The organism is Dokdonia ponticola (genome assembly GCF_042653865.1).
Lineage (GTDB): Bacteria > Bacteroidota > Bacteroidia > Flavobacteriales > Flavobacteriaceae > Dokdonia > Dokdonia ponticola.
On the sequence record NZ_JBHSFV010000014.1, the window covers coordinates 1 to 112,478 of the forward strand.

Annotated in this window: 97 protein-coding genes, 1 tRNA gene and 1 pseudogene; 43 read left to right on the forward strand and 56 right to left on the reverse strand. The window is 33.8% G+C overall.

What is annotated here, in order from left to right; all coding sequences use genetic code 11:
• Positions 1-124, forward strand: a 124-nt coding sequence (locus tag ACFO3O_RS18925; protein WP_379978612.1) for a T9SS type B sorting domain-containing protein, incomplete at its 5' end; no start/stop codon positions are given.
• A gap of 82 nt (positions 125-206) precedes the next feature.
• Here the strand turns inward: ACFO3O_RS18925 and ACFO3O_RS18930 are convergent.
• From ACFO3O_RS18930 to ACFO3O_RS18950, 5 genes are all read right to left on the reverse strand, one after another.
• Positions 207-1,385, reverse strand: coding sequence for a class I SAM-dependent methyltransferase (locus tag ACFO3O_RS18930; protein WP_379981759.1), 1,179 nt, complete (start codon positions 1,383-1,385; stop codon positions 207-209).
• Positions 1,385-2,473, reverse strand: coding sequence for an AI-2E family transporter (locus tag ACFO3O_RS18935; RefSeq protein ID WP_379981761.1), 1,089 nt, complete (start codon positions 2,471-2,473; stop codon positions 1,385-1,387). Before ACFO3O_RS18935 ends, ACFO3O_RS18930 begins: the two co-directional genes overlap by 1 nt.
• Positions 2,474-2,534: 61 nt before the next feature.
• On the reverse strand, positions 2,535-3,041 hold the full coding sequence (locus ACFO3O_RS18940) for a TrmH family RNA methyltransferase (protein ID WP_379981763.1): 507 nt from the start codon (positions 3,039-3,041) through the stop codon (positions 2,535-2,537).
• Complete coding sequence (locus ACFO3O_RS18945; protein ID WP_379981765.1) at positions 3,034-3,387, reverse strand: hypothetical protein; 354 nt, start codon at positions 3,385-3,387, stop codon at positions 3,034-3,036. The genes ACFO3O_RS18940 and ACFO3O_RS18945 overlap by 8 nt, the downstream gene beginning before the upstream one ends.
• Before the next feature lie 3 nt (positions 3,388-3,390).
• Positions 3,391-4,035: a DUF4159 domain-containing protein gene (locus ACFO3O_RS18950; protein WP_379981767.1), complete on the reverse strand. Its 645-nt coding sequence runs from the start codon at positions 4,033-4,035 to the stop codon at positions 3,391-3,393.
• Between the two features lie 217 nt (positions 4,036-4,252).
• Between ACFO3O_RS18950 and ACFO3O_RS18955 the strand changes: the two genes are divergently transcribed.
• Together ACFO3O_RS18955 and ACFO3O_RS18960 are read left to right on the forward strand one after the other, a co-directional pair.
• Positions 4,253-4,609, forward strand: a complete 357-nt coding sequence (locus ACFO3O_RS18955; protein ID WP_379981769.1) for a hypothetical protein — start codon at positions 4,253-4,255, stop codon at positions 4,607-4,609.
• 113 nt (positions 4,610-4,722) lie between these two features.
• Complete coding sequence (locus ACFO3O_RS18960) at positions 4,723-5,445, forward strand: DUF1223 domain-containing protein (protein ID WP_379981771.1); 723 nt, start codon at positions 4,723-4,725, stop codon at positions 5,443-5,445.
• Positions 5,446-5,451: 6 nt separating this feature from the next.
• Here the strand turns inward: ACFO3O_RS18960 and ACFO3O_RS18965 are convergent, their stop codons facing one another.
• Positions 5,452-5,964 (reverse strand): YceI family protein, encoded by a 513-nt coding sequence (locus tag ACFO3O_RS18965; RefSeq protein ID WP_379981773.1) that lies wholly within the window; start codon positions 5,962-5,964, stop codon positions 5,452-5,454.
• A gap of 66 nt (positions 5,965-6,030) precedes the next feature.
• Here ACFO3O_RS18965 and ACFO3O_RS18970 point away from each other — a divergent pair, with 66 nt between their 5' ends.
• Together ACFO3O_RS18970 and ACFO3O_RS18975 are read left to right on the forward strand one after the other, a co-directional pair.
• Positions 6,031-6,426: a Dabb family protein gene (locus ACFO3O_RS18970; RefSeq protein WP_379981775.1), complete on the forward strand. Its 396-nt coding sequence runs from the start codon at positions 6,031-6,033 to the stop codon at positions 6,424-6,426.
• Between the two features lie 5 nt (positions 6,427-6,431).
• Entirely contained in the window at positions 6,432-6,671 is a 240-nt protein-coding gene (locus ACFO3O_RS18975; protein ID WP_379981777.1) for a hypothetical protein, read from the forward strand.
• On the opposite strand, the gene ACFO3O_RS18980 is transcribed toward ACFO3O_RS18975, so the two are convergent.
• Positions 6,661-7,878, reverse strand: coding sequence for a multidrug effflux MFS transporter (locus tag ACFO3O_RS18980; RefSeq protein WP_379981779.1), 1,218 nt, complete (start codon positions 7,876-7,878; stop codon positions 6,661-6,663). The genes ACFO3O_RS18975 and ACFO3O_RS18980 overlap by 11 nt on opposite strands.
• Positions 7,879-8,095: 217 nt before the next feature.
• Here ACFO3O_RS18980 and ACFO3O_RS18985 point away from each other — a divergent pair, with 217 nt between their 5' ends.
• The 4 genes from ACFO3O_RS18985 to ACFO3O_RS19000 all read left to right on the forward strand — a co-directional run bounded on the left by ACFO3O_RS18985 (position 8,096) and on the right by ACFO3O_RS19000 (position 16,157).
• Entirely contained in the window at positions 8,096-10,264 is a 2,169-nt protein-coding gene (locus ACFO3O_RS18985; RefSeq protein WP_379981781.1) for a S9 family peptidase, read from the forward strand.
• Positions 10,265-10,487: 223 nt separating this feature from the next.
• Positions 10,488-12,146: a tetratricopeptide repeat protein gene (locus ACFO3O_RS18990; RefSeq protein ID WP_379981783.1), complete on the forward strand. Its 1,659-nt coding sequence runs from the start codon at positions 10,488-10,490 to the stop codon at positions 12,144-12,146.
• Positions 12,147-12,388: 242 nt separating this feature from the next.
• Complete coding sequence (locus ACFO3O_RS18995) at positions 12,389-13,768, forward strand: CotH kinase family protein (protein WP_379981784.1); 1,380 nt, start codon at positions 12,389-12,391, stop codon at positions 13,766-13,768.
• A gap of 1,291 nt (positions 13,769-15,059) precedes the next feature.
• Positions 15,060-16,157, forward strand: a complete 1,098-nt coding sequence (locus ACFO3O_RS19000; protein WP_379981786.1) for a hypothetical protein — start codon at positions 15,060-15,062, stop codon at positions 16,155-16,157.
• A gap of 128 nt (positions 16,158-16,285) precedes the next feature.
• On the opposite strand, the gene ACFO3O_RS19005 is transcribed toward ACFO3O_RS19000, so the two are convergent.
• The 11 genes from ACFO3O_RS19005 to ACFO3O_RS19055 form a co-directional block, all read right to left on the reverse strand.
• Complete coding sequence (locus tag ACFO3O_RS19005; RefSeq protein ID WP_379981788.1) at positions 16,286-17,215, reverse strand: hypothetical protein; 930 nt, start codon at positions 17,213-17,215, stop codon at positions 16,286-16,288.
• A gap of 23 nt (positions 17,216-17,238) precedes the next feature.
• Positions 17,239-19,206, reverse strand: coding sequence for an ORC-CDC6 family AAA ATPase (locus ACFO3O_RS19010; RefSeq protein ID WP_379981790.1), 1,968 nt, complete (start codon positions 19,204-19,206; stop codon positions 17,239-17,241).
• A complete protein-coding gene (locus ACFO3O_RS19015) occupies positions 19,190-20,068 on the reverse strand; it encodes a phosphoribosyltransferase-like protein (RefSeq protein ID WP_379981792.1) in 879 nt (292 codons plus the stop codon). The genes ACFO3O_RS19010 and ACFO3O_RS19015 overlap by 17 nt, the downstream gene beginning before the upstream one ends.
• Positions 20,069-20,076: 8 nt before the next feature.
• Positions 20,077-20,970 carry a DNA-methyltransferase gene (locus ACFO3O_RS19020; protein WP_379981794.1) on the reverse strand — a complete coding sequence of 298 codons (894 nt, stop codon included), beginning with the start codon at positions 20,968-20,970 and terminating at the stop codon, positions 20,077-20,079.
• A 62-nt stretch (positions 20,971-21,032) separates the two neighbouring features.
• Positions 21,033-21,827: a thymidylate synthase gene (locus tag ACFO3O_RS19025; RefSeq protein WP_379981796.1), complete on the reverse strand. Its 795-nt coding sequence runs from the start codon at positions 21,825-21,827 to the stop codon at positions 21,033-21,035.
• Positions 21,828-21,917: 90 nt separating this feature from the next.
• Positions 21,918-22,148 carry a hypothetical protein gene (locus tag ACFO3O_RS19030; protein ID WP_379981798.1) on the reverse strand — a complete coding sequence of 77 codons (231 nt, stop codon included), beginning with the start codon at positions 22,146-22,148 and terminating at the stop codon, positions 21,918-21,920.
• A gap of 472 nt (positions 22,149-22,620) precedes the next feature.
• Positions 22,621-24,162, reverse strand: coding sequence for an amidohydrolase family protein (locus ACFO3O_RS19035; protein ID WP_379981800.1), 1,542 nt, complete (start codon positions 24,160-24,162; stop codon positions 22,621-22,623).
• A gap of 83 nt (positions 24,163-24,245) precedes the next feature.
• Positions 24,246-25,370: a helix-turn-helix domain-containing protein gene (locus tag ACFO3O_RS19040; protein WP_379981802.1), complete on the reverse strand. Its 1,125-nt coding sequence runs from the start codon at positions 25,368-25,370 to the stop codon at positions 24,246-24,248.
• 215 nt (positions 25,371-25,585) lie between these two features.
• Positions 25,586-26,440, reverse strand: a complete 855-nt coding sequence (locus ACFO3O_RS19045; protein ID WP_379981804.1) for a CPBP family intramembrane glutamic endopeptidase — start codon at positions 26,438-26,440, stop codon at positions 25,586-25,588.
• 105 nt (positions 26,441-26,545) lie between these two features.
• Positions 26,546-29,716, reverse strand: coding sequence for an ABC transporter permease/M1 family aminopeptidase (locus ACFO3O_RS19050; protein ID WP_379981806.1), 3,171 nt, complete (start codon positions 29,714-29,716; stop codon positions 26,546-26,548).
• A gap of 137 nt (positions 29,717-29,853) precedes the next feature.
• Positions 29,854-30,741, reverse strand: coding sequence for an ABC transporter ATP-binding protein (locus ACFO3O_RS19055; RefSeq protein WP_379981808.1), 888 nt, complete (start codon positions 30,739-30,741; stop codon positions 29,854-29,856).
• A 208-nt stretch (positions 30,742-30,949) separates the two neighbouring features.
• On the opposite strand from ACFO3O_RS19055, the gene ACFO3O_RS19060 reads away from it, so the two are divergent.
• Complete coding sequence (locus tag ACFO3O_RS19060) at positions 30,950-31,741, forward strand: sensor histidine kinase (RefSeq protein ID WP_379981810.1); 792 nt, start codon at positions 30,950-30,952, stop codon at positions 31,739-31,741.
• Complete coding sequence (locus ACFO3O_RS19065; protein WP_379981812.1) at positions 31,741-32,436, forward strand: LytR/AlgR family response regulator transcription factor; 696 nt, start codon at positions 31,741-31,743, stop codon at positions 32,434-32,436. Before ACFO3O_RS19060 ends, ACFO3O_RS19065 begins: the two co-directional genes overlap by 1 nt.
• A gap of 169 nt (positions 32,437-32,605) precedes the next feature.
• On the opposite strand, the gene ACFO3O_RS19070 is transcribed toward ACFO3O_RS19065, so the two are convergent.
• The 4 genes from ACFO3O_RS19070 to ACFO3O_RS19085 all read right to left on the reverse strand — a co-directional run bounded on the left by ACFO3O_RS19070 (position 32,606) and on the right by ACFO3O_RS19085 (position 38,113).
• Positions 32,606-33,148, reverse strand: coding sequence for a pyridoxamine 5'-phosphate oxidase family protein (locus tag ACFO3O_RS19070; protein ID WP_379981814.1), 543 nt, complete (start codon positions 33,146-33,148; stop codon positions 32,606-32,608).
• A gap of 54 nt (positions 33,149-33,202) precedes the next feature.
• The gene (locus ACFO3O_RS19075; RefSeq protein WP_379981816.1) at positions 33,203-33,802 is read right to left on the reverse strand and encodes a DUF6642 family protein; all 600 of its coding nucleotides are present in this window, start codon (positions 33,800-33,802) and stop codon (positions 33,203-33,205) included.
• A 498-nt stretch (positions 33,803-34,300) separates the two neighbouring features.
• On the reverse strand, positions 34,301-36,427 hold the full coding sequence (locus ACFO3O_RS19080; protein WP_379981818.1) for a T9SS type A sorting domain-containing protein: 2,127 nt from the start codon (positions 36,425-36,427) through the stop codon (positions 34,301-34,303).
• Positions 36,428-36,895: 468 nt separating this feature from the next.
• A complete protein-coding gene (locus ACFO3O_RS19085; RefSeq protein ID WP_379981820.1) occupies positions 36,896-38,113 on the reverse strand; it encodes a hypothetical protein in 1,218 nt (405 codons plus the stop codon).
• Between the two features lie 233 nt (positions 38,114-38,346).
• Between ACFO3O_RS19085 and ACFO3O_RS19090 the strand changes: the two genes are divergently transcribed.
• The 7 genes from ACFO3O_RS19090 to ACFO3O_RS19120 all read left to right on the forward strand — a co-directional run bounded on the left by ACFO3O_RS19090 (position 38,347) and on the right by ACFO3O_RS19120 (position 48,430).
• Positions 38,347-40,749, forward strand: coding sequence for a TonB-dependent receptor (locus ACFO3O_RS19090; RefSeq protein WP_379981822.1), 2,403 nt, complete (start codon positions 38,347-38,349; stop codon positions 40,747-40,749).
• Between the two features lie 183 nt (positions 40,750-40,932).
• Complete coding sequence (locus ACFO3O_RS19095) at positions 40,933-41,856, forward strand: zinc-dependent alcohol dehydrogenase family protein (RefSeq protein WP_379981824.1); 924 nt, start codon at positions 40,933-40,935, stop codon at positions 41,854-41,856.
• Between the two features lie 8 nt (positions 41,857-41,864).
• Positions 41,865-43,925: a hydantoinase/oxoprolinase family protein gene (locus ACFO3O_RS19100; protein ID WP_379981826.1), complete on the forward strand. Its 2,061-nt coding sequence runs from the start codon at positions 41,865-41,867 to the stop codon at positions 43,923-43,925.
• A 2-nt stretch (positions 43,926-43,927) separates the two neighbouring features.
• Positions 43,928-45,598, forward strand: coding sequence for a hydantoinase B/oxoprolinase family protein (locus ACFO3O_RS19105; protein WP_379981828.1), 1,671 nt, complete (start codon positions 43,928-43,930; stop codon positions 45,596-45,598).
• Positions 45,599-45,621: 23 nt separating this feature from the next.
• A complete protein-coding gene (locus ACFO3O_RS19110) occupies positions 45,622-45,930 on the forward strand; it encodes a cupin domain-containing protein (RefSeq protein ID WP_379981830.1) in 309 nt (102 codons plus the stop codon).
• A 37-nt stretch (positions 45,931-45,967) separates the two neighbouring features.
• Positions 45,968-47,245 carry a cytosine permease gene (locus ACFO3O_RS19115; protein ID WP_379981832.1) on the forward strand — a complete coding sequence of 426 codons (1,278 nt, stop codon included), beginning with the start codon at positions 45,968-45,970 and terminating at the stop codon, positions 47,243-47,245.
• Positions 47,246-48,430, forward strand: a complete 1,185-nt coding sequence (locus ACFO3O_RS19120) for a proline dehydrogenase family protein (protein WP_379981834.1) — start codon at positions 47,246-47,248, stop codon at positions 48,428-48,430.
• A 292-nt stretch (positions 48,431-48,722) separates the two neighbouring features.
• Here ACFO3O_RS19120 and ACFO3O_RS19125 read toward each other — a convergent pair whose 3' ends face one another.
• Both ACFO3O_RS19125 and ACFO3O_RS19130 read right to left on the reverse strand, forming a co-directional pair.
• Positions 48,723-49,181, reverse strand: a complete 459-nt coding sequence (locus ACFO3O_RS19125) for a YqhA family protein (protein WP_379981836.1) — start codon at positions 49,179-49,181, stop codon at positions 48,723-48,725.
• Between the two features lie 136 nt (positions 49,182-49,317).
• Positions 49,318-49,983, reverse strand: coding sequence for a ferredoxin reductase domain-containing protein (locus ACFO3O_RS19130; protein WP_379981838.1), 666 nt, complete (start codon positions 49,981-49,983; stop codon positions 49,318-49,320).
• Positions 49,984-50,259: 276 nt separating this feature from the next.
• On the opposite strand from ACFO3O_RS19130, the gene ACFO3O_RS19135 reads away from it, so the two are divergent.
• The gene (locus ACFO3O_RS19135; RefSeq protein WP_379981840.1) at positions 50,260-50,712 is read left to right on the forward strand and encodes a thioredoxin domain-containing protein; all 453 of its coding nucleotides are present in this window, start codon (positions 50,260-50,262) and stop codon (positions 50,710-50,712) included.
• 316 nt (positions 50,713-51,028) lie between these two features.
• Here the strand turns inward: ACFO3O_RS19135 and ACFO3O_RS19140 are convergent, their stop codons facing one another.
• The 6 genes from ACFO3O_RS19140 to ACFO3O_RS19165 all read right to left on the reverse strand — a co-directional run bounded on the left by ACFO3O_RS19140 (position 51,029) and on the right by ACFO3O_RS19165 (position 59,805).
• A complete protein-coding gene (locus tag ACFO3O_RS19140; protein ID WP_379981842.1) occupies positions 51,029-51,220 on the reverse strand; it encodes a hypothetical protein in 192 nt (63 codons plus the stop codon).
• A gap of 33 nt (positions 51,221-51,253) precedes the next feature.
• Positions 51,254-52,297, reverse strand: coding sequence for a peroxidase, FMP-type (locus ACFO3O_RS19145; RefSeq protein WP_379981844.1), 1,044 nt, complete (start codon positions 52,295-52,297; stop codon positions 51,254-51,256).
• A gap of 109 nt (positions 52,298-52,406) precedes the next feature.
• Positions 52,407-54,506 (reverse strand): flavin monoamine oxidase family protein, encoded by a 2,100-nt coding sequence (locus tag ACFO3O_RS19150; protein ID WP_379981846.1) that lies wholly within the window; start codon positions 54,504-54,506, stop codon positions 52,407-52,409.
• A gap of 10 nt (positions 54,507-54,516) precedes the next feature.
• Positions 54,517-56,247 (reverse strand): alpha-keto acid decarboxylase family protein, encoded by a 1,731-nt coding sequence (locus ACFO3O_RS19155; protein ID WP_379981848.1) that lies wholly within the window; start codon positions 56,245-56,247, stop codon positions 54,517-54,519.
• A 328-nt stretch (positions 56,248-56,575) separates the two neighbouring features.
• Positions 56,576-59,068 (reverse strand): ABC transporter permease, encoded by a 2,493-nt coding sequence (locus ACFO3O_RS19160; RefSeq protein WP_379981944.1) that lies wholly within the window; start codon positions 59,066-59,068, stop codon positions 56,576-56,578.
• A 47-nt stretch (positions 59,069-59,115) separates the two neighbouring features.
• Positions 59,116-59,805: an ABC transporter ATP-binding protein gene (locus tag ACFO3O_RS19165; protein WP_379981850.1), complete on the reverse strand. Its 690-nt coding sequence runs from the start codon at positions 59,803-59,805 to the stop codon at positions 59,116-59,118.
• A gap of 16 nt (positions 59,806-59,821) precedes the next feature.
• Between ACFO3O_RS19165 and ACFO3O_RS19170 the strand changes: the two genes are divergently transcribed.
• On the forward strand, positions 59,822-60,586 hold the full coding sequence (locus ACFO3O_RS19170; RefSeq protein ID WP_379981852.1) for an arylesterase: 765 nt from the start codon (positions 59,822-59,824) through the stop codon (positions 60,584-60,586).
• Between the two features lie 130 nt (positions 60,587-60,716).
• Positions 60,717-61,619, forward strand: a complete 903-nt coding sequence (locus tag ACFO3O_RS19175) for an EamA family transporter (RefSeq protein ID WP_379981854.1) — start codon at positions 60,717-60,719, stop codon at positions 61,617-61,619.
• Positions 61,620-61,772: 153 nt separating this feature from the next.
• Here ACFO3O_RS19175 and ACFO3O_RS19180 read toward each other — a convergent pair whose 3' ends face one another.
• The 5 genes from ACFO3O_RS19180 to ACFO3O_RS19200 form a co-directional block, all read right to left on the reverse strand.
• Positions 61,773-63,032, reverse strand: coding sequence for a S8 family serine peptidase (locus tag ACFO3O_RS19180; protein ID WP_379981856.1), 1,260 nt, complete (start codon positions 63,030-63,032; stop codon positions 61,773-61,775).
• A 431-nt stretch (positions 63,033-63,463) separates the two neighbouring features.
• Positions 63,464-64,798 carry a DUF6734 family protein gene (locus ACFO3O_RS19185; protein WP_379981858.1) on the reverse strand — a complete coding sequence of 445 codons (1,335 nt, stop codon included), beginning with the start codon at positions 64,796-64,798 and terminating at the stop codon, positions 63,464-63,466.
• Positions 64,799-64,808: 10 nt separating this feature from the next.
• Positions 64,809-66,389 (reverse strand): thioredoxin domain-containing protein, encoded by a 1,581-nt coding sequence (locus ACFO3O_RS19190; protein WP_379981860.1) that lies wholly within the window; start codon positions 66,387-66,389, stop codon positions 64,809-64,811.
• A gap of 50 nt (positions 66,390-66,439) precedes the next feature.
• Entirely contained in the window at positions 66,440-67,192 is a 753-nt protein-coding gene (locus tag ACFO3O_RS19195) for a TlpA family protein disulfide reductase (RefSeq protein WP_379981862.1), read from the reverse strand.
• 69 nt (positions 67,193-67,261) lie between these two features.
• Positions 67,262-67,393, reverse strand: coding sequence for a hypothetical protein (locus tag ACFO3O_RS19200; RefSeq protein WP_379981864.1), 132 nt, complete (start codon positions 67,391-67,393; stop codon positions 67,262-67,264).
• A gap of 669 nt (positions 67,394-68,062) precedes the next feature.
• On the opposite strand from ACFO3O_RS19200, the gene ACFO3O_RS19205 reads away from it, so the two are divergent.
• The 10 genes from ACFO3O_RS19205 (at position 68,063) to ACFO3O_RS19250 (ending at position 79,647) form a co-directional block, all read left to right on the forward strand.
• Positions 68,063-68,755, forward strand: a complete 693-nt coding sequence (locus tag ACFO3O_RS19205) for a hypothetical protein (RefSeq protein WP_379981866.1) — start codon at positions 68,063-68,065, stop codon at positions 68,753-68,755.
• Positions 68,756-69,417: 662 nt separating this feature from the next.
• A complete protein-coding gene (locus tag ACFO3O_RS19210; RefSeq protein WP_379981868.1) occupies positions 69,418-70,626 on the forward strand; it encodes an aminotransferase class I/II-fold pyridoxal phosphate-dependent enzyme in 1,209 nt (402 codons plus the stop codon).
• A gap of 40 nt (positions 70,627-70,666) precedes the next feature.
• On the forward strand, positions 70,667-73,147 hold the full coding sequence (locus ACFO3O_RS19215) for a PEP/pyruvate-binding domain-containing protein (protein ID WP_379981870.1): 2,481 nt from the start codon (positions 70,667-70,669) through the stop codon (positions 73,145-73,147).
• On the forward strand, positions 73,144-74,505 hold the full coding sequence (locus tag ACFO3O_RS19220) for a nucleotidyltransferase family protein (protein ID WP_379981872.1): 1,362 nt from the start codon (positions 73,144-73,146) through the stop codon (positions 74,503-74,505). Before ACFO3O_RS19215 ends, ACFO3O_RS19220 begins: the two co-directional genes overlap by 4 nt.
• Positions 74,495-75,097, forward strand: coding sequence for a dTMP kinase (locus ACFO3O_RS19225; RefSeq protein ID WP_379981874.1), 603 nt, complete (start codon positions 74,495-74,497; stop codon positions 75,095-75,097). Before ACFO3O_RS19220 ends, ACFO3O_RS19225 begins: the two co-directional genes overlap by 11 nt.
• A complete protein-coding gene (locus tag ACFO3O_RS19230; protein ID WP_379981876.1) occupies positions 75,094-75,888 on the forward strand; it encodes a hypothetical protein in 795 nt (264 codons plus the stop codon). Before ACFO3O_RS19225 ends, ACFO3O_RS19230 begins: the two co-directional genes overlap by 4 nt.
• 4 nt (positions 75,889-75,892) lie before the next feature.
• Positions 75,893-78,238 carry a phosphotransferase gene (locus ACFO3O_RS19235; protein ID WP_379981878.1) on the forward strand — a complete coding sequence of 782 codons (2,346 nt, stop codon included), beginning with the start codon at positions 75,893-75,895 and terminating at the stop codon, positions 78,236-78,238.
• A complete protein-coding gene (locus ACFO3O_RS19240) occupies positions 78,231-78,608 on the forward strand; it encodes a YbaN family protein (protein ID WP_379981880.1) in 378 nt (125 codons plus the stop codon). The genes ACFO3O_RS19235 and ACFO3O_RS19240 overlap by 8 nt, the downstream gene beginning before the upstream one ends.
• Positions 78,609-78,768: 160 nt before the next feature.
• Entirely contained in the window at positions 78,769-78,960 is a 192-nt protein-coding gene (locus tag ACFO3O_RS19245; RefSeq protein WP_379981882.1) for a hypothetical protein, read from the forward strand.
• 45 nt (positions 78,961-79,005) lie between these two features.
• Positions 79,006-79,647: a thiamine phosphate synthase gene (locus ACFO3O_RS19250; protein WP_379981884.1), complete on the forward strand. Its 642-nt coding sequence runs from the start codon at positions 79,006-79,008 to the stop codon at positions 79,645-79,647.
• Between the two features lie 185 nt (positions 79,648-79,832).
• On the opposite strand, the gene ACFO3O_RS19255 is transcribed toward ACFO3O_RS19250, so the two are convergent.
• From ACFO3O_RS19255 to ACFO3O_RS19295, 9 genes are all read right to left on the reverse strand, one after another.
• Positions 79,833-80,771 carry a TolB-like translocation protein gene (locus tag ACFO3O_RS19255; protein ID WP_379981886.1) on the reverse strand — a complete coding sequence of 313 codons (939 nt, stop codon included), beginning with the start codon at positions 80,769-80,771 and terminating at the stop codon, positions 79,833-79,835.
• A 303-nt stretch (positions 80,772-81,074) separates the two neighbouring features.
• Positions 81,075-81,197, reverse strand: coding sequence for a hypothetical protein (locus ACFO3O_RS19260; protein WP_379981888.1), 123 nt, complete (start codon positions 81,195-81,197; stop codon positions 81,075-81,077).
• Positions 81,198-81,209: 12 nt separating this feature from the next.
• On the reverse strand, positions 81,210-82,706 hold the full coding sequence (locus tag ACFO3O_RS19265) for a serine hydrolase (RefSeq protein WP_379981890.1): 1,497 nt from the start codon (positions 82,704-82,706) through the stop codon (positions 81,210-81,212).
• Between the two features lie 45 nt (positions 82,707-82,751).
• The gene (locus ACFO3O_RS19270; RefSeq protein ID WP_379981946.1) at positions 82,752-82,985 is read right to left on the reverse strand and encodes a 5-carboxymethyl-2-hydroxymuconate Delta-isomerase; all 234 of its coding nucleotides are present in this window, start codon (positions 82,983-82,985) and stop codon (positions 82,752-82,754) included.
• Between the two features lie 140 nt (positions 82,986-83,125).
• Positions 83,126-83,389, reverse strand: a complete 264-nt coding sequence (locus ACFO3O_RS19275) for a hypothetical protein (RefSeq protein WP_379981892.1) — start codon at positions 83,387-83,389, stop codon at positions 83,126-83,128.
• A gap of 103 nt (positions 83,390-83,492) precedes the next feature.
• Entirely contained in the window at positions 83,493-84,335 is an 843-nt protein-coding gene (locus ACFO3O_RS19280) for an SDR family oxidoreductase (RefSeq protein WP_379981894.1), read from the reverse strand.
• A 19-nt stretch (positions 84,336-84,354) separates the two neighbouring features.
• A complete protein-coding gene (locus ACFO3O_RS19285) occupies positions 84,355-84,855 on the reverse strand; it encodes an anthrone oxygenase family protein (RefSeq protein WP_379981896.1) in 501 nt (166 codons plus the stop codon).
• Between the two features lie 4 nt (positions 84,856-84,859).
• Positions 84,860-85,261, reverse strand: a complete 402-nt coding sequence (locus ACFO3O_RS19290) for a DUF5367 family protein (RefSeq protein WP_379981898.1) — start codon at positions 85,259-85,261, stop codon at positions 84,860-84,862.
• Between the two features lie 90 nt (positions 85,262-85,351).
• The gene (locus tag ACFO3O_RS19295; RefSeq protein WP_379981900.1) at positions 85,352-86,206 is read right to left on the reverse strand and encodes a helix-turn-helix domain-containing protein; all 855 of its coding nucleotides are present in this window, start codon (positions 86,204-86,206) and stop codon (positions 85,352-85,354) included.
• A gap of 105 nt (positions 86,207-86,311) precedes the next feature.
• Here ACFO3O_RS19295 and ACFO3O_RS19300 point away from each other — a divergent pair, with 105 nt between their 5' ends.
• Complete coding sequence (locus ACFO3O_RS19300) at positions 86,312-86,713, forward strand: thiamine phosphate synthase (RefSeq protein ID WP_379981948.1); 402 nt, start codon at positions 86,312-86,314, stop codon at positions 86,711-86,713.
• A gap of 166 nt (positions 86,714-86,879) precedes the next feature.
• Here ACFO3O_RS19300 and ACFO3O_RS19305 read toward each other — a convergent pair whose 3' ends face one another.
• Both ACFO3O_RS19305 and ACFO3O_RS19310 read right to left on the reverse strand, forming a co-directional pair.
• The gene (locus ACFO3O_RS19305) at positions 86,880-88,511 is read right to left on the reverse strand and encodes an alanine/glycine:cation symporter family protein (protein WP_379981902.1); all 1,632 of its coding nucleotides are present in this window, start codon (positions 88,509-88,511) and stop codon (positions 86,880-86,882) included.
• A gap of 121 nt (positions 88,512-88,632) precedes the next feature.
• Positions 88,633-89,715: a hypothetical protein gene (locus ACFO3O_RS19310; protein ID WP_379981904.1), complete on the reverse strand. Its 1,083-nt coding sequence runs from the start codon at positions 89,713-89,715 to the stop codon at positions 88,633-88,635.
• A 372-nt stretch (positions 89,716-90,087) separates the two neighbouring features.
• Between ACFO3O_RS19310 and ACFO3O_RS19315 the strand changes: the two genes are divergently transcribed.
• Positions 90,088-90,648, forward strand: a complete 561-nt coding sequence (locus tag ACFO3O_RS19315) for a DUF4494 domain-containing protein (protein WP_379981906.1) — start codon at positions 90,088-90,090, stop codon at positions 90,646-90,648.
• An 87-nt stretch (positions 90,649-90,735) separates the two neighbouring features.
• Here ACFO3O_RS19315 and ACFO3O_RS19320 read toward each other — a convergent pair whose 3' ends face one another.
• The 5 genes from ACFO3O_RS19320 to ACFO3O_RS19340 form a co-directional block, all read right to left on the reverse strand.
• Entirely contained in the window at positions 90,736-91,419 is a 684-nt protein-coding gene (locus ACFO3O_RS19320; protein WP_379981908.1) for a hypothetical protein, read from the reverse strand.
• 257 nt (positions 91,420-91,676) lie between these two features.
• Positions 91,677-92,021 carry a hypothetical protein gene (locus tag ACFO3O_RS19325; RefSeq protein WP_379981910.1) on the reverse strand — a complete coding sequence of 115 codons (345 nt, stop codon included), beginning with the start codon at positions 92,019-92,021 and terminating at the stop codon, positions 91,677-91,679.
• 129 nt (positions 92,022-92,150) lie between these two features.
• Positions 92,151-93,125 (reverse strand): SH3 domain-containing protein, encoded by a 975-nt coding sequence (locus ACFO3O_RS19330; RefSeq protein WP_379981912.1) that lies wholly within the window; start codon positions 93,123-93,125, stop codon positions 92,151-92,153.
• Complete coding sequence (locus ACFO3O_RS19335; RefSeq protein ID WP_379981914.1) at positions 93,122-94,936, reverse strand: hypothetical protein; 1,815 nt, start codon at positions 94,934-94,936, stop codon at positions 93,122-93,124. Before ACFO3O_RS19335 ends, ACFO3O_RS19330 begins: the two co-directional genes overlap by 4 nt.
• Positions 94,937-94,944: 8 nt before the next feature.
• The gene (locus tag ACFO3O_RS19340) at positions 94,945-95,478 is read right to left on the reverse strand and encodes a hypothetical protein (RefSeq protein ID WP_379981916.1); all 534 of its coding nucleotides are present in this window, start codon (positions 95,476-95,478) and stop codon (positions 94,945-94,947) included.
• An 862-nt stretch (positions 95,479-96,340) separates the two neighbouring features.
• On the opposite strand from ACFO3O_RS19340, the gene ACFO3O_RS19345 reads away from it, so the two are divergent.
• From ACFO3O_RS19345 to ACFO3O_RS19360, 4 genes are all read left to right on the forward strand, one after another.
• Positions 96,341-96,481, forward strand: coding sequence for a hypothetical protein (locus ACFO3O_RS19345; RefSeq protein WP_379981918.1), 141 nt, complete (start codon positions 96,341-96,343; stop codon positions 96,479-96,481).
• A gap of 450 nt (positions 96,482-96,931) precedes the next feature.
• Entirely contained in the window at positions 96,932-97,744 is an 813-nt protein-coding gene (locus ACFO3O_RS19350) for a Shedu anti-phage system protein SduA domain-containing protein (RefSeq protein ID WP_379981920.1), read from the forward strand.
• 629 nt (positions 97,745-98,373) lie between these two features.
• The gene (locus tag ACFO3O_RS19355; protein WP_379981922.1) at positions 98,374-100,386 is read left to right on the forward strand and encodes a DEAD/DEAH box helicase; all 2,013 of its coding nucleotides are present in this window, start codon (positions 98,374-98,376) and stop codon (positions 100,384-100,386) included.
• Entirely contained in the window at positions 100,383-101,015 is a 633-nt protein-coding gene (locus ACFO3O_RS19360) for a hypothetical protein (protein WP_379981924.1), read from the forward strand. Before ACFO3O_RS19355 ends, ACFO3O_RS19360 begins: the two co-directional genes overlap by 4 nt.
• Before the next feature lie 1,132 nt (positions 101,016-102,147).
• On the opposite strand, the gene ACFO3O_RS19365 is transcribed toward ACFO3O_RS19360, so the two are convergent.
• The 4 genes from ACFO3O_RS19365 to ACFO3O_RS19380 form a co-directional block, all read right to left on the reverse strand.
• Positions 102,148-102,219 (reverse strand) — tRNA-Val (locus ACFO3O_RS19365).
• 296 nt (positions 102,220-102,515) lie between these two features.
• Positions 102,516-103,889, reverse strand: coding sequence for a tyrosine-type recombinase/integrase (locus ACFO3O_RS19370; RefSeq protein WP_379981926.1), 1,374 nt, complete (start codon positions 103,887-103,889; stop codon positions 102,516-102,518).
• A 3-nt stretch (positions 103,890-103,892) separates the two neighbouring features.
• Positions 103,893-104,252 carry a hypothetical protein gene (locus tag ACFO3O_RS19375; protein WP_379981928.1) on the reverse strand — a complete coding sequence of 120 codons (360 nt, stop codon included), beginning with the start codon at positions 104,250-104,252 and terminating at the stop codon, positions 103,893-103,895.
• Positions 104,253-104,480: 228 nt separating this feature from the next.
• Positions 104,481-104,942 (reverse strand): hypothetical protein, encoded by a 462-nt coding sequence (locus ACFO3O_RS19380; protein WP_379981930.1) that lies wholly within the window; start codon positions 104,940-104,942, stop codon positions 104,481-104,483.
• 333 nt (positions 104,943-105,275) lie between these two features.
• Between ACFO3O_RS19380 and ACFO3O_RS19385 the strand changes: the two genes are divergently transcribed.
• The 5 genes from ACFO3O_RS19385 to ACFO3O_RS19405 all read left to right on the forward strand — a co-directional run bounded on the left by ACFO3O_RS19385 (position 105,276) and on the right by ACFO3O_RS19405 (position 108,123).
• Positions 105,276-105,530, forward strand: coding sequence for a hypothetical protein (locus ACFO3O_RS19385; RefSeq protein ID WP_379981932.1), 255 nt, complete (start codon positions 105,276-105,278; stop codon positions 105,528-105,530).
• Positions 105,531-105,841: 311 nt separating this feature from the next.
• Entirely contained in the window at positions 105,842-106,297 is a 456-nt protein-coding gene (locus ACFO3O_RS19390) for a hypothetical protein (protein WP_379981934.1), read from the forward strand.
• Positions 106,298-106,301: 4 nt separating this feature from the next.
• Positions 106,302-106,571, forward strand: coding sequence for a hypothetical protein (locus ACFO3O_RS19395; RefSeq protein WP_379981936.1), 270 nt, complete (start codon positions 106,302-106,304; stop codon positions 106,569-106,571).
• 18 nt (positions 106,572-106,589) lie between these two features.
• Positions 106,590-107,732, forward strand: a complete 1,143-nt coding sequence (locus ACFO3O_RS19400; protein WP_379981938.1) for a glycosyltransferase — start codon at positions 106,590-106,592, stop codon at positions 107,730-107,732.
• Positions 107,733-107,937: 205 nt separating this feature from the next.
• A complete protein-coding gene (locus ACFO3O_RS19405) occupies positions 107,938-108,123 on the forward strand; it encodes a hypothetical protein (protein WP_379981940.1) in 186 nt (61 codons plus the stop codon).
• A 249-nt stretch (positions 108,124-108,372) separates the two neighbouring features.
• Here the strand turns inward: ACFO3O_RS19405 and ACFO3O_RS19410 are convergent, their stop codons facing one another.
• On the reverse strand, positions 108,373-108,624 hold the full coding sequence (locus ACFO3O_RS19410; protein ID WP_379981942.1) for a hypothetical protein: 252 nt from the start codon (positions 108,622-108,624) through the stop codon (positions 108,373-108,375).
• 1,119 nt (positions 108,625-109,743) lie between these two features.
• Between ACFO3O_RS19410 and ACFO3O_RS19415 the strand changes: the two are divergent.
• Positions 109,744-112,478 (forward strand): annotated as a pseudogene (locus ACFO3O_RS19415) (hypothetical protein); the annotation flags it as partial.

The following is a 112,478-nucleotide window of genomic DNA, read 5'->3' on the forward strand; positions in this document are numbered from 1 at the left end:
GGATGGTACCTTTAATGGCCAACCGATGATCTCTGATGATTATTGGTTTAGAGTGAACTATACAGAACCCGATGGACTGGGAACTCAACGAGAGTTTGTGGGACACTTTACCCTGAAAAGGTAAAACAACCTATACACAGACATAGTAGAAACAGAAAACGTCCAGCAATTGCTGGACGTTTTTTGTGGAAAAGAGTTCTCATTCGCTATGCTTTATGACACACCAATACTACTTTTTTTTCATTGAGTAATGTGGTAAAGAAAAGATAGACGTCACCACCTTCTTTAATGCGAAGTTTTTTTCTAATGTGAATAACCGTTTCTTTAAAATTACGCGTGGTGATATGCGCTTTGTCAATGGCGAGTGCTTTTTTAAGTTGTTTATTATAAGGAAGTATGCGCTCTATCCTAAAAGATCTTCCTGGGAAATTGATAGGCTCATTGCTTGTGTATAATTGTGTGTGGGTATGTAACTTGTCTATTTGAAAGTGGTTACTTATCCAATTAAAGCCTCCTGATTTTAGTAATGCTACATTCGGCTCATAGAGGTAGGTTTTCGGAAAATCGTATGTAGCTACCGCAGTATGTATTTCCTTATATGTCAAGGAAACAGTATCTGTAGCATCTCCCGTACAATTTACCGCATATATTTTTGGATCTAAACACTTCGTTTGTTCTATGCGCCAAAGCAGTTCTTTTACTTCATTTTTTACGGCCACAATATGAATTTCTGCGACCTGTTTTAGCTCTTTTAAACCTGCCGTGATATCTAGCAAAGGTGCTGTTTTAATCCACAGCGTAGTGCATTTAGATAGCAGTAGGTCTATGTGATCAGGAACATTTGGCAGACAGTCTTTAAGCATGAAAACCTTTCCTTTGGCATCGGTACGCCTTCCAGGGTCTACATACATCACATCAAACGTTTCGGCGGTCGTAGTCAGAAAATCAATAGCATTTGCGGTAATACATGTTACATTGGAAGCATGTAATGTGGCTAAGTTCGCTTTCGCGAAAGCGGACACCTCCTCATGCATCTCCACATGGGTTACCTGTGTCATGACTTTTGAAAAATAATAACTATCAACGCCCAAACCTCCTGTAATATCAATGAGGGTGTTGCCTTTTACTAATTGAGATTTGTAACGGGCTGTAATTTCTGACGATGTCTGTTCTAAATTTACTTTTGGAGGGAATAAAATACCTTTAGTTCGATACCAAAGCGGTAATTTAGCTTTGATACGGCGCTTACCTTCTAATTGCTGGGCTAGTTCCTGTACTGTAATATCTTGAAAGGGGCTCCCTTTTAGTATAAAAGTAGCTAGAGGAGTCGCGGTATGTGATTCCAAATAGTCCTGAACATCAGGTTGTAACAATGCTTGATTCATTAAATGTCTTTGGTGAGTTTTTGAACAATTTTAATGTCCGGAATAAACTCCTTTGCGGTTACTTTAAGCGCTGTATACACTGGAATAGCAACGACCATCCCTACGACACCAAATAAAAGCCCTGCGATAATGATGATTAGAAAGATTTCTAATGGATGTGATTTAACGCTATTACTGAATATAAAAGGCTGACTAATAAAATTATCGATGAGTTGTGCGATGAAATAACACACCATGACCTTGATGGTTGTTGGTAGAATAACATCTTGAAAATCGGAACCTAGGTTGCTAGACATGGATAATACCATCATAATGATACCTGCGATGATAGGACCAACGTAAGGTATCAAATTAAGTAGTGCACATAAAAAGGCGATAACAATGGCATTTTCAATCCCAAACACAAATAATGTGATCGTGTAGATGACAAAAAGGATAGAGATTTGAAGCAAAAGCCCTAAAAAGTAACGTGATAAGAGGTCTTTAATCTTATTAAAAGATTGCGTGGCACGATGTTCGTTTTTATCTTTTACAAACGTCATAATTCCCTGATGGAGTAGGGCACTATCTTTTAGGAAAAAGAAGGTAATAAAAATCACCGAAAATAAGCCGACACTAATCGATCCCAAAGCACTTAAAACACCATTTAATAGATTAGGAATAGCCCCAAAGCTAAAAGTAGAACCCAAGTCCATGTTTTCCAAGGTCTTGAAAAGGTCAATGCCTTTGTCTGAAAAATAGGTATTTACTTGGTAAAACAATGTGGTTAATTCGTCTTGTAAACTATCGAGATTGAGGAGTGATAAACTTTTTCCTTGCTCAGCGATTAATGGAATAAACATGGCCATAATTCCAAACAATACTCCAAAAATGATCAACATGGTCACTGCAACCGCAAGGCTATTTTTGAATTTTAGGCGTCTTCGTAAAAAACGAATGATAGGTCGACCAATGAGTGAGATAACAGCTGCTATTGTGATGTAAACCAACACACTACTAATAGCGTATAAAAAGTAAAGCAGTAGTAGAATTCCAGCTAATATTCCAATAGCTCTTAAGATTCCGTAGGTGATGGTGTTTGAATTCATTGGTATAAATATAGCTATTTGATCGATGCCATAAAGGTTTGACGTTTGCTTCTTTGATTTGTTACGATGCTCTTAAGGCATATAATGCAATGGCCGTAGCTTGTGCAACATTCATACTACTATTGGCACCATACATAGGAATATGAAGGGTGTGATGGACTGTATCTAAAACAGCATCGGAAACGCCATGGTTTTCATCACCAATAATTAACACCATATTTTTCAAGTCTTTATTTTTAAAATCCTGAATCGGTGTACTCTTTGTAGTAATTTCAAGCGCAACACTCGTAAATGATTCGGCATGCAGTTGATCAAGGGTTTTCAGAATGCTTTCACTTTCGTGAAAACGAACCAAGGATTGTGTATTTCGGGCGGTTCTCTTGAGTCGGTTGCTGGTGATGTCTACCGATGTACCACAAAAAATAATTTCTGATACTTGAAACGCATCGGCGAGTCTAAATATAGCACCGATATTTGCGGGTCCTTTCACATGATCGCATAAAAGTACGATTTGGTGATCTACGTTTTTATGTTGGTGATGATCGTGGGTGAGTTGGTTATTATCCATCTGCAACCATTACTTTATTGAAATTACTAGCTTTTTTATCTTGTTCTCGCCAGACTATAAATGGAACACTAAATATGACTGAATTTGTCACAACAATGATAATTAATGGTACAAAAAGGAAGATAATTGCGGTAAATAGAATACCAAATATACCTCCTAAAACCAAAATCCATTTGTTAGCTTTGGCATGCACTCTGTTAATACGGCGTTTTACAATGGTTCCACATTTTGTACAACGCTCATTTATAAAGTTACCGCGTTCTTTTTGAAGTTCGAAACGATTGGTAGCTTTGGTTTGAAAACTATTTTCTTTTTGACAGGAACTACAGTAGTAATAGAGTTTCATGGGCTAATTTTCAAAGGCATATTTTACAATATTAGCCCCCATTTGCAATGCTTTTTGCCGTACAGACGCTGGATCATTATGGACTTCGGCATCTTCCCAGCCGTCCCCAAGATCGCTCTCAGTGGTAAATAAAATAACTAAACGATTTTCTGAGTATACACCAAGCGCCTGCGGACGTTTACCATCGTGCTCATGGATTTTAGGAAGCCCTTGCGGAAATTTAAAAGCAGTAGTAAAAATAGGATGGGAGGCAGGTAATTCTACCAATTCCTGATTAGGAAATATCTTTTTGATTTCTTTAGGAAGATATTCTGACATTCCGTAATTATCGTCAATGTGCAAAAAACCTCCACTTTGTAAATAATTGCGTAAATTTTCAACTTCTTCATCTGTAAAAAAAACATTACCATGTCCCGTCATATGAATTAAAGGATATTGAAACAGATCGATACTTCCAGGATCAACGGTATCTGGGGTATCATTCATTGCTGTATTGATATTTTCGTTACAAAAGGCAATAAGATTGGGTAGGGACGTGGGGTTAGAATACCAATCCCCCCCCCCTTTATATTTTAAAACAGCCAAATTTTGCGCTTCTGTTACCGCAAACGATGCACACATCAATATTCCTAAAAGGATTCTTTTCATAAACTTAATTATCCCACTAAAATACTTATAAAACTGCTCGATGCAAAATCCTATTCTATTCTTAACGAAAAGATATGACTTTCATATACACGAACATATTTTGAGCGATGAATAGAGCGAAATATCTAAGTATGTAATTTGATAAAACACATACAATTGTACACATCTGTAATAATTTACTATATTTACCACACCCAAATACTAAAATACCTACATTATGAAAAAAATTATGTTATTGGTCATAGGCTGTCTAGCTTATGTATCTATGCAGGCACAAAGTGTTACTACAGAAGCACAAATTAAGAAAGCTGTTGATGCAAGAATGCAAAAAATGACCTCTGAAGTAAAATTTTCTGATGCCCAAAAAGCCTACCTCGTGGACTATTTTATCTACTTAGAAAAAGAAAAGGCAGGTACTTTTACAGAAGAGTTAAAAGCAAGTGCGTTAGAAGATGTCAATATGGACACATTTTTTACAGATGAGCAACGTAAAGTAATTCAAAAGAATGCATCACAAATAGCAAAAAATTTAAAAACTTCAACGACCCTCATGGGTAGCGATAGCAAGTTTTAGAAATAAGTTAACTCATAGTATATATTAAAACCTGACGTATTTGTCAGGTTTTTTTGTCCACATTCGTAAGGCATTTGGGATGAGATAGACTTATCCTCATAAACACTGGTATTATGTCAACTTCATACAAATGTATACTACTGCTTACCTTTTTTGTACAAACCGTCGCAAACGCTCAAAACACTCCTGTTGTCATCGAACTATTTACCTCTCAAGGATGTAGTAGTTATCCTCCTGCAGATGAACTCCTTGAAAAGATTAAAGATGACTATGGTGATGATGTCATCACACTTTCCTATCATGTGGACTATTGGGATTATATTGGTTGGAAAGACCCTTTTGCTTCCAAACAGTTTACTCAAAAACAATACACCTATGTAGAAAAATTCAAATCGCGTAGTGTATATACCCCACAAGCCGTCATCAATGGACGATCGCATTACACAGGTTCTGATAAAGCTGCGATTTATCGCGTACTGAATAGCTCTCCAAAAACCACAGTTCCTGTTCATTTGGCCATTACAAATACTCAAAAAGAAGATAATACAGTCACTATTGGCTATAAATTTTTAGAAAGCAACGCTGGCAACGAACTCACCTTTGTTATTGCGATAGATGAGAAAATTACAGAGGTAAAAAGAGGCGAAAACCGAAATAAAACCTTAAAAAACACGCATATCGTCGTGGCAGAACAAACCATGCGCTCCCAAGAACCTACTGGGCAAGTGGTATTAAAACTCCCAATGTGGATTCAAGATAACGATCAGCTTTCTGTGGTTGCTTATGTTACAAAACCGAATGTGGGCATTATAGATGCAGTAACTAATAGGCTCTAAATAAGATCAATAAGTGTACGGAAGCAAGATTTTTATATTCACCTTATTACGCTCCCGTTCGTCATATATTTTGATATCATAATCGTGGGTATTGATGGAAGTAACACCCATTAAAGTAGTTTCACTTTTTGAAAAATCCCATTCTACATTTTGTGTAATTCCTTTAATTGTTAGTTGTCCGCTTACGCGAAAACCACTAGCGGTAGTCTCTATGTTATTGCTTTTAAAAGAAAGTTTTGGATGTGCTTTGGCAGAAAAATATTTCTCACTTCGTAAATGCCTACTTCGAAACCAATTATCAGTATCTAAGGTCTCTGTAACAACAGAACCACTTATGGTGGAAGTTTCTAAAGAACCCAAATCAATACTTCCCGTAAATGTAAAACCACTGATTTCGCCATCAACTTCTTTATCTACAAATGTAAAATTGATGCTGGCTTGGTCATCCTTAATGGTTATTTTTTGTGCTATTACAAAAGGTGAATAGAGTGCTAGGAAGGTGATAAGAACTAATTTCATAGAGATGTATTATCGTTGAAGATATAAAAATACTACATTAGAGGAGTTTAATTCTAAATATACGAAATGAAACCTCTCTATATCTCATTTTTCTTCCTACTTATGATTAGTAGCTGCAAGGATTCAACCAATACAGGAGTCCCTTTACCTGGGGATTATGCACATACGGTGTATTTCTGGCTTCATCATCCAGATAATCCAGAGGATAGAAAAGCATTTGAAGCATCGCTCAGTGCTTTTATAGATCAATCGCCATATATCACTACCAAACACATTGGTGTCCCAGCAAAAACGAACAGAGCCATTATTGACACAACGTATACCTATAGTTTATTACTTACGTTTAAAGACAAAGCTACTCAAGATCAATATCAAGAGGAACCTGCTCATAAACAATTTATTGCGGAGTCTTCCCACTTATGGTCCAAAGTGTTGATTTACGATAGTGAAAACATACGCTAATTGTCATGGAAAAGAAGCAACTTAAAAAACAGTGGTGGTTGTATGGAAGTGTAGGCGCACTCTTTTTGGGAAGTGGACTTTCTTTGATATCAGAAGCGAGCCACTGGAAACATCAAGCGGTCATCTGGTGTCAATGGGTTGGTTTTGGAATGTTAGGATTAGCGCTTACTGTAAGCGGCGTCGTGTTTTTAATCAAAGCTGGAGTTTTAAAGGAACGTATGCGGATGTTGTCTTCTAAGAAATAAGTACCTCTTTCTTGTTCTTGTTCTTGTTCATGCTATATAACCATCCAATCACCGCTATGGAGATGATTCCAGCGATAGAAAACCCTACAAATAGTGGGAGAGAGGATGTTTTTACAAAACTCCCGATATAAATACTAATCGGTACTGCCATCATGGTAGAAATAAATCCTGTAATGGCTGCGGCCATTCCTGCAATATGTCCTAAAGGTTCCATTGCTAATGCTCGGATGTTTCCAAATAGAAATCCAATGGAAATAAATTGTGCGCAAAAGAAGCCTATTAAAACACCCACTGGCGGATTGATTCCTGATGAAAATAAGATCGTATACAACAAGGCGATAAAAAAGAAGGCAAAAATGGCAATGTTTACCAGTCGTTTCATTCCGAAACGAAGCACTAGTGTGCCATTCAAATAAATAGCCGTCCCTATCGATAAAGCAGTGGCTGAAAAAATATAAGGAAATTCTTCTTTCAGTCCGTATTGGAGTTCGAAGATTTGCTGGGAGGCACTTAAATACACTAAGAAAGATCCCACAATACACCCTGAAATGATGGTATATCCCATAGTTGATTTTTGGGTAATAACTTCTTTAAATCCGTGAATAAACGACGCCCCAGAAAAAGATACTCGATTTGCTATGGTAAGGGTTTCTGGTTGTCTTCGCCAAAACCAAACCCCGACAATAATGCTAAAAATCACCTGAACATAAAAAATACCTTGCCATTCATATAAGTTCATAATAAATTTTCCTAATGCAGGGGCAATCACAGGGACTAGGATAAAAACCACCGTAATAAAGGACATGATACGTGCCATATAATCACCACTGTACATATCGCGTATAATGGCAATACTAATGGTTCTTGGAGCTGCTAGACCAATTCCTTGTAACACACGTCCTACGAGCATTACTTCCAAACTTTGAGCATATACACACATAAAGCTTGCGATAATAAACAATCCAAACCCCATATATACAATCGGTTTCCGACCGATGCTATCGGAATAGGGACCAAAAAGAAGTGGCCCAATCCCCAAGCCTAGAAAAATAGCAACGACTAGTAATTGATTGTCGACACTATCTTTAATCCCAATCACAACACCAATGGTCTCTAATGCAGGGAGCAACGCATCTAGCGCTAACGCTGCAATCGACATCAACGACGCCATCAGGGTGATAAATTCAAATTGGGATCTCTTTTTCACCCTGCAAAAATACTTGTTTACAAATGGAATATCCCTATATTTTACCCAAATGTGGTGTAGTTGTGTACACTTTCAAGGAGTATAATGATGCAGAAGTTCATACTGAGCGTAGTCGAAGTACGAAAGCGTATAAGAGAAATAAATAAAAAGTGATCGTATACGTATTGAAATCTAATGAAATACACTTATTTTTAGAATTATTAAATACATACTTGACATGATAAAAATTCGAATCGTACTCTTATGCATGGTGATGCTATCCATAGGGTGTAAAACAGAGCCTACACAAAGTACTTCAAAAAAAGTAATAGATGCGCCAGTAGCAAAGAAAATTGAAACCGTCCTTAAGGAACATGATACCACGCGTATCGATCCATATTTTTGGATGCGTTTGTCTGATGATCAAAAAAATGCTGCTACTCCAGATGCACAAACTCAGGATGTGTTAGACTATCTTAATGAGGAAAATGCCTATAAAGAAACGGTATTGAAGCATACAGAAGGATTGCAAGAAAAGCTTTTTGACGAAATTGTAGGACGTATCAAGAAAGATGACAGTTCGGTTCCCTATACGAAAAATGGATATTCCTACTATGATACATACATCGAGGGGAATGATTACCCAATCTATTATCGGAAAAAAGAGGGAGAGAACACCCAAGAAGAAGTACTACTTAATGGTCCAGAAATGGCAAAAGGTCTCGCGTATTTTGGAATGGGGAGCCAACAAGTTAGCCCTGATAATAACTTGCTAGCCTTTGGAATAGATACAGTGTCGAGACGTCAATATACTATTCATTTTAAGGATTTGCGCACAGGTAAAATGCTTCCAGATGTATTAAGCAATACAACCGGATCTGGCGCATGGGCAAACGATAATAAAACTGTTTTTTATACCCAAAAAGATCCGATAACGCTTCGATCTAACAAAATTTATAAACATGTATTAGGAACGCCTCAGTCAGAAGATGAAATGGTCTATGAAGAGACAGACGAAACATTTTATTGTGCAGTGTACACCTCTAAATCTGGCGATTATATAATGATTGGTAGTTTCCAAACGCTATCCACCGAATATAGATATCTATCGGCAGATACGCCCAATGGTGCTTGGAAGGTTATTCAACCAAGAGAAAAAGACTTAGAATATTATGTAGAGCACTTTGAAGACCAGTTCTATATGAGAACCAATCATGAAGCGCCTAATTTTAAATTAGTCAAAACACCCATTATAGCAACAGGCAAAGAAAATTGGAAAGATATTATTCCCCACCGCACGGATGTATTGTTACAGGGTTTTGTGGTGTTTGAAAATCATTTAGCCCTACATGAGCGTGTCAATGGCTTGTTAGCCCTTCGTGTGATGAAAAAAAATGGGGAAGATGATCATTATATTAAATTCAATGATCCTGCGTATGTGGTACGACCAACGACTAATGTAAGTTTTGACACCAACTTGCTCCGTTACAGTTATTCTTCATTAACGACTCCGGATAGTACCATTGACTATAATATGGATACAAAAGCACAAGAGGTGCTTAAAGAAGGAGTGGTTTTAGATCCAAATTTTTCAAAAGATAATTATACCTCTGAGCGCTTGTTTGCTACCGCCGATGATGGTACTCAAATACCCGTATCTATTGTCTATAAGAAAGGATTAACTCTCAATAAGAACACCCCTTTACTCTTATATTCTTATGGATCTTACGGGAGTAGTACAGAACCTTATTTTTCCAGTAATAGGTTAAGTCTGTTAGACCGAGGATTTGTGTATGCGATGGCGCACATCCGCGGAGGACAAGAAATGGGGAATCACTGGTATGAAGATGGAAAGCTATTGAATAAGCGAAATACCTTTACAGATTTTATCAATGTAGGAGAATTTCTCGTAGAAAAAAACTATACGAGTCCGTCGCATTTATACGCGATGGGAGGAAGCGCCGGCGGATTATTGATGGGAGGAGTTATTAATATGAAACCAGCATTGTGGAATGGTGTGGTTGCCGCTGTACCTTTTGTAGATGTGATCTCTACGATGTGGGATGAAACCATCCCGTTGACTACGTTTGAATTTGATGAATGGGGAAATCCAAAGGACAAAGAGTATTATGACTATATGATGTCCTATTCTCCGTACGATAATGTAGCGGCTAAAGACTACCCAAACCTTTTAGTGACTACAGGCTATTGGGATAGTCAAGTGCAGTACTGGGAACCCGCCAAGTGGGTTGCAAAATTACGTGATTATAAAACAGATGACAACATACTCGTACTAGACTGTGATATGGAAACTGGGCACGGAGGCGCTTCTGGACGTTTTGAGCGATATAAGAGAACAGCTCTGTATTACAGCTTTATGTTAGATCTCGAAGGTATTACCGAATAATCATAGTTTTCAAAACGGAACAAAAGGCTGCTTGATGAATTTCAAGCAGCCTTTTGTATGAAATGGAAATCTTTTAGTCATGTGGTATACGCTTTCGCGAAAGCGTATAAAGAATGAAAACAATTCAAAAAGCAATTACGACAATTCAAGATATTGTTATGAGATACCCCGTAACAAAATGGGTTATTTGTACACTAGTAATAACAATCAATCAAAAAACATTATGAAATCAATCATCATTAAATGCATCATTTTACCCATCCTTTTTCTGATCAGTATCGGAAATCTCCAAAGTCAAGAAGCACTCACCAGCGAACAATGGATAGCCGATTTAGACGAACTCCAAAAACAAGTTCACGAGAATTATTCATTTTTGTTTAAAAAAATAGATCAAACCACTTGGGATGCTGAAGTAGCCAAATTACGTGCCCAAATCCCTAGTTTAGCCCCTCACGAGGTCAAAATAGGTCTTACACGCATGGTGTCTCTCTTTGAATATGGACATACGCAGGTTCCTTTTAGTAGTATTGCGAAAGAGGGTGTTTTACCTGTGAATTTATATGATTTTAAAGATGGTATTTATATTGAAGGCGTTCAAAAAGGAAATGAAAACGTATTAGGTGCTAAGCTTTTAAAAATAGGAGGGATGTCCGTCGAAAATGCGTTAGCGGCGATACGTCCAGTGGTTCCTGTGGAAAATGACAGCTATTTCAAAGCCTACGGACTCCGATTTTTAACCGTACCCGCCGTTTTACATGCACAAAAAGTGATCCCAGCATTGTCTAAAGATGTCACCGTCACTGTAGAAAAAGGAGGGAAGGTATTTGAACACACCTTCACTGCGGTGCCTTTAAAAGCACTCTCTAGAGATTATGGATTTACGATTCCTAATGAAACCTGGGTGAGTGTGCGACAGCAGGATACAACTCCCTTATATTTAAAAGAGTTGAATGAGAAATTCTATTTTTTTGAATATGTAGAGGACTCAAAAACGTTGTATGTACGGCAAAGTTCGGTGTTTAATGATGACTCTGAAACGTTAGCCGATTTTTACAAACGCCTGTTTGCCTTTATAGATAGTAACGACATTGAGAAACTAGTGTACGACGTACGCTTGAATGGAGGTGGGAATAATTATAATAATAAAGCGCTGATTAAAGGATTGATGGCGCGTCCTCATATTAATAAAAGAGGCTCATTCTTTTTCATCATAGGGCGTAACACCTTTTCAGCGTGTCAAAATCTAACCAATGAAATTGAGAATTATACCGAAGCGATTCTGGTAGGGGAACCTACGGCAGAGAATAAAAACTTTTATGGAGATGCAAGGCGTGTGACCTTACCCAATTCAAAGATGAATGCCTATTTATCCTATGCGTGGTGGCAGGATATGCCACAATGGGAAAATAAGGATTGGACCATACCCAATATCGCTGTCAGAATGAGTTTTGAAGACTATGTAACCAATCAAGACCCCGTGTTAGCGGCTGCGATGAACTATACAGATACAGGCTTTATTTTGGATCCTTTAGAGCACTTAACGCAATTGTTTACAGAAGGAAAGATGGAGCAATTTGCAGCAGATGCCTTACAAATTGCCAAAGACCCTTCGTATGAATATTCAGATTTTGAAAAAGAATTTGGAGAAGCCGCGTATCGTGTATTCTCACAAGGCGCTACCGATGCGGGTTTATTTATGATGCAACTCCTTACCCAAGCCTATCCAGATTCGGCGAGTGTTTGGTATCAATTGGCGAGTGCTCAGGAACAATTACAACAAAAGGAGGAAGCTATTACAAATTATAAAAAAGTGATTGCATTAGATCCCAATGGAACCCTAGCGAATACCGTACAAAAAAGGCTTTCGAAATTGGCTGAGTAAGCTGTCTTTATATGCGTTTCATCCTAGAAAGTGCTACTGAGTCAGTTTTGTGCTGAAACCTGCTTAGTAGCAACTTCTTTAGTATTAGATTTCGCACTTCGACTACGCACTTCGACAAGCTCAGTGTGACACTCAGTGTGACCCTCAGTGCGACACTCAGTATAAACTTCATCGTCGTTACACTCTTTGAAAGCATAATTATCCTTACTTTTAAAGGGATTATAAAATCTAAACTACCCTGTATGCGAACGCAACTGTATAGTATCGTATTACTCCCATTTTTGCTGGTACTAGGCTGTAACAATGATCCTGAAGTTGTTGTTACAGAAATGCCTGTCATCTCTTTTGAAGAGATTGCTGCAGCGGACAGGTTGCCTCAATTTCAAATCCATACCGCAGGCGCGAGCATTGTGGATGAGCCTAAAATAGATGCCGAATTGGTCATTATTGAAGCAGGGGTAGAGACGCATAGAGGAAATATCGGCATTGAGATTCGTGGGTCCTCCTCACAACAATTTCCAAAAAAATCGTATGGATTTGAAACTAGAGATGACGCCAATGAAGATGTAGATGTTTCGTTGCTAGGGTTTCCTGAAGAAGAAGATTGGATTCTGTATGCGCCGTATAGCGATAAATCTTTGGTGCGAAATCATTTGATCTATGAACTTTCCAATGACATGGGACGCTATGCGAGTCGGTCAAAACTAGTAGATGTGTATATCAATGAGATTTATAAAGGGACGTATGTGTTTATGGAAAAACTCAAAAGAGATTCTAACCGTATCGATATCAATAAATTAAATGAGGACGAAAATACGGGAGAGGATCTCACAGGCGGCTATATTATCAAATTAGATAAAGCCGATGGCCCGATTGAAGATTTGTATACCGATATCAATTCGTTTCCTTCAAAAGTAGCTCCATCGAATTCAGTAGTAGGGCAGCAGATTCATTTTTTGCATGACGATCCCGATCAAGAGGATATAACGCCAGAGCAAAAAGCGTATATCGCTGGATATATGAATGACTTTGAAGCGGCATTGGCATCAGACACCTTTACCGATCCAGACACCGGCTATCGTGCGTATATAGATACGGCGAGTTTTATAGATTTCTTTTTACTTTCGGAGCTTTCTAACAATGTAGACGGCTATCGGCTGAGTACGTGGATCACCAAGGATAAAAATGAAAAGCTCCACATGGGACCGATTTGGGACTTTAATTTAGCCTTTGGCAATGCCAATTATTGCGGAGGCGACGCGACCAATGTGTGGGCATATCGTTTTAATGAGCGCTGTGCTAGTGATTCGTTTCAGATTCCGTTTTGGTGGCAACGATTATTGGAAGACCCAGGCTTTGTCACCGAACTACAAACGCGATGGACTGCGTTGCGAGCGAGCACATTTTCGGAAGCGCAGCTACACGAAAAAATCAATGGGTATGTCGCCCAACTGGAAAGCAGTGGGTCTGCAGAAGCCAATTTTGCTAGATGGCCAGTGATTGGGCAGTATGTATGGCCAAATTCGTTTATAGGTACCACGTATGGGGCTGAAATCACGTATTTGCGGGAATGGATCAGTAATCGTTTGGAATGGTTGGATACGGAGATTTGGAATTTGTAGATACGTACTTCATGAGTTGTTGAGATTGTTTTATGACAGGATGAAACTATTTAGACGCTCCTGCCTACTGGCAGACAGGTTCGCGAAAACAGTTTTGACAAGCATTTAATCTGCATAAATGATGGATCGTTTTGTGATAATAACATTTTATAAAACTCATACTAATGATAGTTTTTGAGTTTTCGTTTTCAGAATACATTGTTGGGAATGGATAGATACGTATGGTGAATGCGGAAACCTAAATTCAGAATTTATAGTAGTAAAAAATGTATTATTCCGCTTTCGCGAAAAGAAAACTGGCATGAAGAAACTTACTCGAACATTTAGAGTAGAATCATAAAAAGGTGATGTCTTTAGGTATGCGTACGAAAAGAGGTGTGGATTTCCAAATATTCTATTTGACATAATATAAATTATAGTACAAATGCAATCATTTGATAGTTATAATGATATTATGTAAAATATCCCAGAAACATCGTATTCCATTACAATAATAAGAACTTGGGCATTAAACAATTCTAAGCGGTTTGCTTCGCAGAGTTTTTGCATATGTATTATAATTAGTCGTTATGTAAAATATCCGCTGCCTATGCGCTCGATTGTTTTTTATAATCAAATTGCTCTGGCAATTTATTCTAAACACAATTTCCAACCGCATGCCAGCGCGATTTAAAAGCTAGACTTTTGCTTCGTTACAAAAATCGCGTATTCGACAAAATGTACGTAATAAAAAATTTTACGAGATTCTCGTGGCATTCCGTAAGAACTTAAATTTTAAGAAAAATAAAATTCTAAGCACTTACTTTATTCTAATTACTATTCATCTTTTTTTAATTGTAACTATTTACATTATGTAAAATAGAAATTAATGCTTTGAACATTTTAAGGTTTCTTTAATATCTTTTGTCTTGAAACAAAAGAAACAAAAATTCAAGACTGCATATAATTTTGGAAACAATTACGGTGCGTTTCGCTATATTTTAGGAAACATTATAACTCATCAAGATTGCTTTGAAGTTATTGTATCATTAGAACTCTCTTAAGAAGCTTTATTACTAAACCCCTAAAATATGTACGCTCCACTCACCTATTGTTTTACCAAAATAATATGAGGTCATTTTGCCAGCGCATCACCCAAATAGAGATTCTATTTAAAAAATAATGCTTATAATAATGTTTTGATTCAAACATACAAGTCGCACTAAAACTCTTCTAGCTGGTTTTTTTTGCAGAATTTTGGTTTAAACAATTTAGTGAGTATATTATCTATGTATATAAATTAGACTTGTAAATGAAAGACCCAATACTTCAAGGAAACGAAATTTTTAATGATATTCTCAGTCAACATCCCCAACATATTGTAAACTTAACTGACGCTAAAAATCTTCTTTGTGAAATTATTAAAGAATCAAATAAAAGCGTTTTAGTCGATTTTATAAGTTGTGGAGGTTGGGATCATCTAACAGGTGTTGAAATAGACATAGAGCATAACTTACTCTATCTTATAGATGAAAATTATAAAAGTGAGGATAATACTTCGCTTAATGTAAAAACGGGATGTGTAATTAAATTTAAAGAGTTAATTCATTTTTACAATTCTAGAACTTCGGCTATTTTCTTAAGAGGATATACATTTAAAAAGAAGGAAATTGAAAAACATTTTAGTAGAAATTCAAAATTTAATTTCAATAATGAATTTAATGATAATTTTTCAAAAGCATTTAAATCAATAAAAACTGACATAGTAGAAGAATTGGTAGTTTATAATACACCTATTTACTCTATTTCAATCTTACCCTTTGACACATATTATAACGCTTATTCAATGTCGCAAAATCTTATTTTTGAAATGAATTTTTTAGTCTGTAATACGTTTTTGAAAGAAACAAAAACGAAATTACTAGATGCCGAAAAAAATGATGAAGATACTATATGCGAAAAAATAAATACAGGTCGAAGGCATTTTGAATTCGCTCTCAAAATAGAATGTTGTTTAATTGCAGCAAAGGTGCCAGTTTGGAATTATGAGGGTGTCAAAGAACTAAAATTTCCTAATGAGTATTGTAATTTAACGTTTGGGGACTTAGTTAAATTAATTAAACCATATGTTAATGAAAATTTAGGATCAATTCATAATAAAATTGTTAGAGATAGTAATCTTCTATCTCATGATTCAGGATATCCAATAGTCCATAGTTATGCAGTAGAGACTATTTCTTTAATGATTGATTATGTTTCTCAGATTGAAAAAATAATATATCAAAGGAATAAATTAATTGCCCGTTACACGTCAAATTTTAAAGATAAAAAAGAGGAAAATCACTCAGAAATTGTAAGACTATCAAAGTTTTTAAATAAAAATGATATTCTTCCTAAAAATATATTGTAGTCTCATATTAAATTATTCATTTCAGATAATTGGCTTCACAATTTCTTAAAACCAAGAATTACTAAATCCCTAAAATATGTGCACTCCACTCACCTATTGTTTTACCAAAATTCTATGAGGTCTTCATATTAGAAACGATATAGCCAAGTAGTAGAACAATTTCCATTAGATTCTGTATTAAAATTTTCTGGAAAGGGATAAATTATTCTAATTTCAGGGTATTTTAATGCAAACATACAAGCTCCAAGTGCCATTGGCTTAGTACCTAAAGGTGCTATTACTATTGACTTATGCTCGTTATTCACTTTCATTAATGATAATTTATTATACATTTTAAAAGGATCATTGGCATTAGCATAAATTATTGATTCAGTATTAGCAATTAAACGACTATTATTTAAAATACTTATGTCTTTAAACTTTTGTAAATAACTAGGAAGTCCATTAATAACCATTAAATTTGAAGGTGCTACATCCTCATATATTTCTGACGAAATATTTCCTTCAAAACCTAATAGTATAGTTAGGATTCTGTCTTCACTTCCTAATGTTGAGCCTAAATATCCATGTATTGACTGTATATCTAAAGAGCCTTTTAAATATTCATATTCATCATACAAATTCTGATTGAATTTATAATATTCTGGCTCGGAATAAAATATATTTAATAAATCACTTTCAATTTTTCCTTTTAATAATTTTATTAGCACAAAAAAATGAGGCTTAATAAACGCAGTAATATCTAGAAAGAAGTTGGTATTGCTATCTCTTGCAACAATCATAGGTTCTAGTAACCTTATTATATCTAGAGAGTTTGTAAGTTTATCAATTTTAATGGTTTCTTCATTATCTGCTATTCTTGGATAATCATCATAATCAATTCTACCTTTTTCATTCAGTTTTTCAAACCTTTCTTTAAAATCAAAAAATATAATTTTTTTTACCTTGATAGATTTATTTTCAAGCATTCTTAAAACTTCATATGCTCTTCTATCCGATCCTTTACATACAATGAAGTAATCTATAGTCTCGTCAAATTCATCAATTATATCCTTCAAACGATATATTTTACTAACTTTCATCATTCCTCTTCATTAAAATTTAACTTAAATTGTTTTTTACTAATATTTTCAATTTTTTTCATTCGTTCGATAGAACCTACTGGAATAATAAAATCGTTTTCAAGAAATAAATCAGACATTTGTTCAGGTGATATTTGCATATTATATCCACCTCTAGTTCTATATGAAATAGAAAATAGAGGGCAAAATATTTTATTTAAAGTATATATTTGGTTAAGTGGACTACCAGGAGTAACTCTTTGTAGATTTTCCTTTTCGATTATTATTGACCATTTCAAACATTCCATAAAAGCAGATCTACTAGCAGGTGTTAGTCTATCCAAATCGACACTAAATTGATTTGTTTCTGGGTATCTAGCTTTAGGGTCTGTTTGCCAATTTTTGAAAGTGTTACCAATATTTAATATGAATCGTCTAATTTGCGAACCAAATTTTGATATTTTGCCAGCTTCTTTTAATTCATTCTTAGCATTTGAATATGCTGCTTCTGATTGTATTGATTCAGAGATAGGAAGATCAGTAATAAATAGCTTGCCTTTTGTAAAATAAGCCTCTTGAAATGTTTCTGCACAAAGATTAATAAAGAATCTTGGGTTATTATTAGATATGTAAGAAAATGTATTAAAGCTATAAAAACTCTTTTTAGTTTTCAGGGCAGAAAGAATTAAAAGGGTTAATGTATATCTATATTTATCAGCATAATCAAGTTTGTATTTTTTTTTGAGTGGAGATTCTCCATCACGCAAATACGAATTCATCGCATCATTAATTTGAGCAGAGGTGATTTCTTCGGAACGATTATACCAAATAATATTCAACATCTCCATCAATAAATTATCTGAGTTCTGGAGTAAAATTAAATCCTTATCAGAAATTTTCCTTCTTAAATATTGTTTTAAAATTTTTTTGCTTTTATTTTTTACTGAAAGATTAGCAATCTCGTTATTTAGATTTTCATCTCTCATCAAATAATTTTGAATTTGGAGAAAATCTTCCGTTAGATTAGGATTAACGTGTTTTATACGTTTTCTACACATGTCATTAAGAAATTCTTTATATTTCTTATTTCTATGATCCATATTATACCTATCAAAGTTTAATAAAGTATAATCATTTCCTTCTTTTATAAAATCTTCAGTATTTACAGTATCATAAGTTTTAAAACCAGCAGGTCTCATACTTATTCTAAAAGAGAGATTTTCATCTGCAAATTTTATGTAAGTGTTTACTACCCTTTGCTGTTCAATAGAAAAATTTTCATATTCATCTATTGTAATGAAAAATATATGGCTTGAAAACTCTTTAATATTGTTTTTAAATATTAGTGGTATGGATTTAATTAATTGATTGGATGAATATAATATACTATTTAACTTTAACTCTTTATTGAAAGGTAAATTTGTCCTGTAGGAATCTAGTTCAGTTATTTTAGTATTAATAAATTTCTGTAGTTTAGGAATTGTATCTAAATCTTCATGAACATTGAAAATTTGTGCTATCTCAAAAAGTATTTTACTAATAATTTCGCTTTCTGTGAAGCTTTCTATTGATTTTAGAAAATCAATATATCTAACAGCTACACTTAATTCGAAAAAGTGAATAAAAAGACTATTCCATTGCTGTTTTTCGAGTAAAACTCCATCAAACTCTTTTAATGTTGAGCCCTCAATTCTCAAATATATACTTGTTCCTCCAAAATTAGAACTCTCAGATAAAATATTTACATGTTCTTGTTCTAATAATCTTTCAATTAGCACTTTGTATGACCAATATCTTAAATACATGGTTTTACCAGAACCTCTTCCTCCTACCATAATAATAGGATCTGGGCTCTTTAAAAAAACTTCATTTATTATACCTGATGCTTCTAAATAAGGTAAAGGATCACACCATAAAGAAGAAATATCACTGATAGACATCTTCGCAGCATTATAATTAATAAAAGGATTTTCAAATGTAGATGTCATAATCTTCTATTTTATAGTTGTCCGTATATTTTTTGTCAAATCGTTTAAATATTGGTTTCCAACCATTAATTTCTGACCAAAATATTGGTAATGTATTATCAGGTGTATTATAAAAGAATCCTAATAAATTACTTGCATTACCAAATCCTAAAGGCATATCTGGTTTTGCTTTCAACCCATAGTGATTACAAAAATTTAACACATCAAGTTTAAGAGGTTCGTCACCTCTAAAAAGGAATGATTTTCTTGAAAATATATTATCATTTTCTCTAAGAAATATAGCAGATGTAAGTTCAATATCATTGTCTTTACAAGCTTTTTTGGCTCTTTCTGTAGCAATAAGTGTTAATAAACGAAACTTTAAATTAACGCCATGCTTTTTTGCCTCTTTTGTGTATTTAACAAGTTGACTTCCAGTTAAGCTAACATCATCTACAAATATTATTTCTTCAGCATTTGTAGCAATAATTTCTTTTACTGTATCAAAATATTTTTTTGAAAGCCTATTTTGCTGTCTAAAGTAATATAAAATTAATCCACTAGATTCGCTAGGACTACCAAGTAAAGAGAATTTTACTTTGGATAAATAATCTGTAAAATCTTTACCTTCTGAAATTATTTTCTTTCTAAAATTATTAAAAACTTCATTAGCAAGATGAGATACTTCTTTATCAGAATAATAACAAAAGTTAAGTAAAAGCCATAAAGCAATATGTCTTTCTTTATCAACATCAAAGACTTCTCCTGTAAAATTAGAAAGCCATTGTTCAATTACAGGTATTGTAATTTCTTTATCTTTCCAAACAGTTTGTTGAGTTATTTTTAATAATCTCATTATATCTTTAACATCAGGTATATCCATAAACGAAATTATTTTTTAATTTTTGAAAATCGTCCTTTAGAACCTTCGATATAATCTTCATTAATTTCAACTGAAAGCCAGTTTCTATTTAGAGATTCTGCAGCTTCTCCTGTAGTATTACTTCCACCAAATGGATCTAAAACTAAATCATTTTCTTCCGTAAGAAATTTGATGAAAAATTCAGGCAAATCTAAAGGCATTCTTGCTGGATGAGGAATAATTCCATTTTCTTTACAATATGTAAGATATGGAGATCTAGATACAGTATTTGCAGCAACAATAACGTTAGAAGGTATTGCTCCATTATTATTAGTTAAAAAAGATTTTTCACCAATATTATGTTCAGATGGTCTCCTTCCTGAATTATATGATTTATTCTTAAGTAGTCTCTTCATTTTTTTACTGTATTCCTCTAGAATATTTCTATTATTTGCTTTTGGATATTCAGTCTTACTCATCCACCAAATGTGCGTAAAAGAATCTTTAACTCTAATTCTTTTTTTTGTTACCCATTCAGTTGGACTAGGTAATTTTGCTGTATTATGCCAGACAAATTGTTGACATAGACGATAATCTGCTGCTTCTAGAAAACTTATCAATGCTTTAAGTGCTAACGTTGACATAATTGGGTTTCCAGATTCCCAAGAATTTCCCATTTCTATTACAATAGATCCATCATCCGAAAGGTAATCCTTCAACTTTATTGCTAAATTTGATAACCAGTCAATGTATTCTTGTCCCTGTAAATTGCCATATTTTTTCTTTCTGTTAAGAGGGAATGGTGGTGAAAAAAAAATTAAATTAATTTCACCTTTATATTTTTCGAATTTTTTTGAAGACAATACCTTTTCAAGGTCACCATTATAAAATATTCCTTTTTCTGTTTTATATGATATCTTCATTTAGTAATACATAGTTATTATTGTTTTAAAACTTATGGTCAAACCATTTTAATCCCTTTTCATTATACAGCTATAGGAGCTTTTATTGAAGGATGTGGATCATATCCTTCTAAAGAAAAATCTTCAAACGTAAAATTGAAGATTGAATCAACTTCGTTATTCATATCCATTGTTGGATATTTCCTTGGTTCTCTACTTAACTGCAATTCAACTTGTTCAAAGTGATTTTGATAAATATGTACATCACCAAATGTATGTATAAAATCCCCATATTCTAAATCACAAACTTGAGCAACCATCATTGTTAATAAAGCAAAAGATGCAATATTAAAAGGAACTCCTAGTAATAAATCCGCACTTCTCTGATATAATTGACATGATAATTTTCCTTCTACAACATAAAATTGAAAAAGAGTATGACAAGGTGGTAAGGCCATTTTATCTATATCTGCGACATTCCATGCACTAACAATAATCCTTCTAGAATCTGGATTGTTTTTAATTGTATCTATTATGTTAGAAATTTGATCAATATGTCTACCATCTGGAGCAGGCCATGAACGCCATTGGTAGCCATAAATACTACCTAATTCTCCATTTTCATCAGCCCATTCATTCCAAATTCTCACTCCATTATCTGTGAGGTACTTTATGTTTGTATCTCCTTTTAAAAACCATAATAATTCATGTATAATGGATTTTAAATGCACTTTTTTTGTTGTTACAAGTGGAAAACCTTCGTTTAAATCAAAACGCATTTGATAGCCAAAAATACTTCTTGTGCCTACTCCTGTTCTATCTGATTTATCAATTCCAGTAGTGTATACGTGTTTTAATAAAGTTTCGTATTGATTCAATTTCTTTAAAATTTACAGAGGACAGTAAACTTATAGATTATTTATGAAAATACAGCAACGTTATTATCATTAATTTTAGAATAATTCTTACTAATTCAGAGGTTCTATTTTGCCTATTGAAACGGTAATGTTATCAGCTTCAATATTAGCATTTGCTCCTGCATAAGCTCTAAAAAAATGTCTTGCAGTTGTGTTTTTAATTAAATCACTAACATAATTATTGTCAACAGCATCATCTTCTTGTTCCCAAGTTATACAAGAATATTGAGTTGCTTCAATTTCTGGGTATGCTGCTTCGAAAATTGCGATAAATTTTTTCATAGTTTATAGTTTTCATAAAGATAATAATTTAAAGTAATAAGCCATTCCACACATATTACGCTTCCCTCCTACGTCGTCGCATAAAAAGTGTTCCATTAACATCGTAGAAGAAGCTTTTGGAATAAATTTTTTTAAGAAACTTAAGAAGAACCTTTCGCTTTTAACCAAAGCTCAGGTTACATAACGCAGAACATTATAGTACATTTTGTTGCTATTAGCGCAATAGCGCTTTTGGCGTTATTACACGTATTGTAGATATAAGGTCGTAGAATTATATCGATAGTAATTATGTCTCGCTCATTGTGGGTTGACTACTTAGATCATCCTTGTAGTTCTTATTCCACCCACATCATCTCGTAGCTATAGAAATTCCTCTAGTGGAGGAATTTCTATAGCTCGTGTAAAATATCCCAAGCTGTCATTTTTCTTTACAATATTCAGTAGGTCATTACTTGAGAAACCATTCCGTTAATTAATCTAAAAATTCATCAATATTCACTTCTCGACTCCTATTATTGGCTTCTTTAACTTTTTGAAGCATACTATCTAAAGTCGTTCTATTTACATATTTCCCATTGGCTATTACAGCATCTATAGTTCTAGTATTACTAATATTATCTAATGGGTTTTTATCTATTATTACTAAATCTGCATCGTAGCCCGCTTTAATTTTACCACTATTAATTCCCATCCATTCTGCGGTCGTTTGTGTTGTAGAACGTAGCACTTGTGCATTGCTCATGCCAACTTTGGACAGCGATTCTAACTCATCGTGTAATGAAAAGCCTGGTACAACACCATTGGCGCCATTGGCATCTGTTCCTGCAGTAATAGTTACATCATATTGTATTAACGCACGTGTTATCTCATGAAGTGCTTCTGTTCGTGTATCCCAAAAGATAGCACTTTGTCGTTTGCTTTCGGGGTCGTTATTGTTTGGATTATTATAGCTATTGCCTGTACCTGGTAACCAACCTCCAGAGAATTTAGTACCTTCTACCCAGCCTGGGTTTTGATATTCGAGTTCAATGGTTTTTAAAAATTCTGCGAGTTCAAAATCTTGATCGTCTATATGTTCATAGATCCAAAGCGTTGAACTTACTGTAATATTATGTTGTTTTAGCTTAATGGCTATGCTATCGGCCTTTGTCCTAAAATAAGTTAAAAATTTGTCGGCATTGGTATGATCTACCCCTCCATATTCATTCATTTCTGATTGTGTAATCGACCCTATGTGTGACAATTGGGATTGACCAGAAGCATATAAATCTTCCATATATATGTAGATTGGTAAATGGCCGATTACTGGCACATTTTCTTTTTTAGCTTCATCTATAAGCGCCAAATACATTTCTTTTTCATAGAGATGCGAACTTAATTTTATGGCCTTATATCCTTTTTTCTTATAGTTCCTAACAGCTTCCCGTATTTCTTTTTCTGAAGTGAAATTTTGATGTCTTCTCTCAAACCAACTTCTAAAAGTGGCCTTCAACCCCTTTTGACTACTCACTTTAGGCGAGGCAATGTAAATTCTAGGACCTAAAAAAGTACCGTCTTCAATGTCTTTCGCATATTTGAAATGTTCTTTCATGCCTGTCATTTCTCCAACATGAGTTATTCCATTAGCTAAATACAAGAGCAAATCGTTTTTACTCTTTTTAAGATGCACATGAGAATCTATTAAACCGGGAATTAAATATTTGCCATGACCATCTATGATCTCGTAGTCATTTGGAATGGCAATAGAGTCACCAAGGGCTTCAATTTTAGTATTCTTTATGAGTACGGTATGGTTAGGTAACATGGTACGGCCATCTTCCGATAAAATAGCAATATCCGTAATGGCTAGTTTTCCATAGGTAAATGAAAATGGTGAAGTGTCAACAACTTCTACATGCCCCCCTAGGGTTTTATCAACTTCTGAAAGCATGATATAAGACACTATTATTCCGCCTATAATAGCAAGAGTTAGTAATGCAATGAGTGATTTTTTGATTAATGATTTTAGTAACATAATTTTAATTTGATTAAGCTGCAAATCAATTAAAATTATATCTTCTGAAGGTCTTACTGCTTCTAAAGAGACAAATTATGCGTCTATTTTTGGGATTTTATGTATTCATGTGGTGATCGTCCCGTCTCTTTTTTAAATAACCTATAGAAACTTGCTTTAGATTTAAAACCACAGTCATAAGCAATACCTTCTATGGTAAGGTCTTTAAATTCTAATGATTGAATTTTCTTTTTGAATTCTTCAATTCTATAGTTATTGATATAGGCGTAAAATGAAGTGTTTAAGTACTGATTGAGTAAAGCCGATAATTTTTTATCTGTAGTTGCGATACTAGTAGCTAATTTAGTGAGCGTAAGTTCTTGGTCTAAATATGGTTTTTGAACATCCATTGCAGTAAGCAATTTAGATTGCAATGCTTCAAATTCAGTTCTTTGTTTTTCGTCAATATTTTTATTTGGGGGAATTTCATTTTCACCATTTACTAAAAAATAAGGCACTAAAACTTTTGATTGATGAACACCAAAATAAGCACCAATAATAATACAAAGCGCTACTAGACTCATAACAATATTTTGGGATCTAATTGGAAAAGCACCAAATAGCAATTGGCTTGAAACTATTAAAAGATCTACAGCCATAATTATGGTTACAGAAAGTAACAAATAGCGAACCCAAATAAAGTTATTTTCTTCAACATTAGAATAGCTACAATTTAAAATGTTTCTATATTTTCTAAACTGAATAAAACCTTGATATAGAAATAGTAACAGTACAACATCTAAACTACATCTTATATACTGACTATAGTTTTCTAAAAAGTAAATATGGTTGGTGAAAGAACCATTAAATAATCTTGAAATAGCATATGGAACACTAATTAAAAAAGTAAAAAGGATATACGGCACTAGTAAAAGGTTATTCTTTTTTAGCACCTTTTTATCGTCCAAAAATAATGATTGAATATAGGCTATTAATAAAGGTCCGATAAGAAGTTTTGCACCATAAACGAATGCAAAACTAGTATACTTTAACCAAACTATTTCATGGATATAAGCATAGGACTCAAGTAATACTACTATTATAATTCCAAAAAATCCAATCAATATTTTTTTTGACAGATTTAAATCTTTTGATTTAAACAATACATACATGTAAATGCTCGAAAAAAGCATTCCAACTATAAAGAGAAAATCATACACTAAATTCATTGTATTTTTTTGTTAAATATAGGGAGTAAATATTTTTAATGCGCCCATAGTTTTAATACCATTCCACACCGTCACGCAGCATAGTATAGTACATTTTATAACAATACGTGTAGTAGCGCCTTTTCGCGCTATTTGACATCATTGCAGATATAAGGTCGCAGATTTATATCGTTTTGTGTGTTTCTTTGTTATAAGATTTCACGAAAGTGATTTGCTTATAATTTTTCTTTTATTGCTTTTCTCCAAAAGTAAAGCCCAAAAATAAATGTGACTATGGCAAACATAATTCCGTTTTCACCAAGCCAGTGTTCACTTCCTTCAACTTTTATGGTTAGAGATGGCATTATTTTTTGAATGTACACATTACTAACTGCATGAAAAATTACTGCTGGCCATAAACTTTTAGATGTAAATGTGTAATACGTCATAATAAAGGATATAGAAACAATTACGATAGTGAACATCGTAAATTCTAAGAGGACATTGTTACTATAGTAAACTAGTAATGGCCAATGCCAAAAAGACCAAATTAATCCACTAAAAATGGCTACTCCAGTAAATGACAGAACCTTTCTTAATTCATGGACAAAAAAGCCTCGCCATCCAATTTCTTCTCCTAAGGTGGTTGCAGCGGCTCTAATAACTGCTATAGTTGCTAACAATAGAATAGCTATGATCGTTATTGAGGTTGGATGTAAAGTGCCTATGCCAAATAAGCCAAGTTCTTTTCCCCATGCTGTAATGGCTTCGCTATTAGCTACATTTCCGAATCCGAAAATCCAAATAAGTACATAAGTGATGATACCATATAAGGCAGGAACCACATAAGACCATCGAATATAGTTCCAATTTCCCCAATTCCAATGTAGCGATGAAATCTTACGTCTTTTAATTTTTAAGGTAATAAATGCAGCTATTGCAGGACACCACATAATAGCGCCAACATAAATTCTTGATGGATATAAATTGACTATGGCATAATGAAATGGTGACGTAAGCGCAATTACGAGTCCGATAAATATGAAAATTGTTGCCCAGGTTTGTTTTTTACTTTCTATTGATTGTCTCATAATTGGTTATTTTATTTAAGGACGAGATGGTTTAACACTTGTTACATGATTACTATTATGGTTTAAAAAAGTAGCTGTTAACCCCATTTATTTATCCCATTGTCTTTATTTAACAGAGTAAGTGTCGGCCAATGGTTTAACTTTTTTAAAAAGATCACCTATTAGATACTGAAATGAATCTGGTGTAACCTCTCTAAAATACCCTAATAAGTCTTGAGTGGTTGCATAGCGATTGGCACGTATTTTAAGCCTACCATTGGAGGTATTCCAATCTTCTAGAAAACGTTTTAATGCTTTGTTTACCTGCTCCTCTCCTATTTCTTTTTGAAATTGATACATATTGATGGCACCTTTGGCATAATAGACATATTCTTGGTTTTCTACAAAAGCTAACGAGGGCTCTTTTGATGCTTCTTTGTCTTTTCCTTCTTTGTAAATATCGCTTTGATTCTCTAAAAATTGAAGTACCTTTTCTTCAGAATAGTGTTGTTTCAAAACCATCATTGCTGCATATTGGGATAAGGTTTCTAAAATAAAATTCCTTCCTTTTACATTTGCAGCTTCTACCTGCATACCAAACCACTGGTGCGCTATTTCATGAGCCGTGACATAAAATGCCATATCTACATCTTTCTCATCATCTATATCCAACATAAACCCTATAGATTCTGAAAATGGAATGGTTCCTGGGAATGATTGTGCAAATTGAGCATACCTTGGAAATTCCATAATACGAAGTTGTTTGTATTGGTAAGGGCTAAAGTTATTGCTGTAATAATCTAGTGATGCTTTCATAGAAGCCATCATTCTATCGATGTTATAATCATGCGCTTTATGATAGTAAATTTCAAGATCAACAGGTGTTGAAATAGCATCTTGACTTGCCATCCATGTATCTTTTTTTAGTTCATAGGCAGCTGACACTATAGCGTAAAAATTGATTATTGGTTTTTTCGTTTTATAATGAAAATAGTTACGATTGTTTTCTGACCATTTTCTTAATAAATTGCCAGGAACCAACGCTGTTTGTTCTTTGGAGGTACCAATAATCATTTCAAAATTAATTCCATCAGAATCACTACCTGATCTCGCATTTACGAGTTCATTAACATCTTCCCTATCAGCTTTGTTAAAACGAACAGGCAAACCATACTCTTTACGTGTATCTGCCTCATTGAGTTCATATTTTTTATTATATCCAATGGTTGGAAAATCTGAATTATTAAAAAAGGTTCCGTTGTTATTTATAGTTACATTAGAGTTTCCAGATTCAAACCCTTTTGTAGTAAAACTTTGTTTGAAATACATTTTTACCGAGTCTCCAGGTTTTAAAGCTGTATTTAGGTTAAAAATTGAATAATCAAACGTCTTATACTGATTGTCAACTGTAAATTCGTCTTCAAAAGAAATACTATCTAAGGTGACATTCTCTTCAAGAAGTTTTTGAATATGAATGGCTGTGATGTCTACCGTATTTGTGTTTTTCAATGTATAATAGCCTTCTACGGTGTAATCTCGTTTTGCAGGATAGAGTTCTAATTGTAGGGTTACATTTACCAATTTAGGTTGTGGTATATATTCAAATGGCTTGAGTTCTTTTTCATAAGCGACTCTAAATTCAGTTGCTTCAGAATTCGTCCAATACCTGTTTAAAATATTGGTATTGTAAAAGACCACACTTCCAATAATTAAAAATGCTAACAAAACGATGCTCGCAAGTTTAAAAAGTGGTTTACTTAATCTGTATTTGCTAGCTTTTATGCGCTTTATCAAGTTTGTTTCAGCACCTCTAACATGAACTAAAGATCCTATAATCAGCAATAGCATGCCGAAGAGCAACCAGTATGATTTAATTATTAAATAAGGTTTTAAAAAGTGACCATAACCGTTCATATCTGAATACGTACCTAAAGCACTACCTCCAAAAAAATACAAATCGTGATCAAATCCGAATACCCCTAATGCCACATTGGCCATGAAAAATACAATGACCAACATAATGCCTACAAACTTATGGTTAACAAAGGATTGAATAAAAAATGAAATACAGCTGTATAATGCCAAAAACGGTAAAATTTCAAGAAAGAAGCCATAAAAATAGATTTTAAATTCATACGTATAGTAGCCATTTAATGTTTGAAAAATAATTCCTGAACAGATTAAAGCGAGCATCAAAATAATATAGATCATATTTAATCCTATGTATTTACCTGCTAATTGTATAAAGCTAGACAATGGTGTGGCATCATAAATTAGGTCTAGCTTAGCATGTCTTTCTTTCCAAACCAATTCTCCAGAATAAAACACCAAAATGATGATGAAGAAATAAATGGAGGTTTCTTGAAGTTCTTCAACAATAAAATACGTTGCTGGATAGCTATCAACACCATATACAGTTCCAAGATTTACGGAATTGATAAGGATAATGATCATACCACAAATAACAATGCTCCAAAAGGAGGCTTGCTTGCAAATACTCACGAAATAAAACCAAGTAAATTGTTGCAACTGTGTCCATTTTGATAGGAAACCATAGTTCTTTTTTACATTAGGAATCACTATGTCACTAATATCACAAAAGCTTTTACTGTCTAATGCTTCAGGTTCCTTTCTCTTAGCTTTCTTTTCTTTAACCACATTAAAATTGAATTTTTTATAACCATATAGTAGCGCTAGAATTCCCAAAGAAACCCAAAACAGTTTGTTATAGAGCAATACCTCAATAAAAGGAAGCCCTTGTGTACTCTTTTGTATAGCAGACCATGATTTTGTAGCAAAAGTGGTAGTGGTCAACGAAAAGGGATCTAAAATGGCTTGCCAAAATTCATTTGTAATGGCTTTGGTAAGCATAAATACAACAAACAAAATAATTCCTTGCGTATATACTACTACAAGATTTCTGGTTAAAGCACCCGTAACAAAAAATAATGAAGCTCCAAAAAATAAAGTTGGCAACGTTACCATTAAAAATGTCTTTATATAAACAAATCCATTAAACGCTAATAAGTCTTCTGGGTTATGCCAAGGCATAAATTCACCTAACACCATACCCAATAAAATACCTGTAAACGCAAAAAACAAAACTGTAAATGATCCTAAAAATCGACCTAATAAATAGTCTTTTTTATGGATTGGTGTAGAAAACATGAGGGATTCTATGTTATATTCAAAATCTCTTAAGACAGAAACGCCCATAATCATTGAGGCTAAAATCATGAATATCCCAGTAATAGCTCCCATTGTTTTTGCGATAACTATTGGTGAGTTCTTTTTCATGAGTCCCATATCTGAACCTTGAAAAATAAAATCAACCCCAACTATAGAAAACAGAAATAGAAATAGAAAGAATACGTACGTGTCTGGTCGTTTCATGCGATATTGCAATTCGAACTTAAAAATTTGATACCACATAACTAGTTATATTTAATGTTTGTATTAGTGAAAATTTCAGAGAAATACACATCCTCTAATTCGGCATTAATAAGCGAAAAGCCATCTCCTGGATTCACATCACTTAAAATGTGAATGGTTGGTTTTCCAAGAAACAATCTTTCACTGATGACTTGAAAATGTTGTTTATAAAGTTTTAATTCTGCTTTTTCTATTGTTTTTTTATAGACGCTCCCTTTTAGATTTTCTAGTATTTGCAGCGGTTGCCCTTTTAGACACACTTGCCCTTGATTGATAATTGCCATGTTTGTACACAGCTCTTTAACATCATCCACTATATGTGTAGATAAAATAACTACGGTATGCTCACCTAATTCACTTAGCACATTGTAAAATCGGTTCCGTTCTACAGGATCTAATCCAGCTGTAGGCTCATCTACAATCAATAACTTCGGGTTATTCAGTAAGGCTTGTGCAATACCGAAACGCTGCTTCATTCCTCCAGAATAGCCTTTAAGGTGTTGTTTTCGTACGTCGTACAAATTTGTTTTATGCAAAAGAGCTTCTACCAATTCTTTGCGCTCACTTTTGTTTGTAATTCCTTTTAATACGGCAAAATGATTGAGTAGTACTTCGGCAGATATTTTAGGATACAAGCCAAATTGTTGTGGTAAGTATCCTAAAACTTGTCTTAGCTCATTTTTTTGTTTTAACACATCGATTTCTCCAAGAACAATAGATCCAGAATCGGCTTCTTGTAATGTAGCAATGGTCCTCATTAAAGTAGATTTTCCTGCTCCATTTGGTCCCAATAGCCCAAACATACCTGTTGGAATTTCTAAAGAAATATTTTGAAGCGCTTTTACTCCATTTGAATACGTTTTTGATAGATTGTCAATAATGAGTTCCATACTGTTCGTTTTTTAATTGATGGATGTAAACGTATGTGGTATTCCTAAAGCGAAAAAGTAAATGTGATGCATCGCGTGTTAGGTGGGATACAAAAATGCTTAAGAGGCACAAACGGACTTTATCATTGCCAAATAGATGTTTAGCCCTTTGGGATTATTGTTTATCAACTAATTTGTTGTAGGGTATTTATTTAATTAATATTGACTTATGAAGTGGAAAATATCAAATAGAAAAAAGAAAATTATAAACCGAGTTTACAAAATAATACTTGTAATTACGGGTTTCATTATTATTGTATTTAATGATGTTTTAGGCAAAATAGAAGGATTTGTAGAGTTTATTGCATTATACTTTATAGTAGTATTTATTACTATTGCTTATTGGATTTTTAAACAAATTAAATCAATACTTAGACTAAGGAACGAAAAAGAAAAAACAGAATTACTGCATTTAAAAAGTCAGGTAAACCCACATTTTTTCTTCAATACTCTGAACAACTTATATGGAATGATGGAGAAGAACTCCAAAGAGCGACAAATGGTTCTTAAACTTTCTGACATGATGCGCTATAGTATTTATGAAGGCGAAAAAGATTGGGTAACCCTTAAAAACGAATTGGATTATTTGAAAAACTATATAGAGCTTCAAGAAATTCGCTATCATAAAAAGTCGGATGTCCAATTTAATCACAACATCGAAAATCCTCATGCTAGAGTTATGCCTTTGTTATTTATCATTCTATTAGAAAACGCATTTAAACATGGTTTAGAAAATTTAGAGAAAAACGCATACATTCATGTTGATTTAACCGAAAAAGAAAATGAAGTTCAATTTGTAATTGAAAATAATTTTGAATTACAACAAATAGCTAATCAAGCAGGAATTGGTTTAAAAAACTTAAAAAGGAGATTGGCATTGGTATATCCAAAGAAACATTCGCTTTCTTTTGATGTAAATAACAATGTTTATAAAGTTACACTATCTTTAAACATACAATAATGACATATTTAATTATAGATGATGAACATATAGCCCATAAAATTATTATGGAATATTGTGAAATGCTTCCTCATATGCAATTACAAAAAAATTGCTATAGTGCTTTAGAAGCTTTGGAATATTTGAACTCTCATCAAGTTGACTTAATCTTTTTAGATTTAAATATGCCAAAACTGAAAGGGTTTGATTTTTTAAAAACACTATCATTTCCTCCTAAAGTAATCGTAACAACGGCTTACAGTGAATTCGCAATCGACGGTTACGAATTAAATATTATAGATTATTTATTAAAACCTTTTGGTTTTGAACGCTTTTTAAAAGCCGTAAACAAAGTTGTCGATTCGAATACCATTCCAAAAAAATCAATTTCTGAGGTAAGTGAAACTTCTACAAAACGAATTTTTCTTCGTCAGAATAAATCATACATTCAGATAGAACTAGATGCAATTTTATATACAGAAGCATCTGGGAATTATACAAAAATCATTTCTAAAGCTGAAACAATTACGATTAGAGAAAAAATATCAGATATTTTAGAATCACTTCCAAAAAATGATTTTATCCAAGTACATAAATCGTTTGCAATTGCTATAAAACATATTAAAAAAATTGATGGAAATAGAATATATATTCAAGACCATACCATTCCCATTGGCAAATTATATAAAGCTAACCTTATTAAGATTTTGAATTAGAAACTTTCCTTAGGAATTATTATATACCATTCCACAGACATTACGCTTCCCTCCTATCTAAGCTACGCTAAAGCTTCTGTTGACATGTCGTCGTTGCATAAAAATTTCATTATAGTTTTATACGGAACTTTTAAAAAGTAAAGATTAAAGAAGATTTGAGTAAACACCATCAAGGCACTAAAAACGTACTCGTCCAATCCTTATCATCTCTAGAAAATAAGACTCTTAAATGATTAGGACGCTTTAATTGTAAATATTCAATGGAGTGAGGAATAATTTTAACTGTGCAAAAATGATGATCTTCGTTAGTATACGTTACAGCATCAGGGTTTTTGATGGGAGTACCTGGTGCTATGTGAGTGGTGTAATCTTTTTTAGAAGCTTCTTGTACCGTATGCCAGTAGGTTGCGATTTGTTCTTGGTCTGTTATTAACTCGGCTGTTCCACGTACACGTATTTGTAGTAGTTTTTTAGGATGGTAAAATATAGCACTACAAGATGCATTAGCTTGAAGGTCTTCTATTTTTTGAGTTCTTTTATCCGTAAAAAACACGAGACTTAGGTCTATCAAGGTTTTGCGTAACACCACCGTGCGCTGTTGGGGTTCACCATTTTTAATAGTAGCGAGCGTAAAATAACGAAACGGGTGTCGCTTTTTAACGTGTCCGTTTATAAGTTCTCGTTTGACTTCTTCTAAGATTTGATTTTTCAATAATATTTATTTAGTTGTTTTGAAAGCGGCTTACCTGAAGTCTAGCACTTTACATTAATAATACAATCTAAAATCCAATAATTTACACATCTGATAATAGCGTTGATGTAATTCTTCTACCACAGCAAACATATCGTCATCGTCGTTAAATAATTTAAAGAATATCTTATCTAGAGGCGTGCTACTTACACCATTGATGGCATTACCATACCCAGAAACGGCTTTAGCTCCCGTTATGTCCAAGAAGTATTGCGCTTCTTCTTCCTCTAAGTCTACGACTTTGGCATTTGAGAAATGTAATATCTTTCCGTTGAGTTGTCCTTCAAAAATTTCGGCTATTTCTTGTAAACTATAGTAATACTCATTGATACAAATACTATTCCCCTCGCCTGTCATGACCAAGTAGATAATTTCATAATTTTTAAAATGATGATCTTCTAAAATCAATGTGTTCAAACTTTCCTCTAAACCTTCAATAGTGTCGCAGGTTTTATAAATACTAGCTACTCCAAATTGTAGGGCGAGTTGTGCTAGATGTTCTTGTATTTCAGTCACTTGGTTTGTTTCCACATCGTCTACTGCTTCTAAACAATAAATGAATTTCTCTGATTCTGTGGTTTGTTCTTGAGGGAATTGAGGGATTTGTTCTAACAAATTGTAAAAAATTATGTAAAGTATGTTCCACACAAAATTAACGCAACTCTTTTATTCTTTTAGGTATTTTTAAATAAAATTATAATTTGCAGACACATATCCCATTATGCTCTTATTCTTTCAATTGCGTTCATGTCAGGCTAACTTCTGATAAAAACATATACTAGACTTGCGCTCTTATGTTTAAGAAATAAGTGTTCGTAAGCCCTGAGGGGTTTCATTACAGTTTTAAAGAGAACGCTTTCGCGAAAGCAAAAAAAGAAAAGAAAAATTCGAGGTAGTACAATCAGCACTCCTCCTAGATCCTACTTCCAAAGGTCTCACTGACCTTTTGAATTCGTCTGTACCAAACCAAAGTTACCCTTCGTCAAGCTCAGGACTGGTGTTACGCAGCATAGTATACTACTTTTAAAAAATTAGTAGAATAGTAAAGTATTTCAACAAAAAAAGACTGCCTTTCAAGACAGTCTTTTATAGTTAAGTAAAAAAAACCTCTTGTTATTTTTTAATTATTTTATACACTTCATTTGATGTACCTGTAGTAACCCTAACAATATAGATTCCTTTTTTATAATTTCTCATATCAATACGTAAGCTTTCTGCTTCATTAAATAGTTCAGTATACATAAGACGACTATCAAAACGATATACCTGTATGGTACCTGTTTCCTGTTTGTTAAAACTAAAGTTTATGTAATCTATTGTGGGATTAGGATAGATATTTAGGACACTATTTTCTTCAATATCATTAGTTTGTATGCGGCAACCTTTTACTCTGAAAAATTGAAATGGTGCCGAATCCCAAACTGGACCTACGCTTAAACTTACTGCATATAATTTTGCAGGGTCAAATGTATGAGATGTCCAACCATTATTAGCTGAAGGAATGCTTATAAGGCTGTTCAGATTAATAGTACTTGGAGCCGTACCTGGTCCCACCCATCCATCGTAATAATCGGTTACAATTGTCCATGGTGATAAACTGAATTCTGAAATTCTGATATGATACCCTTCTTCGTTAGTACTGCAGCTCCCATCAATTTCGATTTTAGGTAAACAAAGTTCATTAACGGTTTTTGGTCCATAATCTGATTCTTCTGTATGTACTGAATCCACATTCTTTATCTCAAAACAGGCTTCTATTTCACGACAGTCTTTCACTCTGAAAAATTGAAATGGTGCCGAATCCCAAATAGGCCCCACGCTTAAACTTACTGCATATAATTTTGTAGGATCAAATGTATGAGATGTCCAACCGTTATTAGCTGAAGGAACGCTTATAAGATTGTTCAAATCAATAGTACTTGGAGCGGTCCCGGACGCCACCCACCCATTGTAATAATCGGTTACAATTGTCCATGGCGATAAGCTGAATTCTGAAATTCTGATGTGATATCCATCTTCACCAATACTGCAGCTCCCATCAATTTCAATTTTAGGTAAACAAAGTTCATTAACGGTTTTTGGTCCATAATCAGATTGCTCTGTATGTGCTGAATCCACATTCTTTATCTCAAAACAGGCTTCTATTTTACGACAGTCTTTCACTCTGAAAAACTGAAATGGCGCCGAATCCCAAATAGGCCCCACGCTTAAACTTACTGCATATAATTTTGTAGGGTCAAATGTATGAGATGTCCAACCGTTATTAGCTGAAGGAACGCTTATAAGATTGTTCAAATCAATAGTACTTGGAGCGGTTCCAGACGCCACCCATCCATTGTAATAATCGGTTACAATTGTCCATGGTGATAAACTGAATTCTGAAATTCTGATGTGATATCCATCTTCATTGGTACTACAGCTTCCATTAATTTCAATTTTAGGTAAACAAAGTTCATTAACGGTTTTTGGTCCATAATCTGATTGCTCTGTATGTGCTGAGTCTACATTATTGATCTCAAAACAGGCTTTTACTTTTGGGATTTTTATTAGTTTAACATCATCAATAAAAATTGGGTCTAGTACAGTCGCTTTACCTTTAATGCGTATTTCTAATTTATTATAGTTATTACTAATATCTCCTGCATCTAAATTAAAATTCCCTAGTTTTTGTCTCCAATCTGTAGATGGGGTATCTGGTGCATTATCACACGAATCATAATTAAACACAGCAGCTATATTAGTACTTGTATGCACAATTTTCTCTAAATCACAATCGTCATTATTTCTAAGGACAAATTCAAGTTGAAGAGGTGCATTATATTCACCATCATCATCATCATGAACATTAATTTCTCTAGATACATAACACGACACCTCATACGAATAGTCCTCAGACAATGGTTCTATTATCGTTGCTTTGATTGATTCTCCTGTAATTGGATCTGTTGATTTATTAAACATATGAGCATATCGTTCGTTTAATGAACCATTGTCGCGTGGATATAGTCCTTTTTCTACAAAACAACTCTGATTTCCATTTATGTCATACAAATCTGGAGAGCACCAATCTACATCCAAAAACTGTTGACGACAACCCATAGTCCATCCTGTTGCATGATGTAATTGATTATAAGACCAAGATACTGGACCACTTTCAAATCCTGGATTCTCAATTAAGTTCGTTTGTCCTACTAGTAAATAATTACATAATAAGACCAAAAGTAAAATACAATTTTTCATATCTAGTTAATTTTAATTTTTCTTACTCTATTAAATAGGTTTTTCAGATATCACCTTTATATGGTTATATCAATACGTAATTTGATTTGTTACCCTATTTTATAAAATTCTGGATATGAATAGGTATGCACTTTTATAGTAGAAAGGAAGATTGTCTCATTGTTGCAATCAATTCGAGCAAATTGTATCCGTTACATTATTAAAGAAACATTGGGAAGAAAAGATTAAGAAGATTAGTATTGGTCAACTTGATTTCTCCATCTTGTGCCTACTTAAAAGGTCTATTAGACCTTTTAAGTAGGCAGTGGCAAAAGCTCTGGACTGGCACCAAGCACCACATTATAGTACATTTTACAACAATTAGTGAAATAGCGTATTTGGGTGATTTTTGAGATCATTCTGTTATAATGCCTTTAGGTCTATACCTAAGAATGATGTGCAAGCAGATTGTGGCTTGATTAGCATACATTAGTTTTCTAAATATTCTGTGATTTTGGCATTTATTACATCATCTAGATCAGCCTTGTTCAGATAAAATTCTTTATTTGTATCAATAAATGTTTTTAGCTTTTTGTTCTGTTTCCAAAGCAGTACTTTTCCATTGAGTACGTTTGCGCCTGTATATACAAGCATTTGCCCTAAAAATAGATCACGTTCTAAAGGTTGTACTTGCAATGAAAACTGAGAATATGAAGGCGTTTTTTCGCTAAACTCTGATATAAGATAATTTTCAGTTCTACTAATCCTTCCAATACCTTTAAAATTAATGTTATTCACCTTAAACTTTAATTCTCCGAGGTTATTTACAATATTAAAAGAAATGGGAATTAGATAGTTGTTTCTATCTAAATAAAAGCCAAGATAATCTCCTATTAAAAAATTAATAATCTCAAGTCTGTTTAAAGATACAGTAAGGTCTGAATCTTTTCGAGGTAGAATATTATCAATCTCCATACGCTGAGAATATAAATAATGATGAAATATAGGATTAATCTCTTTTGATTTTACTTTTGCATCCTGGTCTTCCCTATCTTCTGCCTGCTCAAAAATTAATTTCCCTATCACAGGGCTATTACTTCGGTTAAATCCACAATAAGCACCTAATAATACAGGTTTTGACTGCATATTATTCCCATAAAATAAATTGATAAAACATTCTTTATTTAAACTTGAATTTTCTTTACTAAAATAAAAGGACAGCGCGCTTTCCCCTGTGGGCACGCATTTTCCAAAATAAGTATAATATGTAGGTATAGTATCATTCTCCCAGTATAAAATTTCCCAAGAAGCAGTTTTCATTTTGTTAATGGTAAGCTTAGACTTTATATAATACTGTCTATCCTCTACATAATACCCCACATAGTATAAAGCATCAATATTGGTAGAGGTTTCATCAAAATTACTCCCTTCTTCTTCTCTAATTTGCGAACTTATATAAGGGGATTTGTTTATATATTGTGTGTAATTCTCATAGCCTGCTGATAGTATTAAGAGCGATAGATAATCTCTTCGTAATCTTACATATTTACTGTTGCCCTTATCAATTTCCCTAATTTTATTATAGATGTATTTTCCATTGATTAACTGATTGGTAATTTCCATGATATAGTTTTTTAAACTAGGACAATGCTCATCATAATCCCCAAAGCCATATAATTGGAATACGGTTAACGTTTTTATTTCCAAACTATAATGTTTAGAGAACACACTTAAAAGCTCCTTATGGAGCGCTAAAAAAAGACCGTTTGATACTTTAATTCCTCTAGAGTTCATTATTTAACTACATTTAGATGTATATAAAAATAAGCTTATTCCATTTAAATTCCTATAATAAATTAATAATATCAAATAAACAGGAATAATGGAATTAATATAATTTAGTTTGTAAAATTGCTTATCTAATGGAAAATTAATTCAAAATGAAAAAGCTACTTTTAAGTCTTTTATGCCTCACAACATTCTTTTTATCTGCGCAAACTACTAAGGATATTGGAGGTACAATCTATGATGACACAGGGATCCCTTTGCCTGGAGCAACAATTATTGAAAAAGGGAATTCTACCAACGGTGTAACCTCAGATTTTAATGGAGAATTTATCATTACTGTAAATGAGGAGACTAAAGAATTGCAAATCTCTTACATAGGTTTCGAAACTCAAAACGTCGAAATTACAAGTGACAATCTTAGTATCAGTTTAAAAGCGGAAGCTAACCAATTAGAAAATGTTACTATTCAGGGATTTTCTTCTGTTGCCAGTAGAGCTAGAAATAGAACTCAAGCTATACAAAGTCTACCCGAAACTACTGTAGCTGTGAATGCAGCTACTATTGAAGCTAGTGGTATTGATAATATACAGTCTTTTACTGCTCAAATATCAAATGTAACATTTACAGAAGCACAGCAGCCAGGCGTTAATTTTCTAACGGTTCGTGGAATTTCTCAAATTAGAAATGCAGAATCTCCCGTTGCTGTCGTTATTGATGGTATGACACTACCAGATGCTAGTGCCATGAATATGTCTTTATATGATATTGAATTGTTAGAATTTGTTAAAGGTCCACAAGGTACTCTTTATGGTAAGAATGCAATTGCAGGTGCTGTTAATATTATTACCAAAGACCCAACTAACAAAAACAAAACGAAAGTGATGTTAAACACAGGTAATGGTGGCCTATTTGGCGCAGGAATCTCTTCTTCAGGTGCCTTAGTTAAGAGCAAACTCTTTTATAGCGTAAACGGTAGGTATAGTACATTTGATGGTTTAATAAACAATACATTTTTAGATCAGACTGTAGATTTTTCAGACGAATTTAATATCCGAGCCAAATTAAAATATAGATTTAATCCAAGATGGTCCGCAACATTTGTACAAGATAACTTCAAAGTGGAAGCGGGTGGTAACTATTATGTTACTAAAACGGATATTTTTGACCCTAACATTCCAGTACTTGCGGATGATGACTATTCTAGTGAGCCTTTTGGTGATATATTAGGAGATTCAGAATTATCTAATTCACTGAGTAGTCTTAAGATTGAAGGATCTCTTAAAAAAGCAAAGTTCCAATCTGTGACCTCTTTTAATGCGACAAGAAGGTATTATATTGGGGAAAATGATTACTCACAGTATGCCTTTAGTAAGGTTTCTCAGCAATCTGATTCTGATACTTTTAGTCAGGAATTCAGGTTAACGTCAAATGCAAACGAAGATTCTAAATTTAATTATACTGTTGGTACATTGTTCCAAAATAGTAAGCGCTATCTAAATACATCTACATTTTTAAATAATACCTATTACGAAGGAGGATTTATAGATGCATCTGCAGAAAATGCAGACTACAGCACTGTACCATTAGTAGGTAATGATGATGACAATACCATACAAACGTTAGCTGGTTTTGGTTTTGTAGACTATAAGTTGACATCGAGGTTTACAATTTCGGCCGGTGTACGTGTCGATTACGATAAACTTACTAATGAATCTCGAATTTCAGACACGAGTATTGAAAATGATATTACAGTATGGCAGCCTAAGTTTTCATTGGCTTATCAATTTTCGAAGAACGTACTAGCCTACGCTAATTATGGCCGTGGTTATAGAAGTGGAGGATTTAATTCTAATGCAACGGTGAAGTTTGGAAGAACTTACGAACCAGAATTTACCAATAACTACGAAATTGGTCTAAAGACGAGTTTCTTAAATAATAGAATTATTTTCAATAATGCCTTTTACCGTATTGATTTTGAAAATCAACAACAATACACCTTTATTCCAGTGACACCAGCAGTATTGGGAATCTACAATTTTGAAGAATCTGAAATTGTGGGTTTCGAATCCGAAGTGAAATTTAAAGCCACTAATAATATTGACTTCTTCGCCAGCATAGGCTTCAATGATGGTGAGATAAAAAAAGGAACTTATAATAGATTAACCAATGCAGCTGCTTTTGACTATGAAACAAACGAAGTTGTAGATGTTAGTGGCAACACCTCGCCTTTTACCATTGAAAGTACGTTACAGATTGGTGCTAATGCTAATTTTAAATTAACCGAACGCTCTACTATTGGATTAAATCTTAATGTAGATAACAGAGGAACACAATATTGGGATTCATTAGAGGAATATAAGCAAGACCCTTATACATTAGTAAACGCAAGAATTAATCTAAAGTTGAATAAAATTAAAGTAACCGTTTGGGCAAACAATATATTTGACACTCAATTTAATACCGAGTTTTTCCCGACAGCAGAGTTTGGCTTTAGTAATTTAAGATTTCCTAACACACCAACTACAGTAGGTATCGACTTATCATATAACTTCTAAACACCTTTAAACAGTTTTTGGTTAAAGCTTTCCTTTTTTTAATGAAAATTAATTAAAGCTACTCCCCTTGTGCCATATTCGAATCATCAAAAAATTAATAATTAGAAAATGAAAGTCAATTGCAACGTAATAAGATTCCACAAATGCGGAGCGTTAGAAGTATTAATTATAGAAAATGTTACCATGGAAGATCCAATCGGTGATGAAGTCTTATTCAAAGTAGATGCCTTTGCACTCAACAGAGCTGATGTTCTTCACTATCAAGGATTCCATACAACATTACCAACATTTCCTGCACGTATTGGCTCAGAGGCAACAGGTGAAGTTGTAAAAGTAGGTGACAAAGTAACGGATTTTAAAGTTGGGGACAGGGTAACTTCTATACCGTTTAATACCGCCAAATATGGGGTGCAAGGAGAGTATGCGATTGTACCACAAGATTATTTATCTAAAGTACCTAAAAATGTAAGCGTTGAAGAAGCTTGTTCTATTTGGATGCAATATTCTACAGCTTATTTTGCCTTATTTCATATTGGTAGCGTAAAAAAAGACGATTATATTTTTATTCCAGCAATCTCTAGTTCAGCTGGGTATGGTTGTTTTGAATTAGCAAGAGATGCTGGAGCTACCATTATAGGTTCTACGAGAACAAGTGTCAAAAAAGAAAAACTCAAGCAACTAGGTATAGATCATTTAATTATTACAAAAGAAGAAAATGTTGAAAAAAGATTAATGGAACTAACAGAAGGGCAAGGTGTAAGCTTTGTATATGACCCAGTAGCGGGAGCTTTTTGTGAGGAATACTTAGAGGCCTTATCAAATGGAGCTGTAGTAATCATCTATGGATTATTAGACCCAAATCCAACACTATTCCCATTGGTACCGTTAATTAGAAAAAAAGCTATTATGGATGCCTATTCTCAATTCAACCATGTGGAGGATATTGATAAACTAAACGAATGCAAGGGGTACATTTTAGAAAGAATTGAGAAAGGCGCACTCAAACCAATAGTCAGCAAGGTTTTTGAATTTAAAGATTATAAAAAAGCTTATGAATATATGCTTTCCAACCAGCAGGTAGGAAAAATTGTCATTAAAATAAATTAGTAAGATATATGAGAGTCGCAACAGATATTGGAGGAACGTTTACGGATCTTGTTTTTTTTGATTACGATAAAAAAACCAAAGAAGTAAAAAAGGTAGAGATTTCTAAGTCTAGTACAACGCCCGGCGAATTTGAAAAAGGTATTCTAAATGCCATAGAAAAAATAGATTTAAATCTAAGCACTATTGATTTTTTCGCTCACGGAACCACTGTAGTTATTAATGCCATAACAGAACGTAAAGGATCTAAAACAGCATTGATTACGACTGAAGGATTTAGAGATGTTTTAGAAATAGCCCGAGGTACCAGGCCAGACTTGTATAATTTCAACTTTAAAAAAGAAGAACCCTTTGTTGAACGCTATTTACGACAAGAAGTAAAAGAACGTATTAATTATTTAGGAGAAGTCATCACGCCTTTAGATAAAACATCGGTTGACAAACATATTATCAAATTTATAAAAGAAGGAGTTGAGGCTATTGCTATTTGCTTTTTACATGGCTATAAAAACCCTATTCATGAAAAACAATTGGCAACATATATCCGCACTAAATATCCACAGTTCGAAGTTATAACATCACATGAAGTTACCAGAGAATGGAGAGAATATGAACGTACAAGTTCTACGGTATTATCAGCTTACGTAAAACCGATTGCGACAAAATATTTAAATAATTTAACACATCATCTGCAAAAATTAGGGTATAAAAATAATCTTTACATTATGCAGTCCAATGGTGGTATTACTACCGTTGAGGATGTGAAAGCAAATCCGATTACCTTAATTGAATCCGGCCCTGCAAGCGGTATGCTTGGAGGTGTTGTTTTAGGTAGAACCATTGGTAAAGAAAATTTATTGGTATTGGATATTGGGGGAACTACTGCAAAATGTTCCTTAATTGAAAACGGCATTCCGAAAATTGTAACTACTTATAATATTGAAAAAACTAAAACTCAGGCTGGATTCCCAATACTTACTCCTGTAATAGATATTGTAGAAATTGGAAACGGTGGCGGCAGTATTGCCTGGCTTGATGATGGCGGGAAAATGCGTGTAGGTCCTAAAAGTGCAGCAGCAAATCCTGGTCCCTCTTCTTATGGTAAAGGGGGCACTAATTTTACCACAACAGATGCCAATGTAGTCTGTAACAGAATTCATAAGGATTATTTTTTAGGTGGCGAATTAAAGCCAGATGTTAATAGTATAAAAAATGCCGCCCAACCCCTTTGTGAAGAGCTAGACATGACAATGGTAGAAGTAGCGCGAGGCGTGATTCGTGTAGCGAACTCCAATATGGTAAATGCATTAAAGAGTGTATCTGTAAACAAAGGCTACGATCCAAGAGACTTTTCTCTTGTTGTAATTGGTGGAGGCGGACCAATGCACGGTGCATATTTAGCAGAAGAACTTCAAATGCCAGAAATCATTGTACCCTTAAATGCTGGTGTATTTTCAGCCTTTGGAATGTTGATGTCAGATTTGAGAAGAGACTACATCCGTACAGATGTGATGAATTTGAATGAGGAAAAATTTTCAACATTAAACGATGTTTTCCAAGAAATGAAAAACGAAGCTGTAAAAGCTTATGAACGCGATGCATACCAAAAAGAAGATATTGAATTCGAGTATTATTTAGATCTAAGATATGTGGGACAGGAGCATTCAGTAAAATTAAGACTATCGAATTTAAACAATTTAAAAATTGATGAAATCGAAAAGAATTTTCATCAATTACATAAAAAAAGATATGCCTTTAGTCTTGTTGATACTAAAATTGAAATAGTTAATTATCACTTAGTAGCAGAGGTTATTGTAAATAAACCAGTTATTGGTAAAGTTGAAGCAAAAGGTTATACAGTTGATGATGCTTTAATTAGTATGGAAAATGTAGATTTTGATATTGCTGGTATTTACAAAAGTCGTTTTTTCGATAGAAATAAATTAGATCCGGGTATGAATATCGTGGGGCCAGCAATTATAGTTGAACAATCTACATCAACAGTTGTACCGCCAAACCATCAATTTAGAATTGATGACTACTCAAATATCATCATTAGTAAAATAAATTAGATATGAGTTTAAATAAATTTACATCAGATATTATTCAGGATTCATTAATCTCAATTGGCGAAGCTATGTTTGAAACAATTCAGCGAACCAGCATGAGTCCTATTATCTATGAGGCATTGGATTATGCTGTAGGAATTACAGACGGACAAGGGCGATTGCTTGCGCAAGGGAATGGCGTTATCACATTTTTAGCTGCAATGAGTCTTGTCGTAGAAGATACTTTAAAGATATTTGATAAAAATAATCCGTTAAAGGAAGGTGATGTCGTTATGGCTAATACACCCTACGCTGGTGGTGGAACACACCTGTCAGATATTGCATTAATTACACCCATTTTTTATAAAGGGGAGCGTGTAGCTTTTACCGTAAATAAAGCCCATTGGACAGATATAGGCGGTACAAACCCAGGGTCGGTATCAACGGTTTCTACAGAAATTTATCAAGAAGGGATGCATTTTCCTTTTATAAAAATTAAAGAAGAAGGAAAAACTAATGATGCCGTTATTAAAATGATAAAAGCCAATGTTAGACTACCAAAGAGTACGTTAGGAGATTTATTTTCAGGTATTGCCGCCAATGATGTTGGCGCGGAAAGAATTATAAGACTGATTGAAAAATATGGTTTGGAAGCTTATAAACAGGCAGCTGAAGAATTTATGGAATATGGTGAGCGTATTAGTTTAAAAGAGCTACAAAAAATTCCAAATGGAACCTACAAAAATACAGGTTGGATAGAAAACGACGGTTTTGGAAATGGACCATTTCCATTGAAATTAAAAATTACCATTTCAAACGAAAATATGATATGTGATTTCACAGGTTCACATGAACAATTAAAAGGCCCCTTAAACCTCTCTAGAACGGGGTTAGAAACCGCAGTAAGAGCGGCCTTTAAATCTATTACGACTCCTACTCTACCTGCTAATAATGGTTCTTTTAAACATGTAAAACTAATTTGCCCTGAAAATACAGTGGTAAGTGCACAATCTCCTGCACCTATTTCTGTATACTATGAAGTATTTTTAGCTGCTATAGATTTACTACTAAAAACATTAGCTCCCATTGTGCCAGATAAATTACCAGCGGGTCATTTTAGATCGGTGTGTGTTACTTATATTTCAGGAATCCATCCTGTAACCAATGAATTTTATGTACAAGCTGAGCCACTTTCTGGTGGTTGGGGAGGTTGTGCCACACATGATGGAAACCGAGGACAGTTTTCGTATGCGCACGGTGAATCGTATAATATTCCTGCAGAAACACGAGAACGAAAATATGGGGTTGTAGTTGAAGAATACGCGTTTCATAATGAAGGTGGTGGTTATGGTGAATTTCAAGGTGGTAACGGACAATACCTTACATTTAAAATATTGTCTGAAGATGCTTTTTTAACAGGTGCATTCTTAGGCTATTCCATCCCTACTTGGGGCCTCAAAGAAGGAAAAGAAGGAAGTTATAATTATTTTACCGTTATACGAACAGATGGTACCGAAGAAACTTATAATGTGGTAACTAATGTAAAGCTACATAAAGGAGATCGTGTAAAGTTAGTAACCGCTACAGGTGGTGGATATGGCAACCCAAAGAATCGACCCCAAGAAAAAGTAGATAGAGATATAAAAAATGGTTATATCACAAAGGCCCAAGCCTTAGAAAATTACAATAGATGCTAAAGAATTAATTACACAAAAATTATATGGAAGTTACACCCTTAACGTACCCCGAAAAAGAATATCTAAAATACATCATCCAAAAAAAAGAAGATGGTGTAGCGATAGATTTTGGTACAGTTATTTTAAAAAAAGGGCACATACTTCCATTCAAAACACTTCATGCGCACGAAATATCCTATTTAGTTTCTGGTAAACTAAAAGTTTATACCAAAGATGGAAATGAAAAAATAATGTCCCAAGGTGATTTGGTTTATTTGAATAAAGACGAAATCAGAAAAACTGAAACTTTAGAACATAGTAAAATTATGTTTTTTCTTTTCAAAAAAATATAAACTAGTAACTAACTTATTGATATTAAATTTTTAATTCATGGACAATACTTCAGTAAACTCTAATGGAATAGATTCTGCTTCAGAATCTATTCCATTAAATAAAAGACAACCTTGGTATGTACCAGCCTTCATTTTTGGAGGGTTAGAATTTTGTATTCCAGTACTGTTAATAGGAGGAATTCTAATTGGAAATTTTAGTTTGTTAGAAATTATTGGAGTTTTATTAATTGGACTAGTTTTTTTTCAATGGATTGGAAATGCAATACAAGGCTATATTGGAGCAAAAACAGGACTGACATCATCCGCCTTAGCCGCACTTAGTTTTGGTAAAGAGCAATCTAGAATTATTGTTGGTGTAGTCATTTTGATTTTGACATTAGGCTGGTGGGCTATTCAGACTTCTGTAGCCGCTGATGCTTTTAGTGCCTTATTAGGAATCAACAAAAATGAAAATTTGTTCTTATATATTTTAAGTACAACTCTCATAGGTTTGTTATTTGCCATTCCTTCAATACTTGGTTATGCCTCTATTAAATGGGTAGATTATATAGCTATTCCCTCAGGTTTGCTCTTGGTGACTGTGGCCCTTTACCTATCTATTAATAATCTTGGTTGGGAGAAAATAGCAACTTGGAATCCAGAAGGTAACATGTCTTTTATTGAAGCTGTTAATTTAGTCATTAGCATTAATGTTGCCCAATGGTTAATCGCTCCAGATTATACAAGACATGCACAACCTACTTGGCGGGATAATATTTTAATCCCTTTAGGTATTATTATAGTTGGTTTCCCATTATTCATTGTAGGCGGAATTATGTCATTAGGTACCGGAAACTCAGATATCGTACTAGTTATGCAAGAACTTGGTTTTCCTGCATGGGGCTTCGTAGTATTATGGGTTGCCACTTGGACAAGTCAATTGGTAAGTAACTATACAGGAGGTCTGGTATTATGTAATATGTTCAATTTGAATGATAGAAAGAGCAGAAAAACACTAACACTTTTATTTGCAATTGTCGGAATTATATTGGCACTACTGGGTATTTTGAACCAGTTTGTTAATTTTTTATATGCTACGGCTCTTATAATTCCTGTTATCGCAGGTGTTATTATGAGCCATTATTTTTTTGTAAACAAAACTTTGATAAAGGCGACCACATCATGGAACTGGTTGGCAACGGTAAGCATAGTAATAGGGCTTTTGATAGGGTATCTTACACAATATGTATACCCCATTGGTATACCAGCCATTCAATCCTTGATAGTCGCAGGAGTAGTATATCTTCTTTTGAATAATTTATTAAGTAGTGAATAGATGAATAAAATATTTGACAATATTGAGATTGCTCTTGCGCTAAAATCTGACTCAGAACTTAATAGGGCTCATTTTTTATTCAAGATGATAAATAAAGGACCTCTCGTTAAAATTGGTGCTGCAGTCACAAAATTTGCTTTGAATGCGAATCTACCAGTAGAAAAAATAATTCGTTACACTGTATTCAACCATTTCTGTGGAGGTGTTAATGAAGATGATTGCCTCAAAGTTATTGACAAAATGTATACTAAAAAGATGCATGCCGTTTTGGATTATTCAGTGGAAGGAAAGAAAGAGGAAAAGCAGTTTGATTTCGCAGTACAGAAAACCATAAATGCTTTAGAATATGCCAAAAATCATAACGCAATTCCTTTTGTAGTATTTAAACCGACGGGTTTAGGGCGATTTGAAATTTATCAAAAACTAACCGAAGGAAACTCTTTGAACAAATCAGAACAAGCAGAATGGAAAACAATAAAAGAGCGATTTCATACTGTATGTAAGAAAGCGTATGATAATAATATTCCTGTGTTAATCGATGCAGAAGAAAGTTGGATGCAAGGTGCCGCTGATGACTTAATTGAAGAAATGATGATGACCTACAACAAGAAAAGGGCACTGGTTTTTAATACCCTGCAAGCTTATCGTTGGGACAGACTCGACTATTTAAAAAATCTACATCAACGTGCTAAAGCTAAAAATTTCAAAATCGGAATGAAATTGGTTCGAGGCGCTTACATGGAAAAAGAGAGAGAACGTGCCTTTAAAAATGAATATAAAGATCCCATTTGTGCCGATAAAAATGCTACAGATCTTTTATACAACGATAGTTTAAAATACATAATAGATAATTTAAACGACATCGAATTATTTGCAGGAACGCACAATGAAAAAAGTTCATATTTACTAATAAATTTATTAAAACAGAATACTATACTCAAAGATGACAAACGAGTTTGGTATGGACAATTATATGGTATGAGTGATCATATCAGTTATAATTTATCCGATAAAGGATATAATGTGGCTAAGTACTTGCCATTTGGACCTGTAAAAGATGTGATGCCATATTTAATTAGACGAGCCGAAGAAAACACCTCTGTTGCTGGCCAAACTTCAAGGGAGCTATCAATCATAAAAAGCGAAAGAAAGAGAAGAAAATCTAAAAATCGTTCAATTAAATAATCCTAGCCAATCCATACACATTTTAACCATTACTCTACCCTAGCCCTAAAAAGCGTATATACTCGCTTCTCTCCTATTTGAATCCTAAAGGGTTTCATTACAGTTTTAAAGAGAACGCTTTCGCGAAAGCAAAAAAAGAAAAGAAAAATTCGAGGTAGTACAATCAGCAATCCTCCTAGATCCTACTTCCAAAGGTCTCCCGCACTTTCATAAATATGTCATGATAAATCATCATTAATCTTCTGCAAGTTCAAGGCAAGCACTATTAAAAACAGTGTACTATTAGCGTTTATTACGTATCTTTTTTATTTAGTAAAAAATAAGTTAACGCTGTGACTACTAACGCTAAGGATGCACCCAAATATAAAATATCAATACCCGAATTATAGGTTACAATACGTCCTGTGAAAGAAATAGTCATGATAAAAATTACCATTTTTATCATAAGTGCTTTAAGTCCATCTAAATCTTTGACAACCAACCAAGACGGTAAGTTTTTAATATTGGTGATATACAATTCAAATAAAGCTGTCGCAATCGTAAAAAAAATCACACCTAAAAGCACGAGGTCTAACGATTTCAAGCATTTTTTGATAATTTCATCTTCTGCAGTATATCCTGAAATCATTTTTGAGACAGTATTATAAATTTCAATAAAAGCGTAACCTTCCACTCCTATAGCTAGACAAATAATAGCCAACACAGCAAGAAAGGTAATTACTTTTAAAGATGCTCCTAATATCGAGGACATAGTACTATAGGGTTTGATCGCTTCGGTTTAGCTTGATTCGACATAGGTTAAAATAGTAAAATTAAATGGAAGTTATGTATGACATGAGTTGAATCGTTACTTCATAAATTATAGTATTTGTTATGCTTTTAAAAACTTATTCTTCTGTTATTAAGTGTGACTTCGGAAGACCTAGTGCATATAAATCAGCAGTGACAGCATCCATCATAGGAGGCGGGCCACATACATAAACATATTTTGAAACATCTATGTTTTTAGTATTCAAATACTCTTTATCTACATGTCCATGATCGTATTCTTTTGTTTTTTCATCTGAAAGAATGAATGAGACATTATCACCAAGCCAACTTTCTAGGTTTGCTTTGTATATGATGTCTTTTTCCGTTTTGTTTGAAAGTATCAACTTATTCTTTTCGATACCACCTTTCATCTTTAGGTTTTTAAGAATCGCTATAAAAGGTGTCACTCCAGCGCCTCCAGCTATAAAAGTACCTGGCCCTTTGTAATTAATAGCTCCCCAAGCGTCTCCAATGATAAGTTCATCTCCTACTTTTAAAGTTCCTAATTCATCAGTGACACCATCATGAGATGGATACATTTTTATTGTAAATTCTAATTCATTTTCATCAGGCAAACTGGTAAATGTGAATGGTCTTTTTTCATTTTTATAGCCTTTTTTATCGATTGCCAACTCCGTAGCTTGTCCTGGAGTAAATGTATAGCCTTGCGGTTTATCTGTGACTAATCGTAGCACATCGTGTGTTACTAATTCAATTTTTCTAAGGGTTATTTTATAGCTCATTTTGATAGTTATTTGTTTTCAATTTTAAAATAGGTAAATAATTCCTATTCTATGTTAAAATTATGTTTAATCTTTTTGCAAATTACATAAACAAAATAAAATACCTTAGTTTTAACTTGAATTTAATATGGATCATCTAAATTTTAAAAATTATATAGAGTCACTATGCGTATTGTGAAATAGCTTTTCAATGTAGGTCTCAATATCGTATCCAAAATTAATATTGACTTAAATCAATAGCTAAACGCATAATCAAACAACTAAAAATTAACTTACATGGCAATAACAGCAACAAACACAAATAATCGTCTTATACATTGTATTTATTATAGTAACAACCCATTTGGTAAAAAGCTACACGCTTTTTTAGAAGCATTAAATAAAGATATGTTGATCATTGATGTAGCCCAAACAATGCCATCAGATACTCAGTGGCATGACATTGCTAAAGAATTAAATGTGAGTCTTAAAGCTTTTATAGATATCCAAAAAGTTGATGCTTTTAATGAAGATAGTAACTATAGTGAAGAAGGTTTGGTCAAGATTCTAGCGCAAAACCCTAACGCTCTTAAAGGCGCTATACTAATGGAAGGTGATCGTATTGCACACATCACCCAATACACTGAAATTTTAAAATTTTACAACGTAGATTCTGCCGGATTAGAAAAAACATTACACACACAAAAGCCAATTACAAATAGTAAGACCAAAGGAGATAATTTTATTTAATTAAAAATAACACCTTGCTGCTCAATTATCTTAATCTCAATACTTGAATCAACATTTTTTTCTAAATGTTCAAGAGAAAGCTTTCGCGAAAGCGGTCTCAACAGCATACAGAAGCATAAAGAATATGAGTATGGTTTATGTCGCTCATAAAATCTAGATAGACCGATTAGTTACCCCTACGCTACTTATTTTATTTTTTTGACTTAATAGCCCTATTATATACAACAAAACACCCAAATTGGGTGTTTTGAAGTCAATTGATATGAGCGAAATGAACGTATGTATGCTACTTTTAAAGTTGCACAACTATCTTCATTTATGAATGTTTATGTCCCATAGGGCAAACTATTGGAGCAGGTCCAGCGGCTGCTTTTCTAAGCGTCGTATCCGTTTCTGTTGGTAATTGGATCGGCGGTAAGAGCTTGTCTACTGGGATGTCCTTCTCGCGTCGTAGCGTATTTACTTGAATGTGTGGCCACAACGTAGTACCCCCATCTGAGCCAAACATAAATTCAAAGTCTACAATTTGCTCGTATTGTAACTAGTCTACCACTTTTCCGGTTTCCCCATCAACTACCTCTTCGATCCACATACGGTATCGCATTCTGGCGACTCTACAGTAGCGCTCTACCATCACATTATTTACGATACCACCTTGAACTCCAGTATTATGGAAGGAGTCGAGTTCGATCATGTCGTATCGTTTAAATTTCACTCCCTCATTGGCATCAGTCAATTTTAAGTTCGGCTGAACCGTGTAGGGAAACTTAGCACCAGATTCATCATAGTTAAAAATCTTTTCGAAATACGCACGTCCACTGTTTACCCCGCCATTTTCTTGATCTTCACGCGGAAGCGCTGTCCAATCGGGTTTCTCGCGTGATCCTGGAATGAGATCTTTTTCAGGATTAATCCCCATCGTGGGTGATACCGCTAGGTATTGTTGTTCCCAAAGGTTTGCAATATGAGGGGCTTTCCCTTCACCTGAGTCTGTGATATTCCCTGTTAAATGGATGGTGGTACCATGAGGAATGACTCCAGAACGAGAGATTTGATAAGGCGGTATGAATTGAGGTCCGAGTTCTCCTGGTCCCAACACAGGCTCGGCACCATCCGTTTTTACAGATTCTGCATCTGAGGTATGCTTGAACATATTGGGCGGATTTTGGTACGGACTTTTAGGATCCCATGGCATCTGGTGATCTCCTAACCATAAGTACATTCCGTCCTCAAAATGTTGAAGAAGATTATCATTGTCTATAATGGCAGTTTCGTACTTAAGCGCCGCATTAAATTGCTCATTGGATCCTGCGCGGTTTCGCACGGGAGCGTTGACTTGTGTGAATTTGAGTTGTTCCCGATACTCTTGAGATTTAAAGTGGAAAACACCAAAAACGGTCTCTGAAGAGGTGCCAGGCGAAGGCATTGGCGTCGTATGTAGTCCCGTGGGACCGCCTTTCCAATTGACCCATGTGCCATTAAGTTTTGACAAAATACCGAACTGTGCGCCATCAAAAGGGCCTTTGGGGAGTCCTTGTTCCCATTCTCTGTACGGTTTTACTGAAGATTTTTGTGGTTCTTTCATAATAGGTTGTTTATAGTATTATTCATTTGATTTGTTCACTAACTTCTCTTATCAAGTGCGCTATATGGTTTATGCTGTTTTGTTCTCTTTTATTCTCTTTTATTCTCTTTTATTCTGGACAGATAAATGGATATTCTTTGTCATCGATTAGCTTTTCTATGTTAAAGAAATCGTTTAAAACCGATTCTGCTGTGCAGAAAGCACCTTCTACCCAGGCTTGATCATTAGAATATGTAGATCCAATAATAAAAAGATTACTGTCTTTCCCTTTTACCAATGATGAGGGTTTACGTATTTTCTGTTGTACATCCCCAATATTATAATGAGAATAATAGGCATGGTATCCTGCATTAAATGGTGGTAACGACCAATCCATATATTTGGTTTCTAAAGGCTCAGGAATTGTAGTATAACTTGCTTGAGAACCAAAATGCAAACTAGCTAATTGTTGACGTAACATTTTTACCATGATGGCAGGTGCTTTACGTGGTCCTTGCAATGGTTGTACATCTTTAGATTCTGCAATTTTTCGTTCTCCATTAGGTCCAATTTCTAGCGCTTTCCAGAAAGTTGTGTAGCGTATATCATCATAACTTGCTAGAATACCATACACTTTCTTTTCTTTTTTACCAAGTGCATTGTCTCCAAAATAAACCACTTGTCGTATAGGCATATCTGTGGCACTTGGGCCAATAGTGTCTAAATGAGATACTGTAGTAAGTTGTTGTTTTTCTTCATAAGTGAAGTTGGTTTGTACAATACTTTCTGCAGTACTTATAAAATCAGCTTCTGTCGTATAGGTGGTATCTATAATTGACGTTACTGAATTATCATAGGCTTTACCTTGTTTTTCTGCTTTCAATTTTGCTTGTGCAGCTTCAGAAGCCGCTTTTTCTATTGCTTTGATGTATTTAGTAGGAAATTTATCCTTTTTAAGAGCTTTAATACCTTCTTGCGTTAGAAAGTAACTATTTAATTTCGCTGGATATTTTGGTGGCGAAGGAATATCGTCTCTCCACCAAGGAGAATCAAAGAACATCCCAATTTTATAAGAAGGCTGCATTAAAACAGACTCTAGGTATAATTGCACTTTATCTTCATTTAAGACATCAAAATCTCCTTGTTTTTTATTCATATATCGCGTTGCCTGTGCAACTAATTCAACAGCATGTCTTCCCATCGCTAAAAATGCAGCGTCACACGTTTTTGCATCTAATTCTTTGTTTGGTTCTGCTCGGCTTGCGGTGGTATAGTGAATAACATTTTTATTCTCTAAAATAGAACGCAACCGTGTGTTTGAATGGTATTTAAAACGAATTTTTTTCTCTTTTGCAAGTTTAACAATCTCCTGAAAAAGAGTAGAAAAAATACCAGAGTAGCCAATGGTTAATGTTTTATACAGCGTTCCTGGAGTAAACTCATTGTTTACTTCAAAGGATTGTGCCGAATTACTATTTACTACATTTGAAGAGTATCCATTACCATCTGCCAAATAACTAAAGCCTTCTTGTCCTAAAACATCATAGGCCAAATTCCAATATCCAATATCTTTTAATTTTTGCCCTTTTTTAAAGATAGATTCATCGCCTAAATCTCTTGTTATTTTTCCGTTTTCATAAAATTTGCACCACTCATTTCTTGTGGGTGGTAATGCGTCTTCAGAAACATTAATTCCTACGCCTTCAATTTTAGTAAAACCGTCGTCTGGCCCTCCATCTGCCCCATAGTTATTTACATTATAGGGAGCCGGATTATTTGCATTGATTTCTGAAGTATACATACTTTTTGCCCTTAATGATAAAAGCGGATCATTGGCCTCATTAAAGGGAACAGAATATTTTTCTAAACCTATTTCACTAATGGTTTTAGTAACCAATCGATGTCCTGGATTATTACCGTCATTGGGGTTAGGATTGTCCTTTGTCTTTTTATAATCCCAAGCAGAATAACGCATTCCACCTAATTCTACATACGAATCATCTGGATCATCTTTATAATGCCACGTACAAACCCTTGCACCTGCTTCTCTGGTTCCTTTTTCTTTTTTAGAAAATTGATAATCACCCCAATCGTATAATTCTAGGATATCTCCTTTTTTAAGGAGTTTAGAAGTATCTTTTTCGTTTGCTGGTTTTCCTTGGAGCAATCTCCATGCGGTATATAAACCTGCGGCTCCTGCTCCAAAAATTGAATATGTTTTGTTTTCCATGGTCTGTTTTTTAGTTGTTACAATTCATTACTTGTGGGGTTAAATTTTTCATCTGTCCTGCCAAATCTTTTTCAGGAATAATGACTTCTACTAAGGTGGGTTTGTTATTTTTAATCGTTCGAAGTTTTTGTAGTACTGCGTTTAATTCAGTGATGTTATGGGCTTGATATCCATTGGCTCCAAAAGCTTTCGCTAAAGCCATATAATCCCATTTAGGTAAATAATCAAAGGTGTCAAATGTACCCTCTGGGCAGAAAGCATCTACATCAACAAAGACTTGTTCTATAGCATATACTTGGTTACTCATTACAAAAATGACACTATTCACATCGTATTTTGCTAAGGTTGAAAGTGATTGACAGATCATCATAAATCCTCCATCTCCTGCAATTGTCCAGGATTGTCTTTTACTCCCTAACTGTGCTCCTAACGCAGCTCCTGTTTCATAACCAATACACTGCCAAGCAGCGGAGCTGATATAGCTATTTTGTTTCATTCCATAGATATTGGTAGCAACATACATAGCAGAACTCACCCCAAATATTAAATTGATATCCTCCCACATCTTGTGATCCTCCAAATGTTTAACGGTGTGCTGAAAAAATCGATTATAGGTAATCACATCAGGGTGTCCATTGTATTTTGGATCTGATGAACCACTCCAGGGCTCAGGATATTTGGGTTGTTTGGGGGCTTTCGCTTTTATTGGATACAAAGGGCTTTTCTCAAAACGCTTTAATAGCGCTTCCATAAAATCTTTCATAGTCACTCCTTTATACGTAAAGTATCCAGCTCTTACTTCTGTTGTCGTTGCCATCACCATATCAGAAAACTTATTCTCAACAAACCACAAATAATCATCGGTAATGATGGTTCCAAGGGTTAAAAAACAATCTGATTCTTTTACATAATCTGTCACTGTATCTATAGAAGCGGCATCTGAGTAGGTCCCAATAAATTTATCGCCTTTTTCATCTAGTACAGTTTTACCTAGTGATGTTGTGGTGTACACAAATCCGCTAGCATCTATCATTTTTTCAAGCACCTCTGACAAACCATGTCTTAAAACTTCAACACCTGCAAAAATCATTGGTTTTTTTGCTGCTGTTAACTGTGACCACGCTTGATCTACTGCATTTTGTAATGCATCTTTTTTACTCTTTTTAACTCTAGGCTGTAATTTCTTTTTGGAAGGTCGTTTACAAGGCTCTGCCCACACCTCACTGTAACATGCAATGTAGACTGGTTTTTTATGTGTGATGGCTGCAATGATTAAATTATCAATTTTTTTGGCAGCCCCCACAGAAGTACTTAACGTTTCTGAAGCTACGGTAACGTGATTAAAAATCTCTTGATCTGCTTTTAAATTCCCTGTTGAGTGATGGTATAACACATTATACATATTCCCGATTTGGCGGTCATTAGAACCTGGCGTTGCACTTATAACAACCATGGGACTAGATTCTACAAAAGCGCCTGCTACTGCATTTAAAGCACTAAAAGTGCTTACCCCATATTGTAATGAAACAGCAGATAAACCTCTAGTTCTTCCATAGGCATCTGCGGCATATGCTGCATCCAATTCATTTGAAGTCCCTATGGTTTCAATACCTTTAAATTTTTCTAAAGCCTGTGTGAAATTTTTAACGTAATCTCCAGGAATTTGAAATAATTCAGTTACCTCAAGTTGGTGCAATCGGGTTAATAAATAATCGGCTACTGTAAAAGTGTTTTTTTGCATCGGCTCTAGTTTTAGTTTGTAATTATTTAAAAGTAAACTAATTATGCATCAATTGTTGATCATAATTTTCACTAAACTAGCGCTATTTCAATCATTTTTTACCCGTAGATATACCCCATTTATACACCCCCTATTTTTACGGCTATGGGAATTCTGATGTATCCATCACTAGATTTAAGATATCTTTATGTATGTATACGCTTTCGCGAAAGCAAAAAAAGAAAGAAGACTTTAGGGAATACACATAGTCGCTACTCCTTATACCAGTTATTAATCGTGTATCAAAAGATAATAAGAGATTTCTACATACCTCAAATCAAAGCATATTTTACCCTTCGCGTCGCAAGACTTCAAGCGGAGAACTTTGTAAGACTGTTCTGATATTGCTCAATCCAATGATCATTACTAAGAGCGTAATACTAGGTATGAAGACTACAAACGGGATGGCTGAGGGAACAAAAGGTTCTTGGAATAAAAATAATGCCAATCCCAGACTACCGAGTAATGCTAGCAAGATCCCTACAATGCTTCCCATTACCCCTAAAAAGAGGTATTCGAGTGCGGCTATTTTAAGAATTTGAGTGTTTTTAGCGCCTAGTGTGCGTAATAAGACACTTTCTTTAATGCGCTGATGTTTACTGGTTCTCACAGAGCCTATCAGCACAATAAAGCCCGTCATCATACTGAAAAACGCCATGAAGTTGATAATCCACGATACTTTATCTAAGATATTCTCTACCAAGGTAAATACTTGTCGTAAATCAATAATGGACAGGTTGGGAAATTGTGCTACGAGATTTCGTTGCAAATCTGCAGAGCTCTGTTCGTCGGGAGCTGCGGTGGTGAGTACATTAAATTGAGGTGCTGCTTCTAATACTCCTTTTGGGAATACAATATTGAAATTAACCTGCAGTTGCCCCCAATCTACTTTTCGGATGCTACCGACTTTGGTTTCCATGAGGACTCCTTGGACATTAAATACAATGGTATCGCCAACAGTCACCCGGGCATCTCCGACTAAATTTTCTGAAATGGAGATCGGAATGATCTTAGTAGGTGTAGCCGTAGGTGTCCACTCCCCTTCTATGATCTCCTCTGAGGGGGTTAAACTATCTCGATAGGTAGTTCTAAACTCATGGTTTAAGATCCATCGTCTCACTTGCCGCGTGGTATCCTGACGTATATCATTCACCAACTCCCCTTTAATACTGTGCATACGCATAGTGACCAGAGGCGTATTGGTAATCACGGGTAACTGACTTTGGGTAATGAAATCTGCCACCGCTTCTCGCTGATCACTTTGTACATCTAAAATGATGAGATTCGCATTTTGAGTCGTTTGATCTACGTCTGTTTTGGCTAACAGAATGTCTTTTGTGAAATATAAAGTACTGATCAGAAAGGTGCCTAAACCAATCGCTAAGACCAAAACAATCGTTTGGTTATTTGGGCGATACAGATTCAATAAGCCCTGACGACTTGTATAACTCCACTGCTTTGGGAAGTAACGTCTGACTAGACTCATAAATCCTTTAGCGACTAGCGCTAAAATAGCAAATGTAATCACTGTCGCTCCTACAAAGCTTAACGCATAGAGGGCATCATCTAGTAACCAATAGGAAAATATGAATAGAAATAACAAGATGATCGTAAATACCCAGACACGAGTCCCTCGTGAAGGTTCAACATCCTCATCTATACGTAATACTTTAAGTGGCGACACATACCATGTTGTAAGTAAAGGAAGTAGCGCAAATAAAATAGACATAAAAAAACCTAGTAACACCCCAATGACTAGCGGTTTGGCAGTCACTGAGATGACTAGATCAAAGGGTAAAAAGTCTTTAAGAATTAGTGGAAATAGCTCTTGTAGTGCAACACCAATACCCGATCCTATAAACCCTCCTAGAATCCCTATCCCCGAAATTTGGATCAAGAAAATAAGAAAACTTTGCCATCTACTGGCCCCCATACATTTTAAAACAGCAATGGCTTGCAGCTTTTCTCTGATATAAATCTGCACCGAGCTTGCAATTCCTACACAGCCTAAGAGCAATGCAATAAATGCTGCTAGGTTTAGGAATTTACTTAGGTTATCAAATCGTCTTCCTAAACGCCTACTCGTACTTGTATGCGTATCTAAATCGGCTTTTTCAAGATCGAGCATCGGCTCAATCTTGTCTTCAAAGGCATCCAAGTTTAAGGTATCTGCTGCTTTGTAAAAAAACTGGTATTCTTTCCGGCTTCCGAATTGTAATAACTCCGTTGACTCTATCTGTTGATACGGTAATACTACGGTAGGTGCGACAGAAGTTGAAATAGCCGTACTACCGGGAATGGATTTTAACGTTCCTACAATCGGTAGCGTGATTTTACCGACTTTGATAGCATCTCCAGGTTGCAGGTTATATTGAAGCATCAATGTGGCATCCACCAACGCCCCTTTTTCATTTTGATACGTGGTTGCAGCCGTCACAGGTTCGGTTTCCAACGTACCATAAAATGGGAAATCACCCTCAATACCTCTAACTTTGACTAATTTGGTGCCTCCATTTTTAGGAAAAGCCACCATAGAGACAAAATTTACCTCTTTGGCATCGGGTTGTAAGGAGTCGATGATCGCCTGAGCACGTGGTGTAGGTTCTTGCCTAGCATCTATGATATAGTCAGCACCCATAAGGCTTTTTGACTGGCGTTGTATATTGACTTTAAGGTTATCACTTAGCAATTGAATAGCGACTACGGCGGCGATTCCCAAAATAATAGACGCAATAAATAAAAGCAACCGAACTTTACTTGCCTTTGCATCGCGATAGGCCATTTTACAGAGCCATGCGACATTTAGTTTTGAGGTATGTAGTGGTGTTTTCAAAGGACTTGTGTGCGTTCATTGGTTACTATCTGTCCTCCTTTAAGTCTTAGGATTTGTTGGGTGCGATGTGCGAGATCTAAATCGTGAGATATGATGACTAGCGTAGTACCTGCCTCTTTATTTAAGTCAAATAACAGCTGAATGACCTTTTCGCCTGTTTCCTCATCCAAATTACCTGTAGGTTCATCTGCAAATAAAATAGAAGGTCTATTGGAAAAGGCCCTCGCTAAGGCCACTCGTTGTTGTTCGCCGCCCGATAATTGTGAGGGATAGTGATGTATCCGATCTCCAAGCCCTACCTTTTCAAGGAGTTCGATTGAGATCGTTTTGGCGTTTTTATCTCCTTGTAACTCGAGAGGTACACTTACGTTTTCTAAAGCAGTAAGCGTCGGTAACAATTGAAAATTTTGGAAAATAAAACCTACTTCTTTGTTTCGTAATTGTGCGCGTTCATCTTCATTTAATTCATTCAAATTATGACCACATAATTCCACGCTTCCCGCATTGGGATCGTCCAATCCGGCGCATAGACCTAATAAAGTGGTCTTTCCACTACCTGATGGTCCTACAATCGAAAAGGTTTGTCCTTTTTCTACATCAAAGCTAATTTGCTTTAATACTGTTAATTGTTTTTGACCGCTGGTATAGGTTTTTTCAAGACCATTTATCTTTAATATCTTTGGCATATGCATTTTTAATTTAATGGACATTTTGTCTATGGCTGAAAATAATCAAATGCTTTCCAAAATACTAGATCCCATGCCCTATAAAATCTTAAAGTTTTGTTATTTTATCCTAGCTTTTGTACTCATAAGTTGTGGAGAAGATCAGAAAAAATCATCAGATTCCCCATCAGTTTCTGAAGCTGAAGAAGTCACAACCACCCCTGAGGTGATTAAAAAATCTACTAAAACCATTCTTTGTTTTGGAGATAGTATTACTGCTGGCTATGGGCTAGAAGATACTGCAGATGCCTATCCAGCGGTTTTGCAATCAAAGATAGAATCACTAGACTTAGGGTACACAGTTATCAATTCGGGTGTCAGTGGTGAAACCACCGCAGGTGGTCGGAGTCGCTTAGGGTGGATTTTAAATCAGTCTGTTGATATTTTTCTTTTAGAATTAGGTGCCAATGATGGCTTACGCGGAATTCCTTTAACCGAGACACGTGCCAATTTGCAAGCGATTATAGATGCGATACGTCAAAAAAGCCCTGACACAAAGATTATTTTAGCAGGCATGGAACTGCCTCCCAATATGGGACAAGACTATACCGCTGAATTTCGTGCTGTCTTTGCAGATCTAGCCAAAGAGAACAATCTTGCCTTTATTCCTTTTATTCTAAAAGATGTAGGAGGCATTCCTGAACTGAACCAAAATGACGGCATTCACCCAACGGTTGAAGGCCATAAAATTGTAGCAGAGAACGTTTGGGAGGTGTTAGAACCGATGGTACGTCAGGAATAGTACAGGGTTTGCTTTCGCGAAAGCGTAAACGTAAACGTCCCATATCAATTTTGCAAAACAACGAGGAAATTTCTAAAAAAACGATCACTGATTATCACTTCAAAATAACCTAAAAAACTATATTCGCGCCATGTGGATGTATTTAGGTTTATTGGCGGCTCTTTTTTTGGGGTTACACAGCTTGTGTAAGAAATATGCAGTACAAGGGAATGAAGTGTTTCCTGTACTTCTAGGAACTGTTTCTAGTGGGTTTTTCTTCATTGCGGTCTTCTATGTCATCTCCTTATTGTATCCAAGCTATGCCGTAGCCAATGGCTATGATTTTCAAGAGATTTCTTTACAAACGCATGGGTTTATTTTTATAAAATCATGTATTATGGCGGGTTCATGGATACTGGCCTATCAAGCCTTAAAGCATTTACCCATCACGATTGTAACTCCCATACGCTCTGCAGGTCCGTTTTTTACGTTTATTGGAGCGATACTCATTTATAAAGAAAGCCCTAATGGCTACCAATGGATTGGTTTTTTCTTAATCATACTTTCTGTACTCTTGTATTCTAGAATAGGAAAAAAGGAAGGAATTCATTTTAAACGTAACAAATGGATCTTTGCGATTGTCGGTGCTACTTTTTTAGGAGCGTCTAGTGGATTGTATGATAAGTTTTTAATTCAAAGCCTAGCGCTGAATCCGCAGACTTTACAATTTTGGTTTTGCTTATACACCATTCTTATTTTGCTTGTGATACTGAGCGTTACTTGGTTTCCCTATCCTAAAAAACGAGCTGCATTTACATTTAGATGGTCTATTATTGCTGTGGGCGTTTTATTGCAGGCGGCAGATTATTTTTATTTTAAAGCATTACAAGACCCAGAGGCTTTGATTATGCTGCTTTCGGCTATTAAGCGGAGTCAGATTTTGATAGCAGTAGTCGTGGGAGGTTTGCTTTTTAAAGAAAAAAATAAACGTAAAAAACTAGTGCCGCTTATCGGTATTATGATTGGGGTATTTTTGATATTGTACTCACAATAATAATGGGGGTGATTCTTTGGATGCTTTCGCGAATCTGCCTCGCTGGCAGTCAGGAGTGTACTCATCCAAGAAAAAAAATAGAATACAAAACGTAGAGATATAAAAAAACCGCTCTAGTGATAGAGCGGTTGATTTATTTTAAAGATTAAAATCTTAGTGTGTGATGATAGCGTCAGGATTTCCATCAGGATCTCCATTTACAGTTCCGCTTGTGCTTGCATTTCCTAAAAGCAATACACCTGCTGCATGAGGAGTAGCCATAGACGTACCACTAATCGTGTTATAACCACCGTTTTTCCAAGTAGACTTAATAGCCGATCCTGGTGCACAGTAATCTACTGGTGGATTTCCATAATTAGAAAAACTAGACCAATTATCACCTTGAGACATAGAAGAGATGGTATAAATATTATTTCCATTTACTCTAGCCGGTGATACATTGTTAGCATCTTGTGACTCATTCCCAGCAGCAAGCATAAAACGGATACCGTTTTGTGCAGCAGCAGCGATAGCATCCTCGAGGGCTACAGAAATAGGTCCTCCTAAACTCATATTGGCAACATCACCTGATGAACCGTTTGCAGCTACGTGATCTACCCCTGCAATTACACCAGAGTAAGAACCTGAACCTCTTGATCCTAGTACTTTCACAGGAACTACTGTTGCTCCTGCAGCTACACCAATAACTCCCGTTGAATTATCTACCGCAGCGATTGTACCTGCAACGTGCGTACCATGTCCATTACCATCGTCTAGGGATTGTCCATCCTTTCCTGATGTAAAAGCATTAAATCCAAGAGATGCATTCACATTCAAATCTTCGTGATCTAAGTCGATACCTGAATCTAAAATCCAAGCAACGTTATTTCCTGTATAGGTAACACCTCCATTTACGCGTGTGATTCCCCAAGGTGTTTCTTGCGAAGTATCTCCGCCACCGCCACCGCCGCCGCCGTCACATGGTCCACCATTAGGTGTTCCACATGGAGGTGCAAACTGGACAATCTGATCTTGTTCAATATATTTAATACGGTTATCGTTACGAATCGCATTCACTTGCTCATTGGTAAGTGCCATAGTAACTCCATTAATAGATCGTGAATAAATATTTTTAATATTTAAGTCTGCAGCTGTCTTATTTGTAACACCAAGAATTTCTTGTGTTAGATTTAAAACAGCTTGAGTAGATTCTTGCGCATTCATTGATCTTGCAAAATCTGTATTGTATACAACGATATATTGACCTGGTATGGGTTGCCCCTTTCCTACATCCTCGTTCATTACCTCTACTCCATTGTTCTCTAGGATCAATTCTGAACCATTTATTGTTGAATCTTCCGCTTCGTTAGAACATCCTACAAACAATGCTGTCATCGCGACAACGCCAGCAATACGTAATACATTTTTCTTCATTCTTATTTGATTATGATTAATATTTCACAATATGCAAATATTTTGTTAAAAATTAAGATTTTATTATTTTTTTTCGATGAAATACATAATTAATAATAAACATGCTCTAGAGTAATAGTATAGGAATTATCTAATAACTATAGTTAGGATCCTTCTATACACTATAAGGCTAAGAATTTAGATCGTATTCGTCATTTGGACTAAGACTTAGTTTTGTAAATCCTGACTTTACAACCGATAGTTTTGTCTTTTAGTTGAACTTGTAATTCAATCTTTTCCCTGAATTCTAAAGAATAGAGTGAAGAAATCTAATGAAAATGTACAATAGGATATATTTATTGGCACCGCCAAAGAGTTTAATACTCTGAGACTTGTCTCGAAATTAAAATTCAGCTTCTTATCAATGCCTTGTGGGCTTGCCGTGAGGTAGTTTACTTAACAATGGAAATCACTTTTCTAGATGCAAAAAAAGTAATTCTGTCATTGATCATACTAATAAAACTCTTTGTATCTGAATCTGTCACATCATCGTCTAAATACATTGTAAGTTTTTCGATGAGCAAATTATATCTAATAGGTTGCGTAAGTTCTGATATTACAATTTGGTCAATGTCATCAATGGGCACGCTAATAGGATCGCCTAAATGATCTTTTATTAATATCTCTTTAAAATCTCCTGAAGTGAAGAGTTGGCTGCAAGGTAATTTGTAGAGAATAAATTCTTCATTTTGCCTAATTAATTCTTGAATATGAAATGATAAACCAATGGAAGCTATATCCCTACTCAAAAAATAATGCTTACCTATTTTTTCTTTAGTCTGAACGGTTGAAGTGAAATCAGCAATTAATTGCTGATTTTGAAGTGCAGAAAAATTATAGTTTATATCGTTAAAAAATGCATGCTCATCAAAAATGTCAAGCACTCTTTTATAATAGTCAGGGTAAAACTTCAAAACATAGTGTTCCATGGCTTTATAGGTGGCTTTATCTTTTTTATAATTACCTAATAAATGTAGATATGTCCTCTCATTTGGAACTTTATAAAAATCGCCAAAACCTATATATTTATTATCATCTGGAATTTCTTTAAATAAGTAATCAACTTCAATGTTTTGTTTTTTAGCCAATTCATAGTAAAGGAGTTGTTCAAAAAAAACGTTAAAATTGTTCTTATTTACTTTATCCCAAGCATTCTTATTAGTATCAACAAATTTAAATGCTTCAGATGTATAATGCTTATAAAACTCAAGATCTACGCCACCAACAATTCCCATGTTACATGCAAATCCATTTTTGGTACTATTAAAAGTGTTTAGTTCTTCGGGGATGTAGGAAAGGTGAGGTTCAATTCCTTTCCACATATTTCTATAATAATCCGTTGTCTTTTCTAAGTTTTGAGTAATCAGAGGCGCTTTCATAAGCTCTTCTGGGAAAGTATCCCAAATAAACACATCCCCATCTACGTGTAAAAATGGCTCGTTTTGCAAGGAATACGTTTTAATTTTAGATATAGCCCATAAATCCTTATGATAATGATCTATGGTATTTAAAACAATATGTACTTTCGAATAGGGAAGCTTAAGGGTGTCAATTAATATTCTTGCACCTAATTCATCTGTATATAATTCAACATTCTCATAGTATTTTTTTAATTGATTGGCACTTAAAACCCAACTGATTAAATTGTATTTAGGGGAAACCCAGCCAAAATTATTTTCACTTATATGGTTTATTTTTCCCGTCCAAAAACTTTGAATTATTTTCATATACTCCTATTTAAAAATGAGTGTCTTCTATAAATTCATTCATATAAAACGCTAAGTTCTCTTTGTTATACTCACTAGGGTATTTAAAACCATTGAGGAATATTTCTGGGGTGTAATTAATTTGATTTTCTAAACACCAAGCATTCATATATTCATAAAGATTTTCATTTTTTTTTATATCTATAGGAATTTGATACTTTTGATTCCAAGCTTCTACATTTTCAGATATAAAGAAATCGCTTAGGGCATCTGTAAACGCTTTTTCTCCATTTTTTAAATATATTGTCATTAGTGTTCTAAAAAAATGCTTTGTTTCTTCGGTGTCTAATTCAAAAAAGGTTTTAAAAATTATTTTAATTTTAATTTCATCTTTGTATTTTTCTAAAATGGTATTAATTATTTCATGTACTTCTTTACAATGACTACAAAAGGGGTTCGTAATGATGGTAATTTGGGAATTGCTTTCACGATTTCCTAAAGTAATACCCACCTGTGGGGGTATTTCTATTTTTGGACTAGTAATTAGAGTGTTTTTAAATACCGTATAGTTACGTAGTAAACGATTGGCATTTATCTGAAATTCCTTTAAGTTTTTTTGTTTTGAAAGCATTTTTTTCAAGATCATCCAAAGTGTGATTATTACTAAAATAACATATGCATATATAAAAATCGACTTAATGGAAATAGGAATACCTGCTGTAAGTAATAAAAACAAATACGCAATTTCCAATAGCACAATACTTGCAATTACTAAACATACAGGACACCATTTTTTCTCTATAAACTTCTGGTAGTAAAGAGAGATCATTATAACTGGAATTGAACTAACAAGTAGTATTTTTTGAATGATAAAATACTCTGAAAGGCTTCCTATTAGAAGAAAAGTAATCAAGGCAAGCAATTGGGAAGAAAAAAAAACGATACTAAGGTCACTAAAATTGATAACACTAAAAAACTTCCATTTTTTAGACGATACTACTGCGGTACAGTTGGTAGATGAAGTTATATTACAAAACCTATTGATCAGCGTGCTTTTGGTTCCAAATAATTCCTTTAGCGCTGCGATTGAGAATAAGATTCCGATGGAAGGGAATACTAAAAATAATAATTCTAAAATAGTGTTTTTGCTCGTGAAATAGAATGCTAAAAATAGAATAACACATACGCCAAATAAGACTGTAGGGGTCTTATATTTTTTATCACTATTTGTATTTTCAAAAGCAGGTTTTTCAATTAAAAATATAAGATCAAGCCATCTTGACTCTAATGCTTCGCGATCAATTTCGTAAGAAGTTTTATCTTTAATAGTAATGTATTTCTCACCTTTTTTATAAACATAATAAAATTGTGATTTACTATTTGCCTCTTTCAATAAAGCCATAAATTGATCTGGTAAATGATCAATTTGAGATACTTCGATTCGAAGCGCTCCATTATTGATTTTAAAAAAAGTTAAGGTATCTGAAATGGATAGTAATGAAGGATAGTTTGGATGAGATTGGATCTGAAATAAAATTTCGTCTTTATCAAAAGTTATAGATTCCTTTTCCAAGTACTGGAAAACGTTATTGAAACTAATATCTTCAGCCATATAAAAAGATGTTGTTTTGGGGTTATTACCTCTCTGAAAAAATCAATATTCTATTTTAGAGCTTTCTCTAATTCTTCATAACTATTTACAACTTTGACAATTTTTCCTTCCTTATCAATGATTATATGAGTCGGGTACATATTTATTTGTAATTTTCTTTTTAAGAAATCCTTTTGATTACCGATAACTGGGAAGTCAAATTTTCTTTTTTCAAGAAAGTTTCTTAGTGCATCATTTTGATCTAAAGCCATACTTAAAAATATAATATCTTCCCTATCTTTATAACTAGTAAGGAGTTGGTTAAGAGAAGGCATTTCCTGAATACATTGTTGACAACCAATAAACCAAAATTTAAGAATTACTATTTTGCCTTTTAGTGATTCGTTACTATAGCAATTTCCATTTAAATCTTCAGCGCTAAATTCAGGAAAAAATTGATTCTCTAAACTATAATTCCACAGCTCTTTTTTAGCGAGATTAATTGTTGTATTTCTAATGTCAATTACCTCCCAATGCGGTACTTTTAATAATTTATAGTAAATGGATGAGTTGGAATGAAGTCGTAATGGCAAATAATTGCCCGTAGTAAGTTGACGTAAAAACTCACCTTTATTAATACCATTTGATGAGGCGTCTAATCCAATAAAATTATTTGATAGTTGTATGTATGTATTTTGATATTTCCAAAAATTTTGAAAATTTTTTAAAATTATAGATGGGTCTTGAACAGGTTTTCCATAATCATTACTTTGTGCAGATAAAAATGGAATAAAAATTATATATAAAATTGAAAAAAAACGCATTTGAATTTTAGTTATATACTAAGGGAGTAGTTTGATAAACAAAACTACTCCCTTAGTATAGTTACATTATTAACAACTTCTTAGTACGGCACCTGATACACAAACGGTACCACTGGTACAACTACTGCAATTATTGGTACCTGACCAGCAGCACTTATTTAATCCGCCGCCACCGCCGCAACCACCATGCACTGCTCTCATTTCATCTCTTTTTAGACCATTTTTAATGTCTTTTAAGCTAATTTTCATAATAAAATAATTTTAATGAGTACCTACTCTATTTAAGGCTTTTCGGTTTACGCCTACTTTACGTTTTATTTGTAATCATGTTATTATTTTCATAATTAATTCTTGGATTGGGTGTCATTTGGTAGTAACATTTTTTAATCTAGCTTCAACTAAAAATTAGATAATGACAAAACTAGTATTCGACTTATAAAATTATTCATTAGTTCGTATAACTACCTGATTATTAGTCTAAAATTAGTAAATTTAAATGAGATTTTATTGTCAAAAAATAGCAATAATAGTACGGAAAATCCATAATTTACCCCCCTTTTTTATTACTATGAGCCTAAATACGCTTGATGTAGGCGTACACAAAAGTTTTACTTTTATTTTAAAAAAAAATCAAGTAAGAAATCCATATAGGAAGATGTTATCGGAATTTACTAGGGCTGTGATGAGAGTTGCGTATATTGACGCATGTCAGTGGGGCAATTTCGCGACAGCGTCTAAAATAATAACATAAAATAAACTTAAATATGTTTTGGTATTCAGATATTTGGATACATTTGAGAATTACCATTTAATCTGAATGACATCACAAAAAAACAAGGTCCGATAAAATTCTATTTTTAAAACACACTAATGAAAAAAGCCACTATTTTACTCGTTTATATACTATGTATTCTCCCATCGTTTGGGCAAGAAACCAAAACAGAAAAAAATCCAAGGAATAACATCCGACAAGGGTTTGGAACACACAATTCGTTTGATTTAGGACTTGGTTTTGTGAATCCAGATTTTAAAACGGACGGTTCTGCGTACTATTTTGAAGATTGGGAGACAGAAGGGGTCATTTTTACCAAACAGAATGGGAGTTTTAAGATAAAGAATGTCAATATAAATCTTTATAAGAATACACTTGACGCACTTTATGATGAAAATTCTGTGTATACATTTGATAGTGACAACTTGTTAAAAATAGAAATTAATGACAAGATTTTTAGGGTATTTACAATTGATGGGGAGAAAAAAATATTTGAATTATTTTTTAATGAAGCACTTTCAGTGTATAGAGAATATAGTGTACTCTATTCGGAGGCATCCATTAATCCTATGCATGCGAGAAGTGTCAATAAATATATCAAGAAGGAAAAGTACTATCTGTATACAGATGGAGAATTAACTAGGATGAAAACATCTAAGAAAGCATTTGCTAAGCTAGTTCAATCTGATGATTTAAGCCAAAAGGCTATTGTAGATTATATAAGCAAAAATAGGTTGTCTTTAAATGACGAAACCGATCTGCTTCAGGTGTTGAATTTTGTGAATAAATAATTCTGAAATAAACTGTTTAAAATTACGCATGTATTTTTTTTGAATTATCTGATTAACAGAAATTTTAACAATCAAATGATTAAGCTTTTCTGAGTTAACCAAAGTGTTAATCAACTAAAATTACTTTTTCAATAGTTTTTTTGTAATCGTAACCCTTCCCTACTTTCGTTTCTATGGAATCCCATAAAGGGAATTATCTCTAAAATAAAACCTTATACCATTTACCAATTGAATTTACTGTAATAAAACACCCTTTTTTCCTTTCTATTTCACAAGAAAAAAGAAACCGTAGCTTAGGCTATGCTTTAGTTTTCTTTTTCATATAAAGAAAAAAATCATCGTTTTCTTTTCCAGTAAATTCAATTAATAACTGGTATTATTGTTTACTGCAATAAGGTTTTCTTTTTTTCTAAATCAATCTTACTCTTATGATAAAAACTGAGTCCGCTCCCACCCACTGGTGACGCAGTTTCGCGAAAGCGTATTCAATTAAAAACTAGATATTCCATCTGATCATCTTGTGTGTAGTTATTTCTATTTTAGCAAAATACCACAAGGGCTTGGTAGTACTCATACCGTAAAAAGAATTTAAAATTTATGAAAAGGAATATATTATTTGACTTACAAATGTTTAGTTTTATAGAGATACAAAAACGAAATGGATGGATATATTTGAAAGGATACAACTAGATAATGGGCCTATTGGAAGACTTCAACGTAGCATAGAAGGTAAATTTGCTTTTCCAAAATTTGAAGGAAAAATTTCTAATCACGTTTCTTTCAACAACACTGAACTTATCTGTTGGAGTTATAATAATTATTTGGGTCTTGCAGGATCAGATGCGGTTAATGAAGTTGACACCTACGCTCAGCAAAAATGGGGATTAACCTATCCTATGGGATCTAGAATGATGACGGGAGATACTACATTACATGATGATTTTGAAAACAATGTGGCGGCCTTTGTGGGTATGGAAAAAGCGTTGTTACTTAACTTCGGGTATCAAGGAATGATTTCTGTGATAGATGCCTTATTATCACCTAATGATGTGGTTGTTTCTGATGCACAATGTCATGCCTGTACCATAGATGGTATACGATTACACCGGGGAGAAAAATTGATTTTTAAACATAATGATATTGATCACTTAGCACTACAACTCAAGACCGCTCAAGAAATTATAAAAAAAACAGGTGGAGGGATTCTGGTCATTACCGAAGGTATTTTTAGTATGTCTGGGGAACAAGGAAAACTTAAAGAGATTTGTGACCTAAAATCACATTATGATTTTAGACTTTTGGTTGATGATGCTCACGGATTTGGGGTTATGGGATCCAAGGGTAATGGAACTGTTTGTGCACTAGGATTAGAAGAAAGTGTGGATTTATATTTTACCACATTCACAAAATCTATGGCTTCCTTTGGGGCCATCATTACAGGTAAAAAGGAGATTATCAATTATTTTAAATATAATTTACGTTCTCAAATTTTCTCTAAATCCTTGCCTATGCCTGTTGTTTATGGGCTCCATAAACGATTAGAACTCATTAAAAATGCAGATGATGCTAGAAAGGAAATTTTTGAAATAACCACCTTGCTTCATGATGGTCTGAGAGAACGAAAATTGCTCTCTAATAAAGTAAATAGTTACATTACTCCTGTATATTTTCATATAGAAATAGAAGATGTACTAGCTATCCAAACAGAATTGGTATACGTGCATGGTGTGTATTGTTCTATCGTGGTGCACCCTGTCGTGCCCAAAGGGGATGTTATTTTTAGGCTGACTCCCACGAGTCTTCATACAAAAGAAGATGTGTATCATACCCTAACATCATTTGATGCTACCTTTAAAAAGTATATCAAATGAAAATAATAATGATTGCTATATTTTTTATAGATACAGTCGTATGAGTATGTATTATTCGACTCATAATGTACCTAAACACTCTTTTGGTGGAAAAGCTGATGGATTGATTTTCCTTTCGGGAAATGGGTTCCGGGTGCCTCCGTTTTACATAATTCCTAATGATATCCTACAGCAAATTATATCAGAAGAATATACCGTTGCGTCTCTTTGTGCTAAATGGATAAATGACGTTCAGCCAGATAAAAATTCTTTGTGGGCAGTACGTTCTAGCGCAGATGTAGAGGATGGAAAAAACAAATCATATGCAGGCTTATTTTCTACCGAAATCAATTGCAGACCCCATGAATTAGTGGATGCTTTTCAAAAAGTAATTGCGGGATACAAACAAGTCCTAAAGGATATTCCAGAATACCACGATGCCAACTATTTTGGATTTCATATCGTCTTGCAGCAAATGATATCTGGTGAAATATCTGGCGTTGGGTTTTCTGTAAATCCGCTTGAACAAGTAAGCGAGCATCCAATTATTACTATTATTCCTGGCTTAGGAATTAAGCTTGTTTCTGGAGAAGAAAATGCCATGATGATTGATCTTTCTATGCCTCCAAAAATCCTTTCGGATGAGAAAGAATATTGTGGAGAATTATTTGATCAGGCTAACGGATATACAAAAACAGTAGAGACTCAGGATACCTTATTTGAAAAAATACGATCTCATTTAAAAGAACTTAGACAAAGTCTGCAGGCGATAGATCAGCTAAAAGGACATCCCGTAGATACCGAATTTACGATCTATAATAACAAGATATATTGGTTACAGGTGCGCCCTATCACAACACTCATTCCTAGAGGTGATTATAACGTATTGGATAACTCTAATATGGATGTAAATTACCCAGGTATTGTGATGCCACTTACAATTTCTTTTGTACAACACTCTTATAGTAATGCCTACATACATATGTGCCGATTTTTAGGTGCAGGCACATCTTTTATTGAAAAGAATCATTCTTTATTTAAAAATACCATACGAGCTGTAAAAGGAAATATGTATTACAATGTAACTTCATATCAACAGCTTTTATACCAGATGCCGTTTGGAAATAAAACAAGTCGGCTTTTTCCTAAAATGCTTGGCGCGGAAGAGGCTTCTTTCCAAAAACCATCACAGTCCGCTTCCTTTATAGCGTATATACGGTTGTTTTTACATCTGATCCGAAGTATCGTTTTTATTGGGTATTATAAACGGAAGTATACCGAACAATACACTAGAATTCAGGAGCAATTTGATAACACTTCCTTAAAGGGACAATCACATACCGCATTGATCCACTATTTTAAAACTTTAGAAAATGAATTAAGTACCTATTGGTATGTTCCTATTCTCAACAGTTTGTTTACGATGGTTATTTACAATCGTTTGACTAAAATACTTTCACGATCTAGACTTCATGAACACTATCCTAATTTCCTCAATGATTCTTTAATGGGAAGTGGTCAGGTCGTTTCTATGGAGATTGTACGGACGTTACAAGAGCTTACGCGAAGCATACATGAGAATTCTGATGTCAAAAAAGTGATCCTTGAAAAGGAGGATCACCAGGTATTGCCCTATCTTAAAGAACATCATAAAGACTTTTTTGACGCGATCATGTCCTATATCCATACATATGGAGAGCGGTCGGATGAAGGAGAATTAAAGATTGAAACTGTAAATTACAGGGAAGATCCTACCAAGTTTGTTGCGTTTCTTAGATCCAACGTATCAGTTTCCCAACATCACATAACAGCCAAAAATAAATTTAACTACTTGACGGTACTCAAGGAAATCTACAAAACCAACACTTTAAAAAGATTTCTATTTAAAACAACCATAGCGTTTACGATCAAGCGCGTACGAGATCGAGAAAACTTTCGTTTTATACGCACCAAAACCTTTGATATGGTACGTCAAATTTTTAGAGAAATCGACAGTGCATTACTCAAGAGCGGATCTATCATAAACGAAGGAGATTCTTTATACCTCCATTTTGAGGAATTAATGAACCCTGCCTCATGGTCCACTCAATATAAAGAACTCATAGCTACCCGAAAAGTAGCCTATAAAGGCTATCAAGATGTCGAGCATCCCATACGATATCACGAAGTTCACAATGAATTATATCCTATCTCAGAGAAGCCATCTATGTCAAAAAATGGGCTTGATGGTGTTGCTTGTAGTAGTGGTATTACACAAGGCGAAGTATTGCTGGTGACCGCTCAAAATATCCATGAGTTAGAGATTACAGGAAAAATATTAGTAGCTCCATTTTTTGAACCTGGATGGGTGGGATTATTTTCTAGAGCAGAAGGTATTATTTCTGAACGGGGTAGTTTGCTTTCGCATACTTCTATTCTATGCCGTGAAATGGGAATTCCCGCGATTATAGGTGCCAAAAAATGTACTAAAAATCTAAGAAACGGCGATATTATTAAAATGAACGGAGCTACAGGCGCTATCGAAAAAATACAACATTCATGAATAGATTTGAACTCACAGCACTACTATGCCATATCCAGTTGACACCTGAAGAATTAAATACGTGTAGAGCGGCACTACTCCCTTTACAATCTAGCAACAAGGATCAGCATGCTCTTTATGAATATTGTTTCCAATGGAAAATGGCACCTTGGATCTACCGACAGCTTCAGAAGCATGAATTTCTATCTTTATTCGATGAAGATGTGATACAACGATTTAAGGAAGCTTATCAGGCTGTCAAGCAAGAAAATGAAAACAGAAATGTCATTGCTATGCAGTTTTTACAAGCTTTTCATGATCATGACATAGATGTGATCATATTAAAAGGAAATGCCTTTATTCAAACTATATATGCCGATGTAGGGTATAAAAAAATGAATGACTTTGATATTTTAATCAAGGCAGAAGATTGGCAAAAAATCGAACAAATATATTACGATTTAGGATATATTCCTTTGGGATTTGGATGGAGCGGAGAAAAACAAAAACCAGCCAAATATAGTCCTACAAGTGTTCCTTTTATTAGTACCGATTTTAACTGTATCATAGGAACCCAATGGGGCTTAAAGTCTGCGACCACTCATTTTAAAGTGGACACAAAAGAACTGTGGGAAACGGCGGTTCCATTTGATTTCCATGGGATTCCTTGCAAACAATTATCCCCAGAATATAACCTTGTTCATTTAATACTCCATTTAGGAGTTTTTAAGTGTGGTACACGCGATTGTATGGATCTATATAATTTGATACTGTCTACGCAATTAGATACGGAAAAGCTTTTTTCGATTATAGAAAAAACAAACGCCATCCAAAAGTCTCGGTATGCATTGACGATGTGTCGTCTTTGTTCTCGTCATATTCCAGAAGAATGGATCAAGCGGTTACCAAAAGGGAAACCATCATTTATCAATACACGATTACGTAAACGGCTTGAAATGTTCGGAGAAACTAGTGATATACATGAATCGTACAACGATTATTTTCAAGACATTGAAAAAAATGTGATCTATTATTATCTATTTCCAGAGTTTCATAAACGCATCTACTACTTCTCAAAAGTCCTACGCCTCCTTTATTTTCCAGATATAAAAAATGCCCTTAAGTTCATAGATAAATCCCATCGACCCACCGTATTTAATAAAATAAAAGCAAGGATTTTAGGCCCTTGGTTTTCTTTTTCGATGATTGCTCAAGAAATTGGATGGACGTATGGCATTTTACTTTTTGTGAAAATGTGTGTTGATACCCTTCTTTCGCCCATCAATTATTTAAGTTCCAAAGAATCTTATTTTCAGTATCTTAAGAAAAAAGGAATTGAACCTAATCAAATTAAAAAATTAGTGCAGAATGTCCAATAAGAAACCTATTATTATTTGCATTACAGGTCCAGATGGATCTGGAAAATCGACGCTTGTCTCACATTTAGTAGCTACGTTACCTAATGCCATAGAAGTCACTGTATGGGATGCACTCAATAACGGGGACGTTGCTCTTTTTAGTTCCAAAAAGGATATCGATCAGTATTTGTGTCTTCTTTCTCCAGACGCACGCTTATTATTTTTGGCGCATGCCTTAAAATATGCTACAGATAAAGCTTTAGATTCTGGTAAGGAACTCATCATTCTAAACGCATACTATTACAAGTACTTTGCTTCAGAAGCTGTTTTAGGAGCCAATGAAGGATTGATACATACACTAGCCTCTGCGTTTCCTACTCCAGACAGAACTATTTTTCTTTCGCTATCCCCTGCAATAAGCGCTGTAAGGAAAAACCAACTGTCACGTTATGAATGTGGCTGCAAAGAAGCAACAGTAGAAAACTTTATAGATTTTCAGAAGAAAGCAACCCTTGCCTTTGAAGCCTACATACAACCTGATTGGTTCGTATTGAATACTGAAGAATCGCTGGAAGTAATAAAAGACAAAACACTTAAAATCATAGCGCAATGATCAAAACAATTCTCATCACAGGCTTAGATGGTTCTGGCAAAAGCACGTTATTTTCTAAACTGGAAGAAGCAAAGCTTCCCCATGTACAATTAATCTCTGCGCTTCATGTAGCTATAGATACCCTACCCGAAACCTCTATTCTAAAAGAACCCGTAGCGCTTCTTAATGCTATGCATCAAGAAGCAGATGCTACTGATAGCAGCGACCTCAAAGCAATTGCTCTTTTTTGTGCCATGGTATTGTTTGAAAAATTAGTTTCTGAAAGAACCACTGAAAGTACACGTATTATCCTATGTGAACGTCATCCGCTCATTGACACCTTTGCCTATGCACAGTTTTATATTCCTCGTTTAAGTTCTGGAAATACAAATTTTGAACAGCTCTTCTATTTTGCGACAAAATATGAAAGCCTATTTGCTTTTATTCTAGAGCAACTTCCTATTGAAAATAAAGAGGCAGGGGTATTGGCTATTTATAAATTCATCAAATCCTTTTTTGTAAGTAAGACCTCTCCAGACGCTGAAACGGAGGCCGTGTTTAAAACCAGTGTACCTGATCATATTTTCTTTTTAAAAGCTCCTCCTGAAGTTTTAATGGAGCGGATTTCTACTAGAAAAGTCATAGAAACCCATGAAAAACTATCTGTTTTATCCGATTTAGATGCTACCTACGAAACCTTATTTAAGGAAATTGAGACCAACTATACGACTACCACTATTGAGAAAGTAGATGCTAGTACCTTTACAAGTTTAGATACTTTTTATACAAGATTATTAACAGACATCATATAGTAATATGGAACAGTATCCCATTGTACCTGGCAGAGGATTGGTCACTCCGTATTCTACTAAACTACGATTAGAATATCTAAACGAGGAAGGGCATGAATCAAGTCAAATTTCTATGTCTGGGCTCTCTCATACGGAAGTTCAGAATAAAATTGAATCCTATATTGGTTCGGTAGAAATTCCTGTCGGATTGGTGGGGCCATTATTGCATGTGGATGGTGATACAGAAGAATTAGTGTATGCGGGCGCAGCAACATTGGAAGGCGCTTTGGTGGCGAGCATGAATAGAGGTGCCAAAGCTGCAAGTTTAAGTGGCGGTATCACCACGACCTTTGTACATCAAAAAATGGTACGCTGTCCGATGTTTATTTTTCATACACCTGATGAGGCACTGACATTTGCAAGATGGCTTCCCTCCCATTTTATATCTATTAAAAAAGAAGCCGAGCAACATTCCAATCATGCGCAATTGGTGGCTATAGATCCTGTGATTACAGAAACCGCTGTTCATACTCGTTTTTATTACACAACAGGAGATGCTTCTGGTCAAAATATGACCACCACCTGCTCATGGCATGCGATGCTTTTTATTGTGGAGCAGTTTAGTAAAGAAACGTCCATTGAGTTTAAAAACTATGTGATTGAAGGAAATGGTTCTTCAGATAAAAAAGTATCATCACATGCTGTCAAAAACGGTCGTGGGGCTCATATCACGGCTACTTGTTATTTGAAAGAATCTGTTATTGAAAAAGTATTGCGTACGACTTCAGATAGCTTATTGGAATGTTTTATCCCATCCGTAGCATTGACAAAAAAAGATGGAATGTTTGGGTATAATATCAATGTAGCCAACGCTATTGCAGCAATATTTGCGGCTACGGGTCAGGACTTAGGATCGCTTCACGAATCTTCTGTGGGTATCTTACACCTTGAGAAAAAAGCTGATGGACTGCTCTTTACCCTCACTTTACCTACACTGGTTGTGGGTACGATTGGAGGAGGAACTTCCTTACCCAAACAAAACGAAATGCTTCGCTTAATGAAATGTGAGGGAAATGGAAATGTACAACGATTTGCTCAACTCATCGCTGCATTTGCCCTCTCTTTAGAAATCTCCACCTTCGCGGCTATCGTGAGTGGGGAGTTTGCAAAAGCACATGAAAAATTAGGAAGAAATAAACCTGCTAATTGGTTAACAAGATCTGAATTAAATACAGAATTCATTACCCGCATCATGGGCCAAGTGGATCCTAAACACAAAGAATTTTCTATCCATTTTAACCATAAAGAGTTAGAAAATGGAATTGTTACCAATCTGACCAGTAGAACGTCCAAAAAAACAATTGGCTTCTTCCCTTTTCAGGCGAAAAATGAGCATACCAGTATTTCATTACTCATCAAATCTAAAGCCCTTGATATGGATGTCATCAAAGGATTGCACAGCATGGCAGCCTCTATTGACCCTTCTTTATCTGATCTTATTTATAGATACCGTCATCAAACCGAATACTTTAACTGCCATGTAAAAGAATTGTTTGTCTATGAAAACTTACATAATCATGGATTTTTAAGTACTCCGAAATATTACGGAAAGAAAGAAAACATAAACAGAGAGTTATTTGTTCTCGTCATGGAGTATCTAGATCCTGATGCCATGTCTCATTTTAATAGTGAGAACAAACCTGAATTATGGAAGCCTAAGGATATACAGAACATGATCACTGAGATTACTAACATACATAAGCATTATCATACTATTATAGATAGCATAGATAATTCTCAGATACAGCCTTTTTTTGCAGCCAATGCTACAGAACTCTACCAGAAACTAATCGATATCATTGTAAAGGAAGAAGATCATACCGATCGTAAAAACCAACTTAAAACGCTCACTACTTTTCTAACGGATATTACTGAGCAGACCTATTCCACAAGTCTTCCAGTATGTGTAATACATAACGATTTTAACCCCAGAAATGCAGGGATTCGTGCTAATGGAAAGGTGTGTATCTATGATTGGGAATTAGCTGTAAAAAACATTCCACATCGAGATATTGTTGAATTTCTTGCTTTTACACTAGGTAGTACAATTGATGAAAATAACTTAAAGAGTTATTTGGAATATCACACAAAACTATGGCAAAAAGACACAAGTGATTCTCAATGGATGTATGGGTATATATATGCATTAAAAGAATTCTTGGTGTGTCGTATGTCTTTTTACAAAGCAGCTGAAATTCTGATGAAATTAAAATTCCCAGATAGAGTCATTGATACTTGCTTTACAATGATAGCCTATATCAAAAAGGAATATAACATAAACACAGAAAAGGTACGTACCCAAAATGCCTAGGGTTAAGAAATATATCTTTCTTTGTTTGGGCATATTATTCCTAGTACTCTCCTACTTCGGGATTATTATGCCTGGCATACCTGCAATTCCATTTATTCTACTCGCGGGATGGTGTTTCTTACAGAGTTCTGAAACTCTTTATAATTGGATGCTTTCGCGAAAATACATAGGGCCTATGTTACAAAAGTATTTTTCAGGTGAAAAGGTATCCAAAGGTGCTATTTGGTTTGTGATTTCTCAACTTTGGTTATCCATTCTTATTGCACTTTTTGTATTCAACCTAAAGATAATTGCCAAAATAAGTGTAGTCGTTGTAGGAATTGTATGCAGTATCATTATTTATATGCTTTTGAATAAAACAGCTAAATAGCAATTTTTAAATTCAAAAAGTGACTTCACCTAAGAATAGTCCACTAAAGCCAAGTTAATAAGCAGTTTTAGACAGTAAATTGGATACTATAACAAAAACTTAACATCGCATTCTTGTATGACACCATAAATAGCTTAGGTTGTTGTTTAAACAACTTTACATGAAATTGATATACATTAAACGAAAAACAAAAACAGAAAAACGACACAGTATTAAAATGGGAGAACTTACCACAAAAGTTACGTACATTAAGCGTTATTTTATGGGACTCCCTTTAACTACTCTGCATACTTATCGTGAAACCTATTATGGAGAGATTAAAAACTGTGAAGATTGCGCCCTCTTTGTTTAAATTCAACGATATTTACAGGTAGCTTTTCCATACGAAATATAGGCAATGACGATACCCAAATTACATTACATATCTGAAGGAAGTTCAACAAAAGAGCATCTAGAAAATATTCAAAAGGCTTGTACCTATGGCGCAGAACTAGTGCAATTAGGATTCCTAAAAGTGTCAGAAAAGAATCTTTTAAAAATAGCGCAAGAAGCTAGAGAGATAACAGCACATTTTCAAACCCGACTCATCCTATCTGATCATTATAAAATTGCCAAAGAAGTCAAAGCAGACGGGGTGCTATTATCAGCAATGGGAACCTTGCCTATCGAAGTGAGAAATTATCTCTATACTTGGCAAATGATAGGCGGAAGTGCCCATACGCTGCAAGATTGCGAGGCGCTATTGGAAAAACAGGCAGATTACATCTGTTTAGGACCTTTCAGAGCGGCTGCCAGTGATCATACAGCGGTAACCTTAGGTATTCAAGGATACACCGCTATAACAAATCTCTTGCACAGCGAGACGCCTATTTTGGCTATGGGAGACATCACCATAACAGATGTCGCAGCTTTATTAGACGCAGGCATCTCAGGATTGGCAGTTTCAGAAGCCATTACGAACGATTTTAATTCCATTAAAGTTTTTCATCAGTTACTCAAAGCTTCGTCTACTCAAGAGCAACGACATAGCTTCAAATAAATGAGTGTGTTATTACTAGTGCTTCCCTCCCCCTCTGCCAATTAGATTGATTTTTATCCGCTTTCATACTTCGATGATGCTTTGCAAACTCTTGCTCTACAAACTCTTGCTATGCACACCAAAAGTGCAAATGAATATATTGATTGCAGAAAGTTAAAAGAATTATGATAAGGAATATTCTGATGTTAATTACTGTTCAATATGAGTTCTTTTTTTAACTTAATAAAATCTACCCAATATATGTTTCCGCTATCTTCTCTACCATCCCCTCTATGAAAAAACAGATACCTTCCATCTGGTGATACACTTGCAGTCATCTCACACATTTCAGTATTTATTTTAGACCCAAGATTATGAGCTTCCGTCCAGACACCATTTTTATTAAAGCTTATGTACAAATCACAGTCCCCATATCCAGAAGACCGTTTACCATCAAATAATACGTAGCTTTCATCAGGGGCTATAAATGGATGTGCTATCATATTTCCTGAATTTATTTCCGCTCCCATTTTTTCAAAATTCAAATACTTGCCTTCTTGATTAATCGAATAATAAATACTGAGTTCATCTTCAGGCTTAGCCCCTATCTCTTCTGAATTAAAATATAAATTGCCATTTTCAGAAGAGGTGACATACATGACAAATCTATCTTCTATAAACGGATCTTCCAAAGCTATTGGTTGGCTCCAACCATTCTCGCTTTTTTTAATATGCCATTCATGTATTCCAGATGATGCAATGGTATCATTAAGTGGCCTATTTGTCCCAAAATAAAGGATATCTCCTTTGGGATTGATATGTGGTTCAAAATCCCAAGTGTCTTTTGATGAAAAAAAAGCCAATTCAGGCTTTGACCACTGTCCGTCTATTAATTTTGTGATAAAAATATTATTTCTCTCCTCGGGTTTACGACGTGTAAAGTATATTTCATCCATATCTGGATTGAAGGTAATTGCAAATTCCATAGCTGTATCTGTTGAAATAAAACCTGGCCCAAAAACTAGAGGAGTATTTGTCGGAATTTGATCGGAGAACATAGTAAGACTTGATTTTTTACTATTCTGGCAAGAGATAAAAAGGGATACTAAAATCAAAAAAAAGAATAGACGTTTTATATATTTCATATTGTTTTGTTAAATATTTAAAAGTTAATATTTCAATTACCTATTTAGGGGAATACTTATTAGTAATCATAGAAAAGTAATTCCAAGCCCAAAAATACCAATATTGATTCCTAGCAGTGTTTTTTTCTGTTCCATCCAAATATTTCATAGAACCTTCTTAAGAGTGTTATAAAATATAATCAAGCAAGAATCCTCCTGTGATAAATAAACTTAGTACTATACTAATTATAGTTTTCTTTTTTATCTAAACCAACCATGAGTAAAATAAGACCTAAACCAGAATTGGTAAGGAGTAACCATACTTCATAAGTGCATACGTAATGCCCAATCTGGATTAAACACATGTGTATTATTGATTTCTAAAAAAGGGACTACAATAGAGTGAGGAATGACAGAAAAACTTATTATGGATTTTTGCTTTTTCATGATTTTAAATTATCATTCTTTAAGTTGTTTCAGTTTATTTTGAGAATTTTGACACCAGTTACAATTATTTTCAGGCTTCAATTCTAAAGCTTTTTCAAAAGCATTCGTTGCATTTTCCTTTAGATCATATTCAAAATAGGCATCCCCAAGTGAATCCCATAAATTTCCGTCGTTTGGAAATAATTGAACATTTAGTTTTAATAGTTCTACTCCCCAAGCTGGATTCTTTTCTTTTGCAATACGCTTGAAACCAATCCGATTAAAAACTGCTTTATCCGTAAATTTTGAATTTAAATGTTCTTCTAAAAAAGTGATGAGCTTACTCGAGTTATCTGTTGTGTTACTATTGATAAAATCATACACCAACTCATAAGATAATTTGGTCACCGGTTTTGGTGTATAATTAGAATCGGAAATTAGTTTACTTATTTCCCAAGCGATATCTTCAGAATCATTATTTAAGATCGTATTTGATAAGACAATCACAACCATATCATCTTCTACAAAACGCACAAAATTTCCAAAGAAAATACCATTACTACCGTTGTGCCAAACTACTTTTTTGCCAGATTTTGTTTTAAAAGTTGCCCAACCATAAGCGTAGTGAGTGTTACCGTCTTGGTTTTCTGCCACAAATGGAGTTTCCAACAATTCTTTCGACTTTGCACTTAAAACTTTATTCGTTTCTAACGCAACATGCCATTTATAAAGATCTAACGTTGTTGAATAAATATCACCCTTACCAATACTATACCAGTACTTATCGCTGTCTGGCAAATGTTCTTGAGTAATTCCCCAATCTTCCCAAACACCATCAGTATAATTAAAGTAATACCCATGAGAAATCATTTCACTATGAAATGAAATACTTTTATAACCCGTATGATTCATCTTTAGAGGGGTCCAAAAATTCTCTTGTAGAAAATCAGTATAATCTTGTCCTGAAACAAATTCTATAATGGCTGAAAGCATAATATAATTCGCATTCGCATATTGATGTTTTGTTCCAGACACTGATTGTAATTTTGCTTCAAAAAATTCTTTAAAAAACTGTTCTTTAGTAGCTTCATCATATCTAAAACCCCCTGTTGCTGGAGAAACACCCGTTGTGTGTGTCAATAATTGATGAACGGTAATTAGTTTTTTGTCTTTAGGCGCTTGCTCGTAAAACTGACCAATATTGTCTGTAAGATTCAATTTACCCTGCTCTACTAATTTTAAAATAGCTGCAGCCGTAAACTGCTTTGTAATTGAGCCAATATTAAAAACGGATGAAGACGTATTAAGAATCTTATTATTTCGATCAGACCAACCATAGCCTTTTGATAAAATAATGTCTCCTTGCTTGGCAACTAATACAGATGCAGCATACCCATTTTCAGAACTGTCGTTTAGATAAGTGTCTATTTTTGCTTTAAGATCATTAGTGCTTGTCTCTTGTCCAAATAAGATGTTAATTCCCAAAAATAAATGGATAAAAAAATTGGCGATATATAGTCTTTTTTTCATGGTTTTGATTGATTGTAATTAATGTTTTCTTCTTTTGTCATTATTTTAGGGTTGAACCATAGATTTATTGCAATACGTTGCTTTTTCAAAATCTCTCACATTCATGGAAATAACGGGAATAGTTAGAAACATTTTCTTAAGCTCCGTTACTATTGTTTTGGACAGATGTCCTTTTTGATCACTTGTTCTACCTTCCATAATATTGGCAAAAATATGAATGAAATCGTTTTTAGTATTCCCGACATTGTAGTGTTTATAAGAATTAATTCTAACCTTGATATTTCCCTTGTCAAAAAGATCCGTTGATTCTGCTGTATTATACGTTTTGCATTATTTCCTCTAGAGAAGTCTTGGCAATGATATTTTCTGAACAGTCTATAATAAAGTGTGGCATATTCTATATGTGTTTACAAAACAAATTAGTCGTTTCTAAGTCTATTGATTTCTTTTTTAAAATCTTCTTCTTGTCCTAATTTTAATCTTTTAGAAAGTGCCATAGCCTGTCTATAGGTAGCGATTGCTTTATTTTCTTGCTTGGTTTTTTCATACAGCTTGGCCAAGTTGGTCATAAGTCCAATATATTTGGGATAGGTTTCTACTTCTCTTTTAAATACAGTAATGGCTCCTAGATCATTTTCATCTTTCAGTAATTTTAATGCAGTTACTTTGTAAGCAAACAACAAATAGTACAGAAAGTAGTTTTTTGATTGTATGAATGTTCATTGGTTCTAAACCTTATAAAAATTTTGTATTTATAGTGTTCGTTTTTGATTGATGAATTTTCGTTTACGCTAACATCTTAGGGTTCCAAACACCTGTTGCTGCTGTAGCTTTCACATAGTCTATAAAATCTTTTGGTTTTCTCCCTAAAATTATCTCTATGTCATTTGTGATTTCAGCATTACTTGGATTGCCTAATACTTCAGAGAATAAATATTCAATCAACCATACGAAATCCGTTGGAACTCCTTGTTGCTTCATTACATTAACATACGCTGGTAAAGCAATTGGCGTAAAAACAATCTCTCTTTCTGTAATTTCAGAAATCTCTTTAATAACATCTCTGAAGGTTAATAATCTTGGTCCCGTAAGCTGATATATTTTACCTGTATGTTCATCATTTAATAAAGCAGCTACAGCTACATCTGCAATATCTTCTGTGTCTACATAAGGTACTTTAACCTCTGCCTGAGGTAAAGCGACAAAACCTTCTAGTATAGGTTCTAAGAAAAAGCTTTCGCTAAAGTTTTGATTAAACCAACTAGCGCGAACAATGGTGTAGTCTATTCCAGAATGAATGACCACTTGCTCACAAAGTTCTGCTTCTCGCTCACCTTTACCTGATAGTAACACCAGTTTTTTAATACCACATCTTTTTGCCTGTTTTGTAAGCTCTTCTATGGCTTCTAAGGCTCCAGGAACGGCTAAATCGGGTTGAAATGTAATATATGCTTTGTCCATGCCTTCTAGTGCTTCTGTCCATGTTTCTGGAGTATCCCAATCAAAAGGTGGGGTTGCAGATCTCGAACCGATTCGAACGTTGTGTCCAGCTTCTGTTAATTTACTTGCTACTTTACGGCCGGTTTTTCCTGTGCCGCCTATGACTAAAATATTACTTTTGTTTTTCATGATATATAATTTAATTAAGTTATTGTTTTGTGCTTTGAGATACGGTAATAATGAGTGTTAAAAATGAAATAATCGCAGTCACTGTTCTAATTAAATGCAACCGATTCCATCGGTCCTCGAAAGATGCTCTTAACGTCTTCAAATTTTCGCGCGAAAGCGCACTTAAATCAGTTTTATCTAAAATGTTATTAAGCGGGACATTCCCAAAAATGGTCACTAGTACAACTCCCCCTATATAACATACCGCTGCAAAAATGAGCAACAAGGTTACTTCACTCGACACATTTTTAAGGGTGTATAAATGAAGAGGACTTAAAAAGAAGGGTCCAAAAAATACAATGATGAACAATGGGTTTACTATGGTTCTATTCATGTTTTGAAAAGCCCTTAAAAAGCTCAAATCATCCATTCTGCCAATGCCTGGTGTAATCGCATTAGCCCATGTAAAACACAATCCTGCTGATAACCCTGTTAATAGCAGTAACGCTATACCTGTTATATTTCCATAAGTGAGTTCCATGCTGTTACTGCTTAGCTATCATTGTATTAGGATATATTCTAGTGTACCAGTATAAGCTTGCCACTACTAAAAATTCAAAGGCAATAATCCAAAAGTCTATGGAAGTAAAAAAGCTATAATGATTACCTCCATTTGGAATCACAAAAAATGGAACTGTGATGAGTGCATCTAATGCAACAGCCGTTAAAAGCAACACTTGCCCGATTATAAAACCATGGGTTTTATTTTCTGTTTTGTAATAATAAGAACAACCCATCCACACTAAAGGCATGACAACAACAAACAAAACAACGTTTGCTTGTGTATTTGGATTTTCTAAAACAGGAAGGTAATAAGAGCTGGAATAAAATAGAATAGCAATCATCCAAATAAGTATTCCGATTAAAATGGCACGTTTCGTTTTCATGTCTTTATACTTTTTAATTACATGACAAAACTATATGTAAGACAAAAGATTGGTTTGTCTTAAAAGGATAATGATTTGTTCGAAAAGTTGTTACTTGATTTGACTAGGGCGATAGCCGAATTTTTTTTCAAAGGCATTAGAAAAAGAGCTCAAACTGTCATAACCAACATGCCATGCGGCCTCTTGAACCGTTGACTCCTCATTTCTAATCATTTTATGCGCTAGGGTAAGACGTTCGTTTTGAAGGTATTTAAAAACAGGAACTCCAAAAAAAGCTTTAAAATCTTTCTTTAATTTAAAGGTATTTAAACCTATTTGCTTAGAAATTTCATTTAAAGACGGTGGATTGTCTAAGTTATTTAATAGAATCTCTTTGGCTAGATATAGCTTTTCGCGCTCAGGTGTTTTTATTTTTTCAGTGTGTAAATTGGCTAATTGACCAAAAAAATGAGATATCAACGCTGTTATTTGACTGCGGAAAAACATCATTTTTGTTTTACCTTCATATTGAATATTAAATAAGGAATCAATGATAGATTGCATTTCAGGCGTCATAATAAAGCTTGGACCCTCAACATAATGATCGGAAGGATTGACCAATTCATTAAGCATTTCTCCAAATAACTCACCTTCATGATTTGGAAGGTTATCAATAGTATTGGCAGTTGTTGCAATAACGATACATTCTAGAGGTTTAGAAGAAGAAACCGAATGTATAAATTCTACCTTTTGATCTGCATAAAATGAAAGTGTAAGCCCTTTGGTATGGGTAAATTTCTTTTGTTTATCGCCATATGTAACCGTCAAATCCACGTTACCTGAACCATAAAACGCCACGGCGATGATGGGCTCATCAAAAAAACAAGAATCTATTGTTAACTCGTTTACTTTGGCCTCTTCTACCAGAATGGTAAAATCATTTATTTCTATAATATCTCTAGTCATACAGCGTATTACAAATGTAAAGATTTTTGTTTTGGAAGTGTTTTACGAGATGCTATACTCCTAAAGTTTTCAGTCTTAAGAGCGATCTACTATGCTGATAAAATACTGGGTACGCTTTCTAGGAGTGATAACAACGCAGAAGTTTATGCTGAGTATATTGAACAAATGATAGGCGGAAGTGCCCATACGCTGCAAGATTGCGAGGCGCTATTGGAAAAACAGGCAGATTACATCTGTTTAGGGCCTTTCAGAGCGGCTGCCAGTAATCATACAGCAGTAACCTTAGGTATTCAAGGATACACCGCTATAACAGACCTCTTGCACAGCGAGACGCCTATTTTGGCTATGGGAGACATCACCATAACAGATGTCGCAGCTTTATTAGACGCAGGCATCTCAGGATTAGCCGTTTCAGAAGCCATTACTCGTGATTTTAATTCCATTAAAGTTTTTCATCAGTTACTCAAAGCTTCATCTACCCAAGAGCAACGACATAGCTTCAAATAAATTTGCGCAGTATTTTGAGCTCTTCTCTCCTATTTTCAATAAAGCTAAGTCCGCTTTCGCGAAAGCATAATACACACTCTACCCTATTTTTATAAATAAAAATGAAGTGCTTCATAAAGGATTTCATTAGTACTGTATATGAAATTCCTAAGACCTCTGTACTGAATCAGTTAATAGCCTTATGGAATTTAGAAACTTTAATCGCATCTATAAAACGTGCAAACTCCTGTCGAACCTTTGGAAATAAAAATAACAGTCCGATCATATTAGGAAAAACCAATGCTAAGATCATCGCATCAGAAAATTTAATGACTGCATCTAACGTAATGGCAGCTCCTAAAACAGTGAAAATTAAAAATAGTATTTTAAATGAGAGATCTGTAAATCTTCCTCTACCAAATAAGTATTTCCAAGATTGAAGCCCATAATAGGACCAAGACAAGATGGTTGAAAAAGCAAATAAACAAACGGCTATTACTAAAACATAAGAAGATCCAGGGATGGCATTGTCAAATGCCAAAGACGTTAAATTAACGCCACCAACTCTACTTCCATCTGCCATCAAAGCTTGACCATTGATGACATCTCCGTATACGAATGCGCCATCCATATTAAACATAACAATAATAATGGCCGTCATGGAACAAATGACAACCGTATCAATAAACGGTTCTAATAGTCCAACCAATCCTTCTGAAGCTGCATATTTAGTATTCACTGCAGCATGTGCAATAGCTGCAGATCCTGCTCCAGCTTCGTTGGAAAAAGCTGCTCGTCTAAATCCTTGAATCATAACCCCAATAAAACCTCCAGTAATAGTAGCTCTTGGCGTAAAGGCTTCTCTAAAAATTAAACCAATAGCATCATCTACAAAACTAAAATTTGAAAAGATGATAAATAGCGCTGCAGCCACGTATAATATAGCCATAAAAGGCACAACCTTCTCTGTTACTTTAGCGATGCGTTTAATGCCTCCAATGATCACAATACCAACAAGAATAGCAAAGATAACACCTATCATACTCCCCGTAGATCCTCCTTCTAAACCAAACCTACTTATGATCTGTGCGGCTGCTTGATTGGTTTGAAATGCATTTCCGCCTCCAAAAGAAGCTCCTACACATAATAGTGCGAATATGGCAGCTAGTATCTTACCCAGTTTAACAAATCCCTTTTCTTTTAATCCTCTAGACAAATAGTACATGGGACCTCCAAAAACATTCCCTTCTTTATCAATATCTCTGTACTTAACACCTAAAGTACACTCCACAAATTTGGTTGACATACCAAATAAACCTGCTATAATCATCCAAAAAGTTGCTCCAGGACCGCCAATAGAAATAGCGACGGCTACCATCGCAATATTTCCCAAACCAACGGTTCCTGAAACTGCAGTTGCTAATGCCTGAAAATGATTCACCTCCCCATGATGTGATTCATCTTTAATCGTATCAACAAGATCTCCTTCAATTTCATGCACATTTGTAGTAACTATAGGGTTTTGGGTTTCTATCTCATCATACTTTCCCCTCACTACCTGAATAGCTGTTGGAAAATGTTTAATGTTTACAAACCCAAAATAAATAGTGAAAAATATAGCTCCAAGTACTAGTAATAGTAATACTAAAGGTATTTGATAACCTCCAATATTTATGGTAGAAAGAATAAATCCTTCCCACCAAGTAGCGAAAGGCATAAATGCATTATTGATTTGTTCGTCTAGGCCTACAGTTTGTGCTTGACCAACGATAGGAAAACTAATACATAAAACATAAAGAATTTTTTGTTTAAAGAACATAGCGACTAATTTTTAGTATAGCGCAATGTGTTTATTTCAATGTTTAAAATCCTTAAAAATCAGAAAAAATATAAAATTGTCAGTAATTCAATTACTGACAAAAGGTATGTGAAGTCCTTGTTTAACTGAAAATATTTTCGATAGGTACAATCAAACGAATTTTTCGATCTCTCTTTTCCGACATTTCAAAAAGTGTATTTTTAAGTGGATTTAAGTGATGTGTATCAGTCCAATTCTGTTTTCCAAACATTCCGTCTAGTAAAGAAACTAGTAAACGTTTAACCTCATTATAATCGTTTATATCAAAGTTGTTCTCTGTCTTTTTATAACTTTTGGGCTTTATTTCTAACCAATCTTCTCCAGATTTTCTTTTATGTGCAAATTTTAAGAATAAATCATAAGAGGCAGGCGTTAACTTTATCTTTCTTTTATGGTTACCTGGTAATCCTTTTAATGAGACGTAGTGCTCATATTTACCAGCATCGTTTTTGTTTTTTTCAAAATAGACATACAAATCCTTCGTGTCGGGAATAATATTTTCTGATAACTCTTTTACCCAGCTTAATGCGAGTGCAAAGAATAACATAATAAGTGAGGTTTTAAAAATAGCAGAATATAATGTCAGATTTATAGAGTAACCAGATAACTTATACATTTGAGCTACTAGAACAACAGCTATACATACTAATGATAACCAAGCTAAAGCTTTTAAACGGCGCTTACTAAAAGACTCCCACAATACAAATCCGAGAAAACCTAACGTGAAAATGGCATAATAAACATCAAGCTCAGTCATCATCGTTATAGCGTTACCTGATACCATTCTATTGAGTGTAGGTACTATAGAAAACACAAAGGGCACACCAACAATGTACACCCAGTATTTAGATTTAATAATATGCGCAATAGCCTCTGGCAAATATCTAAACCATGGTAATGCCAATAAAATAAATAAACTATTTAATAAGGATAATATACTTCGCCAGCCATCTAATACCGTTGAAGAATGCACTTCTATACTTGCAAAATAGATCTCAATAATACCTGAAATACTCCAACATAACACCGATAATGCTAACCATACCTGACCAAAATCGTTTTGTCGCCTACCAATGTTTCTCCATATAGCCATGAGAGCTACAAATGCAAATAAGCAAACAGCAAATTGCCACCAACCATAAAATAATAAAATATCATTATTCATTTCTAAATTTATAAAGCTTATGGAACCATATGCATCACAAGTATATAAAAAACATTACGATATAACGTACTATTAAAAAATTATAGTGATTTAATAATCATTTTTTCGTTTGTATTATCATTCTTTACAAATTTGACCTCGCCTCTTCTTCTAGAAAAGAATATGTACTCGCCCTCTCCTATTCTGATCCATTCTAAGACCGCTTTCGCGAAAGCGTATAAAACAACCATCAACTCAGGAATGTCAAAATGGATAACTTATTCGTGCTGAAATCACTACAATACCCTTCTTAAAATTGTGAATATCTATTCTTGGTTTACTTATTTCGCCTTGAGCTAAACCTTATTTTTGGCAACCTTAAAACAAAATGATATGAGTGCAACATGGTATGAATGTAAGGTAAAATATAGAAAATTTGATGAAGCTTCTGGAATGCTAAAGGTAAAGACAGAACCTTTTTTGGTCGATGCTATTTCCTATACAGAGGCCGAAAGTAGAATTACTGAAGAGATGTCAGCCTACTTGAGTGATAGTGATGAAATTAAGATCACCAATATTAAAGTAGCGAATTTTGCTGAAATTCATCCTTTTGAGAATGCCGATAGATGGTTTAAATCTCGGGTGTCGTTAATCGCTTTTGATGAAGAGAGTGGCAAAGAACGTAAAACAAATCTTTACTTATTGGTACAGGCAAATGATGTAAAAGAGGCTTTTGAAAATACCGTGAGTACCATGAAAGATACGATGGGAGAATATACGATCCCTGCGATTTCAGAGTCTCCGATTATGGATGTGTTCCCTTATTTTTCTGGGGAAGAGGATGATATGGAGCGTATAGAAAAGTTTACAGCTTTAAAAGACTCCGTTCCTACAACTCCTGAAATTGATGAAATTGCAGCGATGGCAGATTCCCTTTCGGTTGAAAGCGAATAATTATAGTTTTCTTTTTTTACTATAAATACATATACAAATAGCGCCAAAAGGCGCTATTTGTATATGTATTTAACCTTATGTTCAATTCTAAAAAGCGGTTAGGATTTCATAACTACCTACATACACTCCTGTAATCGTTACATTGTTATCATCTTCATAGGTATAACTACAGTCTATGGTGCCTGTCCCAGCTGCAAGATCTACGGTTATGCTATTAACCGTAAACAAATGTGTGGGATGTACCAAATCTCCTTGAGCTTCTGCAGTATGAGAATAACTCGTTGATGTTCCTACTTGACCATAGGATAGGCCTCCTACCATACTGGTATTAGAAAATGAGGTAATCTCTGTATGTGCATAGTTATTTCCTTCCATAATGATGTTTACACCTGGATTTTGTACAGGCCAAACGAATATAGGTAGTTGTGCTGGACTTGCAGAGGTAGCGATGAGATTACAGGTGATTTTTGAAAAATGCGTGGTAGACGTTTCAAAAACGATTCCGTTGACACTATCTTCAATAACAGTCCCATCTGTAAATACAAATGAAAATTCGCGATCATAATCTCCTGCAGCATCATCTAACAAAAGATATGCTTGCGTGGTGACAAAAGCATCAGTTCCTATCACAAATTCTGTATCTGTATCACCAGGAACTGCTACAACTTCTGGTTCGGGATCTGGCATAGGTTCGGCTTCTGGTGTTGGATCATTGTCTGTAGAACAACTTGCTATAATTATAGAAGCGAAGAGGTACATTACTTTTTTCATGTTTTGAGTTTTAGGGTTTACTAATACCGAAACTAGGGCTGTTCTAGAGAATAAAAAATAGGGGATTTTTTTTTGAGGGTTTATAAACTATAAGTGTGGGGATCTAATTTATATTCGTCTATAGGCTTTGATGTCTTTTTTGGAATAAGTAGACATTTATGCCGTTTTGAGAAAGCTAGCATATCATATACGATGGCACCCTCCCTACCGTCAGGCTGGAGCCCGAAAGCTATAAAAAGAGAAAACAATAATGTTTGTTAGATAACATCAATTACTTTCTCAAGCATATAATGTACAAAGCCTACAACGATGGTGATGAGAAACATCACCAAAAACCGAATGATTCTTTTTTTTGAATGTTCCTTGAGTTTTTTTTGAAGGTAAAAAATATCTACTAGAAGATAGAGGGCTGCGATGATACCTGCAAGTATGGGACCAACGCGCAGCAGTGCAACTTGATAAATAATAAAGCCAATTATATCAATAAAACCATTTGATGGTTCAGGTATGGGACCTAAAATGAGAAACAGATACCCATAGGCAAAGAGGATCGCAATACAGATCCAACAGAAATAGCTTATAATTATTTTGAATAGTCTCATTAGGTTTTGATTGTTTTCAAGGAATGTAATGACGAAGTAGTTTATACTGATTGTCACACTGAGCTTGTCGAAGTGCGTAGCCGAAGTGCGAAAGCGTATAAAACACTTACCGTTTTATCTATCATGTTATTAATTATGTAGAATTTCACCCATAAAATATTGATCAGTTTCATTCTCTGTGTCAGTCCAATGGTCTCCCGTTGAATACATAAAAGTGGTTTCGTTTATCCAATAAAACGTTTTAAACCTGCAAATATCAAAGTGGCTATTTAATTCGGTTAGATATACAAATTTGCCATTCTCGTTTTTTTGGAAGAAATAGGAGATACACTCTTGTCCTCCAAAATACCCATTTAAACGGTAGCTATTATTTGGTGATGAAATCATGTATTCAGGATTACCAATGGTTAGTTCGGTTTCTCCCGTTTTTAGAGAAAAGCATCTATCGGTTGTATGCCCACCCTCTAAAACCAAAATATCATATTCGGGATAATACGCAGAATAGCCCTCTGAAAATCCAAAATCCACACAACTTAGATCAAAAACTACTTTAAATCCATTTTCTAAATGGATTTTTTTAATGGTTTTAGATACTGAGTATGTTGCTTCTTCAGATTCTAAAACCCAGTCAACTCGATTTTTTAACATCATTTTAATCGAGTCAATATGTTGTATTGCTTTGGGTTTACGGATTTTTTTCGATGCTCGTTGCGATAACTCTGTATACGTTACTTTATCAATTTGCTTTATAGTGATTAAATCATCGTTTTTTGCTTTTTTCAGATAACCGTCAAAGACATAACCATATGTTATTGATCCATCATCATTTCCGTACGCTATACACGAAAAATTGCCATATTTAATTTTGACAAACTTTCCCTTGATTAGTTTTCCATTATCATTTATAATGAATTCTGTTTTTGTGTCTGCTATTTTTTCTACCATGAATCCAAACGGAATCTTGGCTATCTTTTTTGAGGATAAATTACTGCCTGAGCGAACATTTAATCCGCTCTGAGCATTAATAAAATAATAGTCTTGCCCGTAACTAATGCTGGTTATAAGGAGGAGTAACAGCACTACGAGTTTCGTTAGGGTTTTCATTCGCATACTTGAGATACATAAGAAGTTAGATGTTCTTGAAGTACAGGATGTTGATTTTCAATGTTAAAATCTGAATCTCCTTTTCGTGTGATCTGCTCCGTTTTATTTGAATTAGCACAACTGAAGACATAGGTTTCAACATATTCTTCTATTCGTTTTTCATTCGTATACCTTTCGACTTTAAAGACAGTTTCTATTACATGTTCTTTTTTTATCCTGCTCTGTTCAGAATAGGTCATCGCACAACCCGAACCACAGGAGATGACAAAAGACTTAGAAGCCTTTGGACTAGTACTTAATTCTTGTTTGTCCAGATTATTATCAAACGTCTTTTCTATGACCTGAGACTTTTCTGAATTAAGCCATTGTATCGTTTCATTAGTATACTCAAAATAATCAATTTGTGTGTAGTTCCATGATTTAGATTCTCGCATATGTATGCCTTGTACTTCATACGTGACCGAAATTGTTTTAGCCTCCTTATCTGTGTTTATAAAAATCTCGTCAAAGGTGGTTTGTACCGTTGCCCCTTCTGGCATGGTTCCACATGCGGTTAATTTCTTTAAAGCTATGGCATCTTTAGAGAACCAATTTCTCAAAAACCCTAGATGTTGTTCTGAACATTGGTATCCTAAATCTAAAGCAGTTAAAATTTTACAACGTAAGTTGCTTCGGTCTTCATTAACGCGGCCATCCCATGAACACTCGTTACCTATAAATGTTGCGACAAAGGCTAATGCTGCCTTTTCTGGATTACTGATCGATTCAATAAAGGATTCATTAAGAAAAATCGAATTAACATCTTGGTTACTTTTCTCGTCAAATTTTTCTTCTCTCCATAAAAATTTGACTGGTTTTTGATGAGATGCTATACGCTTTGCATTTATTGCCCATTCTCTGAAATCTAAAGTTTCTCCATCGCCAGCTAGAAAAATACTATCCATTTTCCATTCAACTACCAGAAAATCTCCGTACTTAAAATGATACGCATCATGAGTATCCCGATCCCATTGATAGACTAACGATACCTTTGTACCCCTCTTTTCTCCTTCGATCATTCTATAGTCATAATCGTCATTGTAGGCAGAAAACATGATTGTATCTGTATACGTTTTATCTAGTGTAATTGCTTCCCCTAGTCTTATATTGCTGGTAAATTTCTTTTTAATTCTGTGAATATCACCATTAGGAGTTATTTGAAATTGGGTTGTGTCAATTTGTGTAGTATTTCCATAAAACTCATCAATAACGGTCACAAATTGTTGTTCTATTTTACCATGTTTTCTGGACCAGCCTTCTGCTATTTCATCGTAAGCAATGACTAATGAGTTTGTCTTTAGCGCACCATCTTCACTGTAATATTGTGATAGCCTTTTTTCTAGATCATAATGAATTAAAATGGATTCTAATTCATTCTCTCCCTTATAGACATTAAGCACTATGGTATAAAATTGATCTGATAGTTTTAGTTTATAAGATGGCATAAATCTAAACGTATACCCTTCTTTATCTATTTCAGGATACATTTTATCCAACTGCAACATCTTAATCTCTTGTTTATTAAATTCTTTGACATCAGTGATATTATCAAAGTTTGTCGTGTCAAGTACAGGTACGTTTTTTAAAGGAAGGTTTTCCCATATTTTAGAAAAGTCAACTAGAGAATCATTTTTTAATTGATTAGTTTCAATGAGTTCATTCGTTTCTGTCTTTTGAACCTTTGTTTGCTCATTAGTAGTTTTCGGCTTGTTAGTACATGCCGTGAAAATCAAAGTGACTATGAGTAGAAAAATAGGTGTCTTTTTGTTCATGTTATATGCTAGTTGCTGTCTAATACTGTTTCTGCAAATTCAGATAATTCTTTTTGAGGATGGCTGTTGCATTGGTTAAGTAAGGTGTCCGTTTTAATGATATCCCAACCTTTATAATAATGAAGCTTACCGATACTGTTTAAAGAGTCATTCTCACAATATTCTATAAGGAATTCTGAAATGCGGTACTGATGGTAGTGAGACAATTCTTCACTAATAAACCCGCCAGGGTCTTCTTTGTTTTCTATAAAATGGTCGGTACCTGCTTCTCCAAAAGGAATTAAGAAAAAAGTACCTGAGTAGTATTCATAAAAACGGATACGGTATAATGGTGTATTCATTTTATTTTCTGAAAGTTCATTGATTCTATGCTTATCAAGAAATTCGGTGTTTACTTTAGTAAGCACCATTTTTTTAATCATACGGTGCATAGAATCCGTATCCTTGATCGGGTTTTTAATTAAATATAGATCAGGATATACGTTGGATTGAATAAACTCCATTTTTGTAAAAAAAGCAATTTTTAAGACACTCGTTATCATAAGTATAAGAATTATAACCAACGTCCATTGTATTCGTATTTTCTCTTTAAGAACCCACTTGACGCCTCTGTATAGAAAATACACCCCAATGAGTAGCAGTACCAATAAAAAAAATAGAATGACTAAAAGCATTAGCTAGGTATAGTGATGGTTATGAGTGTATGATTACTTTATACTTCAAAAATATTGTTTGTTTTATATATAATCTATGACTAAGGATGTTTCTTTCTCATTACAATGATCCAATAGAGCAATCCAATGAGAAAGAAGAACAATGCCAATATCCCATATACTCTTGAATTATCTTGTTCATATACTACCATAGCCATTTCATCAAAAAATTTACCTTCAGCATTGTACTCGAGTTGATATCGATTAAACCATATAATTCCAAAAAATAGTCCAAGTATTAGTGAGATTATTGGGATACTCCACCTTAGATTTTTTTTCATTTTAATATATGTGTACTATTATTCTAATTAAGTTTCGTTGTTTTAAACTTTCTGAACACCTCTCATTTGTGTTTTGTTGGCACCGCCAAAGGGTTTAATACTCCGAGGCTTTATATATTATTTAATATTAATTACAATTATATATGTTACTGATTTTTAAAATTTTATACGTAAAAAAAATAGATTTTTTATAAATTTTAGTTTATTAATTTCTAAATAACGTAGGGTATAACGTAGGGTTTTAACGTAGGGTTTAATAGTTTTAAATACCATGGCGCTACTGTCAAACAATGTGGGAACCTCATCTTAAGTTTTTGTTATTTCCTCTATTATACGGGTTTATCGGTAAATATCACATCATTTATATTTGGTTAAAGTTTCGTAACTTTTAAGTATCAAATATTTAGATTATGAAAACACGAATTATCATTTCATTAGTTTTATTTTTTTCTATTAGTTGTGATCCTATTGAGGTAGATACTCAATCAGAGAGTTATTCTGTTGATCCACCACCAAGTCAAGAAGAAGAGGAAGAACTCGTCCCTAATTAATGATTAATAGGAGACTACATATAAGCTTACATCAAGTAAAAATAAATTGTTTTTTTAGGAATTGGGTGGGAAAGGTTTAATTGTTACTAATATATTGGATTAATCGATCTTTTATATAGTTTTCTTTGTTTTTCATTTTCTTTACATTCTGTAGTAATATTTTCATTTATAAATTCCATCCAATCGTTTAGGCTGTGTTTAGAATTAATTTTATCTGTTAGTTGGTTGATTTTATTTCCGTATTTATCTACAATATTATTATAGATTATTTGAAAAAATATTTGTTAAAGACTTTTTTTAGAAGACCCTTTTTAGGGTTGAGGTTTAGATGTTACTATTTGTTTGTTTTCATTGAAAGGCTTTAAATATCCCATAGGATATATAAATTTTAAACTTCTTTAAATTATCTTTATCGGAAACGAAATTTCACATAAAGCATTAGAATTAAGTATGTTAATTAAAGGTCAAAGAGATTACACTATTCTTACGGAACAGGAGCAAGAACATGTTAGAGAGGCTGAAATTTATATAAGTAACTTTAAACAGAGAGGTATTCCGATGAATGCTTTGTCTGAATATCACAAGATATTACCAAACGCATTTTATCATTTCAATACAATTTTCCCCAATAATTATTTAAATACAAGTGTGTTAAAGGATATTGAAAAATTAGATTTATTGGAATCAGATTATAGGAAATTATTAGATTCTGATATTGGAGAGAGAGAATTATTAAACTTCATAAATAAAGGAACGAATTATAATATTATAGCTTCTTTATTTCATAGTGGTTATGATTTTGGTCATCATGAAGCTTTTTTATTCAAGGAGTTTGAGTTAACCTCAACATTTAAGGCAGATTACTTATTAATAGGTAAAGCATCTGATGGATATTCTTTCATTTTTGTTGAGTTAGAAAGTCCTTATGGTCAAATCACTTTAAAAGATGGGGAGTTTGGATTGTCTTTTAGAAAAGGTATTAAACAAGTGGAAGATTGGGACTCTTGGATTGAAGGGAATTTCAGTTCTTTAAAATTGATTTTTAATAAGTATAAGAGTCCTAACAAAAATTTACCTAATGAATTTTTAACTCTTGATAAATCCAGAATACATTATACAGTTATATCTGGTAGAAGAAGTGATTTCAATGATAAAACCTATGAATTAAAGAGAAAGTATTTAAGGAGGAATAATATTAAAATTCTACACTACGATAATATTTTTGGGTATTTAGATCATCTTAAAAGAGCTAGAAATTATTGAAATTTCGATTTCAAATTCTAATATAAACATATTTACCTACAACTTTATATGAGTCAAATCATTACATTTATATACGTGATAAAAAAGTAAATAGTTTTGATAAAAAGTTCACAAAAGAGATTAAAAGGATTAGAATATTCATTATTAATCTAAACTTTAGCAAGTTTTGCTTTATCAAATCTATTAGATATAGATTTAGATAAAACAGGAGTGTCTAAGTCTTTAGTTAACTCATCCTTATCACTAAGCTTTAATCAAAAAATAAATTTATTACTAGCTGTTGGTTATATATCAGGTTTAGAAAATCGTTTAAAGAAAATTTATCCAGAATACTTCTCTGATAATAATCTTGAGAAATCTTTTGAAAAATGTGTGTACCAGATATATAGTGAAAGTTCAAATATTTTAACTGATTTTAAAGGTGGTAGATTGGAAAAAAGTAAGATTATCTGATGGAATTATTGGATATATACATCAATCTAGAGTGAATAATTATTGATTGTCATAATATATCTATTTTAAAGTAACTCAAAGTAATATTTAAAAATAACTTATTGAATTTATGGTTTATTTATCATTTTTTAAAAAACGATTTTTAGTAACTTAGAACCAATATAATAATCATATTTATGAGTAGTTATTTTTACTTACATACTGAGAAAAATGCTTCTAATGCTGATCTTATAGACAAGTTAAAAAAGTATTCAGAGGAAAATCAAACTTTAATATACGTTCTTGATAGACCTTTGACAGATCAAAGATATACTTATGCGTATTCTGATTCTTTAATAATACTATCACCAAAAAACAAAATAGCTATTATTGATTATGGTGATAATGAAGAACGATTTGAAGATTATGTAGATGATGTTATTGAAGATATGGGGTCAATATCTGATAAGTATTTATACAAAGAAGTATTAGGAAGACCAAGAAAATGGAGGTCTTCTTTAGTAGAAACAGATATTAATTCAGAAGAAATTAATGATATTGAAGACTTTCTAGATAGTCTATATTTAGATGATGAATTAGATAAAAAGAAACTTGACCTTTTAATATCTCTTTTTATAGGAAGTATAAATGATATAGATCGAGTTAAAGAAGAGGTTCCAGAAACTACTCTTGATAAAGTAAAACAAAAAATTCAACTTTTTGATGGAGATCAGACACGCTTTATTTATGGGAATTTAGGTAAAAAGAAGATCAGAATACAAGGATTGTCAGGTACAGGTAAGACTGAACTTTTATTACACAAGCTAAAAGATTCATATGTTAATGATAGTTCTTCAAAAATATTTTTCACTTGTCATAATAAAATATTAGCTGATAATTTAAAAAAACGAATTCCAAATTTTTTCAACTTCATGAAAGTTGAACAACAAATTGAGTGGGATAGACGATTATGGTGTAATAATGCTTGGGGATCTAATTCTTATCCTAATTCAGGTGCTTATCGTTATATCTGTCATTTTTATAAAATCCCATTTTATACATTTTCTTATCAAATGTCTTTCAGTAGAGCTTGTGAATTAGCTATAATAGATATTAAGGCTAAATACGGAACAGAAAAAGTTGAATATGCCCTTACTCATATGTTTATAGATGAAAGTCAAGATTTTGATGAACATTTTTTTGCATTATGTGATTTAGTCACTGAAAAAAATATTTATATAGCTGGAGATATATTTCAAAGTATTTTTGATGAAAATATATCAGGTACAATTGAACCTGATTTTCTGTTAGGAAAATGTTATAGAACTGATCCTAAAACTCTGATGTTCGCTCATGGTCTTGGAATGGGACTTTTTGAAGAAACGAAGCTTCGTTGGTTAGAAGAAAAAGAGTGGAAAGATTGTGGATATAATGTTAGAGTAGAAGAATCTAATTATTATTTAAGTAGAGAACCTCTCAGGCGTTTTGAAGATTTAGAAGAAGGTTTTGAAAGCATTAGAATAATTGAAACGGAAGACACATTACCGAATACAGTGTTAAAAGTAATAAAAGAGATAAGAAAAGAAAACGAAACTGTTCAGCCAGATGATATAGGGATAATATTATTAGATAGATCTAAAGATATATACAAAACAGCTGATTTAATTGAGTATAAAATTAGAAAAAAGATAGGTTGGGATGTTAATAAAGCTTACGATACAAAAGAAAAAATCCCTAATACTATACTTATTAGTAATAGAAATAATGTAAAAGGGTTAGAATTTCCATTTGTTATTTGCCTTACTAAAAGAATTATAAATAGCCCAGGTTATAGGAATTCACTTTATACCATGTTAACAAGATCATTTATCAAATCATTTTTTATTACTGGGGGTGAAATGTTATTTTCTGGACTAACAGACGGAATGAAAGAAAGTTTAAATCATATTGTTGAAAATCAAGAAATGGTTATTCAAGAACCTTCTGATCAGGAAAAAGAAAGTATTCGAACTAGATTTAAGTATAATTTGAAAAAACTATCGCATTATGATTTAATGATAGAGATATTTAAAGATTTAAAAGTCGAAAAAAAATATCATGAAAAACTTTTGTTAGCAACCCAACAAATGGATATGGTAGATACTAATCGCTCAACAATTAAAGAATTTGTTCAAGATAATTTGAAATACTTACAAGGAAGGGTACGATGAAAGAGATTACAATAGGAATACTCCCTTTTCAAGAAAAAGATTTCTTTTTTCCTATTAGGGATAAGGTCGATTATGTAAAGCTTATATTAAATTCAACACAATATCTACTTTTAAGTAATGATATTGAAGAAGTTGATTTAAAAGAATGTAATTCTAAACTAAAAGTTGTTATTGATAGGATGAGTAGATTATTTTTCTATCAAAAAGGAAAGTATTTTAGCATATCATTTCCTTTTATACTAAGATTAGATGATGATGACAAGATTCTAGAAATAACAACCTTTACTGGAACTATAATTGATAGTCAGAGTGTATCAATGGCTAGCGCGGTACTTAAGGATGGAATTTTCCAATTAAGTCAATCACTCATTGATTATTACCTTGAAGCTTCGAAAGTTGAATCTTATGGTATAGATTTATTGGAAACTATTTTTCATTCAGAACCAGCGTATCTTAGGTACGATTATGACCCTGAAAGAGAAGATGGTAGACAACACCCGTTAAATCATTTAGATGTTAATTATTCATCTTATGGAACCTATAAATTAGGTTTAAATAATGAGATTATTGAAAACTACTTTGAAAATGTAGTAAATATTAATACTGACTGTTCATTTTTGGATGATTAAATCTTATACCAGAATACCCCAATAATTTGCTGTATTCTATCTCCTGTTTTCTATTTCTTTTGAAAGTATCAGTATCCTGTAACATAAAGTTCCACCATTTTTGTTTCATCTCTTGATGTTCATCATTTTTTAAAATCTCTAACATCATATAATATCTTAAATAATTATTCAAATATTTAGTCGATACTGAACAAAAGTTATCTTTTATCTACCTTTCCAACCTTCCAACAATGTTATTAAGATTATTGACATGATACTCCTTAAGTTGAGGATGCTTCTTTTGATGAGATCGAAATGTCATATGTTTTAAATCTAAATCTTTGAAAAACTTAACCAAAGCCGTTGATTCATCTGTACAAATTATATTCGCACTATTAAATCTCGTAACATCCATTTCCCTTTTCAAATGTTGGGCATTAATCTTTCCAGTACAAACTAATTTAAAATCATAGGTCTTATACCTGTCAAGCGTAATCATAACCGACACATGCTTTCTATTACTAACTCCTTGTCTAGGTCTTCCAGTATGAATAAAGTTCTTTATACGCCCCTTTTGATTCAACTTAAAGAATATATCATCTGTCTCGACAATACTCTTAAACTTGTTTGTAAATATCTTTTCAAAAGATGATAAAACCTTATATCTCTATAAGAAAACAGTTTTTGGATAAACATTAATAACCTTAGAGGTTTTAAGCAAACTTTTACCTAAAAACATCTGCTCTATAAAATCCCTAAATTCTTTAGTCTTCTTTATACCATGTATAGTAGTTCCAGTTAATTCATTAAAAGCCCTCTAACACCCTTGACACTTATATCTTGTACCGCTCGTTTTCTTAGATTTAGCACTATAGTGATCTTATAAGAACCATGATTGTGACAACTATTTCATTATTTTCTCAATATTCATAACTGTGCTTTTAAACTGGATATTGACTAATATCCAGCGAATTAATCGAATTCAGGAATTTAAAGCGCTAAATATTCGCTAACAAAAAGCTAAAGTTTTTAGTTATAGAAATCGAAAAGGAAAAGTTGCTAATAAATATTAAAAATGAGTAAACATGTTACCTTTATATTAATACATAAAGAATGAGAATAAATAAAAGTTTAAATTTACCTTGTAAGTTGCTGTCAGGGACAGGATTCGAACCTGCGTAAAAATGACTGTTGGTCACTTACCTAACCTCTCGGCTACCCTGACATATAAAAACATTAATCGGATTCGTGATTATACGTGTCCGATTTTTATTTGTTCTTACTGTATATAAAATGAAATGAGAGAAGTTGCCCAGAAATAAAAAAATCTCAAAAAATATTTCTGAGATTTTAATAGATCGCGTTTGAGTAAATTTGTAGCTATCTTTTTTAAACTAAAAGAATACTCCATGATAATAAAAATTGAAAAATATTATATCTTGAAACATCTAAAAATTTAATTAGCCCACATTATTTGACAGTAGCTCCAATACCATTAAAACCTATTATTATTTTTAATAGTTAATTTGTGAAAAGTTTGAATTTTCTTTGCGCATTGGCTATTACTTTTTTGTCAATGTAATGCTTGTCAATGACCTCATTAGATGTATGAGAAGTTAAATTTCCCGTTTCTGATCCCATCGCTAATTTCATATAACTAATGTACGTTTTTCTTAAATGTTTAAATTGGATACTTTTACCTGTTTCTAATAGTTTATAGAAATGAGAAAACCCTTTTGACATATTTTCCATAAGTACATTGGGACTTGTTTTGTTATTTACATCTAAGATATACCTATCAGTGTCTTTTTTTTCATTAAATCCTAATCGATCTAATAAGTCTAATAAATTGACTGTAATTGGAATAATCTTAGGAGGAACATTATTATTAAATCCATCTCCTTTACCTCTTTCTACTTTTAAATTAGGGACTTCTAAATAACTAGGTTCCCCATCAATATATCTTATCATATTCCATTTAAGACTAATAATTTCTTCGCGTCTGCCTCCTGTTTGTAATCCTAATTCAATGGCGGATTTTAGCCAAGGTCTATATCTATTAACTTTATTTTTCTTTTTCTTTCCTTCATAAGTATGTCCATTCTCGGGTGTTATTGCTTTTAGGAGTGCTTTATATTCTGGCATAGATATAGAATCATTTTGTTTGACAACAGTTCTATTTTTTACTTTCTTAAATGGGTTAGTCATCTTGAGTTCAAATTCAATAATAGCCCAAGTAAAAAAGCCTTTAAGTAATCCCATTTTATTATTGTAGGTTTTATTAGCGAGTTGTCTTTCATTTAAGAGGTAGTTATGAAAATAACCTACATGATTATCATCAATTTGAATCATTTGTGTAAGAGTTGATTTTATTTTCTTTTTTTTCAAAACGTTATTAAACTCCTCTAGTGCTCTAAAAGAAGCTCTAATATGATCTTTCGATCTTTCTTTTTTAAGATGATCCGCTACATTGACATTTTCTAAAAAGAGTATATAGGCTGATTGCGCAGATGCTAAATACACATGATTATGTTGTTGTTTTTTAGGAATTAATGGCAGGTCTACATCTAGTACTTGATCTTTTACTTCTTTTTCAAAAGCAATTGCTTCGACAACAGCATCATTATAGGTCTCAGCTTTTAACGTTCTACTGATCGTTCCTTTAGCGGTTCCTGGTATATGCACTCTGGATTTAAAAACGTGCTTATCAATAGATTTACATCGGGTATAACTATATCCTGATATACCGCAAGTAGCGTGTTTTTGTTTTATTTTACCATCTACCTCAAGGGTTTGCTCTGTCCATGTAAAATACTTTTTGCATTTATTATTTGCACAATAAATCATTAGTCCTTTGTGCTTTCTGTTTCTAGTGGGCAACTTTTTCTTTGTCATAGCTTACCCTTTTAGAAATTTAGCGGCTAGGCTAGACTTTTGTTCAACTTCCTTTATTAAAATAGATTCGTAGCGCTTGGTAGGTACAAAGTCATCATCTAACAATAACAAATATCCAAGACGGTCATTGTCCCTGTAACAGGTATACAAATCTTCCCATTTTTCTGGATATTTCTGTTTTAATTCTTTAACAAGTGATTTGTCAATTTCCATATCGACGATAAATCGATGGACTACTTTTTTACCCGCAATCTTTTGGATAGGGATTTGATGATCACTCAACCATTTAATAATGGTTCGTTGATCTGTAATTGGTAGAATGTTTCTTAACTCTTTTAATTCATAGAATTTATTGTTTTCCATAATAACTGAATTATAATACTGTGCAGGTTTCAGTATATGGATTAATAATAAGGCATATAGCCCTGTTTTGATAGGTACATATTAAAATGATACAATATCACTTTAAGAGTACTTACCAAAGCTAAGAAACGTTTAAATACACTGCGTGGTTAATTCTGCGACACGAAAGCGTCACTACTTGGATATCAAAACGATACTAGGTATACACGAAAGCTATAGCACTTTGCTTTATTCAGATTTAACCTTCTTACTTTCAGATAGGTTACGGTTCTGTTCTAATAAAGTCATCATTTGCTCGTAAAGTTTTATGGTCAGTCCAAGGGCATTATAGTTGTTTTTGTTAATTATGCGTAAATGGTCATCAGACACATGAATACGAACCTCATTATTAGCAGTAGAATCTTGTAGTACTTCAGGGAAGTAATTAATCTCAAAACCATCATAGAAAATATAGTTCATATCGATTTTAAAGTGAATAGCAAGTTTTGCTAATGCATCCATAGGAACTCGTTTTCGCATTCCTGTTTTTAGTTTAGAGAAAATAGTTCGATCAGTAGGATAAATGATATTTGATATCCCACTATTTGTTTTGGGTTCTACCTTTAACAATCTGTTAGTTTCTTTAATTTCTTCGATTACCTCCAAAAATTTAACAGTTTCTGGATAAAGGGTTGGTTGTGGTGCTGGCATAGGGAAGTTAATTAATTTTTGTTATACGATTGATTATATGAATATAAGATATTAAAATTAGTATGTTACTAAGTTATAACTGCGATATGAAAACGTCACAACTTAGACGCAAAAGCTTCACAGAAACTTCACAACTACTTTAACAAACAGTCATAACTGAGTTAATTCTAAGTCAATTCTGCGATATCATAGTTTTTCTGAAACTTATTTTGTTACTTTATCATCAAATAATATACTAATTTTTATTAAATAGTTGTTATATATAATGAATTTGGCAAACTCTTTGAGTTATTTTAAAAAAAATGCACCACGTTATGAAAAACCCATTTAAGTATGAATCAGAAAAGAATCACCATTGTTGTAGAGACCATGTTTGGTCTTTATGAGAAGCCTGTTGAAGTCCTTAGCGAAGAAACAGGAACATCAAGGTCTACGATCTCAAAATTCTTTAACAACAAGAAAATTAAAGCCTTTACCAAAAGTTTTCTCTATAGAACTTGTATCGCTTTAATAGCAAAGAAACTTGACGAAGAAGAAGAGCTTAACAAGAAGTTTGATACCCTTGTAAAACGATATAAAAATCGTTAAAATTTTATTACCCTATTCTAGTCTACCGCACCACAGATATAGAATACCTCCTAACCTTATTTTCATACATTAATTACTATAAAGGAATAAGTATTTCGCTTATACCAAGTAACGCTTTTGGCTTTATTATTACCGATTGGTTATTAAAATGAAGTGGCTTTATCATCTATAAATAGTGTAGATACAGGACACAATGCAAACTGGCGTGCAGGTTTAAGTCAGTAATCCGTGTCCTGTAGCACTTTTTTCAACAGGTAGCTATGTAAGTATTTAACTAGATGGTATTGATCCAAAACATAAATAAATCAAGTATGGCTTTATTAAGAAAAAATATTTCAGATAAACTCAAAAGTGTTTTTACAGACTCTTTATCCGAAGACGAGCGTTTATCTAGGCATTTTATAGGATATGCTACTTCACTAGCAAAGCGATCACATCGTCAAGGAGTGATTTCATTACAAATCATTCAAGAGGCAGAAGAGCTATCAGCTACATTATTTAAAGGGGACAGTCCCATTAAAACAATTTGCTTAGATGAGATTGCTCTGTTTTTCACAAATGGATTTAGCGCAAGTCTTATTGGAAAATCCATCGTTGAAGAAAAGTTGAAAAATTATTTCAAAACTTTCAAGGTCAGTTCGGTATCAAAATCAATAGGAGTTCGTATGGTTATTGTTAAAGAAGAACAGGTTAAAATATACACTTTTGGTACGCAATGTGCTAGTGAAGTATTACTTAGTGAGTTCATAACTTTTTTTAAATCCTAGAACTATGGCAGTACGCAAGAAATGGGCAATTCCAATGGATTCGTATTCTAAAATGATTGTCTGGTTTTTAGATGGCAATATCAAAACTTTCTACTCGTTAGATTGGGCAACTAGTCATTCTCATTCTAAAGAAAGAGCCATAGGATTACAGCGATTTCATAATAAAATTACGGAGTTCAGCCCTCGTGCTAAAAAGATTAAAATTTATGATTTAGCTAGTGGGCGCATGATTGCTCATTACGAATCAGGTCAAATGCTTATAACCCTATATTAACAACCATCTATACTCTGTATGCAAACCATTATTGAATATTGTAAGCATTTAAACGAAGTAACCCCCTTTATAAAAAGATACCCAAATTATAATCTTCACGATAAAAAAGTTCACGTATTATATGTAAGCCCCAGGCTACGATCTAAAGATTATTATAGTAGTATATTGCCTGCTTTAGAACTGAATAAAACGACTACGCATAGCGCGATACTCAGTAGTATTGAGTTAGAACAAATAGATGCGGATTTCTTTGATTATGTTGATGCATTAGATCCTCGATTATTAAGTTGGGCAAATTACATTGTATTACCAACTATCCTAACAGATATTACCTATACTATAAAAATCATACGCCTTTTATATCCGCATTTACAAATCGTAATGCACTTAGACGATAATTACCATAAAATTCCATCTTGGCATATTAATTACAAAAAGATTGATAGCTCTACTAAAAAACAATTGATCTCTAATCTTAATAAAATTGATATCTGTATATGCCAAAACAATTCTCTAGCAATGCAATATCGTTCTGCGCTTAGTTTTTATTTTAAAGATGTAAAATGTCATTTAACAATAATGCCGACACTCATCTCTAGAGTTGGTTTTGAAAATCTAAAGTCCATAAATCAAAACAAGGATGACTCTATCAATATAGGAGTATTTCATCCATCTAATAAATTTTTAGAAATGTTACCTACACTTTTAAAAAAGTTAGGACAAAAAGGAGATAAAATCACTTTTATCATTATCGATTTTAAGGGAGATCAGCAACCCTATAATAGTAATCATCATATCATTTTTTTCAAAAAGATACGTTTTCTTGACTATTTTGAAACTTTGTTAAAGTTACAACTACGTATCGCCCTTTTTAATGTTTCTGAGTATTCCACTTATGACCCTACTCATTATTACTTGGAAGTATCTGCTTTAGGGATTCCTTCTATTGCGTGTAAAAACCATCCTGTAGCATCTATTATCAAAGATCAAGAAGCGGGTCTTTTGGTTTTAGAAGATTCTGATTGGAAATTACATATCACTACCTTATTGGAGAATGAAAACTATCGTAAGAGATTAGTCTCGCACACCATAAAAACAGTTTGGAAAAACTATAGTTATACTCGAAAAAATTTAAAAAGGATTTCTAGTATTTTTGATTAGAAGAATAAACAGTTCTAACTATGGGAAGCTTACATTTTAATTTCCTATTTGTTTTTGAAACTTATTTCAATTGGTGGATTCAAATAGTAACTATCAAAATGTTATTTATCTATTATACAATATAAATACTCATTACATTAAAATCTGCGAGAGTACTCAAATAAAATTTAATAAAGATCAAATACTTAAATCAAATCCTGATAGTATGATTGTCGCCTATTGGGATGCTCCATTTGGAGAAGAAGAAATTCTTACTAAGCTATTTAAAAATAGAATAGTTCACAATCATTGGTGTCGATTTAGTTTCGATGATTTGATTATTATAAAAAGAAGAATAAATACTTATAGTATATTTGAAAATTCTGTTCAAAAATACAAGCAGGCTATGTAAAGGGGCGCTTAGTTGTATCACTACGATTTTTAATATATTCTTGAATTAAGTGTAAAATCCCTATAACCCTCTAAGCTTCCCTTTATATAACCTTCTAAAAGAAAAACACTTAATGTCATGAGTAGGGAAACAGCATACAATAAGCTTTTAAAACCTTGTAGGGCTTAAAAAAATAACTCTAAATAGTCAACCCTTTTCTGCCCAATCTATTTCTAAGAAAGTTATAGTCGTTCCCTACAAAAATTCAAGTTATAAACTATCATATGTAACTAACTCTCTTTTATACTTTACAATTCTTGGAGCGTTCTGAGCAGAATAAATAATCGTTTCTGCATCTTCACTATAATCTAATTTCTTAGAGGCAACATATGTATCATTCGTAGCAGATTCAAATTCAATTTGTTCAACTACAAATACGTTTTTTGTGTTTTGTATTTCACACACAAAAAGAGGAGAGATAAAATCTGCTACGACTTCAGGAAGTATTTTTCTTTTATTCACTATAAAACTTTCTTGGATCGAATGTAATGAAAATTGAAAAACACTATTTAATTTAAGATGTGTTTTTCTAAACAAAAAAGCTTTATTGATATCAAAACAGGTTTTTTAGTCTCTTAATTTTGCGTTCTAATTTTTACGACTCTTTTTCTAAAGTAGCATCTTTTTTTCTGAACAAAACAGCTCTATTGATATCAAAATGGGTTTTTTGCTTTTTAATTTTGCGTTCTAATTTTTACAACTCTTTTTCTATAGTAACATCTTTTTTTCTGGACAAAATAGCTCTATTAATATCAAAACAGGTTTTTTAGTCTCTTAATTTTGCGTTCTAATTTTTACGACTCTTTTTCTAAAGTAGCATCTTTTTTTCTGGACAAAATAGCTCTATTGATATCAAAACAGGTTTTTTGGTCTCTTAATTTTGCGTTCTAATTTTTACGACTCTTTTTCTATAGTAACATCTTTTTTTCTGGACAAAATAGCTCTATTGATATCAAAACAGGTTTTTTGGTCTCTTAATTTTGCGTTTTAATTTTTACGACTCTTTTTCTAAAGTAGCATCTTTTTTTCTGAACAAAACAGCTCTTTTGATATCAAAATGGGTTTTTTGGTATCTTAATTTTGCGTTCTAATTTTTACTACCCTTTTTCTAAAGTGACATCTTTTTTTCTGAACAAAACAGCTCTATTGATATCAAAACAGGTTTTTTGGTCTCTTAATTTTGCGTTCTAATTTTTACTACTATTTTTCTAAAGTGACATCTTTTTTTCTGAACAAAACCGCTCTATTGATATCAAAACAGGTTTTTTGGTCTCTTAATTTTGCGTTCTAATTTTTACTACTATTTTTCTAAAGTGACATCTTTTTTTCTGAACAAAACCGCTCTATTGATATCAAAATAGGTTTTTTATCATCGCAGGTTCTAAATTTTTAGTCTATAAACAATAATTCACTCTAAGAAAACAAAGCGTCAATACAACTCACTATTTAGACTTTGGTACTTTTTGCGCTTTTCAAAATGCTATTAATCAGTAAATTATATTTCTGTTTTGTCACTTTACCAAAGTCGCGCCACAGAATCCCGATATAGCTGAACTACTTTGGCTTCAAACAAAACATAGTTTGAAGTTTAAAATCATACATAACGAAAAAAAGAGCATTGGATTTCTATTTGAAAGTGAAATTCCAAAAAAACTATCAGAATATCTAAAAGAATTAGGCTTTAGGGAATACCTATACGCTCCCTTAAAACTACTAGCTAAAGATCGTCCATCGTATCGTCGATTTATAAAAGATTTTCAAAAAGCTATAGCTAATGATTTACCATGGAATACTATCATTATCCATCCTTCTTATGAGCCGTCAGAGAAACATATTAGAGACGATAGATTTAGTAAAGTGCAACTTGTATTTAAAGATGCAGATAAAGAAATTGAAGAATATGTCGTTTTTGAACCGCTGATACCACTTGCCACTAGGATCGCTGAACAATTTAGCGAAATCTATTTCAAAGACGAGATTAGAAGAATTAACGTCTATCCTAAAAATTATAAAGTTGGTAGTAGAAAACTATTTGAAGCTGGTCGTATTATATATAGCGCAGACTCTTATGGTGAAAATACTAAAAGTGCAAAAGAAATAATTGTTGAACCCATAACAGAAGCACCTACCGAATTACCAAAAGAAGCAACACCCGTCAAAACTGAACCTGAACCTAGTCACGAAGCTAAAACTATACCCGAAACTGAAATTGAAACTGAAACTGAAACTGAAACTGAAAAAAAAGACAAAACATTAGATAAAGAGCTAAAAGAACAAGAAACAGTAATCTCTAAAAAAAAGGAATTAGCGCATTGGGAATACGAAATCCCTTTAGCTAAAAAAATAAAGTATAACGCTAAAATTACGATTGCTCAATTAAAAGATGATAGCTATAGCTATGGATTAAGTTATCAAAAAAACTATGGGGATTTTTCTGGTTATTCTGGATCGCCAAGCACCTATGATCCGCAGTTTCCATCCCGTAAAAAAGCATTAAAAGCAGGGTTTTCTTTATTACTAAAACAAGTAAAGACCACCATAGAAAATGGGGATGCTATTTTAAATAATGATCCACTTCATAGAAAACGAATGGGATGGGTAGTAGAACAAATAATTGCTTTCGCGAAAGGACAAGGTATTGATTTGCCTCAACCAAGGATTGAATCCTTTGCGGATAAGCCTCTCAAAGAGATTGAGATTCCCCAAAAAAAAGAAGAAAGCTTTCAAGAAAAACCAAAAATAGAAATCTCTAGGCTTGACAGAGAATATGCCCAAAAAAGGGAAGCAAATGGTTATGCTACACTTCAAAGTGTTATTCAGAAATTACAGCTACTAATAGATGATTTACAAGAGGATAAGGACATTGTTCAAATACTTATTGGTGATTTGTTAGATGTTAGTGAATCTGATGATCTGAAAAGCGATATAAAACAAGTTGTAAATGATTTTAGAGCGCATTATAACGAATCAACTGAAGAGGCTGTTACATTTCAAGTTTTACGTCTTATCTCATTTTTTAGACTTCCAACCCTAGTAGTAACATCTCACGTACAAAAAGTAAAAAGTAACCATGAACAAACGTTAGGGAATATGCTCATTCCTGAGAGAGTGGGCAAGCATTTCGCTTATGGGGATATTAGCTATTCTAACCGTACGCTTTATAAAAAAGAGTATCCGTATTTACTACATATATCAGATGATACTTTAGAGGATGCCAATGCGACTTCGCTATTTGAACTTATGCAATTTCCGCATTCCACCGATTATGGCTTTTCAGTGACTCGTTTTGCATTGTTAAAAGTATTTGAAAAACAAGGCGAAGCTATATTCAAGCAACTTGGACTTCCTACCGCCCTTAACTATCCCTATATCAATCTTCATACTCATCACAGAGCGGTACGTCCTCTAGGTGAAGTTATTTCAAATGATACGAATAAAAAACAGTGGTGGCACGCTATAGAACATTATCGCCCTTTAAAAGATGCCCATTTGGCAATCACCCTTATAGAGGAGCAAATCATCTATGAAGAAAATAAACAACAGCAACTCATTAATCCTAATACAGGAAAACCTAAAGGGAAATTAAAGGAAGAATATCAAAATAGAGCGTGGACAATCAGACTTTTAGAGCAATCAAAAGCTAACATTAAAGGATATATAGAGAGTTTACCTAGCCCTAATGATTCAGAAAACCAAGCATTACCAGAACAAGATACTGCCTATTTAGATCAGGTGGTGGCAATCATGCATACGCATTATCATAAAGGGGAGCGTCTTTCTAAAAAGAAAGTAGAGGCTTTATTAGCTACTACGGGAGTGCCCACTTTAGGAATGCTATGGGAAGCGGTAGAACTCTCTTGGCTTTTATGGTATCGTCAATTATACCTTCAAATTTCGCCTTTTGAAGAAAGTTTAAAAGCGATGATTCGATTTTGGAATATGGTACAACCTACCTATGCGTATTCGGATAGTAGTAAGGAAAAGTATAAACAGTATTCTACCCCTTGCCTTATTGGTGCTATGCTTGCCGAGTACACGGGTATGAGAAGCGCCGAGGCTGTTTTTGAGCCAAGCGCAGGCAATGGATTATTACTAGTCGGGGCTAAACCTCACAAAACCATTACTAATGAGATTGATACCTCGCGATTGGCTTCGCTTAAATTTCAGCGCTTTTCAGAGGTACACGCCTTAAACGCCTCAAAGCCTTTTCCGCAGAAGTGGAAACATTATTTTGATGTGATGGTCACGAATCCACCCTTTGCAAAATGGGAAGATGACCGTTTTGATAAAAAGCGAATCGTAAATAAGTATTTCAA

Bases quoted from the DNA above. Each gene is read 5' to 3' on its own strand.
- ACFO3O_RS19035 (WP_379981800.1), bottom strand. From the start codon at position 24,162: ATGTTACTAAAATCATTAATCAAAAAATCACTCATTGCATTACTAACT.
- ACFO3O_RS19290 (WP_379981898.1), bottom strand. From the start codon at position 85,261: ATGAAAACGAAACGTGCCATTTTAATCGGAATACTTATTTGGATGATT.
- ACFO3O_RS19120 (WP_379981834.1), top strand. From the start codon at position 47,246: ATGAATAAAATATTTGACAATATTGAGATTGCTCTTGCGCTAAAATCT.
- ACFO3O_RS19335 (WP_379981914.1), bottom strand. From the start codon at position 94,936: ATGAACAAAAAGACACCTATTTTTCTACTCATAGTCACTTTGATTTTC.
- ACFO3O_RS19385 (WP_379981932.1), top strand. From the start codon at position 105,276: ATGAATCAGAAAAGAATCACCATTGTTGTAGAGACCATGTTTGGTCTT.
- ACFO3O_RS19055 (WP_379981808.1), bottom strand. From the start codon at position 30,741: ATGGAACTCATTATTGACAATCTATCAAAAACGTATTCAAATGGAGTA.
- ACFO3O_RS19215 (WP_379981870.1), top strand. From the start codon at position 70,667: ATGAGTATGTATTATTCGACTCATAATGTACCTAAACACTCTTTTGGT.
- ACFO3O_RS19225 (WP_379981874.1), top strand. From the start codon at position 74,495: ATGTCCAATAAGAAACCTATTATTATTTGCATTACAGGTCCAGATGGA.
- ACFO3O_RS19155 (WP_379981848.1), bottom strand. From the start codon at position 56,247: ATGCAAAAAAACACTTTTACAGTAGCCGATTATTTATTAACCCGATTG.
- ACFO3O_RS19405 (WP_379981940.1), top strand. From the start codon at position 107,938: ATGATTGTCGCCTATTGGGATGCTCCATTTGGAGAAGAAGAAATTCTT.
- ACFO3O_RS19160 (WP_379981944.1), bottom strand. From the start codon at position 59,068: ATGGCCTATCGCGATGCAAAGGCAAGTAAAGTTCGGTTGCTTTTATTT.
- ACFO3O_RS19115 (WP_379981832.1), top strand. From the start codon at position 45,968: ATGGACAATACTTCAGTAAACTCTAATGGAATAGATTCTGCTTCAGAA.
- ACFO3O_RS19255 (WP_379981886.1), bottom strand. From the start codon at position 80,771: ATGAAATATATAAAACGTCTATTCTTTTTTTTGATTTTAGTATCCCTT.
- ACFO3O_RS18955 (WP_379981769.1), top strand. From the start codon at position 4,253: ATGAAAAAAATTATGTTATTGGTCATAGGCTGTCTAGCTTATGTATCT.
- ACFO3O_RS19020 (WP_379981794.1), bottom strand. From the start codon at position 20,970: ATGAAGATATCATATAAAACAGAAAAAGGAATATTTTATAATGGTGAC.
- ACFO3O_RS18950 (WP_379981767.1), bottom strand. From the start codon at position 4,035: ATGAAAAGAATCCTTTTAGGAATATTGATGTGTGCATCGTTTGCGGTA.
- ACFO3O_RS19400 (WP_379981938.1), top strand. From the start codon at position 106,590: ATGCAAACCATTATTGAATATTGTAAGCATTTAAACGAAGTAACCCCC.
- ACFO3O_RS19360 (WP_379981924.1), top strand. From the start codon at position 100,383: ATGAAAGAGATTACAATAGGAATACTCCCTTTTCAAGAAAAAGATTTC.
- ACFO3O_RS19350 (WP_379981920.1), top strand. From the start codon at position 96,932: ATGTTAATTAAAGGTCAAAGAGATTACACTATTCTTACGGAACAGGAG.
- ACFO3O_RS19060 (WP_379981810.1), top strand. From the start codon at position 30,950: ATGAAGTGGAAAATATCAAATAGAAAAAAGAAAATTATAAACCGAGTT.
- ACFO3O_RS19390 (WP_379981934.1), top strand. From the start codon at position 105,842: ATGGCTTTATTAAGAAAAAATATTTCAGATAAACTCAAAAGTGTTTTT.
- ACFO3O_RS19090 (WP_379981822.1), top strand. From the start codon at position 38,347: ATGAAAAAGCTACTTTTAAGTCTTTTATGCCTCACAACATTCTTTTTA.
- ACFO3O_RS19095 (WP_379981824.1), top strand. From the start codon at position 40,933: ATGGAAGATCCAATCGGTGATGAAGTCTTATTCAAAGTAGATGCCTTT.
- ACFO3O_RS19355 (WP_379981922.1), top strand. From the start codon at position 98,374: ATGAGTAGTTATTTTTACTTACATACTGAGAAAAATGCTTCTAATGCT.
- ACFO3O_RS18930 (WP_379981759.1), bottom strand. From the start codon at position 1,385: ATGAATCAAGCATTGTTACAACCTGATGTTCAGGACTATTTGGAATCA.
- ACFO3O_RS19195 (WP_379981862.1), bottom strand. From the start codon at position 67,192: ATGCGTTTTTTTTCAATTTTATATATAATTTTTATTCCATTTTTATCT.
- ACFO3O_RS19165 (WP_379981850.1), bottom strand. From the start codon at position 59,805: ATGCCAAAGATATTAAAGATAAATGGTCTTGAAAAAACCTATACCAGC.
- ACFO3O_RS19380 (WP_379981930.1), bottom strand. From the start codon at position 104,942: ATGCCAGCACCACAACCAACCCTTTATCCAGAAACTGTTAAATTTTTG.
- ACFO3O_RS18970 (WP_379981775.1), top strand. From the start codon at position 6,031: ATGAAACCTCTCTATATCTCATTTTTCTTCCTACTTATGATTAGTAGC.
- ACFO3O_RS19370 (WP_379981926.1), bottom strand. From the start codon at position 103,889: ATGACAAAGAAAAAGTTGCCCACTAGAAACAGAAAGCACAAAGGACTA.
- ACFO3O_RS19210 (WP_379981868.1), top strand. From the start codon at position 69,418: ATGGATATATTTGAAAGGATACAACTAGATAATGGGCCTATTGGAAGA.
- ACFO3O_RS19315 (WP_379981906.1), top strand. From the start codon at position 90,088: ATGAGTGCAACATGGTATGAATGTAAGGTAAAATATAGAAAATTTGAT.
- ACFO3O_RS19140 (WP_379981842.1), bottom strand. From the start codon at position 51,220: ATGTTTGGCTCAGATGGGGGTACTACGTTGTGGCCACACATTCAAGTA.
- ACFO3O_RS19150 (WP_379981846.1), bottom strand. From the start codon at position 54,506: ATGGAAAACAAAACATATTCAATTTTTGGAGCAGGAGCCGCAGGTTTA.
- ACFO3O_RS18995 (WP_379981784.1), top strand. From the start codon at position 12,389: ATGCGAACGCAACTGTATAGTATCGTATTACTCCCATTTTTGCTGGTA.
- ACFO3O_RS18975 (WP_379981777.1), top strand. From the start codon at position 6,432: ATGGAAAAGAAGCAACTTAAAAAACAGTGGTGGTTGTATGGAAGTGTA.
- ACFO3O_RS19235 (WP_379981878.1), top strand. From the start codon at position 75,893: ATGGAACAGTATCCCATTGTACCTGGCAGAGGATTGGTCACTCCGTAT.
- ACFO3O_RS19010 (WP_379981790.1), bottom strand. From the start codon at position 19,206: ATGACATCTACATTTGAAAATCCTTTTATTAATTATAATGCTGCGAAG.
- ACFO3O_RS19260 (WP_379981888.1), bottom strand. From the start codon at position 81,197: ATGAAAAAGCAAAAATCCATAATAAGTTTTTCTGTCATTCCTCACTCT.
- ACFO3O_RS18940 (WP_379981763.1), bottom strand. From the start codon at position 3,041: ATGGATAATAACCAACTCACCCACGATCATCACCAACATAAAAACGTA.
- ACFO3O_RS18990 (WP_379981783.1), top strand. From the start codon at position 10,488: ATGAAATCAATCATCATTAAATGCATCATTTTACCCATCCTTTTTCTG.
- ACFO3O_RS19230 (WP_379981876.1), top strand. From the start codon at position 75,094: ATGATCAAAACAATTCTCATCACAGGCTTAGATGGTTCTGGCAAAAGC.
- ACFO3O_RS19285 (WP_379981896.1), bottom strand. From the start codon at position 84,855: ATGGAACTCACTTATGGAAATATAACAGGTATAGCGTTACTGCTATTA.
- ACFO3O_RS19305 (WP_379981902.1), bottom strand. From the start codon at position 88,511: ATGTTCTTTAAACAAAAAATTCTTTATGTTTTATGTATTAGTTTTCCT.
- ACFO3O_RS18945 (WP_379981765.1), bottom strand. From the start codon at position 3,387: ATGAAACTCTATTACTACTGTAGTTCCTGTCAAAAAGAAAATAGTTTT.
- ACFO3O_RS19030 (WP_379981798.1), bottom strand. From the start codon at position 22,148: ATGAAAAAATTTATCGCAATTTTCGAAGCAGCATACCCAGAAATTGAA.
- ACFO3O_RS19185 (WP_379981858.1), bottom strand. From the start codon at position 64,798: ATGAAAATAATTCAAAGTTTTTGGACGGGAAAAATAAACCATATAAGT.
- ACFO3O_RS19280 (WP_379981894.1), bottom strand. From the start codon at position 84,335: ATGAAAAACAAAAGTAATATTTTAGTCATAGGCGGCACAGGAAAAACC.
- ACFO3O_RS18960 (WP_379981771.1), top strand. From the start codon at position 4,723: ATGTCAACTTCATACAAATGTATACTACTGCTTACCTTTTTTGTACAA.
- ACFO3O_RS19130 (WP_379981838.1), bottom strand. From the start codon at position 49,983: ATGAGCTATAAAATAACCCTTAGAAAAATTGAATTAGTAACACACGAT.
- ACFO3O_RS19200 (WP_379981864.1), bottom strand. From the start codon at position 67,393: ATGAGAGCAGTGCATGGTGGTTGCGGCGGTGGCGGCGGATTAAATAAG.
- ACFO3O_RS19375 (WP_379981928.1), bottom strand. From the start codon at position 104,252: ATGGAAAACAATAAATTCTATGAATTAAAAGAGTTAAGAAACATTCTA.
- ACFO3O_RS19310 (WP_379981904.1), bottom strand. From the start codon at position 89,715: ATGAATAATGATATTTTATTATTTTATGGTTGGTGGCAATTTGCTGTT.
- ACFO3O_RS19240 (WP_379981880.1), top strand. From the start codon at position 78,231: ATGCCTAGGGTTAAGAAATATATCTTTCTTTGTTTGGGCATATTATTC.
- ACFO3O_RS18965 (WP_379981773.1), bottom strand. From the start codon at position 5,964: ATGAAATTAGTTCTTATCACCTTCCTAGCACTCTATTCACCTTTTGTA.
- ACFO3O_RS18935 (WP_379981761.1), bottom strand. From the start codon at position 2,473: ATGAATTCAAACACCATCACCTACGGAATCTTAAGAGCTATTGGAATA.
- ACFO3O_RS19190 (WP_379981860.1), bottom strand. From the start codon at position 66,389: ATGGCTGAAGATATTAGTTTCAATAACGTTTTCCAGTACTTGGAAAAG.
- ACFO3O_RS19250 (WP_379981884.1), top strand. From the start codon at position 79,006: ATGACGATACCCAAATTACATTACATATCTGAAGGAAGTTCAACAAAA.
- ACFO3O_RS19040 (WP_379981802.1), bottom strand. From the start codon at position 25,370: ATGAATTTAGTGTATGATTTTCTCTTTATAGTTGGAATGCTTTTTTCG.
- ACFO3O_RS19295 (WP_379981900.1), bottom strand. From the start codon at position 86,206: ATGACTAGAGATATTATAGAAATAAATGATTTTACCATTCTGGTAGAA.
- ACFO3O_RS19345 (WP_379981918.1), top strand. From the start codon at position 96,341: ATGAAAACACGAATTATCATTTCATTAGTTTTATTTTTTTCTATTAGT.
- ACFO3O_RS19045 (WP_379981804.1), bottom strand. From the start codon at position 26,440: ATGAGACAATCAATAGAAAGTAAAAAACAAACCTGGGCAACAATTTTC.
- ACFO3O_RS19080 (WP_379981818.1), bottom strand. From the start codon at position 36,427: ATGAAAAATTGTATTTTACTTTTGGTCTTATTATGTAATTATTTACTA.
- ACFO3O_RS19325 (WP_379981910.1), bottom strand. From the start codon at position 92,021: ATGAGACTATTCAAAATAATTATAAGCTATTTCTGTTGGATCTGTATT.
- ACFO3O_RS19065 (WP_379981812.1), top strand. From the start codon at position 31,741: ATGACATATTTAATTATAGATGATGAACATATAGCCCATAAAATTATT.
- ACFO3O_RS18985 (WP_379981781.1), top strand. From the start codon at position 8,096: ATGATAAAAATTCGAATCGTACTCTTATGCATGGTGATGCTATCCATA.
- ACFO3O_RS19015 (WP_379981792.1), bottom strand. From the start codon at position 20,068: ATGGATATACCTGATGTTAAAGATATAATGAGATTATTAAAAATAACT.
- ACFO3O_RS19265 (WP_379981890.1), bottom strand. From the start codon at position 82,706: ATGAAAAAAAGACTATATATCGCCAATTTTTTTATCCATTTATTTTTG.
- ACFO3O_RS19395 (WP_379981936.1), top strand. From the start codon at position 106,302: ATGGCAGTACGCAAGAAATGGGCAATTCCAATGGATTCGTATTCTAAA.
- ACFO3O_RS19135 (WP_379981840.1), top strand. From the start codon at position 50,260: ATGGCAATAACAGCAACAAACACAAATAATCGTCTTATACATTGTATT.
- ACFO3O_RS19050 (WP_379981806.1), bottom strand. From the start codon at position 29,716: ATGAAAAAGAACTCACCAATAGTTATCGCAAAAACAATGGGAGCTATT.
- ACFO3O_RS19000 (WP_379981786.1), top strand. From the start codon at position 15,060: ATGAAAGACCCAATACTTCAAGGAAACGAAATTTTTAATGATATTCTC.
- ACFO3O_RS19110 (WP_379981830.1), top strand. From the start codon at position 45,622: ATGGAAGTTACACCCTTAACGTACCCCGAAAAAGAATATCTAAAATAC.
- ACFO3O_RS19170 (WP_379981852.1), top strand. From the start codon at position 59,822: ATGGACATTTTGTCTATGGCTGAAAATAATCAAATGCTTTCCAAAATA.
- ACFO3O_RS19205 (WP_379981866.1), top strand. From the start codon at position 68,063: ATGAAAAAAGCCACTATTTTACTCGTTTATATACTATGTATTCTCCCA.
- ACFO3O_RS19175 (WP_379981854.1), top strand. From the start codon at position 60,717: ATGTGGATGTATTTAGGTTTATTGGCGGCTCTTTTTTTGGGGTTACAC.
- ACFO3O_RS19105 (WP_379981828.1), top strand. From the start codon at position 43,928: ATGAGTTTAAATAAATTTACATCAGATATTATTCAGGATTCATTAATC.
- ACFO3O_RS19180 (WP_379981856.1), bottom strand. From the start codon at position 63,032: ATGAAGAAAAATGTATTACGTATTGCTGGCGTTGTCGCGATGACAGCA.
- ACFO3O_RS19245 (WP_379981882.1), top strand. From the start codon at position 78,769: ATGAAATTGATATACATTAAACGAAAAACAAAAACAGAAAAACGACAC.
- ACFO3O_RS19100 (WP_379981826.1), top strand. From the start codon at position 41,865: ATGAGAGTCGCAACAGATATTGGAGGAACGTTTACGGATCTTGTTTTT.
- ACFO3O_RS19125 (WP_379981836.1), bottom strand. From the start codon at position 49,181: ATGTCCTCGATATTAGGAGCATCTTTAAAAGTAATTACCTTTCTTGCT.
- ACFO3O_RS19320 (WP_379981908.1), bottom strand. From the start codon at position 91,419: ATGAAAAAAGTAATGTACCTCTTCGCTTCTATAATTATAGCAAGTTGT.
- ACFO3O_RS19330 (WP_379981912.1), bottom strand. From the start codon at position 93,125: ATGAAAACCCTAACGAAACTCGTAGTGCTGTTACTCCTCCTTATAACC.
- ACFO3O_RS19340 (WP_379981916.1), bottom strand. From the start codon at position 95,478: ATGATAACGAGTGTCTTAAAAATTGCTTTTTTTACAAAAATGGAGTTT.
- ACFO3O_RS19220 (WP_379981872.1), top strand. From the start codon at position 73,144: ATGAATAGATTTGAACTCACAGCACTACTATGCCATATCCAGTTGACA.
- ACFO3O_RS19145 (WP_379981844.1), bottom strand. From the start codon at position 52,297: ATGAAAGAACCACAAAAATCTTCAGTAAAACCGTACAGAGAATGGGAA.